Source organism: Solidesulfovibrio carbinoliphilus subsp. oakridgensis, assembly GCF_000177215.2.
GTDB classification, from domain to species: domain Bacteria; phylum Desulfobacterota; class Desulfovibrionia; order Desulfovibrionales; family Desulfovibrionaceae; genus Solidesulfovibrio; species Solidesulfovibrio carbinoliphilus.
The window spans coordinates 340274-455616 of sequence record NZ_CM001368.1 but is presented as its reverse complement, the minus strand read 5'-3'; the positions used below and the strand labels follow the sequence as shown (position 1 = coordinate 455616).

Sequence of the window (115343 nt, the reverse complement as noted above, 5' to 3'; positions counted from 1 at the left end):
GCAGCGCCTGCGGCTGCGCACCGACTTCGTGGCCAACGAAAACCTGAAGTTCCGCTTCGGCATGCGCATCGACGACGAGGCCTGGGGCCACGGCTACCTGACCGCCGCCAATCCCCAGGTGGCCATCGAGCCGTACCTGGCCTACCTCCAGTTCAAATGGCCCGGCACCGACATCGAGGTGACGGCCGGCTACCAGCCCTTCTCCGTGCCCCAGACCGAGGTCTTCTATGACAGCATCGTCCTGGCCGCCGACGACGGCGACCAGTCGAGCGCGGCCCTGCACGTGAAAATCCCGGTGGTCGAGGACGCCTTTGCCATCGAGGCGGCCTATGCCCGGCTCTTGGCCGCCAACCGGACCTACCAGCCGGACACGACCCAGATCGGGGACGCCTTCGACGTTTACCAACTGGCCCTGCCCGTGGCCGTGGAGGGGTTTTCGGCCACGCCCTGGGGCCTGGTCGGGGTCTACGGCAAGGGCGCCGATCCGGAAGGCCTCTTTGACGCCGGCCTGCGCTCGGGCGCAAGCTACCTGAACCCGAGCGGCTATGGCTGGAAGGACAACCAGAACGCCATGTGGTGGGCGGGCGTGGCCATAACCGTCTCGGCCCTCGATCCCTTCAAGTTCTACTTCGACGGCATCTACGGCGACGCGGCCTCTTCCGACCGCGAGCGAAACCGCCGCCGGGGTTACTTCCTCGACGCCGGCGTCACCTACACCGGCCTCGAATGGGCCCTGCCCGGCGTCTTCGGCTGGCTGGCCAGCGGCGAGGATGCGAGCCTCGCCAACGGCAGCGAGCGTCTGCCGGTCATCACCCCCAAATGGGCTCCGGGCACCTCGTTTCTCTTTGACGGCGACCAGGAGTTCGCCAACAACACCGTGGGGATCGATCCCACCGGCACCTGGGGTCTGGCCATCTCCCTTCGTGATATAAGCTTCATCGAGGCCCTCAAAAGCCGGCTCACCGTGGCCGCCATCGCCGGCACGAGCAGTCCGGCCGGCCTGCGCAAGGCCGTCGCCGCCAGCGGCGGGGTCGGCGAATACCTGGCCATGGGCAAGAACCTGGCCCAGGGCGAATGGGTGATCGGCGTCAACTTCGACCACAGCTACGCCATCACCCAAGAACTGTCCCTGACCATGCAGACCGGCTACGCCTCGCCTCAGGGGCTCAAGACCAGCATCTGGGGGCACCGCCTGACCAACCAGGCCAGCGACGCCTGGATGGGCTCCATCGGCTTCCTCTACACTTTCTGACCCGAATCGGCGCGCCGCGCCCGGACGACCCCAAGCCGCCGCGGCCGGGTCGTCCGGGGCGGCGCGGCCGTATCGCCAGGGCCGGTCATCAGGATTGACATCCTGGCCGGACCGACGCAAAAGTCCGGTTCCTCTTTCCTCCTTCTTGACATCACGTAAACAGATGTTAACTTGCCGGCATGGCCGAACGCATGGAATCCCCCCTTCGCCGCGAGCAGATCGCCGAGGCCGCCCTCACCATCGTGGTGGAGCGGGGCATCGGCGCCGTGACCGTGCGCCGGGTGGCCGACGCGGTCGGCATCTCCGCCGCCGCCCTGTACCGGCACTACAAGAACAAAGGCGACATCCTGGCCGCGGTGCTCGAAGAACACCACGAGATCCACCTGGCCGACGTGCGCCGGGCCAAGGCCGAATGCCACACTCCCTTGGCCACCCTCGAGCACCTCTACAGGAGCATCATGCAACTCGTGGCGCGATACCGGGCCCTGCCGGTCGTCTTTCTCTCCGATGTGTTGTGGTTCGAGGAAAAACGCCTTCTCGACCTCAAGCTGGCGCACCACAAGTTCATGCGCGAAACCCTGATGGAGCTGTTCGTCCAGGGGCAGGAGCAAGGGGAAATCCGTACCGACATCCGGGCCGAGGAACTGTTCGTCCATTTCCTGGGCCTCATCGCCATGCCCGCCCTCATGTGCGCCCGCAATCCCGAGGAAGTCGACATACCCCGTCAGATCGCCGCCAGTTGGGAGCTTTTCATCCATGCCATCAAGGTTTGATTTTTTTTCCCCCCCAGGTGAACGCCCGTTTACACCCCGGCTGGCCCGGCTGGCCAGAGGCGCCGCCGGACTGGCCGCGTTGGCCCTGCTCGTGGCCGCGGCCGGCCTGCTGGCCCGGGAGGCCGCCCGGGCCGGGGAACTCGATGCCGTCTACGCCAGGCACGGGAACAACATGCCCGTCATCACCAACGACGGAGACCTGGCCGTGTACGAAGGCGATCCCGGGGAACCGGCCGTGGACTGCGCCGGCCTGGCCGGCCCGCGCACCATGGTCGCCCTGGTTTTCGGCCAGTCCAATGCCGCCAATACCGTGGACCGGGGCTACGATGCCACGCTTGCGGTCTACGCCTGGCACGACGGGCAATGCAAACGCGTCCACGATGCCCTGCCCGGAGCGTCAAGCGCCAACGGGAGCACCTGGAGCCGCCTTGGCGACCGAATCGTGACCTCGGGCCTCTACGACACGGTGCTGTTCGTGGATATCGCCCGGGGCGGCTCTTCCATCCTCAACTGGGGAGCCAAAGGCGGCCTGCGCGCGCTCCTGGTCGAGACCCTCGGCGCGCTGCGGGAAAACGGCCTGGCACCGACCCATGTCTTTTTCCATCAGGGCGAGGCGGACTGCTATCTCGGGCTTTCGGGCAAGGAATATGCGTCCGTGCTCCAGGATGTGCTCGGCGAAGTCCGGAGCCGGGTCGGGGAAGACTGCGACATCTTCGTGTCGCGGGCCTCGCTGTTCCTCGATCCGGTCTGCGGGGACCGGCAAAGCCCGGTCTGCTACAAGTCGTGTCCGGCCATCGTCGCGGCCCAGACAGCGGCGGCCGATCCCGGAACCCGGATCTTTTCCGGTCCCAACACCGATCTCCTCGTGCCGTGGTTCGACCGCAACGACGGCTACCACTTCACGGCCCGGGCGGCCGATCGTTTCGCCGCCGCCTGGATGCCGCTTCTCGTGCGCGGCGAAACGTCTGGTCCAACACTCCAATAGGTAAGCCCCAAGCCCCTTTCCGACCCCGTGCGTTCCCGGGGCCGGTTTTTTTCCGGAGGTTTTTTCATGATCGCGTATTCCCTGCCCCGCTTTGCCGTCCGGCTCTTCGCCGCCCTCGGCCTTCCCCTGTCCCTGGCCCTTGCCGCCGCCCTTTCCGGCTGCGCCACGGACAGCGCCGGCCAGGAGGCGGCCGCCACCGCCCCGCCGCCGCTCGAAATCGTGGCCCACAAAGTCCACCGGGCCGATATCCCGCTGGGAATGGCCTTCATGGGCCAGACGGCCGGCTCCCGTGAAGTCGAGGTCCGGGCCAGGGTCGGCGGCATCCTCCTGCGCCGGGCCTATGAGGAAGGCCGGTCCGTGCACCAGGGCGATCTCATGTTCGAAATCGACCCCGCCCCGTTCCAGGCCGCCCTGGAGCAGGCCAAGGGGGCGCTCGGCCAAGCCGAGGCCACCCTGGCCCAGGCCAAGCGCGACGCCGCCCGCATGGAGACCCTGTACAAGGGCGACGTGGTGGCCAAAAAGGACTTCGACGACGCCAAGACCAGCCTGGAATCCACCACGGCCGCCGTGGAAACGGCCCGGGGCAAGGTCCGCGAGGCCTCGCTCAACCTGGAGTGGACCAAGGTCACGGCCCCGATCTCGGGCATGACCAGCAAGGAGACCCGGTCCGAGGGCAGCCTCGTCACCACCGCGGCCGACGGCAGCCTGCTCACCACCATCTCCCGGGTCGATCCGCTCTACGTCAACTTCTCCATGTCCGGCCAGGAGATGCTCCACCTGCGCAAACAGCTGTCCGAAGGGCGGGTGGTCATCGGCCAAAGCGGCGATTTCGTGGTCCGCCTGGTCCTTCCCGACGGCAGCGAATACCGGGAGCCCGGCCGCATCAACTTCACCGACACCCAGGTCGACGCCACCACCGGCGTGGTCAGGGTCCGGGCCGAATTCAAAAACCCCGACGCCTCGGTCCTGCCCGGCCAGTTCGTGCGGGTCCGCCTGGAAGGCGCGCGCTATAAAGACGTGCTGGCCGTGCCCCAGGGCGCGGTCTTGAACACCCAGCAGGGGGCCATGGTCTGGGTGCTCGATGAAAAAAACCAGATCGCCCCCCGGCCCGTGACCATCGGAGAGTCGGTCGGCAACGACTTCCTGGTGGAAAACGGCCTGTCCGACGGCGAACGCATCGTGGCCGAAGGCGTGATCAAGGTCCGCCCGGGCATGACCGTGCGCGTGCGCGACGACGCGCCGGCGGCTGCCGCGTCAACAGCTCCGGCCGGCGCCCCCGGCCCCAATAAGGCCGATGCCGCCGACGCCAAGGAGCCCCGTTCATGATCTCGCGTTTCTTCCTGGGCCGCCCGGTTTTTTCCATCGTCATCTCGCTGGTCATCATCCTGGCGGGACTGGCAGCGATCAAAAGCCTGCCCATCGCCCAGTATCCGGACATCGTTCCGCCGGAAGTCAACGTCACGACCGCCTACCCCGGGGCCAGCCCCGAGGTCATCGCCGCCACGGTCGCCGCACCCCTCGAGCAGCAGATAAACGGCGTCGACAACATGCTCTACATGCGCTCGACCAGCTCCGGCGACGGCTCGCTGTCCATGACCGTCACCTTCGCCGTGGGCACGAATCCCGACCAGAACACCATCAACGTCAACAACCGCGTCCAGGCCGCCCTGACCACCCTGCCCACGGAAGTGCAGCGCCAGGGCGTGACCGTGCGCAAGAAATCCTCCAACATCCTCCAGGTCGTAACCTTCGAGTCCCCGACCAAGCGCTACGACGCCGTCTACATCAGCAACTACGTGCTGGTGAACGTCCTCGACGAGCTCAAACGCCTGCCCGGCGTCGGCGATGCCTCCATTTTCGGGGCCCAGGACTATTCCATGCGGGTCTGGCTGCGGCCCGACAAGCTGGCCCAGCTCAAGCTCACGCCGGGCGACGTGGCCACCGCCATCCAGGAGCAAAACGCCCAGTTCGCGGCCGGCCGCATCGGCGCGGAACCCACCAATCCAGACCAGCCGGTGGCCCTCAACTACATGGTCACCACCAAGGGCCGGCTGCTCACGCCCGAAGAATTCGAGAACATCATCCTGAAGGCCCAGCCCGACGGCTCGGTCCTGCGCGTCAAGGACGTGGCCCGGGTGGAACTTGGGGCCAAGGACTACAATTCCGTCTCCAAGATCACCGGCAACCCGGCTGTCAACATCGGCATCTACCTGTCCCCCGGAGCCAACGCCCTGGCCACGGCCGACCTGGTCACGGCCAAGCTGGCGGAACTGTCCAAGCGTTTTCCCGAGGGCATCGCCTATAAAGTGCCGCTCGACACCACCACCTTCGTGCGCGTCTCCATCGAGGAGGTCGTCCACACCCTGGTCGAGGCCATGATCCTGGTCTTCCTGGTGGTGTTTCTCTTCCTGCAAAACTTCCGAGCCACCCTCATCCCCTGTCTGGCCGTGCCGGTCTCCATCATCGGCACCTTCGCCGGCATGTACGCGCTTGGCTTCACGATAAACACCCTGACGCTTTTCGGCATGGTGCTGGCCATCGGCATCGTGGTCGACGACGCCATCGTGGTGCTCGAAAACGTCGAGCGTATCATGACCGCCGAGCACCTTTCGCCACGGTTGGCCACGGCCAAGGCCATGGAGGAGGTGACGGGGCCTGTCATCGCCATCGTGCTGGTCCTTTGCGCCGTGTTCGTACCGGTGGCCTTTCTCGGGGGCCTGACCGGCCAGATGTACAAGCAGTTCGCCATCACCATCGCCGTGTCCGTGGTCATCTCGGGCCTGGTCGCCCTGACCCTGACCCCGGCTCTGTGCGCCTCGCTGCTGAAAGCCGGCCATCGGGAACCCAACCGATTTTTCCGCGCCTTCAACCGGCTTTTCGACAAGGTGACGGACGGCTACACAGCCAGCGTGTCCTTCCTCCTGCGCCACGTCGTCATCGCCCTGACGCTGTTCGCAGTCCTTTGCGCCGGGGCGCTGGCGCTTTTCCGCGTCGTCCCCGGCGGTCTGGTCCCGGACGAGGACCAAGGGTACATCATCGCGGTCAACATCCTGCCCGACGGCACGTCGCTTCGGGCCACCGAACACATCGACGACGCCATGGACGCCTTAAACGCCAAGGATCCCGTGGTCGAACACCAGATCACCATCACGGGCCTGGACCTTCTGACCTCCACCTACCGCTCCAACTACGGCACACTGTTCATTCCGCTCAAGCCCTGGGAAGAACGTCGAAAACCGGGTGAAAGCTCGTTCGACTTCGTCAAGCGCGTCTTCGGACGCGGCATGTCCCTGCCCAAAAGCATGACCCTGGCCTTCAATCCGCCGGCCATCACCGGCATGTCCAACACCGGCGGCTTCGAAGCCTACCTGCAAAGCCGCGGCGAAGGTTCCGTCCAGGATCTGGCCACCATGACCGAAAAGCTCGTGGCCGAGGCCAAAAAATATCCGGCCCTCGGGCGCGTGGCCACCACCTTCGGGGCCAACGTGCCGCAGTTGCGTGTGGATCTCGACCGGCAAAAGGCCAAAGCCCTCGGGGTGGCCATAAGCGACGTCTACGACGCCATGCAGGCCACCTTCGGCTCGTATTACGTCAACGACTTCAATAAATTCGGCCGTACCTTCCGGGTCCAGATCCAGTCCGATGCCGATTTCCGCGACCGGCCGGAAGACCTGCGCGACGTCTACGTGCGCTCGAGCAAGGGCGAAATGATCCCGCTGACCGCCCTGGCCACCATCGAGAAGTCCACCGGCCCCGAGGTCATGGAACGCTTCAACGTCTTCACGGCGGCCAAGATCATGGGCCAGCCCGCCGACGGCCACACCTCGAGCGAGGCCCTGGCCGCCATGGACAAGGCGGCGGCAAGCGTGCTGCCCTCCGACTACACCCTGGCCTGGACCGGCTCGGCCTATCAGGAAAAGGCGGCCCAGGGTTCGTCCATGTTGGTCTTCGGCATGGGCATCGTCATGGTCATCCTGATCCTGGCCGCCCAGTACGAACGGTGGTCCCTGCCGTTCGCCGTCATCATGGCCGTGCCCTTCGCCCTTTTCGGGGCCATTGCGGCGGTCTTCGGCCGGGGGCTCTCCAACGACATCTACTTCCAGATCGCGCTCGTGACGCTCATTGGCTTGGCCGCCAAAAACGCGATCCTGATCGTGGAATTCGCCGTGCTCGAGGTTCAGGCCGGCAAAACCTTGAGCGATGCGGCCCTTTCCGCCGCCAAACTCCGCTTCCGACCTATCGTCATGACCTCCCTGGCCTTCATCCTGGGCTGCCTGCCGCTGGCCATCTCCACCGGAGCCGGCGCCAACAGCCGCCACGCCATCGGCACGGGCGTCATCGGCGGCATGCTCGGGGCGACGCTCCTCGCGCCGCTTTTCATCCCGGTGTTCTTCAAGCTGATCATGAGCCTTGGCGCCCTGCTCGGCCGCAAGACGCCGGGCCCGGCCGCGCCTGACGCCCCGGCCGGCCCGCCCGCCTAAGGGAATCCTCCTCCCCCCCCACCCGCCCGGACAAAGCGGCCGACGCCCCCCTCGTCGGCCGCGATGCCCGGGCGGCTTTTTTTGAGGTCCTTCCGACTTTTCCGTGGGTAGGTGACCGGATATGGTCCGCCCCGGGAGGGTGACCATGAAGGACACGGACCTGTATTCTCGGATTCTGGGGCTGAGTGACCCGTGGTTTGTTGCCGACGTCGAGTTGGACACGGCGGGAGGCCGGGTGGACGTCCATGTTGATCATGTTGCCGGTGTCCGCTGGCGCTGTCCGACCTGTGGTCGCGAACTGGCTTGTCGGGATCATGCCGAGCCTCGGGTATGGCGTCACCTCGACACCTGCCAGTTCAAGACCTTCCTTCATGCCCGGATTCCGCGCGTCGAGTGCCCCGAGCACGGCGTGCTTCAGGTGAGAGTGCCTTGGGCCGAGGCTAAAGGGCGTTTTACCTTGCTCATGGAGCGCTTGATCATCGATGTGTTGCGCGAGTGCGCCACCGTGTCCGGCACCTGCCGGCTCATGCGGATCAGCTGGGATGAGGCCTGGAACGTCATGGATCGAGCCGTCCGGCGAGGGCAAACCAGGAAGAAGACCACCCCCGCACGCTATCTTGGTATCGATGAGAAGGCCTTCCGCAAAGGTCACGACTACATGACCGTGGTCTGCGACCTGCTTGGCGGAACAGTGGAGTTTGTGGCCCAGGATCGCAAGACCGAGAGCCTCGAGGACTATTACCGGCAGTTCACGGCGCAGCAACTCGAGCGCATCCGGGCCGTGGCCATGGACATGTGGGAACCGTACTTCAAGGCCACGATCAAGCACGTGCCCGATGCGGCGCACAAGATCGTCCATGACCGCTTTCACATCATGCAGCACGTGGGCCAGGCCGTGGACAAGGTCCGCCGGCAGGAACATCGCGAACTGCTCCGCCAGGAAGACGAACGCCTCAAGGGCACCAAGTACATCTGGCTTTACCGGGAAGAGAATCTGCCGGACAAGCACCGACCGACCTTGGAAGCCCTGAAGGCCACGAACCTGAAGGTGGCCAAGGCCTGGGCGATGAAAGAAAGCCTGGCCGGATTGTGGAACTACCTCAGCGTCGGCTGGGCAAAGCGGTTCATGAAACGCTGGCTGACCTGGGTGAGGAAGTCAGACTTGCCCCCGATGCGCAAGGTCGGGGAGATGCTCTCTCGGCATCTGGACAACATCCTGACCTTTTGCCGGCATCGGATCACCAACGGCGCGGCCGAGGGACTCAACAGCAAGATCATGGCCATCAAGCGCAGGGCGTGCGGGTACCGCAATCGGGAGCACTTCAAGACCGCTATCTACTTCTTCTGCGGCGGCCTGGACCTCTATCCTAGACAGGCCTGAACCCGGGTACCCACGGAAAATCCGGAAGGACCTTTTTTGAGAAGGTTTCTGTCCCAGGCACAAGGCCTCCCCTGACGCACTGGACGTCAGGGAATGGCTCGGCGAGGAAACAGCCCCGGGAAAACGGCGCAAGAAGGGAGGGGGAAACGAAGCCTCGTCCGGCCTTGGGAGGACAGGCCCGAGCCGCGGCCGGCTGGCGTGGAAATGGCGGAGCTCGTTGCGGGCTTCCCTGGTCAGGCGCGGCGGTCCGGGCTCAGGCCGGGGTCAGGACCGGGCCCGTCGGGCCTTGTCGATCCAGGCGATCTCCCGGCAGATGGAATCGGCCACCGCGGCTGTTTTGAGCTCCGGCGGCAGCACGCCCCAGGTGTAGGTCTCCACCTCCATAGGCGCATCGTCCGGGAAAAGAGGCAGGATCTCTTCCAAAAACGGCTGGGTGGTGTCGCATTCCGGCAGGCGGGACACAAAGACCGGCAGGTGGAAGTGGACGCGCCAGGAGGCCACGCCGGGAAGCCTCGCGGCCAGGGCCTCGGGCAGGTCGTCGAAGCGCGCAAGCGTGCCGTCCCGCCGCCGGGCCACGGCCTGGTGCAGGTAGACCGGCTCGGCGAACCGGGCCAGCCTGGAGAGGTCCCCGCCCTCCAGGTGCAGGGCCGAAGAGACCTGGACATGGCCCACCCGGATGCCGTGCCGGGCCAGCAGGTCCAGGGAGACGGCCGGGTCCTCGTATTGCAGGGCCTGATGGCAGCAGTCGTAGCAGACGCGCAGATGGTCCTCGACTTCCGGCCCGGTTCCCAGCCGGTCGAACAGGCCGACCATCTCGGCCGTGGTCTCGACCAGGCAGCCGGGCTCGGCCTCCACGGCCAGCCGGATGCGCCGGCCGGTGGCGTCGTACAGTTCGGCCAAGGCCGCAAGGGCCCGCCGCAGGTTGGCCAGGGCCAGCGGCAGGTCCGCTTCCGGGAAGCCCCGACGAAACCCCAGGGGCACCGTGGAAATCGAGCCCGCCTCCCCGGCCGGCAGCCAGGAGGCCAGGACCCGGGCCAAGCGCAGGGTGTAGGCCAGGCGTTCGGGATCGCGCCAGTCCGGGAGGTAAACGCTCTCCTTGACCGGCGTGTCGTGGAAGCGGCCGTAGGGAAAGCCGTTTACGGTCACGGCGTACAGGCCCCGCTCCCGCAGCCAGCCGCCGAAGGCCTCGGCCGCGCCCGGCTGGGCCAACTCCAGGCTGGCCCGGCCGGACAGCCGCAACCCGAGCGGAAAGGCCGCGTCCGGCGACAGCGCCGCCTTGACCGCGAGGCCGTGGCGGTCGAGCCCGGCCCGGATCTCGGCCAGGGTCTCGCCGGGATGGATGTTGGTGCAGTAGGTGATCGGATGCATGGGAAAACGCTCCTGCGCCTGGGATGCGTCCGTTCCCGCCTCTTTCCAGGCCGGAAGGCGCCGGGGAATCAGCCCTCCCGGCGGGACCCGGAAACGGAAGCCCTGGCCCGTATCTCGTCCCTGGCCGCGGCCATGCGGGCGAAATCGACCTCGTGGACCTCGATGCGGCTGCCAAGGCCGGTAAGCATGCTCAGATGCAGCCGGCCGCCCAGGTGTTCGCGAAAGGCGCCCACCGAGGCGGCCATGTCGAGGGCCGCCAGGGCCGGATGCCAGACGTCCAGGCCGATGTCCACAAGCAGCCTGAGCACGGCCTCGGCCTCGGCCGGGCCGATCAGGCCGATCATCCGGGAATAGACGGTGTCGAGGGCCACGCCGACGGCCACGGCCTCGCCGTGGCGCAACTCCCCGCCCGTCGCCTCTTCCAGGGCATGGGCGGCCCAATGGCCGAAATCCAGCGGCCGGGCCGAACCGAGCTCAAAGGGGTCGCCGCCGCCGGCGATATGCTGCAAATGGGCCACGGCGCAACGCCTGTTGGCCTCGTCGAGGACTTCGGGCTCGAGCGCGGCCAGACGCGGGGCGTTTTCCTTGAGCCAGGAAAAAAAGGCCGCGTCGCGCACGAGAGCCACCTTGACCGCTTCGGCCAGGCCGGCCCGGGCCTCGCGGGGCGGCAGGGTCTCGAGCAGGGCCTGGTCGTTTAAGACGGCATAGGGCGGGGCGAAGGTGCCGAGATAGTTTTTGCGGCCAAAGGCGTTGATGCTGTTTTTGACACCCACGCCGGCATCGTTCTGGGCCAGGGCGGTGGAAGGCATGCGCACGAGGCGCACGCCCCGGTGGGCCGTGGCCGCGGCGAAGCCGACCGCGTCCAGGACCGCCCCGCCGCCGATGGCCACGATGAAGGACTGGCGGCAAAGCCCGGCCTCCACCGTCAGTTTCCACACGGCCTCGAGGACCGCGAAATCCGCCTTGGCCCGCTCGCCGCCGGCAACGACCACGGGCGGGGCGGCCAGGACGGCCCTGTCGGCATGGGCGGCCACATAGGCTTCCAAGCGGCTTGGGAGGCCCGGATCGGCCGCGGCCAGGCCGCCGTCGACCACCACGCCCAGGCGGTGGGGGCCGGCCCCGGCCCGGCCCAGGATCCCGGCCAGGGCCGGATTGCCGGGATCAAAGGCCCGGCGGGTGAAGACGACCGGGAAATCGAACGCCACGGTGATGTGCTGGAACGTCGTTTGCGTCATGAAACCTCGATCCCTACCGAACAGATTCGAAAACACTACCCGCTTCCCCCGGCTTTTTCCAGGGCGGTGACGGAAAAAATCAGGCGGCAGGGCCGGCCAGTCACGCCGGCCCTGCCGGCCGGGTCAGCCCACCGGCAGGATGGCCCGGCCGTACTTTTCGTTTATGACCTCGGCCATGGCCAGATAGCAGGCGCTGGCGCCGCACAGGATGCCCTCGTACCCGGCCAGCCGGCCGATGGCCGCGGATTCCAGCCAGTCCCGGGCGGCCAGCAGGAAAAAGAGCACGGTCAGGGACCCGAAAACGAACTTGAGGACAAAGTTGGCGCCAAGAGTGCCGAGAAACATGAAAAAGGTAAAAAGGCCCCACAAAAAGAGATACCAGCCCATAAAGGCCTCGGGCGTGGGCTCGGCCAGCCCCATCTTGGGCAAGACGATGAGCCCGACCAGGGTCAGCCAGAAAAAGCCGTAGCTGGCAAAGGCGGTCAGGCCAAACGTGTTGCCCTTTTTGAATTCCAGGAACCCGGCCAGCACCTGGGCCAGGCCGCCGTAGAAGATGCCCATGGCCAGGACCATGGAGCCGATGGGGAAAAACCCGGCGTTGTGGATGTTGAGCAGGATGGTGGTCATGCCGAAGCCCATGAGCCCGAGCGGTGCCGGATTGGCCAGTTTCGCCTCCATGATGCGCCTCCTTGAAGGTGATCGGATGTGAAGCCGGGCGAACCCGCCGCTGTCCGCATCGGCCGTGTGTGATGGGCGGTAGAGGCTTTGGAGGGACCTGTAAAGACTTGACAGGAGATCGGCGGGCGCGGGCCCAACTCCGGGGTCAGGCCGTCTCCACCCGGTCGCGGCCGAGTCCCTTGGCCGCGTAGAGGGCCTGGTCGGCCCGGGCGAGCAGGCCCACGCCGTCCTCGCCGGACCGGGCCTCGACCACGCCGAAACTGCAGGTGAGCCGGCCCGGGCCGGACGTGTCCGGAGCGGAGACGGCCTGCCGCAGGGTCTCGGCCAGGAGATAGGCGTCGGCGAGGCGCATGCCCGGGCAAAGGACCAGGAACTCCTCGCCGCCCCACCGCCCGACGGCGAACTCCGGCGGCACGGCCCCGCGCAGCCGGCCGGCGACGGCGCGAAGGACCTCGTCGCCCCGCTGATGCCCGTGGCGGTCGTTTACGAGCTTGAAATGGTCGATGTCGAGCATGACGAGGCTAAGCGGCGTTCCCGCCTCGGCCATGGCGCAAAGCCCCTGGCCGAGCAGCGCGTCCACGCGCTGCCGGTTGGCCAGGCCCGTCAACATGTCCGTGGTCGAAAGCCGGACGAGTTCGCGGTTTGTGAGCGCCAGCTCGGCGTGGGCCTCGGCCAGACGGTTCTGGGTCTCCTTGAGTTCGGAGATGTCGACCGCGATGGAATACTTGACCACCCGGCCGTCGGGCCAGGTCATGGTCCGAACCTGCATCTGGTACCACCGGTCGTCCACTTCGTTGAAATGTTCGAAAACAAGTGTTTCGCCGTTGGGCAGGCCCGTTTCGGTCAGCAATTCGGCCATGCGGCAGTTGAGGCACGGGGTGTCGCGCTCGTAGAGCACCTTGTGGCAGGTGCGGCCGGCGTTGTCGCCGAACCGTCCGATAAAGGCCTTGTTGCTGTAGACAAACGTGTAGCTGGCCGCTTCGACCACGTAGATGCCAAAGGGGATGAGATCGAAGTGGCTCTCGAACAGGGCGTTTTCCATCATGGGGCGACACCGGGAGCGGACGGCAGGATGACGGCCACCGTGGTCCAACCGGGAGTGGCGGCGTCGAGCTCGATTTGGCCGCCATGGGCCCGGGCCGCCAGGGCCGCGGAATAGGCCCCGAGGCCGGTGCCGCCCCGCTTGCCCATGGTGACGTATTTCGCGAACATCCGGCACCGGATCGGTTCCGGCACCTCGCCCTGGTTGGTGACGGCCACGAGCACCCGGTCCCGGTCGCGCACCAGGTCGATCGTCACCTCGCCGCCCATGGGCGAGGCCTCGAGGCCGTTGACCACCAGGTTCTGGAGCATGGGGCCAAGGAGCAGGACATCGCCGGAATAATCGAGCCGCTCTCCCGGGGCCAGGGGCCGGCCGGCCAGGCTGACGCGGATCTTCCGGCCCCGGGCCACGGGCATGGTGGCCATCCGCGCGGCCGTGCGCCGGGCCAGGTCGGCCAGATCGACGGCTGTGGGCGAAAGGACGTAGGCGCCGGTTTCCAGGCGGAAAAGGACCAGGGATTGGTTCAGCATTTCGAGCATGGAGTGGCCGGCCTGTTCGATCAGGCGCACCGCGTCCGCAGCCGCGTCGGGCAGATCGTAATTGTCGAGCAGGACCTGGGGCAGGCCGATCAGGGCCGAGAGCGGGGCCTTCAGGTCATGGCGGGCGATGCGCTCCACGTGTTCGCGAAGCTCGATATTTTCCTGGAGGATGCGGTTTTGGGCCATCAGCTCCCGGTTGCGGATGGCCAGCTCGGCGTGGGCCTCGGCCAGGCTGTTTTGCGTCTCCTTGAGTTCGGAGATGTCGACCGCGATGGAATACTTGACCACCCGGCCGTCGGGCCAGCCCATGGTCTTTTCCTGCATCTGGGCCCAGCGCTCGTCGCGTTCGTTATAGTGGTCGTAGACCACGGTGACGCCGTTTGGCATGCCAGCCGGGGTCAGGAGCTCGGGGATGCGGCAGTTGAGGCACGGCGCGTCGCTCTCGTAGAGGACCTCGTGGCACTTGCGGCCAAGGCCGGCCCCCAGGGCGTCGCGAAAGTGCTTGTTGACGAACACCAACTCGTAGGTCGCCACATCCACGACATAGATGCCGAAGGGGATGACGTCGAAGTGCGTCTGGAGCAGGGCGCTTTCGAGCATGGAAGCATTCATGGCAGATACTTGGCCGCCACGGTTTCCAGGGTTTCGGCCAGTTTTTCCTTTTTGACGGGTTTGAGCACATAGCCCTTGGCCCCGGCCTCGATGGCGTCCATGACCATCTGCTCCTGGCCGTGGGAGGTGACGATGACGATGCGGGCGGCCGGATCGGCGGCCATGATCAGGCGCGTGGCCTCGATGCCGTTCATGTCGGGCATGGTGATGTCCATGGTGACCATATCCGGGGCGACGGCGGCGTAGGCGTCCACGGCCTCCCAGCCGGTCGTGGCCGTACCCGCCACCTCATGGCCCAGTTCTTCCAGCAGCTTGGCCATTTTCTTCACGGTGAGGCCCGAGTCGTCCACCATCATGATGCGAAGCGCTCTCATGCCCTACTCCTTCACATACTCAAGGGAGTCGTTAAACAGTTCGCCCGGTCCGATCAGGTGGATGCTCAGGTTGCCCGCGGCCGTGGCCAGCTCGGCCGAGGCGAATTTCGCCCCCCGGTGGCGCATGACCGACTTGGCCTCGGTCAGGATGATGGGCGGAGACAGGGCGATGGCCGGGCCTTTGGCGGCGATGTCGGCCAGGGCGTTGCCGACGATGATGTTGATGATGTCGCCGGCCGTTTCCTGGATGGCGTCGTCGCGTTCCCCGGGATCGATGTCGAGGTCGGCGGTATAGGCGGTGAAGGCCGCGTCGATGAGCGCGGCCTCGAAGCTGTAGGCCAGGTAGAGCTTGAGGGCGCCCGTGGCGCTCATGATGGCCGTCAGGTGCTTGAGATCGAGCTTTTGCACGTCGTCGATCTGGAAAGACCGGCTGGTGATGCCGATGCCGAGCTCTTCCCGGAAAAAGGCCTCGGTCCTGCGGTTCAGGGCGTCCAGGAACGCGTTGACGTCCAGGTGTTCGATCATACGTTCTCCAACGAAGCGTCTGGCCGGTCCAGGGGCACGTCCACCACAAGCCGCGTGCCCCGGCCCGGACGGTTTTCCAAAAAGACCCGGCCGCCCAGGCGCTCGGCCTCGGCCCGGACCGCGGACAGGCCCACGCCCCGGCCGGAAAGTTCCCCGGCCACCCGCCGCGAGGTGAAGCCGTCGCGGAAAACGAGATCCAGGATGGCGGCGTCGTCCATGGCCGCCAGTTCCTCCGCCCCGCCAAGGCCCAGCTCGAAGGCGCGGGTCCGGACCGACCCGATGTCCACGCCCCGGCCATCCTCGGCCACTTCGATCCGGACCCGGCCGTCCTCGGCCGCCACACGGCAGGCGATGCGGCCGGCCGGATCCTTGCCGGCCGCGGTCCGTTCGGCCGGTGTTTCGAGGCCATGGTCCACGGCGTTTCGAAAGACGTGGACGAGGCTTTTGGCCAGGGGCCCGAACCGGGCCGGATCGACCGGGAGGCTGTCGCCTTCCACGTCAAAGGGAACAAGCGACTTCCCCCTGGCCGCGGCCAGGCGGCCGGCCGTCCGGGGATAGGCGGACAAAAGCTTTTTGAGATCCACGAACCGCAGGGCCCGGGCCGCTTCCAGGACCGCCACGTCCGCCGGCGAAAAGCCATCCTCGCCACGCCGGGCCAGAAGCTTTTCCGCCAGCCTGGACAGGGCGTCGGCCAGTTCGCCGCCAAGGCAGACTTCGCCCCGCCGGGTGAAAAACTCCGGCCCCAGGGCCTCGCGCACCACGTCCAGGTCCTCGGACAGGGCCGCGTCCACGGCCGTGTCGGCCAAAACGGCCGCAAGTCCGGCCCGGTCCGCGCCTCCGGCCTGGCGCAGGGCGGCAAGCCGGCCTTCCATGTCGTCCAGGGCCCGGGCCACGTGGGCGCATTCGAGCTGGAGGAAGAGGCCCTTTAAGGTGTGGACCTGCCGGTAGACGACGTCCAGGGCCGCCCGCCCGTCCGGGGTGTCGGCGGCCCCGGCGGCACCGTCCCGGCGGAAGGCGGCAAAGGCGTCGAGGACCGTGAAAAAGTCCCGCTGCTCGCGCACCACCGCCACCACGCAGGCAAGCCGGTTGCGCTCCCTGGCCACGGCGTCCTTCAGACGGACCTCGCCGGTGACGTCGGTAATGACGAACATGAGCCGGCCGTCCTCCAGGGGACGGTAGGCCAGCCGCAGGCTGGCCCCGGCCCGCACGACCCGGGCCGGCATGAGGGAAAGGTAGAGGGAGCGGCGGTAGGCGTCCGGCTCGTCGAGGACGCGGCGGACGTTGCCGGCCATGGTTTCGCCGGCCGCCGGGTCGTCCGGGAAAAGGAGCCCGGCCACGTCTTTCCCCTCGATGTCCCCGCCGAAGAGGTGGCGGCACTCCTGGCTGTACTGGGGTTCCACCAGGCCGTCCGGGCCGACGGACAAAAAGCCCTGGCCGGCGTTGTCGAGGAGCGCGGCCAGGCGCCGGTTGGTGGCGTCCAGGGCCTCGTGGGCCTGGCGCAGGGCCCGATTGAGGCGGGAAAGCTTGCGGTTCCACCAGACCACCACGGCCATGACCACGGCGGCCCCGGCCAGGACCTTCCACAGCAGGGCGTAGTCGAACTTTTGTTCGAAGGTGACGGCCACCCACTTCTTGATGATGGCGTCGGATTCCTCGGTGGTCAGGGAATTGACCGCTTTTTGGAACAGCGAGGCCAGCTCCGGCTCGTCGTCGCGGCTGGCCACGGCCAGATCCAGATGGGCGTCGAGGCGGCCGGCGATCTTGAGGTCGCTGAAGTGGTCCTTGGCCATGGCCTGGCTGATGGCCGGGACGGTGTCGATATAGCCGAAGAGCTTGCCCTCGGCCACGAGCCGCAGCCCTTCGGACACGCTGGCCACTTCCATGAGGCGGATGTCCGCGTATTTGGCCCGCAGGATGTCGAGACTGGCGTAGCCATTGACCACGCCGAGGGTCTTGCCGGCCAGGTCGGCCGGATCGTTGACGAACGGGGCCTTGGCCTGGGTGGCCACGACCATGGGGAAACGCAGGTAGGGCGAGGAGAACAGCAGAAAGCGGCGGCGGTCTTTGGTCTCGCCGGCGGCGGGCAGGAAGTCGCAGCGCCTGTTCTTGACCGCGGCCAGGGACTGGCTCCAGGAACTCGTCGGCACGAGCACCACGGGCACGCCCAGCCGCTCGCCCATAAGGGACAGGAAATCCGCGGAAATGCCGATATGGCGGCCGTTCTCGTCGATGCGCTCGATCGGGGCCCAGTCCGGGTCCACGCAGTAGGCCAGGGCTTTTTTCCGGGACAGGTACTCCCGCTCCCGGTCGGTCAGGGCAATGGAGGGTCCGGGGGCCCGTCGTTCCCCCTGTTCGGCCGACCGGTCCCCGCCCTGCATGCCGTCCTTGTAGACCGGCAGCCACTTGGCGAGCAGGACCGCCTTCTCCCCTTCGGTCACGGAGTCGTGGGCCTTCTGGAGAATGGAGGCCAGAAGCGGCCAGTCGGTCCGGACCAGGGAAAAGATCTCGAACTGGTAGTCGAGGACGCCGGAAATCTTGACGTTGGCAAGCCCCGCCTTGCGTATGGCGTAGGCGGCGACGGCCATGTTCTCCACGGCCGCCTCGGCCTTGTGGGTGGCGACCAGGGTCAGTCCGGCCACGGGATCGGGCGTCTCGACCAGGGACAGGCCCGGGGCGCGCTCCCGCAGGTACTCCTCGGCGGTCGAGCCCCGGGCCACGGCCACGTTCTTGCCGGCCAGGGTTTCGAGGGAATAGGCCACCCCGTCGTCGCGCGAGGCCACGGCCAGGGGAAAACGGAAAAACGGACCGGCGAAAAGGGCGTAGGCGGCCCGGTCGGCGGTCTTGCCCGTGCCGTCGATCAGGTCGATGCGCTTGTCGCGCAGGGCGTCGAGCACGACCTGGAAGTCCAGGCCGTCGCCCAGGGGGACAAAGCGAAAAGCCAGGCCCGTGCGCTCGGCGATGAGCGCGTAATAGTCGTGGAAAAGCCCCTGCTGCCGGCCGTCGGCCACGATGGACAGCGGCTGCCAGTCCACGTCGCTTATGGTCACGACCGGATGGGCTGCGACAAAGGCCTTTTCCTCGGGTGTGAGATCGAGGGCGGCGGCCACGGTCCGGGAGGCGGAAACAACACACAGCAGCGCCGACAGGACGACGCAAAAAAAAGCGTGCCGGAAAAACGCACGGAAGAGACGCGTAAAGAGCTTCATAGGGTACCGCTTGTCGTCTGGCGGGACGATAGCCCAACGGGTTCCGATTCCCAACAAAAAAAAGACGCCCCGGCCGGCCGGTCAGGACATCTCCAGGCATATGGCGTGGGTAAGACCGACCATGTTCCCCTCCCCGCGAAACGCGCCCACAACCGGCGCCGCGTCCTCGGGGTCCGGGGCCGCGGCCACGGCCACATGGCGGTCGGCCACGGCCAGGCCGAGCGACGGATCGAAGCCGCGCCAGCCGCCGCCCGGGAGATACGCCTCGGCCCAGGCGTGCAGGTCCCTCTCCCCGCTTTCCGGCTCGCCTTCATGATAGCCGCTGACGAACCGGGCCGGCAGGCCGACGCGCCGGCAGGCGGCCAGGAAAAAGACCGCCAGATCGCGGCAGGCCCCCTGCCCGCGCGCCAGGACCGCGTCCGGGGAAAGAAGGCCGGGCTCCGGACGCGCGACCGTGGCCAGCCGGCCGGCCATCCAGCCAAGAAGCGCCTGGGCAAAGGCCTGGGGCCCTCTCGCCCCGTCCCGGACCAGCCGGTCGGCCAGGGCGGCGGCTTCGCCGTGCGGGGCCCGGACCGGGGCCAGGCAGGGCGCGGCCGAGGCGGCCGCCGCCTTGGACAACGGCACGGGCAGGACATCGGCGCCCTGGTCGGGAAGATAATCAAAAGGGTTTGGCCGCAGCGTCTCGCCGCGCGCCGTGGTCGTCACCACCAGCCGGTCGGCCAGCCCCCCAAACCAGGCCGCGACCACGGTGTTGCCGTGGAGATCGGTCAGAAGCGACCGGCCGGCCGGCTCGGGCTCGATGGCCACGTCCAGGGCGTGGAGACGCTGGGACCCGTCGCCGCGCGGCACGAGCCGGATGTGGTGGGGCTCGAGGAACACGGGACGGTCGAAGGCGTAGGCGGTGCGGTGCGTGAGACGATACTGCACGGGCTACTTCGGGGGCAGGGGATCGCAGGCAGCCCGGTGGGAGACCTTGGTCAGCTTGGAGGCCACGTTGTCGATCCACTCCGAGGGCAGGTCGTGGACGAGGCCGCGCAGGTGCTCCTGCCACCAGGAGGAAATCTCGGCCAGATCCTCCTTCTCGTAGCGGTGCTGGACGAGATCGAGGCAGCCCTTGTGGTAGAGGACCACGTCGATGGGAAAATCCACGTCCGAGGCGCTGATGCGGGTGGAATCGAAGGCCAGGCAGCCGACTTTGAGGGCCATGCGCAGGGAATCGGAGTACTTGAGCGTCCGGTCGAGGACCGGCTTGCCGTACCCGCCCTCACCGATGATGTGGTACGGCGTACCCGGGGTGATCTCCACCCAGTTGCCTTCGGGATAGACCAGAAAGAGCTTGTGGGAGCGGTCGCCCGTCAACTGGCCGCCGATCAGGGCGCACAGGTCGAAGCGCAGCCCGGAGTCGGCCAGGAAGGCCTTGTCCTCGGTTCCCACACGCCGCAGTTCGGCGGCAAAGGCGTTGACAGCCTTGTAGAGCTTGTCAAAGGGCTCGGAGCGGACCTCCAGGGTCTCGTCGAAATAGGTGAGCGTCTTGTCGCGCACCGAACGCAGGCCCGAGGTCATGAGAAAAAAGGCGCCGTTGCCGTTCTGGTAGGTGGTCACCTTCTGGGCGCTGGTCAGTTCGTTGCCGGAGGTGATGCGGGTGTCGGCGATGCCGACCAGTCCTTCCTCGACCGTGATGCCCAGGCAAAATGTCATGGCGTCAAGTTTCTCACTGTTGGCTGGCGGCGTCAATAGCCGGAAAGGTTGAGAAAAACGTGGCGAACACGGCCTCGTCCACCAGGTTCATGCGCGTCTGCAACGTGTCCGTGAATTCGTGGAGCCCCAGGGCGAAAATCTCGTCCACGCCGCTGTAGGCCAGGTCGCCGCAGAGATGCCCCAGGCGCTTTTCCGCCGGATTGGAGAAATACCCCATGGTCGTGCCGGTGATGGCGTGCAGGCACTCCTTGGCCTTGGTCAGGCAGCACAACACGGACCGGGGAAAGTCGTGGTCCAGGAGCAGGAACTCGACGATGCGGTCGGGCTGGATGCGGCCGTGGCGGCGGCGGTAGGCCTCCAGGGCGCTTATGGCCTTTAAAAGGGCCGCCCACTGCACGTAGTCGAGGTTGGTGCCCACATCCGCCGGATGGGGCAGGAGGATGAAGTATTTGACGTCCAGGATGCGCGAGGTCTTGTCCGCCCGTTCGAGCAGCCGGCCGAGACGGAAAAAATCCCAGGCCTCGTCGTGGGACATGGCGTCGCCGGCAATGCCGCTTATGGTCAGGTCGCGGCGCTTGACCTCGTCGCAGAAGCGGTAGGGGTTTCGAAGGACCTCCTCGCCGTTGCGGGCCGCCTCGCGCACCAGATGGTAAAACGTGTTGATCTGCTCCCACATCTCGGAGGGGATGATCTCGCGGATGGTGCGGGCGTTGTCCCGGGCGTGGGACAGGCAGGACACGATGGAGTTGGGCGAGGCCGCGTCAAAGGCCAGGAAGCGGATGACGCTCGTGCGGTCGTGGCCGAGCCCCCGCTCGGTGAACCGGTCGAACTCGCCCATGGCCCGCACCAGCGGCAGCCATTGCTCGGTCATCTGCCCGGGCGTGTCCAGGGTGAGGTGCCAGTTGACGTCGAGGAAACGGGCGATATTCTCGGCCCGTTCGAGATAGCGGCTCATCCAGTAGATGGCGTCGGCCACGCGACTGAGCATGGGTCCTCCTGCAAATCGGTCGCTTGCGGCCGCCGGCGCGGCCATATGCCTCAACCCCGCCGGCCCTGCTCCTGCCCCCGCTTGTCGGCGGCCGGGGCGGCCGCGGCCGCCCCCGGTCCGAGGACCCAGGTGTCCTTGCTGCCGCCGCCCTGGGAGGAGTTGACCACCAGCGACCCCTTTTTAAGGGCCACCCGGGTGAGTCCCCCGGGGATGACCCGGATGTCCTCGCCGTAAAGGACGTAGGGCCGCAGGTCCACGTGGCGGCCCTCGAACCGGTCGCCGACAATGACCGGGGTGCGCGAGAGGCCGATGGTCGGCTGGGCGATGTAGTTCCGGGGATCGGCCTCGATCTTGGCGGCAAAGGCCCGGCGTTCCTCGGGCGTGGCCGCAGGGCCGACCAGCATGCCGTAGCCGCCGGATTCGGCCGCGGCCTTGACCACCATGGTGTCGAGGTTTTGGAGCACATGGCGGCGGGCCTTGTCCTCCCAGCACAGGAACGTCTCCACATTCTCGAGAACCGGTTCTTCGCCGAGGTAGTAGCGGATCATCTTCGGCACATAGGCGTAGACCACCTTGTCGTCGGCCACGCCCGTGCCCGGGGCGTTGGCCATGGCCACCCGGCCGGCCTTGTAGACCTCCATGAGGCCCGGCACGCCGAGGAGCGAATCCGGCCTAAAGACCCGGGGATCGAGGAAATCCTCCCCGACCCGCCGATAGAGGACATCCACGCGCTTAAGGCCCCTGGTCGTGCGCATGTGGACGTAGCCGTCGGCCACGACCAGGTCCCGGCCTTCGACCAGCTCGATGCCGGCCTGCTGGGCCAGGAAGGTGTGCTCGAAATAGGCGGAATTGAAGACGCCCGGCGTCAGGAGGGCGGCCGTCGGCCGGGCGGCGCCGGCCGGGGCGATGGCATGGAGCATGTCGAGCAGAAGCGGCGCGTAGTCGTCCACCGGCCGGATGTCCATGGCCTCGAAGACCTCGGGAAAGGTGCGCTTGAGGATGCGGCGGTTGGCCAGGACATAGGAGACCCCGGACGGGCAGCGCAGGTTGTCCTCCAGGACCAGGAACCGGCCGGCCTCGTCGCGCACCAGGTCCGTGCCCGTGATGTGGCACCAGACCCCGCGCGGCGGCGAAAGGCCCCGGCACTCCGGAAAGTAGCCGGACGAGGACTCGACCACCGACCGGGGCACCACCCCGTCGGCCAGGATGCGGCCCTGGCCGTAGATGTCATTGATAAAGAGGTTGAGGGCATGGATGCGCTGGACGAGCCCCCGTTCGAGGCCTTCCCACTCGGCCGCCTCGATGACCCGGGGGATGATGTCGAAGGGAAAGATCTTTTCCGTCCCGTCCTCGTGGCCGTAGACGGTAAAGGTGATGCCCATGTCGTAGAGGGCCTGCTCGGCCGATGCCTGGCGGGCCAGAACCTCGCCCGGCGGCAGGGACAGGATTTTTTCGTAGAGCAGGCGGCAGCCGGGCCGGGGTGCGCCGTCCGCCCCGAACATCTCGTCGTGAAAGGGGCCGCGGTCGTAGCCGGCGAAGTCCATCTTCCGGGACATGGGGGAGCCTCGCTGCCGGTGGTGACAGGGGGCCTGGCCGGACGCGCGAAAAACCCACACAAGGCTTGCGGCGCCGCCGACCTTCCCGGCCTGATTGACTTTTTTGTTAAACGATGCGTCACAGCCCTGTCAACGGCAATCGCGCTTCCGGCCCGGGACCGGTGGACAGGAGGCGGTTGCGGGCATACCAGGGAGCCATGGACTCCCCTGCCCACAACACCCTGGTTCGGGCCGTGGCGGACATCCTCGCGGCCGGGCTGCCCCAGGACGAGGCCGTGGCCCACTTCATCCGCTCGACCCACGGCGACCTGCCCCCGGACGCCCTGGCCGCCTTGCTCGCCGACCCGGGCGATCCCCAGGCGGCGAGCCTCATCGAACTGCTCCTTTTCCCGGGCGAGGCCGTCGCCCTGGCCCTGGAACCGGCCCTGGCCGCTGCCCGTCCGGACGAAGCCGAAGCGGCGCTTTTGGCCGAAGAACTGGCCGGGCGCGTCACCCGGGCCGTGGCCGTCCTGCCGGACGGTTCCCGGCTTGTGGTGCCGCTTTCCCCGGACGATGTCCGGCGGTTCGTCGGCCGCCTGGCCCCGACCCGGACCCTGCCCGGGGAAACGGCGGCCCTGCTCGCCGCCCGGTTCGGCCCGGACGCGGCCTTGTCTCTGGCCGTGGCCGCCCGCCAGACCGGCCCGGACTGGACGCCCGGGGCGGCCTCGTTTTTCCGCTCCCTGGCCGAACGCCTGCCGGGCGGCGCGCCAAACGCTTCCGAGATCCTCCGCTACGTCCTGCGCTTCCTGGCCGGCCTTCCGGCCGGGGCCCTGCCGCTCCCGGCGCTCGTCGCCCGGCGCGGGCAGCTCTCCGCCCAACTCCGGCGCGCCCGGCTCCAGGAGGAGACTCTGGCCAAAAGCAATTTCGAGACCCTGCTCCTGACCGGGGCCCGCCTGCCCTACCTGCACGCCCCGGACATCCGCCGGGAACTCGATTTCGCCGATGCGGCCATCCTGGCCGTGACCGGCCGACCGGCCCCGGATACCCTGGGCAGCTGCCTGGATCTGGGCACGTTTTCGGATATGGACGGGATGCTGGCCGCCCTCGGCGACCCGGAGCGGTGAACCGGCGGCGCGGCCGGGGCGGCCTGTCCCGCCGCCCCGGCGCGGGGAAAGAAAAGGAAACCGATCAGGTCCCGGACGCCGGGACGGCGGCCTCGACGGCCGGGGCGACCAGCGGCCGTTCCGGCAGGCGGACCCGGAAATGGGTGCCCACGCCCGGTTCGGACGTCAGATCGATGGTGCCGCCATGCTTGGCCACCATGTCGTTGGCGATGAAAAGCCCAAGCCCGGTGCCCTTGAGCCCTTTGGACGAGAAAAAGAGGGTGAAGGCCTTTTCCCGGGTCTCCTGGTCCATGCCCATGCCGTTGTCCGTGATGTCGAAAATCACCTGCCCGTCCTCGCGCGAGACCGCGAATTCGATGTGCCGCTCCGTTTTGGACGTGTCGCCGAGGCAGGCATCCACGGCGTTTTCCAGGATGTTGACCAGGGCGGCCGACAGGTTGCCGGCGTCGACGTCCATGGCGCCGAGCTCCTGGCCGATGGCCGCGGTCAGGGTCACGCCCTCCCGGGCGGCCTTGGGCGCCACGGTCTGGGCGATGCCGGAGGCGAAGGCGGCCACGTCCACGGTCTCCGGGGCAAGCTCCCGGGACTTGGCGTAATAAAGGACGTTTAGGACCAGGGCCCGGACCCGGCCGACCAGCGTCTTGACCGCTTCGGCCGCAGCCTCGGCCCGGGGCGCATCTCCGCGCTTGAGCCCGGATTCCACCCGGTAGACCGCGCCCTCGAGGGCCGTCAGCATGCCCTTGACCCCGTGGGAAATCGACCCGAGCATGAGCCCAAGGGAGGTCAGGTGGCTCTGGAGCTGGCGGATGCTCGTGATGTCGGCCGACATCTCCATGACTTCGACCACTTCGCCGGCGGCGTTGCGGATGGCGGCGGTGCTGATGAGCACGTTTCGCTGCTGGCCGCCCTTGGTAGTGACCACCGATTCCTGGTAATGCGGCTGGCCGTCGGCAAAGGTCGCCTCGGCCGGGCAGTCCGGGCAGGGTTCCGAGCGGTGCTTGAAGGCGTCGTAGCAGGTCCGCCCCACGCTCTCGCCGAAGTCCTCGGCGAACCGGTGGTTGTTGGCCACGATCCGGCAGTCCGGGCCCCGGACCGCGATATAGCAGGGCGTGGCGTCGAAAAGATCCATGTACTTCTGCTGGGTGACCCGCAGTTCTTCCTGGAGGCGCTTGATTTCGCTGACGTCGACGGCCATCTCGAGGACCAGCTCGACCTTGCCGTCGGTGGTGGCGATGGGCGAGGTGTGGACCATGACCGGCAGCTCCCGGCCGTTTTTGCAGAGCATGGTCTCCCGGGACCGCTGGCCCTTGCCGGTCTCGAAGGTCTTCCAGACCGGCCCGTCGAAGCCGCGAAGGGCCTGGCCGACGTAGACCTCCCAGCTGTGGTGCCCGACCATGTCGCCGAGACGCTCCTTGTAGAGCTGGTTGGTGGCCACCACCTCGAGGGAGGCGTTGTGCACGGCCACGAAGCACGGCATCTCGTTGAAATAGCCGGCCCCGTCCCCGAAATCGGCGGACAGGCCGGAAATGGCCTGGCACATGGTCTCGACCATCTGGCCGGCGGCCACCTGCCGTTCGAGTTCGACCACGCGGCTCGATTTCTCGCGCACGAGCTTTTCGAGATTCTGGGTGTACTGGCGCAGTTCCCGGCGAAGGGACAGTTTCTCGTCGATGCGCTTTAAGGCCGCGTCCAGGATGTCGTGGTTGATGGGCTTGGTGACGAAATCGGCGGCCTCGTACTGCAGGCAGTTGATGGCCAGGTCCATATCGCCGTGCCCCGAGATCATGACCACCTCGGTGTCCGGACTCCTGGCCTTGATGCGCTTTAAGAGTTCGAGCCCGTCCATGACCGGCATCTTGATGTCGGTCAGGACGATCGAGGGATTGACCTCGTCGAACATGGCCAGGGCTTCCTCGCCATTGGCGGCGGCATGGACCACATAGCCGAGGTCGGCCAGAAAAAGGCCCAGAAACCGACGGATGTCTTCCTCGTCGTCGACAAGGAGCAAGGTCTCGCTCATGGAGGTCCTTCGCGGCAGCTCGCACTGCTGGCCAGGCATAGGGGCCGTCCCGGCCGGGACGGCCCCTTGTCAGCGGACGTCAGGACCCGATGGTCTGACGGACCACGCGCAACACTTCATCGGCATCGAAAGGCTTGGCCAGGAAGGCCGCGGCCTTGGGGATGATGTAGCCGAGTTCCGAGTGGCCGGTGATGACGACGATGGGAATGGCGGCCAGGCCGCTGTCCTTGGCGATGGCCCGGCTCACCCAGGGACCGGACTTGTCCGGCATTTCGACGTCCAGGGTGATGAGGTCCGGCCGCAGGTCCTTGAGCAGTTCCAGCGCGGCGTCACCGCTTTCCGCGGTGACCACGTTGTAGCCGTTGTCGGTGAAAAGGGCTTCGAGGTAGTCGCGGATGTTGGGATCGTCGTCCACCGTCAAAATGGTCTTCTTGGTCATGGCTCCACTTCTCCTTTGCTTGGAGGGACAGGCGCTCGCGGCACGGGCGCGAGCCTGGCCCGGGACCCGAAACCGGCGCGTCTGCCGCGCCGGCCGTGCGGGTTCCGGGCCGGGCCGGGCCCATGGCGGTCCAGTGTCGCGTCCATGAAAAAAGCAAATACTTTTTTAATGAACAATCATCGCAGATGATTATTTTTTCTTAAAAAATACTGACGTATTTTTTAAGGGTCGCAACACTAGGCCTCCGCCACCGGGGGCAGCTTGTCCGGCCGGTTGATGCTGATCACGGGGCAGGTGGCCCGCACCAGGACCTGTTCCAGCGTGGTGCCGAAAGGCCGTTCGTCGGCATCGGCATCCCGGGAATGGTGGGCCATGACGATGAGGTCAGCCTGCCGCTCGCGGGCGAACTTGACGATTTCAACATACGGCGAACCTTCCCAGACTTCCAGGGTGGTCCGTTTGGCCAGGTCGCCCAGATTGGCGGCGTACTCGACCTGCAGCTTGCGCCGGGCCTCGGCCAGCCGGCCCTCGATGCCCTCCTGGGTCAGGGCGATGGGGGACTGGAGGCGGCCGAGATCCAGGCAGTGGAACAGGTGCAGGTCGCCCTGCACCTCCCGGGCAATGGCCTGGGCCAGCTTGAAGGCGGAGTCCGACGCCTTGGAGAAGTCCGTGGCGTAGACGATATTGGAGAAGCCGCCCCAGAAGGAGGCGGCCGGGCGGCTGACGGTCAAAACCGGACAGCGGGCGGCCTTGGCCACCTTCTGGTGAGTGCCGCCGATGACGCCGCGACGGTAGAAGCCGCCGGCCTCCAGGCCCGCGCCCCGGGCGCCCATGACGATCAGGTCCGCGTCCTCCTGGCGGGCGATGCGCAGCACCTCCCGGGAAGGGTTGCCGACGGCCAGGGCGATGCGGTTTTTCGGACAGGCGGACATCTGGACGGCATAGGTGGTGCGCAGCTCCTCGGCCACCCCTTCCAGGTATTCCGCGTCCGGGTCCACTTCCTCGCCCGTGCGCACATCGAGCACCAGGTTGCTGTCCCCCTTGCCCACGATGCCCAGGCAATGGAAGACGACGATTTCCGAGCCGTAGCGGCTCGCCATGTCGAAGGCCACCCGGGCCGCGCTGTCGCATTCCGGCGCGCCCGACGTCGCAAACACTATCTTGCCAAACATTCCGACCCCCATGGAGCTTGAACGGTCCGTTGTTCGTTGCCGCGCCAATCCCGGCCCTATTCCTCGTCGTCCTCTTCCTTGGGCTTCAGGTGCTCGGGCACGATGACCATCTTGATCAAAAGCGGCTTGAGGAAAGACCAGTCGATGTGGATGTGGTACTCTTCCTCGAGGTCGCGGATGGCGTCCCAACAGTTGTGGCACGGGGCGATGACCAGACTGGCTCCGGTCGCCAGAATCTGGTCACGCTTGGTCAAAAGGGCCTTGTTGCGCTGGGGGCGGAACTTGCCGATGCCGTTGAATCCGCCGCCGCCGCCGCAGCAGTAGTTATGCTCCCTGTTGGGCGTCATTTCAACCAGATACCCGGGCTCCACGAGGTAGCTCAGGATCTCGCGGGCGGTGTCGGCCAGGCCCCAGTTGCGGATGTAGTTGCAGGAGTCCTGGTAGGTGACCTTCTGCTTGATCCGCTTGGTCGGGTCGATCTTGAGCTTGCCGGTGCGAAGGGCCTCGGCCACCCACTGCACGTAGTGGATGTAGGGCGCGGGCGGCTGGCCGTCGGCCCGGCCGGCCCAGTAGGGGCCCTCGATGACGGTGGCCCGGTGGGCGTGGCCGCACTCGGTGCCGATGACGCGCTTGGGTTTCAAGCGCTCGATGGCCGCGTAGACGTTTTCCACCTGCAGCTTGCAGGCTTCCCAGTCTCCGGCGAACATGGAGAGGCTGGTCTGCTCCCAGCCTTCCGAGGGCACGGTCCAATTCTCGCCGGCGATATGGAAGAGGATGGCCGCCTCGGCCAGGTCCTCGGGATAGTGCTTGGGCTCGCGGGCATTGCACGTGTACATGATGTCCGCGTTTTCCTTGTCGATGGGGATTTCGAGCCCGGGCCAGTCGTCCTGCTGCTCTTCCTCCATCCACACGCACGTCTCGGTCCAATCCTCGGTGGTCACGTCCATCTGGGCCCGGTAGACCCGGTGCATGCCGGCGCCGATCTTGAGCTCCCAGGGCACGAATCCCTGGGAATAGAGCAGGCCGCGCGTGTAGCCCATCATGACGCCCATGTCGATGCCGTGCGGGCAATACATGGCGCATCGGTTGCAACAGGTGCACTGGGACCAGGCCACTTCCATGGCGTGGCGCATGAACGCGTTGTCCACGTCGCCCTTGCGGCGCACCATCTCGCCAAGCGTGCTCTGGATCTTGTACGACGGGACCTGCTTGGGGTCCCGGTCGTTGACCAGATACAGGAAGCAGGAGTCGGCGCACAGGCCGCACCGGGCGCAGACGTCGAGCCAGGTCTGGGTCCGGGATTTGCAGGTTTTCTGGATGGTGGCCCACAGCTTTTCGCGGTCCACCTCCAGCTCCATCATTTCCTGGTAATATTTCGTGCCGCGCGTATCGGAAAGCAGGGCTTTGAGGTCCTCTTCCGTCGTGATCGGCTTCTTATTGCAGTAGATTCCTTCAGGCATACCCTTTCACTCCTTGGCCGTGACCAGGCCGGCCGTTTCTACCAGACGATGCCGCTGCCACGCTGGCCGCCGCGTTTGACGCCGAAGTCCACCCCGATCTGGGCCCGGGAGCAGAAAAACAGCACCACGTGGGACAGCTTGGTAAAGGGAATGGCAATGAGCCAGATTTCGCCGGTGACGATGTGGGCCAGAAGCCAGGCGTTGTTGTCCCCGCCCTGGTGGGCGGCCACGAAGCCGGTGACCAGCGGGGCCAGGCTTATGGCCATGATCCACAGGTCGTGGGCGGTGGTGATGATGCGCACTTCAGGCAGGCCCATGCGGCGCAAGACGATAAACACCCCGGCCAGGATGGCAAGGATGGTCAGCACGTCGGCCAGGCCGGCCGGCAGGGTCGGCCAGGAGAGGCCGAAGCGTTCGGACACCAGCATCACGTGGGCGAAGAGAAAGAGCGGCACAATGACCAGCCCGATGTGCATCAGAAAGAAGGCGGTGGCAAAGACCGGCTTGGCCCGCCAGCTGCACGAGGCATAGGGGGTCAGCCAGTGGAAGATGGACTTGAGCGCACCCTTTAGGGCCAGATCGCGGTAGTGGCCGTAGGGGACGCGGTCGAGCTGCCAGCTCAACCCTTTGACGTATTTGACGACGCGCCAGGCGCAGCCGACGATGCAGATGGCAAACGACAGCCACAGCATCGGACCTGTCAGGAATGCATACATGGTCTTCTCCTTTAGCTCGAGGTCCGATCGGCCTAGTAGCGCCGATTGCGCTCTTCCCGCCCCGTCAGGAAGTGCCAGAAGCCGATGAAGCAGATCAGCACGACGCCCATGAGCACGTAGGTAATGCTCTTGTTGTGCAGCATCAGGTCTTGCAGGGTATTGAACATGGCCTGTCTCCCTTTATCCTAGTGGGACGAGTCTTTGTAAGCGGGATGGGCATAGAAGATCGGCATGCGCGTGACGATGAACCGGAAGATCAGCACACCGATGGTGACGACAAAAAGCGAAATGATGATTTCGCCCAGGCTCGGAAAGTAGCGCAGCGGGCTCGGCAGCTGCCAGTTGAAGGCAATGAGACTGACGTCGAAACGGTTGAGCATGATGCCGACCACGGTCCAGGGAGCGGCGATGCGCACCAGCCCGATGTTGCGGTCGCGGTAGCCGACGGCATAGCAGTAGCACGGCAGGACCACGAAGCCGACAATCTCGAAGAGCCACCAGGCGCCGTAGCCGGTGAAAAGGAACGGCCAGCGGTTGTCCATGGCCAAGCCCAGGACCTTCATGGCCAGGTAGCCGGCCATGATCCAGGCCGCGCCCTTGGCAAAGGCGAACTGCAGGTCCAGGTAGTTGGCGTTGTAATCCTCGTCCATCTTGTGATGGAAGTACTTGTGCGAGAGCGTCCCTTCCGTGATGACCATGGACAGGCCGGCGAACATGCTCGACATGAAGAACATGATCGGCAGGTACGGCGTGTACCAGAGCGGGTGCAGCTTGGACGGGGCGATGAGGTACAGGGCGCCCAAGGAGCTCTGGTGGAGCGTCGACAGGATGACGCCGAAGATGGTCAGGCCCATGGTCAGCTTGACCAGGATGCCGCGGTACTTGTCGAAGCCGCCCTTCCATTCGAGGGCGGCCGGCAGGTACTCCAGAAAGAGCACCGTCAGGTAGATGAACACGCACAAGCCGACTTCGAAGAGGATGGAGGTCGTGCCCTGCTGGTAGAAGATGGGATACGGCAGGCGCCAGGGGCGGCCGACGTCGTAGTTGAGGGCAAAGACGACCAGGGCGTAGCCGAGAAAGGCCGTGAGAATCGCCGGCCGCACCGCGGCGTGGAACCGCTTGAAGCCGAAGATGTAGCAGGCGGCCGAGGTGGTGTAGCCGCCGGCGGCCAGGGCGACGCCGCACAGGAGGTCGAAGCCGATCCAGATGCCCCAGGGATTGTTGTCCGTGAGGTTGGTGACCGAACCAAGGCCCATGGTGAAGCGCATGATGGTCACAATGACGCCGGCGGCCAGGATGATGCCGGCTATGATGTTAAACGGCGTTACAAGGGAACCGTTTTTGGTCTGTTCCGTCGACATTACGCGTCCTCCCCGCCCTCGGCAGATTCCTTGTGGGCGGCCTCAAGGGCCTTCTTGACCTCGACCTCGATGCGCCGCTTGTTGGCGACCTCGGCCTTGGTCAGCTCCTCGGCCAGCTTGGCTTCGGCGTCGGCGCTGGCCTTGGCGATGGCCGCCTCGACCGCCGCCTTCTTCTCCTGCTCGGCGATTTTGTCCTTGCGCTTGGTGATGGCGTATATGCCGGTCAAAAGCACCGGCCAGACGCCGGCCACGGCCGGCACGGCGGCCAGGGCCCCGGCGGTCAGCTCGGGGGCCGAGGTGGTGCCGAGGTGCTCGTCCATGCCAAGGGCCGCGAAGGACGGCTTGGGCGCGATGGTGATCCAGTTGGTGCCGCCCATCTCGTGTTCGCCGTAGACATGCTCGACATACCGGTCGGGCGAGGCGCCGATGCGGTCCCAGGCGATGTTCAGGAGCTCGCGGCGCTTGCCGAACTGGAGCGCCTGCTTGGGGCAGGCCTCGACGCAGCCGGGGAGCTTGCCTTCCAGGATCCGGGGATGGCACAGGGTGCACTTCATGATCCGGGGGGTCAGCGCCTTGTCGTATTCGTAGGCCGGAATGTTGAACGGGCAGGCCACCATGCAGTAGCGGCAGCCGACGCAGACCGAGGCGTCGTACACGACCGCGCCGGTCTCCATCTTCTTGAACGCCCGGACAAAGCAGGCCGAGGCGCAGGCCGGTTCCATGCAGTGGTTGCACTGGATCTTGCGGAAGACCGGATTTTCGCCGGGCTTGGGCACGTACTTGTTGACCACGGTATAGGACTTGGCGTCGGTACGCCGGTCGGTGTCCATGACCGTGAGATCGTCAAACGGTTTGGCGGGTTTGGGCAGGTCGTTGACCTGGTTGCAGGCAGCCTCGCATTTGCGGCAGCCGATGCAGCGGGTGGCGTCGAAAAGGACGCCGTTTGCATTGGGCAGGCCCGCGACATCCGCGCCGGAGGCGGCCTTGGCCGTGGCGGCCTTGGTCAGGCTCACCCCGGCCGCTCCCATAAGGCCCAGAAAGTGTCTTCGTTTCATCGTACCGCGACCTCGATGGTTGGGGTGCTATTTTTTCTTTGCCGCGTGGCAGCCGGAGCAATCCGTGGACAGGGGGATGGGCTTGGCGCCGGGGGCCTTGTCGACCACCTTGCCACTGATGCCCATGGCCGTGTGGCAGCCCATGCACTGGAGGTGGTAGGCGCTACGCAGGTCCGGCCGGGGCGAGGCAGCCATGCCTTCGGTGGCCGGGTGGCAGTTGCCGCACCGGGGCGGCGTCTTGGTGGCCGGGCTCATGTGGTGGCAGCCCTGGCAGACGGCGGCGTCGGTTTCATGGAAGGCGCCGGCCAGCTTGCTGTCCTTCATGCCGCCGACCAGGGACAGGACGATCTTGCGGTGCGGCAGCACCGAGGGCTCGTAGTCCTTGGACAGGGAAGCCATGGTCACGGTTTCGGGGATGTCCTCGACCGCGAAGGTGGCGGTCGCCTGGCGCTTGCCGGAAAGGAGCTTCTCGGCCAGGGCCGGTGCCAGGGCCGCGGCGTCCTTGTCGGAGCTGTTCATGAAGTCGGCGGCGGCCTTCTCCAGGTTGTCGGCCGGCTTGGCGTGGCAGGAGCCGCACTGGCCGATGTCGCCCACACCCTTTTTCATCTGGGCGTGGCAGCCGGCGCACTCGGGCTTTTTCTGCACGGTGGCGTGGCAGCCGGCGCAGCTCTGGCCGGCGTCGACCTTGTGCATGGCCGCTTCCAGGGTGACGAAGCCGCCTTCCTTGGACCCGGCCACGGTGTGGCACTTGGCCGCGCAGGAGGTCAGGGAGGCGTGGTGGCAGGAGACGCAGGTCTCGTTTTTGGATTCGTGGTACTTGTGGTCAAAGGGAACCGGGGGCATGCCGTAGGGCTTGACCGGCTTGCCGTCCGCGCCGACGACCGGATCGGCCACGGCGGCCGGACGGATCATGGCGAAGTCGGGCTGGCCGCGCTTGATGCGCAGGTCCGCGCCGGCGGGAATCTTTTTGAGCGACGTCTCGGCAATGGCCTTCTGGTCCAGGGGACCGTGGCAGCCGGCGCAGGTGGCCGGGCCCGTGGCCACGTCCTTGCCGCCGGAAGCCGCGACCGAGCGGTGGCAGGTCACGCACTCGCCGTGGGCGGCCAGGCGCAGGGACCGGATCTTCTCGGGCTTGCGGCCCGCCACCACGGAACCGGTCTCCGTGTGGCAGTACACGCAGGCGCCGGCGACCTGTTCCGGCTTATTGACAGCGACGGCCTTGCCGGTGGCCTCGTCGGCCACGTGGTGGCAGGCGCCGCACTTGTTCTCGGCTTTTTCCTGGGTGACGGCGTGGCGGAAGTGCAGGCGCTTGTCCACCACGATGGGCTGCCAGTTGGAGGCGACGTCGGGCTTGCCGTTGTGGCAGCCCTTGCACTGGACATCCGTGGGGCCGGATTTGACGCCGGCGGCGGACATGTCCATGTGACACTTGATGCAGTTGTTGTGGAAGGTGTCCTTCAGCTTGTCCCCGGACAAGGGGGTGTCGTCGCGCTGGTAGCCGAGGTACATGGTCCCTTCCTTGCTGGAAAGGTGGCATGTGCCGCATTCTTTCTGATAGAATTGTTTCTGCTTGCCGAGGGCGGCGGTGTGTTTGTCGTGAAGAAAGACGACCGGAGGCTGGGTCAGGGGTCCAAACTCCTTGAGTTCGTCAATGGAGAGGATGTCCGCCCGCAGCTTGTCGTCCCCCTGCTCCTTGGCCGCGCCTTGTCCAGCCGTTAGCATCAGCAAGCCGCCGGACCCGACCAGGGTCAGGACGACAAGCAGTGTTCCCATGCGCCGTTTTGCGTTTTTCATACCTTCTTCGACCTTCTGCTTGACGTGTTCACTTCACCCATCTCCCCTTGGCCTCGGTCCTTTGGCGCGCCCTCCCGCCGCGACTGGCCAAGGCCAGTCCGCCGGCGGGCCGGTCATGGCAGCCCGAAAAAGGCTCTTGACAGCGCCGCAAAAAATTATCACGATTTGCCTGCAATACGTGAGGTACGTGCTTAGCGGCTTTTGTGAAACTTGTCACCTGATTTTTTGATTCTCGACAGCTGTCGTCATCTTTAAAACAGGCCATCGCCCTGCGTGCAGGGCCCATGGCCGGACAACATAGGAAATATTTTGCAAGAGAATCAGGATATCCAGGGGCCTGGCGCTGAGCCGGCGGCCAGCGGGGCCGATTCCGGCGCGACGCACGGCAAATTCCTGACCACGGAGCAGCTCTATAGGCTGGACCAGACCTTCACGGACTGGATGTCCAAGGCGCGCGGCAAACGCTCGTTAATATCACGAAACCGTTGCCGTTTGGTCTTTTTGCTCCTGCGGCACACCGGCGCCAAGCTCGGCGAGGCCCTGGCCGTCAACGACCAGGAGGACTTCGATCTGGTCGGCCGCAAGGTCCGCCTCGGCGGCCGGGGCGAGGACGCCAAGCCCTGGCGCGAGGTCTATCTGCCCCACGACCTCCATGCCGAGCTGTGCCAGATCCTGCGCGATCCCGACTACGATCCCTTCCGGGGCACGCTTTTGGCCCTGGACCAGGGCTATGTCCGCCGGGTGCTTTACGAGCGGGCCGGGGACTGCGGCCTGCCCAGGCACCTGGCCAATCCCAACACGCTGCGCCGGTCGCGCGGCATCGAGCTTTTGCGCGGCGGCGTGCCCCTCGGCGCCATCCAGCGCAGCCTCGGGCACCTGACGGCCAATTCCACGGCCGCCTTTCTGGAGCTTCCGGCCGAAGACTCGGCGGCCCTGGACATGGCCCTGCTTGACCGGGACAAGCATTCGCCCGAAGACAGCCGCAACGTCTTTGCCGGCACGGTGGCAACCGTAACCCCGGGCGACCTGCAATCCCTGGTCGAGGTGGAGACCCTTGGCGGCCACCGGCTGGTCACGGTGCTTTCAAACGACCATCTGCGGACCATGGGGCTTCGCCAGGGGAGCCTGGTGACCGCCCGCATCCGCCCGCCGCGCCTGAGCCGCGACGAGTCCGTCCGCACCGGGGCCGCCGGGCCCAACCGGTTCCGGGGGATGGTCGAACGCATCATGCTCGGCACGGACACGGCCGAGGTGGTGGTCATGCTGGAGGACGGGGCCAGGCTCTGTTCCGTCATCACGCCGGAGATCCTGGCCGAGATGCGGCTCGAGGTGGGAGAGGCGGTCTGGGCCATGACCGGCGCGTTTTCGATCACCGTGAGCGCGGCCTGAGCTTGGCGCCCGGCCATGGAATGCGGCATCCGTATGGAAACGGCGTCACACTTTGGGCGAAGATGTTCCGGGACCGGCTTTCCCCGTTTCCCGAAGGGCGCGCGAGGCGGGCGGCGAAAGCCGGTCCGGCCGCCCCGCGCCGGAGACGATCATGACCGATGACACGCGGCCCGGGACCGCAAGCCTGCTCCCGATCCTCTCCCGCTTTTTGCGGAAGGCGGCGTGCCTGCTGCTGCAAATCCGCTGTTCGCTCATCACCAAGCTGGCCATCATTTCGGGCGCGGCCCTCATGTTCTTCTTTTTCCTGTGGTCCTCGCTCAATATCGACGCCATGGAAGACCTGTCCATGGAGAACACGGTCTCGGACATCGACCGCCTGGGCACGACCATCATCCTCGGCCTCCACGACTCCATGCTGACCTACGCCCCGGACGCCACCCAGGAAATCATCCGCAACATCGGCACCCAGTCGGCGATAAGAACCATCCGCATCTACAACAAGCGCGGGGAGATCAAGTATTCGAACCAGGTCCACGAAATCGACGGCACGACCGACATCAAGCAGGAGGCCTGCTATGTCTGCCACCGCACGGAGCCTCCCCGCACCCACCTGAACACCAAGGAGCGCACCAGGATCTTCGTCGATTCCAACGGCCAGAAGAGCATCGGCATCATCTCCCCCATCGCCAACGACGCCTCCTGCTCGGGCGATCCCTGCCACGTCCATCCGCCGGGCAAGAAGATCCTCGGGCTCCTCGACATGGTGGTCTCCCTGGAAGGAACCGAGGCCAACCTGGCCCGGTTCACCCGGGTCAATTTCCTGATGGCCCTTGGCATCGCCACAGCCATCTTCCTCATCCTTTTTCTGTGCCTGCACATGCTGGTCCACGTGCCGGTCCGGAAGATGATGCGGGCGACGCGGGCCATCGCGGCCGGCGGGGACTTCACCGGGGTCGATGTCCGCCAGTCCGACGAGATGGGGGAACTTGGCGGGGCCATAAACAGCATGGGCCGGGAGGTCCTGTCCAAACAGGCCGAGCTGGCCCGGCAGATGCGGCGCTACCAGGACCTCTTCGAACACGTGCCCTGCATCATCACGGTCCAGGACAAAAATCTCCGACTCGTCAGCTACAACCAGTTCTTCGCCGGCGAGTTCCACGCCAAACCCGGCGAATACTGCTACAAGGTCTACAAGGGCCTGGACGCCCCCTGCCCCAACTGCCCGGTCATCCGGACCTTCGAGGACGGGCTGCCCCACGCCACCGAGGAGATCACCCTGGACAAGGATGGCTGCCGGCGCTCGTTTTTCGTCAGCACCGCCCCCATGACCGACGCGGCCGGCAACGTGTCCACGGTCATGGAGATGAGCCTGGACATCACGGACAGCAAATTTCTTGAAGAAGAACTTGAACGTTCACGCCAGAAGTACCTGGCCATCTTCAGCTGCATCCCGACGGCCCTCTTCGTGCTCGACCGCGAGAGCCTCGCCATCCTCGAGTGCAACGCCAAGGCCGTGGAGACGTACGGCTACAGCCAGGGCGAATTCATCGGCCTGGGCTTTCTGGACCTGTTCCTGAACCAGGACCGTACCGGCCACGAGCGGGTGATCCGCGAGGAGCACGCCATCGACCGGGCCCGGCACCGCCGGAAATCCGGGGAGGTCATCTACGTCTCCATCCGCGTCTCCACCGCCGCCTATCCCGGCAGTCAGGTCTATCTGGCCTCGGTCACGGACATCACCCACCGGCTCGAAACCGAACAGCAGCTCATCCAGGCGAGCAAGATGGCGACCCTTGGCGAAATGGCCACCAGCGTCGCCCACGAACTCAACCAGCCCATGACCGTCATCCAGACCATCACGGACTACCTCCTGCGCAAAACCCGGCGCGACGAGCCCGTGCCCCGGGAGCTCTTCCAGGAGATGGCCGACGGCATCGGCCGGCACATCTCCCGGGCCACCCGCATCATCAACCACATGCGCGAATTCGGCCGCAAATCCGACCTCGTGACCGGCCCGGTGGACCTCGGCGAGGTCCTCTCCCGGACCCTTGAACTCTTCTCCCAGCAGCTCAAGGTGCGAAACATCGAGGTGGCCTGCGACATCCGTCCGGACCTGCCCCCGGTCCTGGCCGAGGCCAACCGCCTGGAGCAGGTGTTCATGAACCTGCTCTTAAACGCCCGGGACGCCATCGAGGAACGGGCGGCGTCGCAGCCGGGGGCGCCCAAGCGCGTCAGTTTGCGCGTCTTTGCCGAGGAGGACTTCGTGGTGGCGGAAATCGCGGACACCGGTCCCGGCATCCCGACGGATATCCAGGACAAGGTCTTTGAACCGTTTTTCACCACCAAGGCCGTGGGCAAGGGCACGGGCCTGGGGCTGTCCATCAGCTACGGGATCATCAAGGATTATGGCGGCAGCATCGAGGCCGTGGCCGCACCGGGCCAGGGGGCCCGCTTCCTGGTCCGGCTGCCGCGCCAAAAGGGGGACAAGCCCGTCCGGACCTAGGCCTTGGACGATCAGTCCCCCACGGCCCCGTCTGGCCCGGCACGTCTTGCGACCGCGATAGAATCAGTGTATCTTCTTGAAATGATTTCACACTATTCTATTGTGCAATAGGGTATGGACGCCTTCGGGGTTCCGGCCACGGCCGGCCGCAACCGGAACCCGGCCGGTCCGGGCTCGTCCCGGGCTGGAAACCGGCTTCCCCGGGGCGGGCCGCTTGTGCTAGGAATCAACCGGTACTGCCGGCAGGCGAAGGCGCAGACAGCGACAAACCGCGTTCGGGACCAGGGCCACGGGCCCGCGGTCCTTCCAAGGAGACGGGCATGGCCAAGAAAATCATGGTGGTGGACGACGATCCGCAGATCGTCTCCTATCTCGTCACGTTGCTTGGGGATAACGGTTTTGAAACGTGCAGTGCTTCCGACGGCGACGCGGCCATGGAAGTGCTGGAACGCGAACGGCCCGATTGCCTCACCCTCGATCTGGAGATGCCCCACGAGTGGGGCCCCCGCTTTTACCGCAAATTTTCCCAGAAAGAAGAGTTCAAGAACCTGCCCGTGGTGGTCATAAGCGGCCTGTCCGGCCACGACATGGCCATCCGCAAGGCCGTGGCCGCCATCCACAAGCCCTTTGAGCCCGAGGCCGTGCTGACCGCGGTCCGAAAGGCCTGCGGCGAGTAGCCGGGGCCTGGACAGCGGGGCCGGTTCTGGCAGGGACCGGCCCCGCTGCCACCCGGACGAAATCCGCGCCATCCCGGCCCGCCGGCGCCGTTTGGTTCCCCTTACGACGCAGGCTTCTTTGCGGCGGGGTAATCCCCTTTCCCCCTCCCCTTCCGCTCGCCGGCGGCCGCAATCCTCTCCAGAATCCGGTCCAGCCCGTCGAGATCGAGCGGCTTGGCCAGGTAGTCGTCCATGCCGGCGGCGAGGAAGCGTTCGCGGTCGTTTTTGAGGGCATAGGCCGTCAGGGCGACGACCGGGATCCCGGCCGTGTCCGCTCCGGCCTCGCCGCGCCGAATGGCCCGCACCGCCTCCATCCCGTCCATATCCGGCATCCGGACATCCATGAGGACGAGGTCGAAGGGCGCCTGGCGCAGCTTGGCCAACACCTCGCCGCCGCTTTGCGCCGTCTCGACGGTATGCCCCCGTAGCAAGAGGAGTTCGACCGCCACGCGCCTGTTGATGGGCTCGTCCTCGGCCAGGAGGATGGCCAGGCCCGACCGGATCGCCGGGTCCAGGGGCCGTTGCGCCACCGGGCAACACCCCTCTTTTCCCGGGTCGAGGGCAAATTGGGCGGAGAAACTGAAAATGCTCCCTTTGCCGACCGTGCTTTCGACCCAGATCCGGCCGGCCATCATCCCGACCAGGCATTTGGAAATCGAGAGCCCAAGGCCCGTGCCGCCCCCAGCGGCCGGGCCGGACTTTATCACCTGGCTGAAGGGCTCGAAGATGTCGGTCAGCCGCTCTGCGGGGATGCCGATGCCGTCGTCCTGGACCCGAAACAGGAAGCGGACCGTCTGCGGCAGGGCGGCCTCCGGGTCCGGCTCCACGGACAGGCGGACCATGCCCTTTTCCGTGAACTTGATGGCGTTTCCGACCAGATTCGTCAGCACCTGCCCCAGCCGTCCCTTGTCTCCGAGCAGCCTGTCCGGTGCATCGGCGGCGATGACGTGGCGGAAATCGAGCCCCTTGTCCCTGGCGCCCAGGCGCAGGGGATGCAGGATGGTCTCCAGGCTGTCGCGCAGGGAGAAGGCCTGGCAATCGAGGACAAACTTGCCGGATTCGATCTTCGACAGGTCGAGGATGTCGTTTATGATCTGCAGAAGCGACGTGCCGGACTGCTTGATCAGCTGCAGATACTCCCGGGCCGGGCCGGAAAGGCCGCTCATGAGGAGCAGATCGGTCATGCCCATGACGCCGTTCATGGGCGTCCTGATCTCGTGGCTCATGTTGGCCAAAAATTCGCTCTTGGCCCGGTTGGCCTGTTCGGCCTCCTCCTTGGCCTGGCGCAGCCGTTTTTCGCTTTCGATCCGATCCGTGATGTCCTCGACAAAGGCGATGAGGGTCTTCGGCCGGCCTCCCTCGTCCCGAGCGGGGCAGACGGTGAGGCGAACCCAAATCTCCGTCCCGTCCTTACGGCAATACTGTTGTTCGCTGTCAAATGTCCGAGTAGAGCCATCAATCAGCTTTTCAGTCTGTTCTATCTGGATATTCATATAAGATGGATGAGTGAAATTCAGGAACTGTTGCTGCTCTATTTCTTCAATACTATATCCTGTAATGCTGCAATACTTCCAATTCGCCGCTATAACACTGCCTTCAAGATCAACCTGAACGATACCGACTGCCTCCTGATCGAAAAAAATGTCAAAAGACATTTGAATTTTCTGCATCTTCTGATCTCCAAACATGCGGCTTTGATTGTCCACTGTTGGCTTCTTCCTTTTCTCCCTGAAAAATATCGAGTATTGCCGGCCCATGAAAAGATACTCGTCCCCATGGGGGCCTTTTTTACTTTTCTTGTTCTAAAGGATGTAAAGCCAGGCCGCAAGCATGAAAACGGGCATACGGAAAACTGCTTGCAATATCCGCGCCCGGGAGCCCGCCTGCGGCCCGAGGGCCGGGCGGTCATCCGTCCGGGGCTGTCCGGTTGCGCAGACCGCGCCCAAGGGGGGCCGGCCGAACGATCCGGCCGCGCGCCTGATCGTTCGGCCCGCCGGCAGGGCCCCGGCCGCTCGGATTTTGATCGTCTGAAAGCTGACGCAAGCGGTCTGTCACAAACAGAGTCGCCCAAAGGACCCGTCTTGTTTCACCGGCCCGGGGCCGGCACCGTTGCGGAAAAAATGGCCCGGGCATCAACCGTTGACGCCGCACCTCAGGCTGAAAAGTCTTGACGGAACGGTTCACCGTTTCCGATGAAGGCGGTCACACACCGGCTGGGCCGCGAAAGGCCTGAAAATGCATGGCGGTAGTGGTAGCGGTCGGCCTGTCCCGCAGCCCTACGACGCCCGCACGGGCCCCGGGCACTGCAAAAGCCGTACACCCGGCCAAAGGCCGGCAACGCCGCTTCAAAGGAGAGCGCCTCTCTTGCCCGAGCAGCAAAAGGTCATGTATGCGCCGTTTATTGACGGCCTGCGCGCTTTGGCCGTCCTGGCGGTCCTTTTCTACCACGTCGATGCCGCCTGGATGCCGGGCGGATTCGTGGGGGTGGACGCCTTTTTCGTCATTTCCGGCTTCGTGGTCAGCCTGTCGGCCAGCCAGTACGTGGACGGAACGTGGCTCAATTTCGTATCCATTTTCTATGCCAGGCGTCTGGCCCGGATCACCCCGGCGCTGGTGGTTTCCCTGGCGGCGGCGTTTATCGCCACGACCCTGTTCATCCCCGCCTCCACCCTGTCCACGGCGAATCTCGACACCGGGCTGGCCTCGTTTTTCGGCCTGTCCAACTTTGCCCTGGTGCGGGCCGGCCGGGATTATTTTTCACCCAACGCCGAATTCAACATGTTCACCCATACCTGGTCCCTGGCCATCGAGGAGCAGTTCTACCTGTGCCTTCCCTTGCTCTTTTTTCCGTGGGGCCGTGGGAGAAAGAAGCTCTCCATCCTCTTGTTCGCCCTTGCCGCCGCAGCCACCCTGGCCCTGGCCTGGAAAATAGGCGCGCGCGATCCGTCCCAGGCCTTTTACATGCTGTGGACGCGTTTCTGGGAACTGGCCGCCGGCGTGCTCCTTTTTCAGGTCATGTCCCTGCGTGGCCATTCGTTTGCCGCACCAAGCCCGCCCAGCCGGCCGTTGCGTTGGCTCGCCGCCCTGTCCCTGCTGGCCTTCGGTCTGGCCGCGGCCACCGCCAGCCAGGGAAAAGCCCCCTATCCGGCCTGCCTGCTCCCCGTGACCGCGAGCCTCGGCCTCCTTGGCAGCCTGCACGGCAGGCCCGGCGGGCTGGCCGACAGGTTCCTGACCGCGCGGCCCCTGCGGTTTCTGGGGCGCATCTCCTATTCCCTGTACCTGTGGCATTGGCCGGTCATCGTCCTGTTCCGTTGGACCGGCGGCATCGACTCGCCCCAGAGCAGGCTCACGGCAGTGGGCCTCTCCCTCGTTTTCGCCTGGCTGTCCTACCGGTTCGTGGAATCCCCGGTTCTGCGGCTGCGCCGGCGCGTCCATCGCGGCTACGTCCTGGTCGGCGGCCTGGCCCTCCTCGGCCTCGGCTTTTGGGGAGCCGACACCCTGGCCGGGCATCAGATCGGCCTGTCGCTCAGCCGGGTGATGCGAAACGGCACGGACTGGTATCTCTTTGACGGCTTTCTGCGCGACCCGGCCGGCCAGGAAGTCGTGGCCGCCACCCCCCTCGATGCCGCCGGCTGCGTCTTCACCCGGTTCTCGCGGACCGGAACGCCTCCCCGGGAACCGTTTCCCCACGCGCTGTATGTCATGGGCGATTCCCATGCCATCCACTACACGCTCCTGCTCAAACACTTCGTCTTTGACCACGGCGGCGAAGCCTACCTGTATGCCCAGGGCGGCTGCCCGGTCTTCGATCTTTTCCAGAAGGACGCCGGCCCGGACGATCCCTGCCACGCCTGCCGCGCGGCCTGGCTGCGGGACGTGCTGGAGCGGGCCCGTCCCGGGGATGTCCTTTTCCTGCCTTCCCTGCGCCTCTTGCCCATGGTCACCCAGTGGAGCCGCGTCGCCACCCCCGAAGAGGTGATCGCGGGCCTGTCCTCGCCGGCGGCCACCCGGGGCCGCCAGGCAGCCGTGGCCGAAACCGCCGTCCTGCTGGAGGCTTTCACCAAGCGGGGCGTGCGCGTGGTGTTCGAAGCGCCCCCACCCGTTTTCGAGACCGTGCCCTTCCGTTGCGCCGACTGGTTCAACCGGCAAAATCCCATCTGCCGGGCCGGCGACACCATGGACCGCGGGTTGATGGAGGCGTTGCGCCGGCCGGTCCTCGAGGCCATGGCCGCCCTCGCCGCCACGGTCCCCGGCGTCAGCGTCTGGGACCCCCTGCCGGCCCTGTGTCCGACCGGGCCATGCCGGACCAACGCCGAGGGCCGGCCGCTCTATTTCGACGGCGACCATTACACCGGCTACGCCAACAAAGTGCTCCTGCCCTCATTCGAACGCCACGTCATGGACGGCCTCACCGTCGTCGCCAAGTAAAAGTGCAGCCGAGAACGGGCTGACACATCAGAAGTCCCGGGAAGAAAGCCCGTTGGCGGGCCGCCCGGCCTCGGCCAGGCCGGCACGGCGGTTCGCATCGCCGGGCAACCCCTCCACCCACTCGATCTGTCGCGGCAGACAGCGGGTCCGCAGGTCGTAATGGGCTCGGGCGAACCGGCGGGCGTTCTCTCCCAGGCGCTGCCGCGCCGCCGGGTCGCCGAGCAGGGCGCAGACTTCGCCCGCCAACCCGGCCACGTCGAAAAATCCCGCCAGCCGCCCGGTTTCGTCGTGCCGGACGGCTTCCCGCAGCGGCGGCGTGTCGCTGGCCACGATGGCGCAACCGGCGCTCATCGCTTCCAGGAGACTTGCGGAGGGCACAAGCGGGTATGCCAGGCACACGTGCACCGTGGAGAGCTGCAGCAGCGGGACGAAAAATGGGCGGGGGACCACGCCCAGGAAATGCACCCGGGCCCAGTCGGCGTCGGCGATCTGCGGACGCACCTCGCGGGCGAAGACTTCCTTCCAGGTGGGGGCGCCGTACCGTGCGGCATCGGGAGGGGGCCCGAAACCCGCCTCGTCGCCGCCGGCGATCAGCACCCGGACATGGGGCCGGCGCGCTAGGATCTCCGGCAGGGCCCGCATGAAAATGTGGTAGCCCCGGCAGGGCTCCAGGGTGCGGCTGGCGAAGGTGACCACCTCGTCCTGGCGGGTCAGGACGAGGTGGCCGTTGAGCGTCAGGCTGACCGCCGGGTCCGGGACCACGGCATCGGTGTCGATGCCGTCATGCACCACGGTGATCCGGCTGCGAAACGGCTCGGGGAACGTGGCCGCCTGCCAGCGGGTCGGACTGAGGCCGGCGTCGGCCGTTTCGCAGTGCAGCAGGTTGCCGAGGCCTTTCAGGCGCAAACGGCAGGCCTCTTCCGCCTCCGCAGGCGGAAACTCCGGATCGAATGCCGCCATCGCCCCCGGCGGGCGGTGGTGGCATTCGCAGCCGATGCCAAGCGTGGCCTGGGGCCAGACCTCTTTCAGAAAAAGGCTCTCGCCCCAACCGGGGGAGGCGACGATCACATCGGGCGTAAATCCCTGCTCGCGCAGCCGCAGCGCGGCCCGGAAGCAGGCCTCCCCGCGAATGGTCTCGGCCTCGAAGTCGCTCACCCAGGGGTGGACGCCCGGCGTCGTGCCGCGTGCGGTGCCGTAGGAAACGATGGTCACCCCCTGCCACTGCGTCGTCTCGGTCTGCCGCATGGTCAGGGCGACCACGTTGTGTCCCCGCCGGGCCAAGGCCGGAGCCAGGAACGCGAACTTGTCGGGAAAATGCCGGTGGACGAAAAGAACATGCATGGGGCGGGAACACCCAGGGGCAGCGTTTGCGGCGCAAGGGGTCTCGTTGGCCCCGGCCCGCGCCAGGCTGCGGTTGGCCTTGTCGGTCAAATGGAGCATGCGTTGCAGGATTGCCGGCTGGCGGTGCCAGCGCTTGGCCCGGTAGGCCAAGCAGTGGCCAAGGGCCTCGGCCCGCCCCGCTTCGGGACCGGTGGCCAGGGTCAGGGGCGAACCGACCAGCGCCGCCGCCAGACGCTCGAACACCTCGCCCGGCAGGGGCTCGCCCGCCAGCACCGCCCGGCTCGGGGCAAACCCCTGGGACAGGGTCAGGGCCATCATGTAGTCCCCCACATCCCGCAGCGACGCCACCCCGGCCGGCGAGACGGTGATGAGGGGACAGTACGGCGCGAGTTCCGGGACGACGTGGTTCGGCCACACCGTGGCCTGCCAGTAGCGTTCGGCAATCCGGGCGTAGTGGCGGTAGTCGGCGATCGGGTGGAGCCGCGCCTGGTCGAAGGGCAGGATCTCGACCTTCGGCTTGGTCGGCATGACGGTGTCGTTGGCGACGTCGATATAGAGGGTGCCGGCGAGAAAGGCGTTCTGGAAGTACTGGCCGCGCAGGTCGCCCCAGACGCGGCGCATCGTGCCGCCGGCCCGGAGGAAGGCCGCCAGGGCGGCGTGGCCGGCGGCGGCGGGCGGAGCCAGGGTGCGCGGATCGAGCCCTTTGAGCTGCTGCTGGACGGCAAGCGAGATTTCCAGGCACTGGCCCAGGGGATAGGGCTTGCCGAGCTTCACGGGCCGGGCCGCGCGCAGGCCAGGGTCGAGATGGGCGCGAATCCCCAGGAACAGGGCCTGCAAACCCGGGAGGGCGGGGAGCAGATGCCGCTCGGTCAGGGCGGACATGCCGGCCCGGTCGGGCACGCGCGGCTCGCTGGGCAAAAGCGCCCCCGGGGTGAGGTCAAAGGACATTGATCGCTGCAGCAGACGAATCCTCGGGCCTTCCGGCGGAAGGCGGCGATGGGACGTGGGACGGATTTTCGGGCCAGAGCCAGAGGGACCGTTCCGCTGGCCGCAGCCTGGATAGGTATCGCTATCAGACGTGTCAAGGTGGCGCCAGCCCCTGGCCGGACGCGGGGCACGCCCTCCGGGCCGTCCCGGCAGGGGCAATTGGCACTTGACTCCCCAGCCCCTGGCGTACGAGTGAACGCGCGTCTTCGGTTGGCGAAGACCCGGGACCGGAAGTCCGCCGCATCGGGAGAATTCCAGGCAGCCATGATCGCGACCCAGGACCATACGGCGTCACCGGACGCGTCCTCCCGTCCGGCCGGCCGGCAGGCGGGCCGAAGGGCCGCATTCCTCCTTCCCCTCCTCCTGGCGGCGGCCTGCATCCTGGGCGGACAGGCCTTTCTCTTCCGCCACGACGTGCCCCACGTCCTTTCCGACGGAAACGGCTACTGGTCCTACCTGCCGAGCTACCTCATTTTCAAGGACCCGACCTTCGCGGCGTTCATGGCCCTCTACGCGGACACGCCGCAGGCCCAGGGCGTGCGGCAAACCAGCGACGGGACCTACCTCCAGAAATACGGAATCGGCGTGGCCGTCCTGCAGTCCCCTTTTTTCCTGGCCGCCGACGCCGTGGCCCGCTCCGCCCGCTTCGAGCGCGACGGCTATTCGCCGCCCTACCAGGTGGCGGCGGCCCTGGCTCCGGCCGTGTACGCCCTGCTCGGGCTCGGCCTGCTGCTTCGGGCCTTTCGCCCCTACTATCCGGCCGCGTCCCTGGCCTGGGCCGCGGCATTCCTTTTCCTTGGCACCAATGCCTACCATTACGCCACGTTTGACGGCTCCTTCTCGCACATCTTTTCCTTTTTCCTGGGGTCGGCCCTGCTCTGCCTGCTCCTGGGCTGGCGGCAACGCTCTCTTGCCCTGGCCCTGGCCACGGGGCTGGTGCTCGGGCTCATGCTGCTGGTGCGGCCGACCAACGCCCAGTATTTTCTCTTCGCGGCCTGCTGGCTCGGCCTCGACCGGTACCGGGCCGGGGGCCGGGCCGGGCTGCGCCGGGCCGCCCTGGAGCTTGCCGTCTGCGGTCTGGTCGCCGGGGCGGTGTTTTCCCTTCAGCTCGCCGCCTGGCATGCGTCCACCGGAAAATGGCTGGTCTACGCCTACGACGGCGAGTACTTCGAATTTTTCTCCCCCCACCTCCGCGAGACCCTTTTCAGCGTGCGCAAGGGCCTTTTTTTCTGGCATCCGATGTATCTGGTGGCGATCCTGGGCCTTTTTCTGGTGCGCCGTTCGCCGGGGTATCTGCCGGCGGCGGCGGCCTTCCTGGCCGTCTTCACCTACGTTACCGCCAGCTGGTACTGCTGGTGGTACGGGGGGACGCTTGGCCAGCGGGCTTTTGTGGACGCGCTGCCGGTGCTCTTTCCGGGCCTGGCCAACCTGACCGTCCTTCCGTCCCGTGCCGCGCGCCTCGGGGCGATCGGCCTGGGCGTGGTCCTGACCCTCTATGCGCTTTTTTGCACCTGGTTCTACTGGGTGGGCGTGATTCCGCCGGACGAGGCCACCGGGCAGCACCTCCGGCTGGCCTGGCGGATCCTGCGCGTCTGGCTGCTGGCCGGCCTGGGGCCCATGAACTGACCGTGGCCCCTCGGCCTCCCCGCCAGGGGGAGGAGGCCGGCGGCCACGGCCGGCGCACGAAAGCGACAGGGGATCGGGGCATGGCGGGAGGACAACCGGTTTGCGGTTTATCAAACGACCTGGAGCGCGCATGAGGAAATTTTTGAGACGGTACGGGCCCGCCCTCTTCGTTCTGGCCGGGATGGCATTCGCCGCCTGGGGCGTTGCGGCCCAATACGCCAGGCTCCGGCACGGCTACCGACAGGCCGTCCTCGCGGGCGCCACGGCTCCGGCCTCCGGCCAGCCGACAGCCAGGGCCCTGGAGGCGTTTCACAACGCCGTTGCCCTGGATTTTCGAAACGCCCTGGGCCTGGGTGCCGTGGATGTCGTTTTCTTCAACGATTCCGTAATGGGCGGGCATACCGATGACGAGCCGCGCACCACCATAGCGACCATGCTGGCCGACCGCCTTCCGGGGAAAATCATGCCTGTCAGCGGCGCGGGCTACACGGCCGTCCTTTTTCGGGAATACGCGGGCCTCGTGGCCCGGGCGGCAAAAAAACCCCGCCTGGCCATCGTTTCCATCAATCTGCGCGGTTTCTCGGACGGCTGGTTTTTCACGCCGGACTACATGTACGCCGCCACCGCCGCCTACCTGCGGCTCCTGGCCCGGCCCCCGGCCTGGAAGGATGTGCCGGCCTGGCTCGCCAGCCGGGAAAGCGATCCGGCCGCGTACTGGAGCAAACGCCTGGAGGATGCGGCCCAGGGGGATTACGCGGACCTCTTTTCCCGGCTCAACCGGCGGCGGGACGCCCTCCTGGCCGAGAACCCGCCGGGCCTGACCCCGGAGGACCGGGACCGGCGCCGGCATTTCATCGAAAATTACCTGACGCTCGTTTCCAGGGACCACCCCATGCTGGGCTTTCTGGCGGATACGGCCACCCGTTTCCTGCGCTCCGGGACGCCGGTCCTTTTCTATATCACCCCCATCGACATGGCCGACGGCACGCGCCTTGTCGGACCGGCCTTTGCCGAGACGGTCAGGGCCAACGTGGCAACCATCAGGGCCGCCCTGGCCGAGGCGGGGGCCCCGTGCCGCGACATGGCCGCCCTGTTGCCGACGGCCCTCTTCGTCGACCGCGAATATGCCTGCGAACACCTGAACCTGGCCGGACGGGAGCAGGTGGCCGCGGCCCTGGCCGCGGCCCTCCAGGAGCCGGCGGCTCCCAGCGCGACTGTTCCTCAGGACCGGAAATGACCGGGGCGGCGGGGACAGGCAGCGGAAAGCGGCCAGGCCCCTTTCCGCTGCTTCGTCCGTCTCTCGCGGCCGGCCGCCCAGGCCATGGACCGGGCGGGCCCTGGTCAAAAGGTGTATTGCAATCCGAAGGCCACCTTCCAGGCATTTTCGGCCTTGTTGACGAGACGGCGGCCCCAGACGCTTTTCTGGAATTCCCCCGGCACGGCCCAGCCGGTTTCCAGGATAAGGGCCAGATTCTCGTAGAGCCTGTACTTGCTGTCAAAGTTGAACCCCATGACCCATTCCTTGTCGGTCAGGTCGCGGCCCATGGCGAAGATGGGGTTGCTGCCAAGGACGGCGTTGGCGTAGCGGATGGCCTTTGGCGAATTGTTGCCGTGGACGTAGGCGAACGTCAGGCGGTGGGTCAGGTTGTCGAGGAACCCGACGTTGTTGAGCGACGCGCCGAAGCCCCAGCTGCCAACCGGGTTGACCCCCATGTTCGAACCCTTCACCAACTCCTGGCCACCGTCGAAGAGAAAGCTGTTGCCGGCGTTCCAGGCCTGGGTGCCGCCGTTGTGCTCGGCCCCGTCGCCGCTGCCGGGAAAGAAATGCGGCATGCGTTCGGAGCCGTTGCGGGTGGAGCTGTCCTCGCCCGTGGACCAGAAGCCGAAGACCTGGGGGGTGACCGCCTGGAAACCGGCGTATTCGGCGGCGGCGTCGATGAACCAGCCCCGGCGGACGTTTTTATCGTACTCGTTGGAACCGTGCTCGCCAAAGATGACATCGGCATAAAACTTGAGGGGATCGTAGGCGGTCAGTTCCAGGGTCGTGCCGACCCAGGGCGCGTAGACGAAATTGTTTTTCCAGCCGTAAGGCGGGTTTGTCAGGATGCCGGCGGCAATGAGGCCCTCGGCCCAGCCCGCTTCGGTGAAGTAGTGGCCCCCTGGCCCGCCGAAGCCGAGCAGCGCCCATGGCGTGGCCCGAAAACCGGGCAGGGTGATGGGCAGCGCCAGGAGAAAGGCTTCCTCGTTGCTGTAGATGGCCTTGGTGGTCGGCGCGTAGGTGCGGTCGCTCGAGATGGTGCGCACGTACCCGAGCACCAGGCTCAGCCGGTCCGACACCAGGGGGGCGGTGAGGACCAGGCCGCAGACGTCCTCGTCGAACACGATGCTGCCCGCGAAAAACGAACTTTGGGGTATGGACGCGGGTTGCAGGCCGGCGGTGATCCCCACCTCGCTGCCCGGCCAGGCGAACTGGAGGTAGGCCTGGTAGACGCTTATGGCCACGGCGGGATTGGCCGCGGTCAGGGTCCCGTGTCCCCAGGTGTCCTGGACCCGGACCCCCAGGCGGAACTTCACGGCCTCCTCGGCGATGAAGTCCGTGCGCAGGCGAAAGCGCTCCCATATCTCGAAACGGTCCTCGGTCCGCTTGCCGGCGCCCACGTAGGTGGGCGTTTCACTGGTCCAGTAGGCGTTGTTCCAGCCGGTGAAGTTGCGGTTGGCGAAAAAATCCCCGTAAACGAGCGCGTCCCCGGTCATGCGGACCTCGGTGGCGGCAAAGGCGCAGGTCGCCGCCGCCACGACCAGGACGACCAGTGCCCCAATTCCCCCCAAACGCTTCATATCCCCTCCTTTCCTGGTTTCCCGCCCCGCTCCCCCCGGGGCGGCGCCCGTCCGGCCCATTGCCGGGTGCGCGCCGCCGGCCGCCGCGGTTTGGGCGCACGGCTCCCGCCCGGCTGTCCCGATGGCGGGCAAGCCGAAGGAAGTGCGTCGTCAATACGCGTGCAATCTATTGGTATACCAAGAAGAATGGATCACTCGGCCATATCTGGGACATGTCGCCGCAGAGAATCAGCTTCTGGCGTCCGCCCGCGTCCGGCCGAGCCTGCGGTCCAGGCCATGAAAGAAGAGCCCGTCGGAAATCGTTCCGCAAACGCTGTCCCATCGGTTGGCGCCATGGCAGTCCATACGCTCGGCGATGCGACGGGCCCTTCTTTGATGGCGGACCGGAAAAACGGCCCCTGCCCCGTCAGGGCCGACGGATTCCGGAAGGGACGCCCTTCCGGAATCCGCCGGCAAGCGGCTGTTACAGCGCGCCGGTGTAGATGGCGGCGATGTCCTTGTCCGTGGCGCAACGCGGGTTGGTGAACTTGCAGATGTCTTTCTGGGCGTTGGCGGTCATGGTCGGAATGTCGCCGGCCTTGACGTCCTTGCCGTAGCGCTTGCCGAGCTCGACCAGGGTAGCCGGGATGCCGACGTCGGTGGAGAGCTGGCGGATGGCCTTGAGGGCCAGTTCGGCGGCGTCCCGGGGCGACATGCCGGCCGTGTTCTCGCCCATGATTTCCGCCATTTCGGCAAACTTCTCGACCTTGGCGATCAGGTTGAACTGCTCGACGTGGGGCAACAGCAGGGCGTTACATTCGCCGTGGGGCAGGTTGTAGAAGCCGCCGAGCTGGTGGGCCATGGAGTGCACGTAGCCGAGGCTGGCGTTGTTAAACGCCATGCCGCCCAGGTACTGGGCGAAGCACATGCCCTCGCGGGCCTCCAGATCCTGGCCGTTGGCCACGGCCTTGCGCAGGTACTTGAACACGAGCTTTATGGACTCGATGGCGCAGGCGTCGGTCATGGGGTTGGCAATCGTGGAGACGAAGGCTTCCACGGCATGGGTCAGGGCGTCCATGCCGGTGGCGGCGGTCAGGGCCGGGGGCATGCCGACCATGAGCACCGGATCGTCGATGGCGATGCCCGGCGTGATGCGCCAGTCGGCGATGGCCATCTTCACATGGCGGGAGGTGTCGGTGATGACCGCGAACCGGGTCATTTCCGAAGCCGTGCCGGCCGTGGTGTTGACGGCCAGATAGGGCATCAAGGACTTGGTGGCCTTGTCGATGCCTTCGTAGTCGTGGATCCTGCCGCCGTTGGAAACGATCAGCCCGATGCCCTTGCCGCAGTCGTGGGAGGAGCCGCCGCCCAGGGTGATGAGGCTGTCGCAGCCGTTTTTCTTATAGATCTCGACGCCGTCATGGATGTTTTTGTCCGTGGGATTGGGGACGGTCTCGTCGTAGACCACGTAGGGCATGGAGGCGGCGTCCAGCAGATCCGTGACCTGCTTGCAGATGCCGACGGCCACCACGCCCTTGTCGGTGACGAGCAGGGGCTTGCTGCCGCCAAGGGCCTTGATCTTCTCGGGAATCTGTTTGGATGCGCCAATGCCGATCAACGTCACGCTGGGAATGAAAAAGCCGTACACTTGTTCCTGAACTGCCATGGCGTCCTCCGAAGTGTTTACTGGTTTTATTTCCTGCAACTGATCCGGCGTCCCCGAGGTACGCCGAAAGCATACCGATGGGGCAGATGCAATCCCTTGACCGGGAATCTGTCATGTGAAGCCGCACCTTGTCGCCTCCCGGCCGATGGAACGAAACGCCTGCCCATCCGTTGTAGCCGCAACGGAAATCATCCGGCCTGATCCGACGCGCCGCTTCCGTACAACATTCCTCTGACGGTCACGCTTTCAAAGCAAAAGGCGGACCACTCTCCGACAGGGTGGTCGAAAATAATTTTATCGTTCTATTTCAGTTGGATGGTGAAATGGCGTCGCAGGAAACCATTTCGGCCATGTCCAGAAGCTGGACATGCAAGGTTGACATGTGACCAGACTGAACACAGGGCCCCGTCCATGCCATGGGGCGACCGGACCGCGAAGGCGCGGCCGGCACGGCCAGACCTTTGCGGCCGGACCGGGGAAGGAATCCGGCGTCAGGGGGCCCGGAAGGTGTCCGCCGCCAGGCCGTACTGCTTGAGCTTGGCGTAGAGCGTGGTGCGGGAAATGTTGAGGATCGAGGAGGCGCGGCGGAAATTGCCGCCGGTTGCGCGCAGGGTTTCGAGGATAAGCGACTTCTGGATGCGCTTGAACGACATGGAGGCCTCGCCGGCCTGGCCGAGGGATCCCCGGGCCATGTCGGCCATGATGTCCTGGGGCAGGTCGGCGAGGCCGATGCTGTCGCCCGGGGCCACGTTGACCAGCCGCTCGATGCAGTTTTCCAGTTCCCGGACATTGCCCGGCCAATGGTAGGCCTCCAGGGAGGCCAGGGCCTCCCGAGACAGCCGCAGGTGCTTCCTGCCCAGGGTCGTGGCGAACTTCTCGAGAAATACCCGGGTCAGCAACGCGACGTCGCCTTCGCGTTGGCGCAAGGGCGGGATGTTGATGGTCAGCACGTTCAGGCGGTAATAGAGGTCTCCGCGAAAGGCCTTGTTGCGGACGGCGGTCGGCAGATCCTTGTTGGTCGCGGCCACGATGCGCACGTCAATGCGCTTGGCCTGCTTGCCGCCAAGGCGCGTGACCTCGCTTTCCTGCAGCAGGCGCAGCAGGCTCACCTGGGCCTCCAACGGCATCTCGCCGATTTCGTCGAGAAAGAGCGTGCCGCCGTCGGCCAGTTCGAACTTGCCCGGACTGCCCTCCTTGAGGGCCCCGGAAAACGCTCCGGCCACGTAGCCGAAGAGTTCGCTTTGCACGAGGTTTCGCGGCAACGCGCCGCAGTTGACCACCACGAACGGTCCCTTGCGCCGGTTGCCGGCGTTGTGGATGGCCTGGGCGAACAGTTCCTTGCCAGTGCCGGACTCGCCTAAAAGCAGCGTGGTGACCTCGCTCTGGGAGGCCACCCGGGCCAGGCGCAGGGCCTCGTGCAGCGGCTCGGCCCCGCCAACGATGTTCTCGAAGGTGTACACGGCCTTGGCCCCGGCCACCCGGGCGGCGTACTTGCGCATGCGCCGGGCCTCGCGCAGGGTCAGGATGACGCCGTCGTCGCCGAACGGGGCGCAGGACAAGGCGCAGGAGAGTTTGCCCTCCCGCAGCTCGAACGCAACCTCCCGGTCGTAAAAGGACGTCCGGTCGGCCAGCATGGAGCGCAGGACCTCGCTGGACAGGATGTAGGCCTGGATGTTCTCGCCGGTCGGCTGCCCGTCCAGGCCGAGCATGTCGCAGGCCTGCCGGTTGATGCTGGTGATCCGGCCGTCGTGGGCCAGCACGATGACGCCGTCGTCGAGCAGTTCCAGGATGATCTTCTGGTTGCGCACGAGGCTTCGCAGCCGCAGGTGTTCCTCGATGGCGTGAGCGGCCGCCTCGACCAGGCCCAGCGTGTGCTGATGGAAATTCTCGGTGTTGATGGCCAGGTTGAGCGCGCCGATGAGCTGGCCGGCGACATTGCGGATGGGGGCGGCGGAGCAACTCAGGTAGTGCAGCGAGGCGCTGTAGTGTTCCGAGGCGATGACGTGGACCGGCTTTTTCTCGATGATGCAAAGCCCCATGCCGTTGGTGCCGATGGTGGCCTCGTCGCAGTGGCGTCCCGGCACGCCATAGGGCACATTTTCGAGGTCCTGGCTCGTGGCCGAGGCGTGCAGCACCAGCCCGGCCGTATCGACCAGGGTGACGACGCTTTTGGACAGATGGATGGAAAGCACGAGCTTGTCCATCAGATGCTTGGCGCTTTCCACCAGATCCCGGTTCTGGGCCGTGGCCCGCTCCAAGGCCGGGACATCGATGGGGCAAAGGGCGATGGCGTCGCCGGGAAGATCCGCCCGGCGACACCGTTCCCAGGAAGCGTGGATCATGGGGCGGACCGTGGCCGGATCCACGGGGAGGCGGGCCTGGAACCGCTGCCATTGCAGGGTGATCCGGGCCATGCGCTCCTTGGACAGAGGAGGATAGATGGTTGTTTCCATGGCTTCGCCCTCCCGGCCTCATCGTGTTACGGCATGGCCGACGGAGCGCGTGCTCCTGCCGAAACGCACTTCCCGACCGCAATGGGCTTCGCCTTCCTTTATAACAAAAAAAACTTCGAAAGGTAAGTTGCCGCCCGGCAGGCCCCGGCGGCTTGACACCCTCTGCCCGGGGCACTAATCATCATCTTATCGATCGTTTTTATTATTTTACGTCAACCGCACCCGACGCCCCGGACCCAGCCGTTTTGCCCGGAGCACCGGGCGGTTTTGCAGGAGAAAGCCATGGCTATCGTTCATTCGGTGTGCATCAGCGAACGCAAGGGCGAAAAAAAACATCCAGTGGACGCCGTGACCTTGCGCGAGGATTTCGGCATCGAACAGGACGCCCATGCCGGCTCCGGACGCCAAGTGAGCCTGCTCGCCCTGGAAGGCGTGGAGCGGATGCGCGAGAAGCTCGCCACCATCGTTCCCGGGGATTTCGCCGAGAACCTGACCGTGGCGGGCTTAAACGACCTGGGGCTGGTCCCGGGCAGCCGGGTGCGGGTGGGGGACGGCGTGCTGCTCGAGGTCACCCAGATCGGCAAGGAATGCCACGGCCACGGCTGCGCCATCATGCGGGCTGTCGGCACCTGCGTCATGCCCAAAGAAGGCATCTTCGCCCGGGTGGTGGCCGGCGGAATCGTCCGGCCCGGCGACGAGGTAGCCCTGGCCTGAGGGGCGGAAAATTCGAAAAATCCAAAGCGGGCCGCCGCATCTCCTCCGGAGCCATTCTCCCGGCTGGAAAAAATTTTCCGTCGAAATGAATCGTTCCAGGGGATGGGGCCTGGATGGCCACCGAGGCCATCCAGGCTTTTCCGGGGTGGACGTCAGCTCCTCCAGGGAGAGCCGCAACCTGTTGCGCGCGGGCGGCATTGTGAACCACGCAAAAGCGCTTTATGAACATCGCAAGGCCCGACACGCCGTGGCGTTTTTTTGAGTCCCAAGGACCGAGACGCCGGCTACGGGAGGCGCGACATGCAGAGGATCCCCAGCATCTCGTCGGAATGGATCGAGCGAGCAGCAAAGGCCTCCGGATTGGAGGCCGAGCTGACCCGACGTGGCTTTCTCAAGCTGTCCGCCTGCGCGCTCTCCGGCCTGGCCTTCCTGAACCTGGGCGAGGCCTTCGGCGGGGACGCCCCGCTGGTGATCCTGGACAACGCCAAGGGAATCATCCTGGCCGATCCCACCCGTTGCGTGGGCTGCCAGCGTTGCGAGCTGGCCTGCACGGAATTCAACGACGGCCGGGCCCAGCCGTCCCTGGCCCGCATCAAGATCGCCCGTGCGCTCCACTTTGGGCACAGCAGCCCCACAGGCGGCGACGGCATGCATGGGGACTGGGGCGACGGGCTGGTGCTCCAGGGCGTATGCCGCCAGTGCCCGCATCCCGTTCCCTGCGCCACGGCCTGTCCCCAAAACGCCATCAAGGTCGAACCGGAAACCGGGGCCCGGGTGGTCGATCCCGCCGTCTGCGTGGGCTGCCGCCTGTGCCAGCAGGCTTGTCCCTGGGATATGCTCTCCTTTAACGAAGAAGCCGGGGTCGCCACCAAATGCTTTCTTTGCCACGGCAACCCCAAATGCGTGGAAGCCTGTCCGGCCGCGGCCCTTCGGTACGTGCCCTGGCGGGATCTCACCCGCGACGGGAGCCCGAGCAGGCCCGCCCTGTCCGTGATCGCTCCGGAAAAGGCCGGGGCCTGCCTGGATTGCCATCTCCCCGCCGGTACGAAGACCGTCAAATAACCATTTACCGGGGCAAGGAGTCTGTCATGGCCGTGCGCAGCGGAGGGTTTGCCGGCAAGGTCTTGCGGGTCGATCTCTCCACCGGGAAGATCGGAACCGAGGATACGCTCGAACGCCACGCGGCCATGCTCGGCGGCGCCGGGATAGGCTACCGGGTGCTCTGGGACGAGGTTCCGGCCGGGACCGGCCCCTTCGATCCGGCCAACAAGCTGGTCTTCGCCGCCGGCGTGCTGGTCGGCACGAGCGTGCCGTGCAACGGACGCACCACCGTGACCACCCTCTTTCCCACTTGCTGGCCCAGGCCCCTGGTCGGATCGGGGCACATGGGCGGACATTTCGCGGCCAAGCTCAAATACGCCGGTTACGATGCCCTGATCGTGGAAGGCAAGGCCGAGAAGCCCGTGTGGCTCATGATCCGCGACGCCCATGTGGAGATCCGCGACGCCGGACACTTGTGGGGCACGGGCATCCGTCGGACCACCCTGGAGATCAGCCAGGAGATGGGGCCGGACTGCGTGGTGGCGGCCATCGGCCAGGCCGGGGAAAACCTGGCCCCCCTGGGCATGGTGGTCAATTCGGTCTCCCACTCGGCCGGTGGCGTGGGCGGGGTGATGGGCGGCAAAAACCTCAAGGCCGTGGCCGTCCAGGGCAGCGGCGCGGTGCGCATCGCCGGGGACAAGGCCGCCTGGGAGACGCTGGTCAAGTTCCACCTCTCCCTCCTCGGCGGCAACAACCAGCACGTGGTGCCGAGTTTTCCCACACCCCAGGCCGAGTACTACAACCCGGCCTCCCGTTGGGTCGGCCAGCCCGGCAAGCGTTGGGGCGCGGCCAAACCGCCCGTCGAAATCACGGGCAATATCCACGACCCGAACCGCCTAGCCTACCGCACCAACAGCGCGGCCTATTTCCTGGGCGAAGAGGCCTGGAAATACACCGTGCGCGGCAATGGCTGCACGGCCTGCCCCATCCGCTGCCACACCATGCTCAAGGTGCCGTCGGTGACGGCCAAGTACGGCATTCCGGACACGGCCCAAAACACCTGCGTCGCCCTGCAGTTCGGCCGGTCGTTTTTCAAGCAGCTCGCCGGCAGGAAAAGCGGCGAGGCCGCCATCGAGGCCTGCATGGTGGGCATGCATCTGGCCGACGACCTGGGTCTGTGGTCCAATTACGGCCAGCTGCAACGCGATCTGCGCAAGCTCTACGAGGGCGGCTATCTCAAGGCCCGGCTCGGGTCGAAGGAATACGCCTCCATCCCCTGGGACAAGTACGACAACGCCGATCCGGCCTTCCTGCTCGATTTGATTCCCCGCATCGCCAACCGCCAGGGCGAACTCGGGGAGGTCCTCAGCCGGGGCACGGGCGCGATCTTCGACCACTGGTCCGTCCCCGAAGCGGAGTGGGCCGAGGACCACGCGACAAACTACTGGAAGATGGGCCATCCCAGGCACCATGCCAATGAAGACGACGGCCAGTGCGGGGTGATCATCAACACCCAGTACAACCGCGACGCCCAGTGCCACTCCCACACGAACTTCGTGCGCAACGGCCTGCCTCTGGCGGTCCAGAAGAAGCTGGCCACGGACATATGGGGCTCTCCGGACGCCCTGGATGCCCCGGGGGACTATACCCCGGCCAACATCCACAAGGCCAAACGGGCCAAGTGGTCGCTGGTGCGCAAGGAACTGCACGACGCACTGGGGGTGTGCAACTGGATGGGGCCCTGGGCGGCCTCCCCCTTGCGGGAGCGGGGCTACGCCGGGGACGACAGCCTGGAATCGAAATTCCTGAGCCTGGCTACCGGCCAGGCCATGGATCGGGAGGCGCTGGACCGGGCAGGAGAGCGGATCTTCACCCTCCACCGGGCGTTGACCATTCGGGACATGGGGCAAGTGGACATGCGCGCCGGACACGACCTCGTGCCGCCCTGGGTCTTCAAGGACCCGAACGGTGCCGCGCCGTTTACCAAGGGGAGCATCCGCATGGACCCGGACGACATCGCCAAGGCCATGGATTACTTTTATGAGGTCATGGGCTGGGACAAAAAAACGGGGGCTCCTGGGAAATCACGGTATGCCGCACTGGGGCTCGCGGACGTGGGCGAGGCGCTTGACGCGGCCGGTTTGACGCCGAAGGCGGAAAAATGAGCGTGACCGACGAGGCCGACCTGACCCGGGCGGTACTCGAAATGGTTCAGGAAGCCAGTGCCCAAACCAGCCTGATCGCTCTCGACGAAATTCTTAAACGACTTCGGGCACATGGTTTCGCCGCGTGCCTCGATGCACAGCCTGAAGTCGACCCGTGCCTGCGGGTAGCCGCTGTCATGTCGAAACTGCCCAACATCACAACCTTTGTCAGCCGGTCCGGCCGAACCCTATGCCATGACCAGACGCTGCTCAGCCACACATACGCCCGTTTTCTGGACAACAAAGACGCGGTCGAGGTGCTGTTGGCCGAGGAAATCCGGGCAAATTCCCGGGATTATCCACGGCCCGTGCCTGTCGAACTCTTCGAGAAGCCACCCTTCGATCTGGCCCCGGAAACCATCGAGGCAGCCCTCAAAGCCATGGCCGCCAATCCGAAGTTTCCAGACATCACCTCCATCACGACCTCCATGGGAACCACATATCTGTTCTCAAGCCTGTACCTTGAACACAACCATGCGACATTTCTCGCGCAACAGGATGCATCATTCGCCATGAACCCCTAATCCGCCATCCGGCTTGGCGTGACAGCGGCCTGAGCCAGGGTGCTTATTGCCGGCGGCATGGCCTTTCCCAACGTTCAGCAATCAAGCCTGTCTTCGCTCAAGGGATAGTCCAGTTGCTTTCACGCCATCTGGCGGCGTCCGCCGCCGGAGTCGTCTTGAAAAAGCGTTTGTATTCCCGACTGAACTGCGACGGGCTTTCATAACCTACACGGGAGGCCGCCATGGCGACGCCGAAACCGTCGGCGACCATCAACATGCGGGCCTTGTGCAGCCGAATGGCCTTCACGTACTGCATCGGCGATGTGGCCGTCACGGCTTTGAAATGGCGATGCAGGGTCGCCGGGCTCATATCGATCTGATTGGCCAGAGCGTCGATTTCCATGGGCGTGGCGTAATTCGCGTGAATGCGGCGGAGAAGATCGGCGATGCGCGCGAAATCGCCCTGACGGGCGGCCAGGGCACGCAGCAGGCCGCCCTGCGCATCCAGGAGGACGCGGTAGAGCAACTCCTTGGCCAAAGCCGGGGCAAGAACCCGGCTGTCCAGGGGCGAGGCCAGAGCACGCGCCAAGCGGGTTGCGGCTTCGCGAACATCCGAAGTCAGGGGCGTCGGGGCGATGCCGCCTTTGGACAAAAGGCGTGTGCGAGGTTCGTTGTCGCCCATGGCCAGCAGCAGGTCGGCGACCATGGCGGCGTCAACATCCAAGCGCATGGACAGCATCGGTTCTTGCGGACTGGCGATGACCTCGCATTCGGCGGGCAGGGGCACGGCCAACACCAAATAATTGTTCGCATCGTATGCATGGACTTCAGGACCGAGATAGCCGCGCTTGCGCCCCTGGCCTAAAATGACCACCCCGGGCTGGTAGAGGGCCGGAGCGCGGGGCTGCGACCGGCTGTGACGCAAAAAGGTAACCCCTGGCAAAGCGCTTGGAGACTCGCCTTCCCGGATGGCCAAGCTCGCCATGATTTCTTTCAATTCTTCCGGCATATTCTGTTGTCCTTTGGCCAAGCCCTCGAGTGGAACATCTGTCCTGCGATCCTTTAGCAGGTTGCCCACCTGAGAGGAATAGGCATGACATTGCCGGAATCCGGTATCGCGAGCCCCTCCCGGCGCTGTTATCTGCTGAGGCATGAAAACACGATCCGAAAACGGCTTCCTGGCGACAACGCAGTTTCCGCCCTGGCGGGGAGTACAACACGCGCGCCATCGGGTTCGACTGATCGGATCAATCCAGGAGAGGTTATGACCATGGAGAAGCGCCAGTATGTTGTTACAGGGGCGACCAGTCGGACGGGTAACATAGTGTCGAAATCCTTGCTGGAGACAGGAGCCCGGGTTCGCGTGCTCGGCCGAAGCGCCAAACGCCTGGAGCCGTTGGCGCAATTAGGGGCTGAGGTCTGCATCGTCGAACCGTTGGACGCCGAGGCGCTCAATACGGCCTTTGTTGGGGTCGATGCGGCCTATGTCATGCTGCAACCCAATTACATCCCTGATCATCCGGATTTTCGCGGATACCAGGACAGGCTCGTGGACAACCTCGGCAGAGCCTTGGAGCAATCCGGCGTATCCCATGCGGTGGGTCTTAGCAGCTGGGGCGCGGAGCTGCCTGCCGGCAACGGTCCCGTGGCCGGGTTGCACCGGCTGGAAGAGCGCCTTGGGCGGATTGCGGGACTCAATTTTCTGGCCCTGCGGGCTGGTTATTTTATGGAGAACCTCTTTTCTCTGCATCTTGAAGGAGGCGCGCTGACGGGGCCGTTTCAACCCGAAACGAAGCTTCCGTTCGTGGCCACGCGCGATGTGGGCGAGGCGGCTGCCAACGCCTTGCAGGCCTTGGATTTCACAGGAAAAGGATGCCTGGAGGTGAAAGGGCCGCACGCAAGCGACATGCTTAAGACCGCGTCAATACTAGGAGAAGCCCTTGGGCGTCCCCTGCTGCCCTATACGATGGAACCCTTGGAAACGTTTCGGCAAAAGCTCACACGCGCGGGCTGTTCCGACAGTATTATCGAGCTCATGCTGGAGGTGGTTGAGAGTATCAATTCCGGCCGACTGCATGCGCAGTGGCCCCATTCGCCCGAAGACGCCAGGCGGATGAGCCTGGAAACGTTCATCCGGGAACAGTGGGCGCCGCGAATCAGGCTTGAGAACCAATGACGCTTACTTGATGGGCCATGGGGGTGGGATCAGCATTCTCACCCCCTGGCAGTGACAGAAAGCCAGGGTTGCTTACCCCGATCCCCCGCGTCAATCTCAGGCCTCCCCGCAAAGCCGCCGTCTGCCTGTGGGGAGTCAGGCAAAGTGAGAAATGGCGTGGGGCCTAGATCGGATAGGCTGAATGCCGGCTAAACGTAGGACTGACGTGGGCTTCCGGGCGTGCGACAAACGGACGGGATGCCCAAAAGGCAAGATAAGAAAAAGGGCAATACGAACGTAAAAATTTCAGGCAAAGTGAGAAATAAGTTGCTCTGCATTCACCCACTTGGATGATTCAATCAAAATATTACGTTATTTGGCATGAGGATCAGCTGATATCCAACAACGAACCTTGTGTATTGTTATAATTCAATAAATCGTCTTTTATTTGAGAAGAAAGTTCATTCAAGCCAATTGATCCCTCTCTCTTTTCGCCTATAGCTGTAACAAAAAATTCTTTTTTTAAACCTTCGACACTTAAAGTTACTTGCAGGGGTACTACAGGAGTCAACTCTGAAACACCTGCTTCCTTAACAGCATCAAAAAGTTTTTGCCGGCTTTGTGGATTTAATAGTTTAGTAGAAGCAGAAAACCTAGCACCTTTACGCAAGGTTACGTAAATTTTGTCTAGCGACACTTCTGTTATTTCATAGGTATCATCAAGATAAATTGTTTCTTTCTTCTGGACCTCTAGCGGCCTAAACTCTTGTTTAACTTCATTTTTTGACAATGGGCGATCTATAAGCGGAAACTTAACTGTATCGTCCCTATGAAGTTTGCTTACTAATTCTAAAATTGGTTGCAAAAATTGCTTTGAATTTTCTAATGCTTTATTTGCATCATCCGAAATTTTTTGCTTTGTCTCTTCATTTTTTGCATGTTGTTTAATCTCTGAAAAGGTCTTTAATAAATTATTACCAAGGAGAAGCCCCATAAATCCAAACAAGGCATATAGAACATGTTCACTCTGCATATTTGCTAACGCTTGACCAAATGAATTATCGAACAACAACTCAACAACGGAAGACCCTTTGCCGACTTTAGCCTTAACATTTACACTACTTACAACTTTGTTTTTCTCTTGTACACTTAAATCAGATGAAAACTTTTTAACAATCCTCTTTGCACTTTTTTCAACTTCTATTATAAAACTAGAAATAGTCGTATCTACATATCCATCATATCTATCACCTTTAATCCTAATTTGACAAACAAAATCTTTAGCTATATGAATTTCATCTATAGTCATTTCTCCATTTAATACAGCCGCAGCAGAAACAATCAAATCCTCAAAACTTGAAATGTCTTCCGTCATTGCAAATTCCTTGTATTATCAAGTTTAATTTACAACAATATCATGGAATTCTTTAAATTAACGCACGTATTCCCGGCAACTCCAGACCACGCGACCGATGATCCGCACCGACATTGCAAGGTCGCCGTTCATGTCCACTTCTATCGGCATATAGGCTGGATTTTTGCTGCGAAGGACCAACTTTCCAGGGATACGGTCCAAGTATTTGACAAAAACCTCATTCTCTATGCCTATCGCAAACAGCCCTCCCGGAATAATTTCATTCTGCCCTTCATCGATCAAAACTGTATCTGATTCCAAAAGAACTGGTTCCATGCTGTCGCCGGCGACATCCATAAGAACCATTTTTTTCGGACGTCCCTTGCGTCTGAGAAAATCTGTTTTGAAAGCATAATATCCGACAACCACACCTTCAGTTTCAAGACTGCCTGTTCCAGCTGCCAAGCGTGCTTTAACTTTGGGCACTAGTGTGTATCCCATCGTCGGTGCAGCTTCAGGACTCATATATGGTGGCTCATCCGCCGGAACAATACACGATATAGCGGTAAAGGGCTCCGCATTGCCCTGCCGCATCGGCCCGCCTCCCTTAACAAGCCAATCAATTGAAATATCTGTCTTTTCGCCCACGGCGACGAACCAAGCCGGTGGGATTTTGTTTTTGGCCATGGCGCTGTTTATGGCCTGCCTAGAAATTCCCAAAAAGACGGCGAGTTGCCCCGCATCACTGCCGCCAACGGCTTGAATCAACCTTCCCAAAGCTTCATCGAAGCGCTTCCGACTTTCAGGCGAAAAGTCGGAAGCCAAGTCGGAAGTATTGCTTTCAGAAGATTTGTCTTTCATTTCTAAGTGTTACCCAAAATATTAGGAATTTCTAGCTTGCGAAAGCCGGAAGCGCAAACTTACGGTTGACGGCAAAACTTTACAGGAATAAACCTTTACTTGCGGGCGACGGTTAGCCCGCTACGACCGTAGCTACCAGGGGCGGCAAGTTAACTCAATGTCCGCCGTCCTGGAAACTTTGGAGCAGGAATTACGATTTTGAAGTCAGCTGCCCGACGCCTCAGCTTGCTGGATCTGCCCAGCCTCAATCTGGACGCGGACATTGCCATGTCCATGGATCGGATTGTCGAGGCTGCCGGTCTGTCCCGAGCAGAGGCCGTCGACCGGTTGAATGCAGCCGCCAGACGGTACGGCGTCCGGCTTGCCTCCGGCAGTGCCAAGGAACTCGGGCTGGCCACGTTCGAAAAGTGGCTCAACCCCAAAGAGACGGAATACATGCCGACCATCCGGGCGCTCAACCTGTTTTGCCACGTTTTCGAGGCACAGGGGCCGCTTGACCTGCTGGCTCGCTCACACGGGATGGGCTGGCGGATCATCGGCGGCGAGGACGCCAAGCTCCTGGAATTGGCCAGAACCGAACGGCAGATCAAAGCCCTTCGCGAGCGCAAACGCAAGATCGAGGCGGAACTATGAAGCGAGACGGGAACAAAATTCGGGCCTGGATGGTGGAACGGCGCATTTCGGTGTCCGACGTGGCTCGCTCGGCCGGTATCAGCCGCTCCATGGTGTCCGAAACCATCCATGGCCGGCGCAACAACCGCAAGGCCCTGCGTGCGTTGATCGAAGTCGGCTGCCCGGAAAAATTGCTGTCCCTGCCGGAAGACTTGCAGGGCCAGCAAGCGGCGTAGGCCTTCCAACCGGCTGACGGGCACCTCACCATGCAAGGCAAATATCCGGCAAAGGCCATCGCCCAGGCGCTGGACATCTCGGAACGAGCGACACGAATGCGCGCCGACCGGGAATCCTGGCCCTTCGAGGAAGAACCGTGCCGTGGCGGCAAGCGCCGACTATATCAAGCCCTCGCCCTCCCCGAAGACGTGCGGACCGCCCTCATTGCCATTGAGGCGACCAACCTTCCGGCTACCGCGACGGCAGATACCAGCCTGACCGAGAACCAACGCCGCAAGGCCCTGGCCAAGGCCGATCTGGTGCGCCTTTATACCGAAACACTGTCCAAGGCCGCCAACAAGGGCCGCGCCCGGGACGAATTCATCGCCGCCTATGCGGCCGGAGTCTGGCCTGCCATCAAGGCGACACTCGGCGACATCTCCTGGAAGTCCCTCGAACGCTGGAAAACGGCCATGCGGCGCACCGGCTCGGCACTGGCCCTCGCCGACACGCGCGGCGGCGTCCGCGTCGAGCCGGTCGTAACCGAACGGCATGCCCAAATTTTGCTGGCCTTAGCCCGCCATCCCAACAAGCCGTGCCTGTCCGAAGTCTGCCGCATGGCCCGCGAGGCCTTCAAGCCCGCCGGGCTCGCCGACTGCGCCGAAATCACGCTGTACCGCTACCTGCGCAAGTGGATGACGCACAACTACGGTGAATGGGTCTATGCGCGGCAAGGCAAGAAGGCATGGAACGACGAGTGCTGCCCGTACATCGAGCGTGATTACTCGAAGATCCACGTGGGCGACATCCTGGTGGCCGACGGCCATGCCCTCAATTTCGAAATCCTCGATCCCGAGACCGGCAAGGGTGCGCGCATGGAACTGGTGCTGTGGTTCGACATGGCATCCAACTTCCCGCTCGGCTGGGAAATCCTGCCCACGGAAAACACGCAAGCCATTGCCTCGGCCCTGCGCCGGGCCTGCCTGCGGCTCGGAAAATTCCCCAAGGTGGCCTATCTCGACAACGGCCGGGCCTTCCGCAGCAAGTTCTTCAACGGTGTGGACCTGACACAGGGCGGGCTTGGCGGCGTTTTCCAGGAACTCGGCATCGAACCGCTTTTTGCCTGGCCCTATCACGGCCAATCCAAGACCATCGAACGCTTTTTCAAGACCTTCGGCGAGTTGGAACGCTGGATACCGTCTTATGTCGGCACTTCCATCGAATCCAAGCCGCCGCGGCTCATGCGCGGCGAAAAACTCCACCGCAAGGTCTACGAGACTTCCGGCGGCCGGCCGCTGACCCTGGAAGAAGCCCACACGGCCATTGCCACCTGGTTTGACGCCTATGCCGAGCGGCCCCAACGAGGCCACCTGAAAGGCCGAACCCCGGGCGAAGCCTTCGCCGCCGGCGTCGGTCCGGGCCTTTCCGAGGGCGACCTCCTCAAGCTGCGGCTTTGCATGCTGTCCAAGGCCGTTCGCCAGATCGAACAAAACGGCGTCAAGATTTTCGGCCGGTATTACCGCCATCCCTTCCTGCACAGCCTGCGCCATCCGGTGCTGGTGCGCTACGACGACCAGGACCGCCGCACAGTGCTGGTCTACGACCAGTCCGGCAAGAACCTCATCTGCGAGGCCACGCCCGCCCCCAACCCGCATCCGGCCGCCCGTATCTTGGGGACAGAAGAGGATCAAACCGTCCTGGCCCAGGAAATCGCCTACAAAAAAGCCCTGGAAAATCAGGTCACGTCCAACGCCAGAAATTTCCTGAATTCCGTGGTGCTGCCCGAGACGCAGAGCCGCATGCGCCTGGTCGCGGCCGGCAAGACCGAAACGCCTGCCCTGCCGGGACCGAAAGCCCCGGACGTCAAGAGCATCGAAGCGGCCAAGGCTGCGGTTGTAGCCAAGCGCGAGGCCGCGCCGGCCTACACCCCGCCGGCGCAGATGGCCACCATCGTCACGGAACTCGACCGCTACGAATACCTTTTCACCCTGGCCGTCCGGGATGGTGTGGCCCTGCGTGAGGCCGACGCCGACTGGATGGCCCGCTACGAGCAAACCGAGGAATACGCGGCCTGTGCGCGTGGACGTTTCGAGCGGCTGCGCACGGTCTACAAGCGCCGCCGCCTGACCGCCAACGGAGGAGACGCATGAAAGCGGTTTTTGTGGAGACGGGCAACGTGACCGCCTTTCGGCGGGCCGTGCGGACCGTCGAGGACACCGAACGCGGACAGCCCGGCATCGTCGTGGCCTGGGGACAAGCCGGCAGGGGCAAGACCTTTGCCGCGCGCAACTCCCACGCCGAGCGCGGCGGGGTCTACCTGTCGGCTTGGGAAGGCATGACCCAGGCCGCCTTTTTGGGGCGCCTCTGTTTCGAGGCCACCGGTGCCCAAGCCCCGCGTTCATCCCATGCCTGCAAGGTCCGGGTGATCGAGGTTCTGGAAAAGCGCCGCGTCCAGGGCACGGCTACCAGCATCTACATGGACGAGGCCGACCGGCTGGCTTTCGGGCGCATTGAAGACCTGCGCGACATCCACGAGGCCACGGGCGCGGCCGTGGTCCTTATCGGCGAGGAAGAACTCATTGGGCTTTTGTCCCAGCGCCGTCGCGTCTGGTCCCGGGTGACCCAGGAAGTGTCCTTTGCGCCCGTAGACGAAGGCGACATTGCCGCCTTCGCCCTGGAAGCGGCCGCTCTGGATCTGACGCCCGAGGCCTGCGCCATGATCCGGGCCACGTCGGACGGCGACATGCGGCTTGTGCGCAACATGGTCCAGCTCCTGGAACAGGCCGCCAAGGCCCGGGAAACCGATCTCGTGGACGCGGCCATGGTCGCGGCCGTCCAGAAGCAAAAAAGCTGGAGGCGGGCATGAGAACGGAACACGCCGACAATCTTCGCCTCGTCATCCTGGGCTTGTCCAAACGAGGCTCGAATCCCGTATCGCTCGCCATGTTGTATGAATCCATGGCTTGCACGGATGAACCCGCAAAGGCCCGAGTCAGACGACAAGTCAATGCCATGGTCCGCCGGCAGGAGTTGATTAGGGTTGAGGATGGCGTTTTTCAGTGCAACACGCAGGCAGTCAGCAAGCAGCACAGCGAATACTACCAGCGCATCTGGCGAGCGCTTCGTTCCTCCAAGCCCGGATTTTCCTACCAAGACGTCGCCACCGTGACCCGCGTTTCCTATACGCATGTCCTGCGGTACTGCGCATGGCTCAAAGAAGAAGGCTACCTGGAGCCGTACGGCATGCGCGGCCAGGCGCGGCTTTTTCGGGCCACGGAGAAGGCCCAGTCCACGCCGAACACTCCTTATCCACCGCGAAAAATCAAAGACCCATTTGAGCAGGAAAAAGGGCTGGCCCTTGGCGTCGTGCAGGCCTTTCTGCTGCGCGATCCCTACCAACCCGCCGTGCAGGCAAAGATCATCGAGAACTGCCGGGCCATCCTGGCCCGGTTCGAGAAGGAGGTACAGGAGGTGGCCCATGGCTAGACAAAAGCCCAAAGCGGTTGTGTTCGCGGACATCAAGGAGGCCGACGCGGCCCTGGCCGAGCTGTCGGCTATCAAGCGCGAGATTGCGGCCGTGGAAGGCGTCATGAACGACGCCATCGACAACATCAAGGCCGAGGCCAAGGCCAGGACATCGCCGCTTACGACGCGTCTGAAAGACCTGGAAACGGCCCTGGCCAACTTCGCCGTGGCCCGCAAACAGGAACTCTTCCCCAAAAAGAAGTCCCTGGAAATGACCTTTGGCATCATGGGGTTCCGGCAGTCGACCAAGCTCAAGACCCTGACTCGGATCACTTGGAAACTGGTGCTGGAACGCCTCGAATCACTGGTCGGGGAACCCGAAGGCGAGGTTTTCCGCCAAGCCATTCGGGTGAAGCCCGAGGTCGACAAGGAGGCCATGCGCGACTGGCCGGACGAACGGCTGGCGACGGTCGGCGTTCACAAGGTGGCCGAAGACGAATTCTTCTACGAGCTCAAGACGGAAGCCATCGAGAACGCGGCAGCCTGACACGATGCGAAACCGCCCCATGCGGGCGGTCGTCCGGGCGTGGCGGCCCGGGCCTGACGAGCAGCCAAACGTCAGTCGACCATCTGCCTTCTAAGCAGATGGTCGGATGCGCCAAAACCAAAAGAGGAATCCCATGGCCAAGCGAACCTTCATTCCCTGCGCCGCCATCTATAACATGCAAAGCAAAATCCTTTTCGGAACCTTGCTGCCGACCACGACGCTTGCCTACGAGGCCGACAAGGAACTGCTCGTGGAGCTCTTCGGCCGCATCCTCGGCGCGCCGGCCGGCTCTTGGTCAAAGCTGACGCTCGGCCAGCGCAACCAGGTCCTGGACGCGCTGGCCGCCAAGTGGCTGCCCGACCATGCGGCCGTGGACATCCCTCTTTTGCCGAAACGCCTTCGGGACTGGAAAAAAGGCGACAAGGCCGACGGCTACGAGCGCCTGGACATTCCGGCCGGACCGCTGGCCCGGCAGAAGCGCTATATCGTCACTCTGTGGCTGCTCCTCGGCTATGAGCCCAAAGCCCTGGACGCCCGCGCGTCCAAGCAGTTCGGCGTGGACAAGTTTGTCTGGCTGACGGACCCGACCGCCCTGGCCACCCTGGCCAAGGATCTGTGGAGCCGCTGCCGCCGGGCGGGCATCGATCCCGAACCGTCCGAGACCGGCACATCCGCCGGCAAGGCCTTCGCCGGGCGCCCCGGCGCGGCATGACGCATGGGGCCAGACGACCGCGAAGCGTTGCGGGCCGCCATCCTGGCCCGCCACCGGACCCTCTACGCCTTCTGCAAGGCCACCGGCATCACCAAAAGCGTGGTGCTCCAGCTCCTCTCCGGCCGCTATCCCGGCAATGTGGAGCGGCAGACAGCGCGCATCCGGGCCGCCCTGGATGACACTCCCGTCACGGGCGTTTCGGCCGGGGCGGTTTTCGCGGTCCTGGAGCGCGTGGGTTGCGCCCGCTGCCGGGCCACGGACAAACGCCGGTGTCGCAGCTGTCGCACGCTGTGGGAGAAACAGGCCGAGGCCGTGGCCGGCTTGATCGTCGACGACGGAACGATTTCTCAGAATGGTTGAAAGAAGGATGCCCCGCCGCCATGAGTGAAAAGCGCGTCAAAGAGACCACCATCTTGCTCCGTAACCAGGGCAAAACCATCAAGCTGGAACTCTTCCCGGCTGCGGCCTGGGGTGGTCCGGCAGGAAGCTACCGCCTGCGGCTGGATGGCTGTTGGCACTCCCCAGGCTGCGACAAATACGCATATTTCACCCCGTCCGGCGTGGCCGGACTGCTTGTCGCGCATCTTGGTGGAGAACCAGCAGAGACAGATGTTCGGCCGGAACTGTGCCGCGGGGACCGGGTCCGCGTCCCCTGCGCCGATGGCGGCTACCTCAAGACGTTTGTGGCAGGTGCGCCGGTACTTGGCATCGATGGTCGGTGGTGGGTTTGGGCCGGCGGCTGCGAAGATCCAGTGGCCGTGGATACGCTGCTTTCGGGCGACAGGGGGGCGTTATGAGCATCATCGACGACGTGTTGAAGCTTCTGGGCAAGGGCTATTTACCCTACCAGGGGCATGTGGAAGGCCACGTCTACGAGTCCCTGGGCTGCGCCCCCCGGCGCAAGCCCCGGTGGTTCGTTCGGGAGCGTAAATATGTGTGCCTGGGGTGCTCTATGCGGTGCAGCCTGGTTGATCCGGTGGGGTTTGAGTTGATGCTGCCGGTGACCTATCAGACGAAAAAGCTGGCCTTTGCCAGCTTACCGGCAGTTTCGGCGCGGGAGTTGGTTGCGAAGAAGATACTTTTAACTATACCTGAGGTTGAGTTTGTGCTATCGATTGGAAGAAGCAAAGTTTGGGAAATGATACAGGAGGGGCGACTGGAAAAACATCCAGATTCTCCTCCGGCACGGGTGACTACGGAGAGTATTAAGCAGGAACTGCTAAAACAAGGGGAAGCGCTTTATATCTTACAAAAGAAGTGAATGACACTCCCTAAGCGTAACATAAATCATCATACATGATAGAGCAATTAGAAACTATAAAAAGGATCTAAATGTGTTAGCCAACCACACACCACGTCATCTCCTAAAGTTTGAAGTCTCAAAACTGTTCAATGTTTTCGACCACTCTATATTATTCAACCAAGAAAGTGGCATAACAATAATAACTGCTCCAAATGGATATGGGAAAACTGCCATATTAAGGTTGATAAATGCATTCTTTCTTAACCAGTGGAAAATTCTTTTTAATATAACTTATGAAAAAATGACACTTTACTTCGACGAAGACTTTAGAATTAGTGTTCAGCACAAGAAAGACGATAAAAAAGAAAGGCTTTTATTTATTTTAAAAGAAAAAGACAAAGAGCAAAAGTACACAATAGCGCTTGGAGGAATTGATCCACGGCAATTCCCCCTTCACCTGGTCGACCAAATCATCCCGAACCTTGATCGTATCGCTTCGTTAGCATGGAGAGATTTGACAGACAACAAGAGACTTACTTTCGCAGAAGTGATGGAAAAATATGGCCACGTATTAATCAAGGAGGCTGGACGGTATGAAATACATGCGAAAGAATTCGTAGACATGCAATCTAGGGATGAGAAAATCCCTGATTGGTTGGTGTCCGCTACAAGTTCTATTAATTGTAAATTCATAGAAACACAGCGCCTACTCGATTTTACCTCTCCTCGGATTGATCAACGGCACACAAGGAAGGCTGCACAAGCGATATCGGTTGTTGAGAATCAAGCCAATCATCTCAAATTCGCCATTCAGGAAAAGCTTGCTGAGTTCACAAATAAGTCACAGGAACTTGATCGTTCTTTTCCTCACCGTGTCATCAAGCAAGCATCTAGTAAGAGCATTTTGGACAGCAATCTACAAGGCCACATAGACAGCCTTGAAGACACACGTTCGAAGCTCGTTTCGGTTGGAATACTAGACCCCACAGAAGGATATACGCCAATATCTATGGAAAATGCCGACCAAAGCACTCGAAGCGTTCTCAAAGTCTATGTTGAAGATAATGTTGCGAAACTAAGTGTGTTCGATTCATTGTATAAAAAAGTGTCTATATTTTTAGAAATTCTCAATGAAAAGTTTGCGTCTAAGCGTCCTCCTGGTGCAAAAAAACTAATCAGATGCAACAAAGACAGTGGCTTGGTTGTAGAAACAGATGATGGAAAGGTCGTTGAACTTTCAGAATTGTCTTCGGGCGAACAGCACGAAATAGTTTTATTCTATGACATCGTCTTCAAAATGGACCAACACACCTTCCTTTTAATTGACGAACCGGAGCTCTCACTCCACGTAAATTGGCAGAAAAAATTTGTACCAGATCTTTTAAAAATTATTTCAAGCAACAAAATGCGTGTATTACTTGCAACGCATTCACCTCAAATCGTCCATGATCGCAGAGACCTTCGTGTCAGCTTGGGAGTCCATCGAAATGACTGACACAATTGACGAGGAGATCACAGCAGATGTTGTCGCCTCTCAAGTTGAATTCGAGAGAGACGCTCACGATGGCGCAATAATCATTGTTGAGGGGGATTCAGATTCGCACTTTTTCAAAAAAATAATTGATGAAGAAAATTGCAAAATTGTAATTGCCGCCGGAAAAGAGAACGCTACCGGCGCAATTTATAAACTTAATAAGGAGGATTTTTCTGGAGTACTGTGTATTGTAGATTCCGACTTCTGCTGTGTTGGACATGTCGACATAGACGACACCAACAATATAGCAATGACAGACTTCCACGACATAGAAATTCTGCTTTTCGAAAGTCCTTCCTTTGACAAACTTGTCGAAGGATTTGGAAGTAAACACAAGATTGCGTCTGCACTGAATGGTGACAGAAATAATCTACGGGACCTTATTTACGAGCCAGGGGTTTTGATTGGGGCATTTAAGTTATGGTCTAAAATAAATAGTCACAATCTAACATTTAAAAAACTTGGCGACAAAGGCTATGCTTTTATTAATATAAATGATTTATCATGCGACATTCAATCTTTAATCCGCTCTGTAAAGCATGCCTCAGCAATGCAACATCTGGTTGACTCAGATGTTGAAAAAGCAATACTTGAAATTTCTTCTAGTGACTTGGACAAGCGTCACCTGTGCTGCGGTCACGATATTTGCTGGATAATTTCCCGTGCCCTTCGCAAGCTTATCGGAAGCCACCAGAAAGAATCTGTTTCTAAAGAAAATATTGAACGAATATTGATAATAGGATATGAAAAATGCTATTTTTTAACCACTCAACTTTATCAAAAAATTCTTAAATGGGAAGCGATAAACCCTGGCTACAAAATACTAGATAATAATTTCCAAAAATAACTATAGAAAAAGGACATACGCTTTACAAGTCACCATATTTTTAAATTAAACATCTGTGGGCCACAATTTTTAGCGATAGGTCTTCATTTAGACTTTACCTCGCTGTCCATCCGCGTCCGCCCCGCTAATGTACTCTCTGTAAAACCGTCTATGCTTCCTCCATTCAATCGGGAGGCACAGCATGGAAACTTTCATTAGACCTAATATTTCAGCGTATATATCATCACACTTCTCGGCTCACGCTCTCCCCCCCGCACTAATTCACGCGATGCTCATGGTCGAATCCACGGGCAATCCTTTCGCCATGCGATTCGAACCCGCCTTTTACGACCGCTACCTTAAGGGCAAGCCGTTATCCTTCACTCCCCCCAGTTGCTCTATAGACACCGAGGCCATCGGCCGGGCCACGTCATGGGGCCTGCTCCAGATCATGGGCGAAACGGCCCGCTGTCTCGGCTTTCGGGGCTGGTTTGGCGAGCTCCTCACCCCGGAAATCGGCCTGGAATGGGGCTGCCGGTATCTGGCCCGGCTGCGGGACCGGTTTCTGAACACTGGCGGATGGGAAGTCGTCAGCCGGGCCTACAACGGCGGTCCCGGCAATGCCCACAACCCCGCGAACACGTATCCGGCCAAGGTGCTGGCGCATCTGCCGGGCGGCGTCTGGCCGCAGGAGGGATTCTAGCGATGGATGCTCAAGCAAAACAGCAACCGGCCGGACCCGCGACGGCCATTACCCCGGACGCCGTGGCCTCGGCCCTGGCCATCCTCGGCGAAGTCGCCAAAGGCTTTGCCGCACCCGCCGCTTCGGCCGCCCCGAGCGCGTCCACTCCCACGTCGTCCCCCGAACCGGAGCCGTCCCAGCCTCAGCCCCTCGAGGTTCCGGCGGTCGGCGGCCCTTCGATGACGGGATGCCTCGAAGGATTCACTACCACCTTGTCGCCGGCACTCTTTGCGGTCCCGGAATCGCGGCTCAAGTCCAGCCGGCTGTGGACGCTGATCGGCACCGTGGCCACCCTGGCCGTGCAGCATCCGGTCGGCCTGGAGCTTTCGCCCATCGCCCAGGTCTGCATCGCCGGGCTGGCCGGCATCTACATCGCCTCCCGGAGCGTGACGGGCGGCAAAGCCACCGGAGCCTGACATGGAACAGACGCTGGCGGCGAACCTCTTCAAGCTGCTCGGCAGCCTCAATGCCGACACAGTCGTGTTTCTGGCCTCCCTGCTGACGCTCACCCCCATGGGGCTCGTCGTTTTGATCGTGGTCTTCTGGCTGATCGAGGACCGCCGCCGGCGCGCCGACCTGTCGCGCTACCGCCAGGACATGGACCGCATCCTCAAGACCTACGGCGACGATCTGCGGCTCGTGACCGGCTACTACAAAGACAACGTCAAGCTGGTCGAGGCCTACCAGTCCCTGGCCCAAAGCCTCCATGACCAGGTGGTGCTCAACACCCAGGTCATGCAGCGCATGGTGGATGCCATCTGCACCAACCAATATTGCCCGCTGGGGCGCATTCCCAAGGGCGACAGCCCGATGCGGGGAGGACTCTAATGGACCTGGAACGCGCCGCCATGATCGGCCAGAAAACGGAAAAGGAGCTTGCCGCCAAGGGTCTCGGCATTCGGGCCGCCGGGCTTCGCGACTCGTTGCGCCTGCTGCTGTTGCCGACCTCGCCGGTCGACGCCCTTGACGACGAACAGATCGCCTCCCAGGGCCTCGCCCTGGCCCAGGTCCTGATCGACCTGCGGGCGGTCCGGGCCGAGATCGCGGCCATAAACCGCCACCTCGGGGGCTAAATCCATGGACGCCTTGGCCGGACGTCGGGAACATCCCATGGAGACCGTGGAGCGCGCCGAAGAGCTGTGGTGCGTGGACGGCCTCACCTTCGACGAGGTGGCGGCGCGCACCCGCGTGGCCGCCTCGACGCTCAAGCGCTGGGCCGAAAAGTACGGCTGGCGGACCAAGCGCGACGAGATCCGGCAAGCCCTGGCCTCCATCCGGGCCGACACCATCCGGCTGCGGGCCAAGCTCATCAAGAATTGTCTGACCAGCATGCAGGCCATGGACGCCTTTGCCGTGGCCAAGATGGAAGAGATGGCCCTCAAGGCTTCCGAACTGGCGGACAAGCGGGCCGAGGCCGCGCCGGCGGGCCTGCCCATGCGCGAGATCGCGACCGAAGCCGATGCCGTGGCCGCCCTGGAGGATGCCGTGGGCTTGCGCCTGAACGCCATGCTGGCCAGCCCCGACCGGGTCTCCCTGACGGCCTTGCGCGAGGTCAAGCAGGTCCTTGACCTGCTGAAGGACATGCGGGCCGCCGCCGGCGCGGCTAAGGACGGCAAACCGGACAGGGAACGCGGCCTGACCGCCGCCACGGCCGACCAGATCCGGGCCTTGCTCGGGGGGCAGGCATGAACGACGCGCCGCTTTTGCCCTATCAGGACCGCTGGAACCGGGACAAATCCCCGGTCAAGTTCTGCGAGAAATCACGCCGCATCGGCCTGTCCTACGGCGACGCGGCCGAATCCGCGACGCTCGCCGGGCTCAAGAAAAGCGACGGCGGTATGAACACCTTCTACATCTCCTACAACAAGGAGATGACCGAAACCTACATCAAGGACGTGGCCGAGTGGGCGAAGCGCCTCAACCTGGCCGCCTCGGAGTTCGAAGAGGTGGTCCTGGAGGATGAAGACAAGGACGTGCTGGCCTATCGGGTGCGTTTCGCTTCGGGCCATGCCGTCATCGCACTTTCGGGCAAGCCCAAGAACCTGCGCTCCAAGCAGGGTCGCATCGTCATCGACGAGGCCGCCTTTTGCGAGGACCTGGAAGAACTCTTGAAGGCCGCCATCGCGCTCACCATGTGGGGCGGTTCGGTGGAAGTCATCTCCACGCACAACGGCGAGACCAATTCCTTCAACAACTACATCCTGGATATCCGGGCCGGGAAGCTGCCCTACAGCCTGCACCGGGTGACCCTGGACGACGCCCTGGCCCAGGGGCTTTACCGGCGCATCTGCAAGGTCCGGGGAATGATCTGGTCGCCCGAGGCCGAAGCCGAATGGCGGGCCAGCCTGGTGGAATTCTACGGCGATGGCGCGGATGAGGAGCTTTTCTGTGTCCCGTCGCAGGGTTCGGGCACGTATCTCACCCGCCAGCTCATCGAATCGTGCATGTCCCCGGACATCCCGGTGCTGCGCTGGTCGCCGCCGGCTCCGGATTTCGTGGACTGGCCCAAGGAGCGGCGGTTCCGGGAAATGCGCGACTGGCTTTCGGCCGAGGTGCTGCCGCTTCTGGAGCGGCTCCCCCGGGGGCTGGCCTCCTTTTTCGGCGAGGACTTCGGCCGCACGGCCGACCTGTCCGTGGACGTGCCGCTGATCGAGCATCCCGACCTGACGCTGGCCGCCCCCTTTGTTCTGGAACTTCGCAACTGCCCGTTCCACCAGCAGGAACAGGCCCTTTTCTTCATCTGCGACCGGCTGCCGCGCTTCTCCGGCGCGGCCCTCGATGCCCGCGGCAACGGCCAGTACCTGGCCGAGGTGGCCCGGCAGGAATACGGCCCGGAGATCGTCCAGGAGGTCATGCTGTCCGAAGCCTGGTACCGGGAGCATATGCCCAAGCTCAAGGCGGCCTTCGAGGACAAGACGATCCTGCTGCCGCGCGATGCGCTCATTTTGGAGGACCTGCGGGCCTTCAAGGTGGTCAAGGGCGTTGCCAGGATTCCGGAGACCCGCACCGGGGCCAAGGGCGAACAGCGCCACGGCGACGCCGGCGTGGGTGTGGCTCTGGCGGTCTTTGCGGCCAAAACCATCGAGGCCACGCCATTCACGGTGACAACGGCCATGCCCTACACGGTCGGCAATCTTTTTCGGGGGTACCGATGACCAGCGGCCTGTAGCTCAATGAGCGGGATTTTGTGGAATTCGGAACCCGGCCCCTGGCCGAACTGCTCGGCGAAGTGGCCGTGCCGCCGGCGTCCTGGGGCCTGCTCGGCCTTCTGCCGGACCCGGACCCGGTCCTGCGCAGCCGCGGCGACGACGCCCGGGTCCTGGAAGAGCTGACCGCCGATGGCAAGGTCTGCTCCTCGATCCAGGGCCGCAAGATCAAGACGCTCAACAAGCGCCAGTACCGGTTCGAACCCGGCAAGGTCGAAGGACAGGAGCCGACCGCCGAGGCCAAGCGGCTGTGCGACGACCTGACCCGCGACCTGGAGCGGGTGGACCTGCTGAACCTCTTTTCCCAGGTGCTCGACGCCCCGTATTACGGCTTCACGCCAACGGAAATCCTGTGGAGGGCCGAGCCCTGCCGGATGCGTGTCCGCGACCTGGTCCCCAAGCCCCGGGAGTGGTTCGTCTTCGACGTTGACGGGGCCTTGTGCTTCCGGGGCGAGGACGCCGTTGCGGGCGACAAGGTCCATCCCTTCAAGATGGTCCTGTCTCGGCACTTCCCGACCTACAAGAACCCGTACGGCCTGCGCCTGCTCTCCAGGTGCCTCTTTCCGGTGGCCTTCAAGCGCGGCGGCATCGAGTTTTTGATGCGCTTTGCCGAGAAGTTCGGGATGCCCTGGGTGGTCGGCAAGGCCCGGCCCGGCTCCACGCCCGAGGAGCGCCGGGACATGGCGGCCAGCCTGTCGGCCATGGTCCGTGACGCTGTGGCCGTGGTCTCGGGCGGGGCCGAGGTGCAGATCGAGACCGTGGAAGGCAAGGCCACCGGCGGTATTCACCTGTCCATCGTCAACTACATGGACGGGGCCATCGCCCAGATCCTCCAGGGCCAGACGCTCACCCAGGAAATCGGAGCCAAAGGCAGCTACGCCGCCGCCAACACCCATTACAACGTCCTGTCCGACTACGCCGAGGCCGACCAGACGCTGGTGGTCACGGCCATGAACGACCTGGCCTGGATCTATGGCCAAGTGAACGCGCCGGACGTCCTCACCCCCGTCTTTTCCTATGTCGAGCCCGAGGATCTGGAGAAAAAGGCGACGCTTGGCAAGAAACTCTACGACATCGGTGCGCGCTTCAAGCGGGCGTACTTCGAGGGCTTCGGTCTTGCGCCAGATGAATTCACCGTGGTCGACCAAACGGCCAGGCCCAGTGCCGGGGCTGGGGAGGCCGCCGCCCTGGCAGCCGGGCAGGCAGGCTTTACCCCGGACCCGCAGGCCGTGGAAAGGCTGGTGACGGAAGCCCTCCAGGAAGGCGGCCGGGCCGTCCGCGACCAGGCCGGCCGGATCGTGGCCCTCATGGAACGGGCCGAGTCATGGGAAGACGCCGAGCTGCTCCTGATCGAGGCATTCCCGGACCTGGACGGCGGGGACTTCCAAAAGGCCGTTGCGGCGGCGCAGGTCGCCGCGGATCTGCTCGGCCGCTACGCCGTGCGCCTGGAGACGGGCCGTGCCGGATAACCCGTCGGCCATCGCCTTCACCCCGGTCAAACCGACCGAGGCTATCCGGTTCCTCAAAGACAAGGTGCCGGTCACCCGCGACCAGTTCGACCGGCTTTCCGAGGTGGCCAAGGCCCGGGCCTTCACCGTGTCGGGTCTGGCCCGGGTGGATATGGTCGAGGCCGTGCACCGCTCCATGACCCTTGCCATGGAAAAGGGCGTCCCGCTTCGCGAGTGGAAACAGACCGTCAGCCAGGCTCTGGACACGGCCGGGTTCACCGGGGACCGCCCGCTTCGCCTGGAGACCATCTTTCGCACCAACGTCCAGTCCGCCTACATGGCCGGCCGCTACGCCGAGATGTCGGCCATGGCCGACACCTTCCCCTATTGGCAGTATTCGGCCGTGAACGACGGCCGCACCCGACCGGCCCACCGGGCGCTTTCGGGCAAGGTCTACCCGGCCGGGCATCCTTTTTGGGACACCTGGTTTCCTCCGAATGGATTTAACTGCCGCTGCACGGTCAAGGCCCTGACCCGCCGCCAGGTCGAAGACCGGGGCTTGGCCGTCGAGACCGAGATCCCGGAGGAGCTGGACACCGCGTCTGGCCCGGTGCGCATCGCTCCGGACCTGGGTTTTTCAACCAATGTGGGAAAGGATTGGCTGGGCTCGCTCACCCCCGGCCCCTTGGCCGACGAGATAACGCCGCTCGTCTCCCGGGCCATTTGCCGCCAGGGTCTGGCCTTTGCGTCGGGTGACGACCCCTGCCGGCCGCCCCTGGCCGGTCTTGATCCCCGGCATGTCCTGACCGTGGACGCGGCCGACATCCTGCCGGCCGGGCTGGTCCCCGAGCGCTACGTCCAGGCCTTTCTGTCCGAATTCGGGATGGCCGACATCGAAGCGAGCAAGGTCGTCACCCTGCCGGGCGTGGAACTGCCCATGGTGGTCGGCAAAGGCTTTTTCATCGACAAGCGGACCGGGGAATGGAAGGTGAACAAGTCGGGCCGGGCGCCGTATGTCCGGCTGCTGGCCCAAACCATCCTGAATCCCTACGAGGTATGGCAGGTCCCGGCCGAGGTCTCGGGAAAGCCCATGGACACGCTCCGGCTGCTGCGGCTTTTCAGCCTGGACGGCAAACGCATCGGCGGCTTTTCGGTCTTCAACCTGGTGCGCGGCCGGCAGTGGCAGGCGGCCACGGCCTTTACGCCCAAGGCGACCGCCGCCTCCGAAGCCCGGATGCTCGAATACCTGGAAGCGCAACGGGTGGGGATATTGGCTTACCGCGAGGAACTCAAGGAGGGCGAGGCTCCCTGAGCGGCCGGCGTGCCTACCGATCCCCCAGCCGGGACTCGGACGCGCCGTTTGGTCCTCACACCCTCCGTTTAGGCATGCGGTGTGGTCCGGTCAAGCGCCCCCTGGACCCTATCGCCCGGGAACCTCTCCCCAGCGCCTCCCTCCGCCTTCCCCGCCTATCCCGACCGCTCCTACGCCCGGCGACCGCTCCGCCGATTCTTAGACCCATTTTAGACCTAGGATTATCCCGGGATTATCCCACCTCTGCCTCCGAACGCGGGGCATTGCCGCATTCGTGTCCGCGCGCGTCCGTGGCGCGCTCCTTTGCGACCGCCGCCTCGGGCATACCAGGGGCCATGGCAGCGCTCACCAAATGGATCGAGATCGCCCGCGCCGGCGGCCCGTACACGGCCCTGTCCGGCGAGGCGGTCACCATCACCCGCGAGGACCTGGAAACGGCCGTGACCTCCTTCGACCCGGCCGACCGCCGCGTGCCGTTGGTGCTCGGACATCCCAAGCTCGACGACCCGGCCTACGGCTGGGTGGCCGAACTCAAGCGCGACCGCGACGTGCTGCTGGCCCGTTTCCGCGACGTGCCCGACCCGGTGCGCGAGGCCGTGGACCAGGGCCGCTACCGCAACGTGTCGGCCAAGTTCGTGAAGGGGTGGCGGCTTTGGCATGTGGGGCTTTTGGGCGCGGCCCAGCCGGCCATTCCGGGCCTGGCCGAGGTGCGGCTGGCCGACGAGGCCGACGGACACATTTTCGAATTCGCCAAGGAGGCGACCATGGATGAACTGACGCGACTGCGGCAGGAGGCGGCCGACGCCAAGGCGGCCTTGCAGGAGGCCCGGGACGAAATCGCCCGGCTCAAGGCCGAGAAGGCCGGCGAAGGCAAGGCCAAGGAACTGGCGGCCCGGATCGATGAACTGACCCGGAAGCTCCAGTCGACCGAGGAAGCCCGGGACAAGGCGGTCAAGGAGTTCGCCGCCTTCCGCGACGACCAGACGGCCAAGGGCCGGGAAAGCCGCTTCGAGGCCCTGGTGGCGGCCGGCAAGGCCCTGCCCGGGGAGAAGACCAAGGTGCTGGCCTTTGCCGCCGCCCTGGGCCGCACCGGGGAAGAGATCGAGCTTTCCGCCGGCGACGGCAAAACCGAGAGACTCGGTCACGAAGAGGCCTACTGGCGCGAGCTCGAAGCCCGGCCGGAAAACGGCCTGACCCATGAATTCGCCGCGCCCGCGGGCAAAGGCGGCGCGGACAAGGGCGGCCCGGCCGCCGACCTGACCGGCAAGGTCTAAGGGGGGTTCATGACCATTTTCGGCAAGACCGCCACCATCAACTACGACGACCAGCGCGCCCGGGGCGAAGGCCACTCCCCGGTCATCGTCTCGCGAAAACTCAAGGCCGGCCAGGGCGTACTGCCCGTGGGCCTGCTCCTGGCCAGGGACGCCGCCGGCGAGGCCGTGCCCTTCGAGGTTGTGGCCGCCGAGGAACTCGGCACGGGAACCGGCGCAACCAAGGCCTATGCCGGCACCCTGGCCAAGGCTCCGGTGCAGCCGGAGACCGTAGCCGTCACCGACGGCGTGGAAACCTTCGGCGACGACGGCTGCGGCCGGCTGGCCGGCAGCGCCGGCGGCACCGGCACCGTGAACTACAAAACCGGCGCCGTGGCCGTGACCTTTGCCGCCAACGTGGGCAACGGCGTGGCCGTGGACGCCTCCTACGGCCGCCGGCTCCACGGCGTCCTGGACGAGGTCGTGGACACGGCCGCTTCCGGTTCCGGCCTGGCCGTCGTCCACGGCAGCGTGCGCAAGGACGTCCTCAAGGTCGGAATCGCCGCGCCCGCCGCCCCTTCCGCCGCCGTGCTGGCCTGGCTTTCCGACTCGGGCATCTGGCCCAATTAAAAGGAGCCTCTCATGATCAACCTGCGCGGCCTTTTCTCTCGCGAAGCCATCATCAGTTACCTGACGGCCCTGCCGGTCATCAAGACGCCGGTCATGGACGCCATCTTCATCGACCGGCCCCAGCATCCCCTGGCGCTTCTCGGCGTGGATGACATCGCCGTGGACGCCCACCCGCTGCCCATGATCCGGCGCGGCGGCCCGAGCGTGGCGGCCGTGTCCGAGGGCGGCGGCATCGCCATGTACGAACCCCTGCCCGTGCGCGTCCACAAATCGGTCACGGCGGCCGACCTCGGCAACCTCCAGGTCCTCAAAGGCACGGACCTGGACGCCTGGGCCAGGAGCAAGACCGACTACCTGCGCCGGGCCGTGCGCCGCACCACCGAGGCCCTGTGCGCCCGAGCGCTCTCCGGGACGCTCCGCTGGCCGGTTTCGCTCGAAAAAGGCGGCTATGACGTCTTCGAGGTCGTCTACGGCCAAAACCTGACCGTGGCCCCGGACACCCTCTGGAACGACGCCGACGTCAAGCTTGCCGATGTCTACACCTGTTTGTCGGACATGGAAGAAGCCATCCAGGACGGCGGCTTCGGAGGCCAGGTCGAAATCTGGGCCGGCAAGGCGGCCTACAACGCCCTCTTTGTCATCGCCGAGAACTCCCGGACCACGGCCCAGATCCGCGTGGAGATCACGAGCCAGGGCGTTAACGTCGGCGGCTATCTGGTCAAGCGCCGGTCGGAGAAGCACCGCGACCCGGAGTCCGGAGCCATGGTCCCGGCCGTGCCGGACGCCACGGTGCGCATGATCGCCCTCGATGCCGGGCACAAGCTGCCATACTGCGCGGTCGACGATCTGGACGCCAACCTCCAAGCACTGCCGCTGTTCGTCAAACCGGTTAAGACCGACGACCCGAGCGGCTACAAGCTCGTGGCCGAGTCCAAGCCGTTTCCGGTCGTCAACACCCGGGGCGTCTGCGACGCCGTGGTCCTCTAACTCTCGGGGCGCGCCATGACCTACGTCACCCTTGAGGACCTCAAGGCGCTCATCCAGGAGCGCGACATCCTGGACCTGACCAACGACGCCGGCACGGCGGCCGACCTGTCCGATCCGGACGTGGCCGCCATCCTGGCCGACGTCTTCGACCAAGCGAGCCAGGAAATCGACGCCCACCTGGCCGCCGTGGCGGACGTGCCCCTGGCCAGCCCTCCCGGCATCATCCGGCAACTGGCCGCCCGGATCGCGCGCCACCGGCTCTACCAGCGCCGCCCGAACCTGGGGGATGCCCTCAAGCCCGCGGCCAAGGATTACGAGGACGCCGTTGCCCTCCTTGGCCGGTTCGCGTCTGGCGTGCTCAAGCTGCCGGGTACCATAGGCGGCGGCCCGGTGGTCGCGGGCGACAGCGGCCTGGCCGTGTCCGCCCGCCCCGCCCATTTCGGGGACGCCTTTTGGAAGCGGGTGCCGTGATGGATTTCCGCGTCGAGGTGGTTGTCGCGCCGGCGACCGGATACCTGGCCGGACTCCTGGCCAGGGTCAACGACCTGACCCCGGCCATGGCCCGGATCGGCATGCTGCTCGTGTCCTCCATCCAGGAGAACTTCGAGCTGGGGCACTCGCCGGACGGCCAACGCTGGAAGCCGAGCCGTCGGGCGATGCTTCAGGGCGGCCAGACCCTGGTCGATACCGGCGCGCTCATGTCCGGCATCGTCTCCGAGGCCACGGCCAACCGGGTGGAAGTCGGCCCGAGCGGCCCGTCGCTCAAGTATGCGGCCATCCACCAGTTCGGCGGCGAGATCCGCCCGAAGTCGGCCAAGGCCCTTTTCTTCCGAGGCGCGGATGGCAAGGCGGTCCAGGTCAAGCGGGTCCGGATTCCGGCCAGGCCATACCTCGGCGTCGGCCGGGAAGACATAAACGAGATCGGGGAAACCCTGCTCGATTACCTGGGAGGGAGCCATGGTTGAAATCCGCGACGTGGAAGACGCCCTGGTGGCGGCCCTTTCGCCGCTCAAAGCCAGCCACGGCGTGCGCCAGATCAAGACCTACGGCGACGACCTGGAGCCCGACGCTCTGCCCCGGCTCCTGCCCAACCTGCCGGCGATCCTGGTGGTCTATGCCGGCTCGGTGACCGACAGCCATGGCCAGCGCCAGATCGATCGAGCGGCCTATTTCGTCTTCGTCTGCGACCGGTCGCTTCGAAGCGAGGAGGCGGCCCGGGCCGGCACGTCCGGGGCCTACCCGCTCCTCGGGGCCGTCCGACGGCTGCTCCAGGGCAAGGAAGTGTTCCCGAACATTTTCGCCGAGCTCCGCCGCCAGGAGACGTTCCTTTCCCGGCCGGACATGACGGCCTGCTACGCGGTGTACGAGATCGCCCAGCCCTATCTGCTCGGCGAATAAGGAGAAAAGGATATGGCTGATCAACAAGCGCAATTGACCCGAAAAGCCGTGGTCCTGGCCAAGCTGGAGGAGACCTACGGCCAGTTACCGGACATGGGGCCTCAAAACGGTATCCTGGTCAATAACGGCGTGGACGTGGAGCCCTCGGGCGAGAAGGTGAAACGCGACGTGGTGCGCAGTACCTTCTCCTCGGCCGGGGCCGTCATCGGGTCCAAGAAGATTCCCTTCAAGGCCCAGGTGGAACTGCGCGGCGGCGGCCTGGACGGCACCGGCAAGGTGCTGCCTCCGGACTGCGAACCTTTCCTGCTTGCCTGCGGCACCCAGCGCACGGACGTGGTCCGGCTGTCCGTCCCTTCGGTCGTGGGTTTCCTCCTGGGCGAAACCGTCACCGGCGGCACGTCCCATGCCACGGGTGTGGTGCATCATTTCGACGGCGACGACACCCTTGTCCTCAAGGGCGTGGTGGGAACTTACGAGCCCGAACAGATCACCGGCGGGACTTCGAATGTCACCGCCGACGTGACCGCCGTCGCCTCCGGCATCGAATACCGGCCGGCCACCAAGCGGCCGGCGGCCCAGGATTCCACGGCCGTCCTCTTCCACAAGGACGCCATCCTCTACACCGTGCGCGGCGCGCGCGGCACGTTCACCCTCAACTGCGCGGTCAACAAGTACCCGGTCTTCGAGTTCTCCATGACGGGCCTGTGGACCGACCCGGCCGATGCCCCCAACCCGCCGGTCCCCGAGTTGACCAAGATCAAACCGCCCATGTTCATGGGGGCCAATTTCGAGGTCGACGATTACCGGCCGACCATCACGGAATTCAACTTCAACCTCGGCAACACGGTTTCGGACAGGCTCGACGCCAATTCCCCGGAGGGCCTGATCGGCGTGCTCATCACCGACCGCGAGGCCACCGGGTCCATCAACCCGGAAATGGACGCCCTGGCCAACTTCAACCCCTGGACCAAGTGGAAGACGGCCGGCACCTGGCGCATTGCCACGCTTTTCGGCAGCGAGCCCGGCAACCGGATGCGCATCGAGCTTCCCGCCGCCCAGTATGACGGCCTCAAGCACGGCGACCGTTCCGGCATTGCCGCCTACACGGCCAACTACATCGCCAACGCCCACCGGGACGCCGGCGATGACGAATGGCGTCTGACCATCCTGTAACCCTCGACCTCGAAAGGAGCATCCCATGTCCGAACAGTCGCAACCCCTTGTCTTGGGCGGCCAAAACATCCTGGAGATGAAGGACAAAATCTCCGGCGTCCTGCTGGAATTCTCCTACCGGCTCCCGACCCAGGCCGAGCGGGACGCCTACACCAAGGCCACCATGCGCCATAAGGGCAACAAGGTGTTGTCCAAGGCCAATACCTTCACGGAACAGGCGGCCCTGGGGAAGCGCGTGCTGCTCGGGTTCAAGAAGGGCTGTCTGGCCAACGAGGCCGGCCAGATCATCAGTTCCGACAAGACCGATCCGGACTTTGACCCGAGCTGGAAGGACCTGCTGGACAAATACCGCAAGGACATCCTGGCCGCTGCCGGCCGTCGGGTCATCAACTCCACGTCCTCGCCGGACGAGGAAAACAACTTCGAAGTGGTCGAGGACTTCGGCGAGGACCCTTCGACCGGGTTGTTCGACGACATTTCGACGGATGCGGAGGACCCGACCAACCCCTTGCCGACTGCGTAAAGGCCAACGGGCCGTGGCTGCGGGCGGCCTGCGCCGGGTGTGAAAAGCGCCGGGCCGCCCCGAGTCCGTACGTGAACTACCTGCTCTGGCTCCGCACCAAACGCCTCGGCGGCTATCCCTACGCAGCCGAGGATCTGGACGAACAGACCTGGATCGATCTGGGCATTCTCGAAATCTACTACCAAAGCCGCCAACCGAGGTTGTTTTAAGATCATGGCCGCCGAGAACCGGGTCCGCATCATCATCGAGGCCGACAATACGTCTGGCCGCCAGGGCATCCAGGAGACCGTGCAGGACCTGGATTCCCTGGCGGCCAAGGGGCGTGGCGTCGACCTCACTGGCGCGTTGCGCCTGGATGCGGGCGCGGTGACGCAGCCGGCCGCCAAGGCCGGGGCGGCGTTGGATGACGTGGGGGCCAAGGGCAGGAAGGCCGGCGACGATGCCGGCGCGGCCATGGCCGCCGCCGGGGCCGAGATCAAGAAGGTGGGGGCCGAGGCCGACAACAGCGGCCGAACCGGCCGGACGGCCTTGCACAACCTGGGAGACGGCGCAGCCGAGGCCAAGGCCCAGGCCGAGGCACTTGGCGTCAACCTCGGCGATATCCGCGCCCTGGCCGTCCAGGTCGGGACCGCGCTTGTCGCTGCCTTCGGTGTCGACCAGGTCATCTCGTTTGCCAACCAGGTCATCGGCGCGGCCATGGCCATGGAGCAACTGGCCGCGACCTACAAGGCCGTGTTCAAGGACGCCGGCGCAGAACAGCTCCGGTACGCCGCCGCCACGGCCGACGCTTTCGGCAAAAGCCTCCTGGACGTCGCCAATTCCTACAAGAAATTCGCCGCGGCCGCCGAGGCCGTCGGCCTGTCCACCGACAACCAACGCAAGACCTTCGAGGCGGTCACGGCCGCCATTACCAAGGTCGGCGGCTCCTCCCAGGACGTGGCCGGCGCACTCCTGGCTTTGGAGCAGATGCTCTCAAAGGGAACGGTCCAGGCCGAGGAATACCGCCAGCAGTTCGCCGAGCGCATCCCGGGCGCTTTGCGTATGGGCGCGGACGCCTTGGGCGTGACCACGGCCGCGTTCCAGAAGATGATGGAAAACGGCCAGGTCATCGCCAATGACTTCATCCCGAAGCTGACAACGCAGCTCGCCAAGTTCGGCGAGGGCTGGCAGGCCACAGCCGACACGGCCCAGGCCAATGCCGAGCGGCTCAAGAACTCCTTCCTGGAACTGTCCAATTCCTCGCTTTTGACCGGTCTCGTCAACATTATCGAAAAGATCGGCATCGCCTTCAACGAGAACCTGACCCACAATTTCGAGCAGTTCAGCGTCACCTTCCGGGCGCTCATGGCCGAGTCACGCGGCGACCTGTCCCCCTTCGCGACCATCACGAATTCCCTGGATGACCTGAAAAAGAAGCTCGACGCCCTGGACCAGCGCAAGGCCACCTACCTCAAGGACCTCCAGGAGCAGGCCCGGGGGCTGGCCGAAGCCCTGGTCAACGTCCAGACCCATCAGGTCGACTTCGGCCCGTCGGGGGAAAATGTTGAGAAGCTGCGCCAGAAGCTCAAGTGGTTCGAGGATGAGATCACAAGGCTCACCGGCCAGACCTGGGTGGTCAACGTGGTGGCCCAGGTCGACAACTCCCAGCTCATCCAGGCGAAGAGCTTCATCGAGGGCCTGATCAAGGGGACGGCCGAGTACAAAAGCCGGGCCCTCGAAGCCCAACAATATTCGCTCGACAACGCGGTCAACGTGCTGGGCAAGTCCAAGGCCGCCTTGGAATCCAAGCTTACGAACCCGAACCTCGACCTGCGGGAGGCCCAAACCCTTTCCAACGAACTGGCCGGCCTCAATACCCAGCTTGACGATGCCAAACTCGGGTACCGGGAGCTCGACAAGGAGCGGAAAAAGCTCGGGGAGCAGCAGATCAAGGACAACGGGGCGGTCGCCGGTTTCCAGGCCAGCCGGGCCGGCATCTCCGAGTCCGAACTCGACAAGGCGACCCGGGCTTCGGACGCCCATGCGCTCTCCATTGCCCGCCAGATCGACGCCCATGCCGAACTGAGACAAGGGCTCATCGATGAGCCCGGGTATTACGAGAAGGTGCGGCGCGCCCAGGAGGCCGAAGACAACACGGTCAAGAACCTGACCAAGTCGCATACGGCCGCCGCCAACGCCATGGAACGTTTCGAATCCCAGGGCGCGGCCTATCTCCAGTCCATCGAAAACCAGATCGATGCCCTGACGGCCCAGCTTGGCGGCGACAACCTGACCGCCGACCTGGCCAAGGTCGACAAGCGCTACGACCAGTTGGGGGCCACGATCCGCAAGGCCATGATCGGGGCCAAGGGCGACGTGGCGGATTACCGGGCGGCCCTGGCCAGACTGGAAGAGGCCCGGGAGCTCGAAAAGCAGATCGCGGCAATCAAGGCCTGGGACAAGGCCATGGACACAGCCGCCGCAACGCTCAAGGAGCTTGGCCGCCTGACCGGCGATCCGGACCTGCTCTACGCCGGCGCGACAACCGAGTTGCAGAAATGGGCGACCGACCAGGAGCGCCTCATCAAGGCCACCTATGATGATGAGGCCGCCCGCGCCCAGGCCCTGGCCGACCTCAAGGAGGAAGTGCGGCTCAAGGACCTGGAAAACCAGAAAACGGCCTTTGCCGGTCTGGCCGGAGCGTCCAGGACCTATTGGCAGGCCGAAGGGGCGCTTCTCGACGCACACCTCGCCCGCATCAAGGACAACTGCGACAGCGAATACGCTTACGAGGTCTACGCCGGCCAGCAGCGTTCCGAGCTGCGCAAAAAGGAGCTTGAAGCCCGCATCGGCTACGAACAGGACTTCGCCTCGACCTTGCGCGACGTCCTGGCCGATGAGTTCGGCCTCTACAAGGACGAGATCACCCGCCAGCATGAATCGTGGGTTTCCGTCTCCAAGGACATCGCGTCGGGGATCAATGACCTGTCCGGCTCGGTTGCCACGGCCTCGACGGATATGGCCAAGGCCTGGATAAAAAACACCGGCTCCATGGCCGACGCCCTGAAGTCGGCCGGGGACCAGGCGCTCGATTATTTCATGAATCTGATTCAGAAAATGATCGAGTACGCCCTGAAAAATTACATCGTCATCCCGATCCTGGAAAAATTCGTGGGCTCCGACGCGGCCGGCTCGATCCTGGGCAAAAGCGGCGGCACAAGCGCCAGCGGATCGGGTGGCGGCCTCGACCTCTCCTCCCTGTCATCGCTCGGCAAGCTCATCGGCAGATCCGCCGGCGAGGGTCTGGCCCAGGATTTCGCCTCGGCAGGCTCGTCGTCGAACGGCATGGCCATGGTGGTCGGCGACAGCAATGCCCTGTCCAATATTTTCGCTGACGGTGTGGACGCCTCGGCCCTGGGCAAAGCGGCCGGACAGCTCAATTATGCGCCCACCTCGGCCATGGCCTCGACCTACAGCGCGGCCGAAACGGCGGCCATGTCCGGGACCTCGCTGCTCTCCACCCTGGGGACGACCCTTGGCGTCATCGGCGGCGTGGCGGGGTTGGTCGGTCTGGCCACCTCGCTGCTCTCGACCACCTCCACGACCGAAAAGACGGGCAGTGGCTACAAGATCGCCATCAACGCCGGCACCCTCGATATGTCGGGCGTGGATTTCTACAAGACCACGACCACGAGCGGCCTCGGCGGGACCTCCACTTCCCATTCCACGGTTAACACCGGGGCCGTCGACCCGGACGTTGCCAAGCAGCTGGCGGATTTCCTCAAAGACACGGCGGAAAGCCTTCACGACTTCGCCAAGGAATTGGGCATATCCACCGACGCCCTGGCCAACTTCACGGTCCCGGAAATGACCATCACGTCGGACCAGCTGGGGGCCTATCAGCGCAACATCTCCAACCTGATGGCCTATGCCGTCCTGGATGCCGAGGGGTTGCGCGGGGCGATCGACTACGTCCTGGACAGTTACGAGACCTACGACAACGCCATTAAGGACCTGGGCAACGCCTACGGCGTGGTCGGCGGCTACACCGACGCCTACGGTTACGACCTGGAAACGCTGGCCGGCATTACTCAGGAAAACATCGATGCCATCCGGGAGTACAACAACCAGGTGGCCGAGGGGACCTTGCCGGCCACCCTGGCCATGGCCGCCGCCATGGGCGCGTCGTCGGACATGCTCCAGATCCTGGCCTCAAGCGCCACGGACACGTCGGTGGCGCTTGGGCAGACCGACGAGCAGCTCTCCAAAATCCTGCAAGCCGATTACGCCCGCGACATCATAGACGCGGTCGGCGAGGACACGTTCAAGCAGATCATGGGCAACCTGGTCGGCAACCTCCTGACCAGTCTGGATGCCTACCAGCGTCAGGCGGACTACTACCAGAAGAAGGCGGAAGCCTCATTTACCGAGCTGGCCAGAGCCGGCGTCACCGTCGACAACTTTTGGCAATCCTTCTCGGATGCCATGCACTCGGGCCTGTCCGTCGAGCAGTTCGAGGCCTGGGGCGATGCCTCGGCCTGGGTGGCCAACCTCGACACCATGCGCAAAGCGATCGAGGCCTGGAACGTCGCCGTCCGAAAAGTCTTTCAGTCTTTGCAGGCCCGGCAGTTGTCGGCCGCCGGCTACGACACGGCTGCGTCGGCTGTCTCACAGCTCGCCAGCGCGGAGTGGGAACTCTACGACGCCCGGCAGGCTGGATATGACGAGACAGTCCTGGCCGCCATCGCCGCCACCCAGCAGGCCGAGGCCGCCAAGGCCCTGACCGACATCCTTGCCGACGTACAAGGCGCGCTCGATGACGTTTCGGGCAGCAGCGCCGTTGCCGAGATCCAAAAACTCAAAACGCAGTTTGCCGATTGGACCGCCGCCGCCCAAATCCTGGGGGCCACCGAGGAGCAGCTGGCGCAGATCCGCGAAGCCGAGGCCACAGTCATTGCCGGCAAGCTCCAAGGCGTCCTTGATGATGCCCAGGCGGCTTTGGTCGATGCCGCCGGCGGCAGCGACATGGCCTCATGGCTGGCCGATACCAAGGAAAAGTTCGCGGGTTGGATCGCCTCGGCTCAGGCCCTGGAGGCCAGCGAGGCCCAGCTCGCCCAGATCCGCGATGCAGAGACTGCGGCCATCGCGGCCAAGCTCCAGGGCGTCCTCGACTCCGTGGCCGACCAATGGAACGACGCCACGCGGACCGACACCAAATCCTGGCTGTCCAATCTGCGCAAATCCATGCAGCAGGCGACCGATGACGCCACGGCCCTGGGAGCGTCCGAAGCCCAGCTGGCGCAGATCCGCCGGCAGGAGTCGGACATCATCGCGGCCAAGCTCCGGGACACCATGGCCGGCGTGGCCGCCGAGCTTGCGACCTTCGACGGTACGGAGCTGACCTACAACGTCGGCAAGCTCAAGAGCGACATGGCTGCGGCCCTGTACGACGCCGCACTGCTCGGGGCCTCGCAGGCGGACCTGTCCCAGATCGGCACGCTCTACGCCTACAAAATCAAGGACGCCTACCAGCAACAGATCGACGACCTGGTCGACCAGCTCCAGTCCGCTGCCGATGCCATCGACAAGTTTTCGGACAGCCTCAAGGACTTTCTGACCGGCCTGTGGACCAACAAAGAGACCAGCCCGCTGGGCGCTCGTGGGCGTTACTCCGAGGCCCAAAGCCAGTTCCGCGCCGCTGTGGGCGACCTGTCTTCCACCGACGACGCCACGCGCCAGGCCGCCCAGGACAAGGTCCAGAATCTGGCCAGCACCTACCTGACGGCCAGCAAGGACGCCAACGCCACGTTCGCCGCCTACTATACCGATTTCATGGAGGTTCAGACGGTCCTTGGCGCGCAATACCAGCAGGCCAAGACGGACCACGATCTGCTTGAGGACCAGCTCAAGGCGGCCACGGGCACCCAGGAAAACACCAAGTCCACGGCGGATCTGATGGCCCAGCTCAAGGCTTTGCAACAGCAGCAGGGCGACACCTGGACGCAAATGCTGGCCGACCTGCCCCAGGCCATCGCGGACGCCATTCTGGCGGCCCAGACCTACAAGCAGACGGGCGTCGGAGGTGGCGGCGGGGCCGGCCTGTCCAGCGCTCTGGCCGGGATAAACAGCACCTTTATCGGCCGGGACATCGCTGCCCAGCAGGCCAACAGCCAGTATCTGGCTGACAAAGCGGCCCAATTGACCCAGTCCACGGGCAAAACCTGGACCAGCTATCAGGTGCTGCAAGCCATCAGAGATATCGGCCTTACACCGTACCAGCACTATCAGCAGTATGGTAAAGGTGAGGGTCTAAGCTGGACAGATTCAAATGCCTTTAGCAGTGACACAAACACGTCATATACGCGATTAGGCTCTGACAATATGACTTCGGATGGCTTTGCCGCTTACCTTGATCCTGCTGATTATGTTTATGCTAAGGCCCTGCAATTATCGACAACTACTGGCCGTGTATGGACCGCTGAAGAGGTGTCTCAAGCATTTAAAGATGCTGGACTCACTGCGGCACAACATTATCTCCAGTACGGCCAATATGAAGGAATCAAGGCCGGCAGCGGTTACGTCGGGTCCAATGACTACTCTGCCGGGTCGTCGTTCAATGCGACTGATTATCTTGCAGCAAAGACCGCATCTTTGAATGCCAACAATACGGATGGTCACACCTGGACCATAGCGCAGACGGCGGCGGCCATCGCGGCGGCCGGCATGACGCCCGAGCAGCACTATGCCCAGTACGGCAAGAACGAAAACATCCCCGGTTATGCCGTCGGGGGCCTGGTTGGGGATCTGGCCCGGTCGGGCGGCTACCTGCCGGGCTACAGCGCGGGGGATGTGCTGACAGCCCGGTTGCGGCTCGGGGAGTACGTGTTTACGCCCGAGGCAGTCGATTACTACGGGCTCGCCACCATGGAAGCCATGAACGCCATGCGCCTGCCGCCGCTGACGGCGCTCCCCGGATACGACCTGGGGGACACCGAGCCGCTCGACGCCATAAGCCTGCCGGCCACCTCCCTGCCGGGCTACGCCGACGGCGGACTCGTCGGCCGCCTCTACAACTCTACCGACAGCGGTGCAGACTCCGACCGTACCCCCAGCTCGGGCGGCCGCTCAACGGATCGCGGCTATGCGGCCCTGGCCGGCAGCGTGGCCGACTTGGCCAAGGCGGTCGATCGGATGAGCGGCCGCCTGGACAAACAACTTGGCAAGGTCGTGGACAACACCGGTCGGGTCGCGGTCATGGGCGTCAAGATCATCGAGTCGGCGGTGGCATCATGAGAGTCATGGACCCCAAACCCATCACCGCCGATGTCGTCAAAGCGAGTAACCTGACCGACCCCGCGCCGCTGTGGTCCGCGACATCCGCCTACCTGGCCGGGACCACAGTGCGCCAAGCCGACACGCACCACCGTTACAAGGCGTTGAAGGACAGCCCCGTCGGCACCAAACCGTCCGAGGCCTGCACCGGCCTCACGCCCACGTGGAGCGACCTCGGCGTCGACAACACCTGGGCTTGTTTTGACGATTCGATCGACACCAGGTCAACGGGTGCCAACGGTGTAATCGACCAGACGCTGGACAGTTCGCGGTGCGATTCTCTGGCTCTTTTCGGGTTGGCCGATGCCAGCAGTGTGGACGTGGAGATGCGCGACGGCACGGGTGCGGTCGTGTTTACCAGTACCACCTCGCTCGCCAACTTCGAAGTCTCGAACTGGTACGAGTATTTCTTCGGGGATTTTACCTACCGTCGTGACTTGGTGCTCGACATGCCCATCTACGGCCAGTCCTCGCTGCACCTCGTCATCCACGGCGTCGGCGACGATGACCCATCCTGCGGCTCGATCCGTATCTGCCAAGCCACCGAAATCGGCAACACCATTTTCGATTCCGAACTCGGCTTTGTGGATTGGTCGACCGACGATGAGGACAAATGGGGCAAGGCCGACCTGGAACAAGGGCCAAGCGCCAAAAAAGCTGACATCGATGTCCAGATCGACACGGCCGATCTCGACAACGTGATCCGTCTCTTCGAGTCCGTGCGCGGCCGGCTGGCGGTCTACGACTGCAACAACACCACCACTGCGGGGGGCCGGATCTTTGAACGCGGCATCATCCTGGGCCGTGTCCGTAGCCTCAAGGTTCCGATTCAGGGGCCTGTGGTCTCCACCATATCCGTCGAAATCCGAGGTGTCCCATGAGCGCAACTATCCCGCAACCGCCTGACATGCCCGATCCGCCCCAGCGAGGGCAGGGGGCGACTCCCTTTTGGACGAAATGCGACGCCTGGGTCCAGGCCATGTACGCCCTGGGCGCGTACCTCAAAACCTTTGTCACGTTCGTGGCCGACGTCATCACCGAGGTGACCGGCCTGCGCGACAACGCCGCCGCCTCGGCCGCCACGGCGCAGATCCAGGCCCAGGCGGCCGCCGCTTCGGTCCTGGCGGGAACCAGCCAGGCTGACCGGGCCACGGCCCAGGCCGACCGGTCCCGGGACTACGCCGACGCCGCCAAGTCGCTTGCGGGCACGGCCATCACGGGCACGTCCACCAGCAATCTGACCCTCGGGACCGGGGCCAAAGCCCTGACTGTCGAGACGGGCAAGGCGTTTGTCGTCGGAGCAAGGGTGGAGTTGTGCGCCACGTCCGACCCGGTGGGCCATCGGATGTCCGGGCCCGTGCTGTCCTACAGCGCGACCACCGGGGCGTTGACCGTGGCCGTGGACACCGTGACCGGCTCCGGGACCTATGCCTCCTGGTCGGCCAGGATCGTGCCCGAGGTCCCGGCCGCGCGCCCCACCTATCAACATTTCCTGGCTAACTCGTAAGGAGGTCCAGATGGGACTGTTCGCCAGTGTGGCCCTGCCGGCCGGGGTCGTAACCGAGATCTTCACATGCCCTGACGGGTTCGAGGTCAGCGTCAACGTCAATCTTTGCAACCGAGGCAACAGCGGATGCGCCGTGCGCTTGGCCCTGACCAAGGGGGGCACACCCTCCGATGCCGCCTGGATCGAGTACGACTACCCGCTGCCCAAAAGCGGGGTCCTGGAGCGCACAGGCATCGTTCTCGCGGTTGGCGAGGCCATCTACGCTTACGCCTCCACCGACAGCGTCAGCATCAACGTCAACGGCGTCCGCGCCGCCGCATAAGAGGATATTTCCATGGGTCGCAACAACTCCGACATCCAAAACCTCGGCGGTTCCTTGGGCGCAGCCATGTCGCTGCCCATTGGCTCCATTGTGGAATTGGCGTCCTCCAGCCCCCTGGTCGAGGACACCTACCTGCTTTGCGCCGGCGGCGTCGTCAACAAAGCTGATTGGCCGGGACTTGAGAATTATGTTCCGCCGTTTACCAGCGTATCCTCCCTTTCTCCGACTGACCCCCAAAAGATTTTTCCTTTTTTATATCCCATAGGATTGGAGTTTTTTAATAACTTCTATTGGATGCTCAATCCTTATGCCCTTTCAAAGAGTGCTGATGGGGTTAACTGGCAAGTGGTGCTAAGGCCATCTTCGGGTAAAAGCTTCACTAAATTCAAAATATCTGGCGACAACACAAAGTTGATTGTTGTTTGCACTGATTATTTTCAATATTCAGATGATGGCAATTCGTGGCAAACGTGTGCAACAACTTTGACAGATGTTGACTTTAACGGCTCTCGTTGGGTCAAAGTATCTGGGACAGGCGCTTACTATTCGGATGATCTTGCCAATTGGACAGCTTCTACGGCATTTTCATATACAAAAACAGCAATCATATACTTTTCGCCCTCTTCAAGATGGATTATTTCAACAAAAAGAGGTTCAACGCAAACAGGATGCTTTTTATACGGGACAGATGGGATAACATTTTCTGAATCTACCGCAATAAACTCCACATATGGATCATCTTTTTACAAAATGCGGCGAGTCAAAGACTATATATTTTGCTCGTCAGACAACCAAGACGGTACGTATTACTTTTCTGTTTTTTCAGCTGACGGTGTATCATGGTCTCAGCTGCCAACATATCGATATGTTGATGCTGTTTATGCTAACGGACTATACTACGTCGCCCAAAAAACGACTGATTCAGTCTCTATTCTAATCAAGAGCGGTACATCCATTCAATCCGCCTCGACTCTTGTTGCATCTTTAAGCAGGCAAGGTTCTTATGTAAATTCTGAACACTATACCACTTATGGCAGATTAGCGGCGAACCCAACGACAGGAGATCTTCTTTTTTCTGACAAGCATTGTATTATGAAAAGGATCGGCGGAACAATTTCCAATATGGAAATAAGTCCTGTCGCTGTCAGCGAAGACCTTACACCCGAGGGAAAGCATGGTTTTTCCTCGGGCAGAATTAACGGTATCCTTGGCTTACACTTCATTGATTTTTCTCAAGGACTTTTTACCTTAAATGCAGGCATATTTACATCAAATTGTTACAACATGGCTTTTGACAAAGTCTTTGCAGGCAATTCCCCTCATTTCTGGTGTGGTGGCATGGATGCAAGTAAATATTACGCGTATGCTATGAAAATAACTGTTCAAAACAACAACTGCATCCTCACTCCCGGCAATCAGTGCGGAGACACCACCGCCGGATATTTGATGGGGATCAAGACGCCGGCCCCTGGAAGGTATGTTCTTGGGAAGTGTTTTGGCGCGAACTCAATGGACTTTTATTGCGCAGATACAGTAACGAATACGCAGATAGCCGCCGGGTCCAATTATGGCAGCGATCCTAGGCTGTCCATTGCTGATGGAATTTGTTCCGCCGGCCCATATCAATTGAATGGGAGTACCCCAAGCCTTTTCTCGGGGCTTGGCACAACCAACAGATCCACAGGGGCCATAACAAATTTGTCCCAGACTATGGCTGTGCTCTCGACAATCGTTAATGGTACAGCGATTTATGCCACCACGTCTCTTCTTTATCGTCCTGGCGAGTGGGGACTCAGTGATATGACCTCAGCAGGCCCAGCTCCAGGAGCCATGGCCGAATTAAACCAGTGCACTGCTGGATATTTCATCATCGGCCAATCTGGTTCTTTATTTTCTGCCGATGGTTACAACTGGATGCCCATCGCTTTTAAAAAGCCAGCATCGGACAATAACGCGGTGGCAATCCCTATATCGTATACCGATGGCAAACTTTTCATGTTCGACGGCGTGGGCACGATGTCAGTATTTACCGTGTCTGATTACGACCCCCAGACCCAGATTCAGCTGCCCAACATTAAAAGCACCAAACCCGGCGTCAACTGCTACCTCAAGGCCGCGTAAGGATACCCCATGATCATATACGACAAGCTCACAAAAGCAGCTCAGGAGTGGCCGAACAAGGCCCCTGTGCCCACGACCCATACCACCATCGCCCCGCCCGTTACGGACCAGCCCGTGACCTGGCTGGACGGCGGCTGGCACGTCGGCGAGGTCCCGGCCGTGGAGCCGACGCCCGAGGAAGTGGCGGCGGCGTTGGCCCAGGCGAAGACGGTCAAGCTGGCCGAGATCCGCGCCGCCTGCGACACGGCCCTGGCCCCGCTGGCGGCCGCCTATCCCGAACGGGAGGTGCAGTCCTGGCCGCAGCAAATCGCCGAGGCGAACGCCTACGCGGCCGACGCGGCGGCAGCCGTGACGTTGCTCCGCACCATGGCTGCGGAGCGGCCGAGCCTGGGGGAGACCGATGAAGCCCGGGTAGCCGAGCTGGCCCGGCGCATCCTGGCCAACGCCGCCGCGTGGTCGACCATCGCCGGGCCGATCATCGGCAAGCGTCAGGCCCTGGAGGACGCCGTGGTCGCGGCCGACACGCCCGAGGCCGTGGCCGACATCACGATCGATTTGGGAGGTGCCGCATGACCCGCCGCATCCTGTGCATCGACGGCGGCGGCATCCTGGGCCTGATCCCGGCGCTCGTCCTGGCCGAAATCGAGGCCCGGGCCGGACGGCTGGCCGGATCGCTGTTTGACCTGGTCGCCGGGACCTCAACCGGCGGCATCATCGCCGCCGCCGTGGCCGCCGGCATGCCGGCAAAGACCATCGTCGACCTCTACCGGCAACGCGGCCGGGAGATATTCTCCCGATCGACAGGCCACCGTCTGGCAACCGGCTTTGGCCTGTGGGGACCGCAATACGGGGCGGCCGGTATCGAGACGGACCTGGCCGACGTCTTCGGCGACCGCAAACTTTCGGACTGCGCCCTTGATCTGCTCGTCCCGGCCTACGACATCGAGGCCCGGTGCCCGGTCCTCTTCAAGTCAGCCAAAGCCGGTAGCGATGCCCGCCGGGACTACTACCTCCGCGATGTCTGCCGGGCCACGGCCGCCGCGCCGACCTATTTCCCGCCGGCCCGCATCAACAGTTTGGCCGGCGAGGAGGCCACATTGGTGGACGGTGGTATCTACGCCAACAACCCGGCCGCCTGCGCCCTGGCCCAGGCGGCCAAGGCCGGCGGCCTCGACGACGTGTGCATGGTGTCGCTCGGCACGGGCCAGCTGGCGCGACCCTATCTGTACGAGGCGGCCCAAGGCTGGGGACTGGCGGCCTGGGCGCGGCCGCTGCTCGACTGCATGTTCGACGGCCAGTCGGACACGGCCGCCCACCAGTGCGAGACGCTCCTGGGCGACCGGGCCATCCGGCTCCAGCCGGCGCTACCCCGGGATCTGGCCATGGACGATGCCGGCGAGGAGGCCCTGGCCACCCTGGAGGCCATCGCCCGAGGCCTGCTCGCGGACCAGGATGCGCTGCTGGATAAGATTTGCGAGATGACGCTGCCGAAGGCGGCAGCGGCGTAAAGTGGAGCAGGCGGGACGCAGGGGACGCGTCCCACTGGCCCGGCGGGCAAACGCCGGTCCACCAGCTTTCGCCGGCTGCTCCCTGCCCATGATCTGGCGACCAGGGGTACGGGGGGCGTAACAGCGCAAGCACAACCTGTAAAGAGAAGGGAATGCGGGAGATACGTTGCGGATCATGTAACAGGTTGTTGGCTAAGGGAGAGGCTCTGGACCTCTCCATCAAATGCCCGCGGTGCGGGACCATAAATCTCCTGAGGGCCACGAGCCCCGGATATGAGCCCAAAGAGGCCCCATCAGGAGATCAAATTGTATGTCGGAAGTCTTTTTAGCGGGGCTGGCCTTGGCGACATCGCCGCCGAAGCGATCGGTCTTTCTCATGCCTGGTTTTGCGAGTGCGATCCATTCGCCCGTTCCATCATGGAAAGGCGCTGGCCGGGTGTCCCTGTTTTTCAAGATGTGAGGGACATCCATGCGAAAAATGCCAAACGAGTTGATATTGTCGTCGGAGGCTTCCCCTGTCAGGATATCAGTTGCGCCGGAGCAGGGGCCGGCATCACCGGTAAAAGGTCCGGCCTGTGGTCCGAATACGCAAGAATCCTTGGCGAGCTACGACCCCGGTACGCGGTCGTGGAAAACGTCAAGGCGCTCCTCGGACGGGGACTGGACCGCATTCTCGGGGACTTGGCCGAGATCGGGTATGATGCGGAATGGGACGTGTTTCCGGCGGCAGCCTTTGGCGCCCCGCACCTGCGTGAGAGGGTTATCCTTGTTGCCTACCCCGGCGGCGATCGAGGGGCAGCCCGTGCGCCAATACTTGCGCCGGGAGGAGACTTGGCAATCCACCGGCAACCTGACGGCCCGACTTATTGGAATGGCCTACTGCTTGAAGGACCGCGATCCCAGGCCGCCGTATCGGCTTATCGTGGCCCCGTCGTTTGTCGAGTGGATGATGGGGGTGCCCATTGGATGGACAGACTCCGCTGCCTCGGCAACGGCATCACGCCTCCTCTCATGCGGTGGGTGCTCGAGCGGGTAATGAAGGTTGAAATCTGTGGGTAGAAAAGTAAACTAAAGAGAAGGGCTAGGGTGTCAAAGGGCGCTTGGCCCTTCTCGCTATGACTAAAACAAATTCTCATTTTGGCTGAACACTGCCTCCGTTGGAGGCTACCGTCCGAAGTCCGAAAATCGAACAGAAGCGATGATAGATCTAATCTGCGAGGTGACGCTCCGCAAGGTGGAACAAAAGGGTGTAGACGGGACGGACTGCAGTCGCCCCACTGTCTCGGGGTGGTGTTATCAACTAGCCGGCAATCGTCTCCTACACAAACCCGGTAAAGACGGATATCTAGGTTTGTTAGTCTGAAATGTTCGAAAAGTGACCATTTGTTATACTCTACACTATTTGGCAGAAATTATTCCAGCTATTAATTGTTTGTCATAGCTGCTGAATCATAGAGGCAGTCTCTACCTAGTTTCAAAAAAAAGGGGTGGACAGTACTATGGATGAGTACGAGATTGTTGGAGCAGGCGGCCCGGTCTCAATCAATAAAGAGTATCGAATTTTATTTCCATACAATGGAAAGTTTTGCAAAGTTATAAGATTTTGTATAGCTAAAGATGGCAGTATCAATTTTTCGCCATATGTAAAGGGTGCAAACCAGATGGCATTGCAAAAAGTTAATCCAGACAAAAAAGGAAATATACATGTAGAATATGGAGTAGGCGATATAACCTACAAAGAAGATATTAAAAGTAATAATATTTTAAAAGTCAATTATCATGCGTCGGGAATCATAAACCATGGGAATGACCGCTCAAAGTCCAAGCCAATTCGAGAAATAACATCAGAACATGAACTATGTATGATTATATTAATGCATCCATTAAAAATGAGTTTGGTAGACAAAATAAATATAAAAAGAAGCGACATGGTGACTTGGTTTGAAATAAAAGAAGAATACCCAATATTTACAAGTATCACTCTAACAAAACACGGAGTGCCTCCAACTTTTATCCCCAAAGGCCGCTTAAGATGGGTCCAATTATTACAATTTACCACCGGCCAGGACATGGTTGGAGATATGGATTTGCGTTTTTATTTCTTTGAGGGCAATTCTGGTCCTTGGCCAACAGAATGCGGCTGCCTCATGCAGTTAACTTGATAATTTTATCACCCTGAATGATAAATATAACGTTCATTTTGAGCCATCCGGCAAAGGGTTTAACTTATGACTTTCTGATTAAGGTACAATGACACCTACATGTGCATCGGTCTAAAAACGAGAACAAGCTTCTGATCGAGTCCTGCTGCGTTAGTGGCATATGATGCACAGCTTCCAATATAGGACGAACATTCGAAATTTCCGGCTAAATATAGGATTGGATGGACAGACTCCGCTGCCTAGGCAACGGCATCACGCCTCCTCTCAGCGGTGGGTGCTGGGGTGGATAACGGCGGCTGAAAACCGGGTAAGGCGGCAGAGCGAAGAGAGGGGCCAGGGGATCAAGTGGGGGCTTGGTCCTTCTCATTCTGCCTGAAACGATTTCTCATTTTGGTTGAGGGCTTACACTGCCCATGCGCAGGCCAACGTCTGCCCGAATGTTATCCAAAATTCCATCGTAAAACCGTATGGTTGGCCAAGATGTTATCCACCCCGGTTCTCCACAGGATAAAAGGGGTCAGGCCAAATATGACCTAACCCCTTGATTTTATTCTGGTGCGCCCGGCAGGATTCGAACCTGCGGCCATCTGCTTAGAAGGCAGATGCTCTATCCGACTGAGCTACGGGCGCACAGCCGTGATTCCTAAACAAGCCACACTCTCCGGTCAAGGCCGGGCTTGACGAAAGACCACTCCAAGCACAGACTGCTTGACCCCGGCCGTCCCCGCAACCAGGAGGGAGACATGAACCTGCGTGTGCTCGGCTGCTCCGGCTCGGATCTCCCTGGCCACCACCTGACCTCCTTTCTGGTCAACGACACGATCCTGCTCGACGCCGGCTCGGTCACCTCCGCCATTGATCTGGCCGCCCAGGCGCGCCTGGAACATATTTTCGTCACCCATCCCCACCTGGACCACATCAAGGACATCCTGTTTCTGGCCGACAACCTGATCGAATTCTTTGCCGGCAAGAAACGGCCGCCGCTCCAGATCCACGGCCTGCCCCAGGTCCTCGACGCCATCGCCACCCATCTCTTAAACGACACCATCTGGCCGGATTTCACCGTCATCCCCGAGAACTCTCCGGTCCTGACCTACGCGCCGATGACGCCCGAAGTCCCGGTCGTCATCGGCGGCGTCACCGTGACCGCCTTTCCCGTCAACCATGCCAAGGCCGCCTCGGGCTTCGTCCTTTGGGAAGACGACGGCGCGAAAAACCTGGCCTACACCGGCGACACCGGCCCCTGTCCCGAATGGTGGGCCTTTTGCGACAGCCTGCCCTTTCCGCTGGCCCACCTCATCACCGAGGCCTCCTTTCCCTCGGACATGGAAAGGCTGGCCACCGCCTCCAAGCACCTGACGCCGAAGCTCCTGCGGGCCGAACTGGCCCGCCTTCGGGCCAAACCCGAAATCCACATCTACCACATGAAGGCCCCGTTCGCCGTCCAGATCCAGGAGGAGCTGCGAACCGAGCTTACGGGCCATACCTATCACCTGCTCAGGGAACATGAATCCATCATCATCTGATTTCACGGACTTTGCCGGCTTTGAAGCCTACCTCGACAGCCTGGGCCTTTTCCACATGGACCTCGGGCCCGGCCGGATGCGGGCCGCCCTGGCCGGCCTGTCGCTCACCACCCTGCCGCATCTCGCCGTCCAGGTGGTCGGCACCAACGGCAAGGGCTCCACGGCCGCCTTTCTGGCGGCCATGCTGGCCGCCCACGGCCTGCCGACGGGCCTGTACCTCTCGCCGCACTTCGTGAGCGTTCGCGAACGCATCCTCATGGCCGGACGCCCGCTGCCCGAAGAGGACTGGGTCGCGGCCGCCCGGACCGTTCTCGAGGCCACGGCCCGGGGCGGGGAGGCCGGCCGACTCACCTATTTCGAGCTCCTGACCGCCATGGCCGCCTGGCTTTTCACCGACCAGCAGGCCGAGGCGGCCGTCTACGAGGCCGGACTCGGCGGGGCCGGGGACGCCACCACGGCCCTTGGCCGCGACCTGGTCCTTTTCACGCCCATCGGCCCGGACCACGCTTCCATCATCGGCCCGACCCTGGCCGACATCGCCCGGGACAAGGCCGGGGCCATGGTCCCCAATGGCGTGGCCGTAACCGGCGCGCAGGTCCCGGAAGTCATGGACGTGCTGCGCCGGGAGGCCGACCGCCTGGGCACGCGCCTCTACGAGGCATCCACGCTGGCCGGCTACGACGCTTCCCGGCGCCTGGGCCGGCTTCTGCGCCCAAAGGCCCTGGACATCCCGGACGCCAGGCTGCGTCTGGCCGGGCCGCACCAGGCCCGAAACGCCGCCCTGGCCCTGGCCGGATTTTCCGTCTGCGCCGAGCGCCTGGGCCTTGCCCCCGATCCCGAGGCCCTGGCCCGGGCCCTGACCGAGACCTTCATCCCCGGCCGGCTGCACCTGCTGCGGCTCCCGGACATGGTCCCGGAGCTGCTCCTCGACGCCGCCCACAACGTGCCGGCCCTGACCGCCCTGGCCGCGGCCCTGGCCGCCCTTCGCCTCGAACCGGCCGCCATGATCTTCACCTGCCTTGGCGACAAGGACCTGGCCGGCATGGCGCCCCTGGCCGCCGGCCTGACCACGGGGCCGATCTTCGTGCCGGAACTGCCGGGTGTCTCCCGGGCCCGGCCCGCCGCCGAGGTCGTGGCCGCCCTCGGTCCCGGGGCCGTGGCCGTGGCCGATCCGGCCGCCGCCCTGGCCGCCGTGCGCGGCCTGTCCGGCACGGTGCTGGCCTGCGGCTCCATGTATCTCCTGGCCGCGCTTTTTTCCGCCCCGGAAAATTGATCTTGCCCGGGTTTGCGGCTACGCCATCTCCATCTTTGCCGACGCGGCCAGGCCGCCAACCCGAACCTCCGGATGGGCCCGTGCAACACCTCTTTCGCCTGCTTCCGTCCGTGGACGCGGTCCTGGCCGCGCTTGCCGCCGATCCGGCCCTGGCCGCCCTGCCCCGGACCCTGCTGCGCGAGGCGGTGACGGAATTCCTCGACAGCCTTCGGGCGGACATCAAGGCCGGCCGCGTCTCCGATCCGGCGGAGCTCGCCCCGGACCAGGTCTTTCCGCTGTGCGCCCGGTTCGTGGCCGCCGCCTCCCGGCCGCACTACCGCCGGGTGCTCAATGCCACGGGCGTGGTGGTCCACACCAACCTCGGCCGGTCGCTCCTGGCCAAAAAGGCGGCACAGGCCGCCATGGACGCGAGCCTTCGGTACTCGAACCTGGAGTTCGACCTGGCCACCGGCGAGCGCGGCAGCCGCTACAGCCACGTGGTCGACATCCTAAGGCGCCTGACCGGGGCCGAGGCCGCCATCGTGGTCAACAACAACGCCGCCGCCGTGCTGATCGCCCTGGAGACCCTGGCCCAGGGCCGCGAGGTGGTGGTGTCGCGCGGCCAGCTCGTGGAGATCGGCGGCTCGTTTCGCATCCCCGAGGTCATGGCCAAATCCGGGGCCATCCTGCGCGAGGTCGGGGCCACCAACCGCACCCATCCGCGCGACTACGAAAACGCCATCAACGAAGAAACCGCCCTGCTGCTCAAGGTCCACACCTCCAACTACCGGATCATCGGTTTCACCCGCGAGGTGACCCTGGCCGAGCTCGTGGCCATCGGCCGGCGACGCGGCCTGCCGGTCATGGAGGACCTCGGCAGCGGCAACCTGACCGATTTCGCGGGCCTGGGTCTCCCGGGCGAACCGACGGTGCAACGGGCCGTGGCCGACGGGGCCGACCTGGTGACCTTTTCCGGCGACAAGGTCCTCGGCGGCCCCCAGGCCGGCATCCTCGTCGGCCGGGCCGACATCATCGAGGCCATCCGCCAAAATCCGCTCAACCGGGCCCTTCGCATCGACAAGATGACGCTGGCCGCCCTGGAGGCCACCCTTCGCCTCTACCTGGCCCCCGAAGCGGCCAAGCGGGAGATCCCGACCCTGGCCATGATGACGGCCGCCCCGGCCGCCCTGGCCGCCAAGGCCCGCAAACTGGCCGGTCTTGTCAAAAAGGCCCTGGCCGGCCGCTACGCCGTCACCACCGTGGCCGGGGCCTCCCGGGTCGGCGGCGGGGCCTTTCCGGAGCACGACCTGCCGACCACGCTCGTGGCCCTGACCCCCCTCTCCGGCGCGCCCTCGGCCGAGGCCCTGCGGCAAAGGCTTTTGGAAACCGAGCCGCCGCTGGTCGGCCGCATCGAGGACAACGCCTTTCTCCTCGACCCGCGCACCCTGGCCGATGACGAACTGCGCCTGGTCGCCACGGTCCTTGGGCAGGCTTTTGGCAAGGGAACCGGCTAGACCGGCCGAACACGCCCTTGCCCCGGGTCCGGCAGCGGCCGATCCCCTGGCGTTCCGAGCCGATTCACGGTCCGGCCATGGGAGGGGGTTCCCTCGGAGGGCCTGGACGCTTACTATGGATTTTTCCGCGCATCATCTTCAAGGAGCTTTTTCCACATGACCGAGAGCCAAGAAAAAAATACCCCGCCCCAGGCGGTGCCTTCCCTGACCATCGAGGCCAAATGCTGCTTCGAGGCCTATGCCTCTGCCGAGGAACGGCAAGCCATGCGGGACCTGGCCGACCGCTACTTGAAGTTTCTCTCCGCCTGCAAGACCGAACGCGAGACCGTGGCCTATGTCCGCGAGGTCCTCAGCAAGGCCGGCTTCACCGAATGCCCGGACGGCGATTTCACGGCCGACGCCGTGTTTCGCGTGCTCAAGGACAAGACCGTGTTCGTGGCCCGCAAGGGCAAGCGGCCACTCTCCGATGGTTTCCGCCTGCTCGGAGCCCACTGCGACACCCCGCGCATCGACTTGAAGCAGCATCCGCTCTACCAGACCTGCGGCGTCGCCCAATTCAAGACCCACTATTACGGCGGCATCCGCAAACACCAGTGGCTGGCCAGGCCGCTGGCCCTCCACGGCGTGGTGGCCAAGAAGGACGGCTCGGTCGTCACCGTGACCATCGGCGAGGACCCGGCCGATCCGGTCTTCACCATCCCGGACCTGTTGCCGCACCTGGCCTACAAGCAGGTGGAGCAGAAGCTGTCCGACGCCTTTGAGGCCGAAAAACTCAACATCATCGTCGGCCACTGCCCGGTCGAGACCGTGCCGCCGGCCGACGGCGGGTCCCAGAACGCCGCCCCAAAGGACAATGGCAACGACACCATCAAGGCCAAGGTGCTGGCGCTTTTGAACGAACGCTACGGCATTGACGAGATGGACCTGTACAGCGCCGAACTGCAGGCCGTGCCGGCCGGTGCGGCCCGGCTGGTCGGCCTCGACGGGTCCCTTGTCGGCGGCTACGGCCAGGACGACCGGGTCTGCGTGTTCACCGGCCTCGAGGCGCTGCTCAACGCGCCGGAGCCGGAACACGCCCAGATCGTGCTCTTCTGGGACAAGGAGGAGATCGGGTCCGAAGGGTCGACCGGGGCCAAGTCGCGGTTTTTCGAGTACAGCCTGGAAGACCTGATCGAGGCCTGGGACCCCAAGGCCCGCAAAAGCCGGGTGCTGGCCGCGGCCAAGGCCGTGTCCGCCGACGTGCACGGGGCCATGGACCCGGACTATCAGGACCTGCACGAAAAGCTCAATGCCGCCATCCTGGGCTTTGGCCCCTGCTTCTGCAAATTCACCGGCCACCGGGGCAAGGTCGGGGCCAACGACGCCCACCCCGAATACGTGGCCTGGCTTAGAAACCTCCTCGACACGGCCGGCGTCCCCTGGCAGATGGCCGAACTCGGCCGGGTGGACCTTGGCGGCGGCGGCACGGTGGCCAAGTTCCTGGCCGTCTACGGCATGGACATCATCGACTTCGGGCCGGCCGTCCTCAGCATGCACAGCCCCTTCGAGCTGACGAGCGTGGCCGACGTCTACGCCACCATGCTGGCCTACAAGGCCTTCTTGTCCAGTTAAGAGGCGTCCTCCCCTCCCTTCGAATGGGTCGGCAAGCGTTGTGAATACCCTTGCCTTCCGGTGGGGAGGGTCCGGGAGGGGATCATCCCCTCCCGGCCGCCGGAGGCATCTTCCCTTCTTCCCCCTCCCCAAGGAGCATCCATGCCAGTCATCATGGGGACCGCCGGGCACATCGACCACGGCAAGACCACGCTTATTAAGGCCCTGACCGGCATCGACTGCGACCGGCTGGCCGAGGAGAAAAAGCGCGGCATCACCATTGAGCTCGGCTTCGCCTTCATGGACCTGCCGGGCGGAACCCGGCTTGGCATCATCGACGTGCCGGGCCACGAGCGGTTCGTCAAGAACATGGTGGCCGGCGCGGCGGGCATCGATTTCGTGACGCTGGTCATCGCGGCGGACGAGGGCGTCATGCCCCAGACCCGCGAGCACCTGGACATCTGCACGCTCCTTGGCGTCACCACGGGCGTGGTGGCCCTGACCAAGGCCGACATGGTGGATGCCGACTGGCTGGCCATGGTGACCGAGGACGTGCGCGGGGAACTTGCCGGCACATTCCTGGCCGACGCCCCCATCTTTCCGGTCTCCTCCCACACCGGGGCCGGCCTGCCGGAACTGCGCGAGGCCCTGGCCGCACTGGCCGCCGGCTTCGCTCCGCGCCGCCGCTCGGACCTGGCCCGGCTTCCCATCGACCGGGTCTTTACCCTCAAAGGCTATGGCACGGTGGTCACGGGCACGCTCATCGCCGGCAGCTTCAAGGTCGGGGACGATGTGCGGCTTTTCCCGTCCGAGAAGCGGTCCAAGATCCGAAGCCTCCAATCCCACGGCGAGACCGTCGAGGCCTCGCCGGCCGGACGCCGCACCGCCGTCAATCTGGCCGGACTGGAGGTGGAGGACGTGGAGCGCGGCGAGGTCCTGGCCCTGCCGGGCACGCTTTTCCCGGACCTGTCCTGGGAGGTGGAGCTCACTTGCCTGCCGGGCGCCCCGCGCGGCATCAAACACCGCACCGAGGTCCATTTCCACCATGGCACCCGGGAGGTCCTGGCCCGGATCCATCTCCTCGACCGCGACAAGCTCGAACCCGGCCAGACCGCCGTCTGCCAGATCCGCTTTCCCGAACCCATGGCCGGCGTCCACGGCGACCGGGTGGTGGTCCGCTCGGGCGCGCCGCTTCGGACCATGGCCGGCGGCCGGGTGCTTTCGCCCATGGCCCGCAAGGTCAAGCGTTTCGACGAGGCGGCGCTGGCCTCCCTGGCCGCCCTGGCCACGGCCGCCGGCCCGGACCTGATCGCCCTGCACCTGTCCCGGGCCGGCACCGACGGCCTGGGCTTCGCCCGCCTCATGACCCTGACCGACCTGGAGTCCAAGGCCCTGGACAAGGCGCTCTCGGGCCTTTGCGACAAGGGCGCGGCGGCGCTCGTCGACCGCGAAGGCAAGGAAGGCCGGCACTTCGTCCACGGCACGGTCATAGCCGATCTGGCCGCCTCGCTCCTCGACGCGGTGGCCGCCTTCCACAAGCGCGAACCGCTCAAGCTCGGCCTGTCCCGAAGCGAGCTGGCCTCCACCTGGGGCAAGGGGCTTTCCCCCAAGCTTTTCCACTTCGTGGTCGAACGCCAGCTGCGGGCCGGCAAGCTGGCCACGGACCAGGACGTGCTGCGCCTGGCCGGCCACAAGGTGTCCCTGGCTTCGGACCAGGCCAAACTCCGGGCCACGCTCCTCGACGCCTACCAGAAGGGCGGACTGACCCCGCCAAACGTCAAGGACATCCTGGAGCCGCTGTCGCTGACCTTCAAGGAGGCCCAGCCCGTCTACAAGGTGCTCCAGGACGAAGGGCGCATCGTCAAGGCCCAGGAGAACATGTATTTCGACGCCGAGGCGATAAAGGGGCTTATCGAAAAGGTCCAGGCCTACTACCAAGCCGGGGCCGCCGACATGGGCCCGGCCGAGTTCCGCGAGCTGACCGGCCTGTCGCGCAAGTTTCTCATCGCGCTCCTCGAATACCTGGACAAGGAAAAAATCACCGTCCGCGTCGGCGACAAGCGCCAGTTGCGGAAGCGGTAGGAGCGACGAAACGCCGAAAGCGGCGGACCGCCGAAGCCGTCCGCCGCCTGCAATGCCTGACCGAAAGGGGTCGGCCCTACCAGTCCTGGTCTTTGGGCTTGGCGGTCTGCTGGGCCTTGATGACCAGCAGGGAAATGAAGATGCTGACGAAACCGAACAACACGATCAGCCCGGCGAAATCGAATTTCACGGTGAACCTCCCCCGTACGGATGTATTACGTGAAAAAAATCCTTAACCCCAAATGAGTCCCATGTCCAGATACCGCCGCCCTTGCTCCGCTTCTTCCTTTCCCTGCCGTGCGGCCGCCAAGGCCCTGATGGCCGTTCTCTTCGCCCTGGCGCTCCGGGCTACGGCCCTGGCCGGCGTCATCGACGTCGAGGGCGACGCCTACCGCCTGGACGGGGGTCGGCCGGTCACCGGAGCCTGGGAGGTGGCCGAAAAAATCGCCGTGGCCAAGGACGCGGCCATCGTGGTCATGGGCAAAAACGCCAAGCCGTCTGCGGTCCAAAACATCCTCCAGCTCCTCGAGAACCTCCACGTGCCCACGCTCCTCACCAAAAAGGCCGACTACAAGCCCCTGGTCGAGCGCGGCGTCCTCAAGCCCACCCGCACGCCTTGACAGCCCACCCACCCCCCGGTACTGCCCTGAAACGACCTGGGCGCCCTTGCGGGCTTAATAGGGAATCCCGTTAGAATCGGGAGCGGTCCCGCCGCCGTCAGTCCCCCGAAAAGTCGGCCTCCTCGCGTGCCACTGGGAAAACCTCCCGGGAAGGCCGGGGCCGATGGGACGAGCCGGAAGACCTGCCCGGTCAAGGACAACCCGTCGGCGACGAGGGCTTTTGCCGGCCGGGCCTCGGGAACGCGGCACCTCCCGGCGTCACCGCGCGGTCGGACGCGTCTCCCCTTCTCCAAGAGCCCTCCATAACCTGTGGAGGTCAACCCATGTTTCGCCTGTCGCGAACCGTTCTGGCGCTGTGCCTGTCCCTGTGCCTCGCCATCCCGGCCCTGGCCGGCCACGACGCCAAGAAAGAACCCAAGCGGGCCATTGTCGTGGCCGCCTTCGGCACCACCGTGCCCGAAGCCGCCCCGGCCCTCGAAAAAATGGTCGAGCGCGTCAAGGCCGCCTACCCCGGCGTCCCGGTCAGCCTGTGCTACACGGCAGCCATGATCCGCCACAAGCTGGCGAAAGAAGGGAAAATCGTTCCCTCCCCGGCCGAGGCCCTGGCCGTCCTGCCCGACCAGGGCGTCACCGACGTGGCCGTGCTCTCGCTCCAGACCATCCCGGGCCATGAATACGACGATCTCCTGCGCCTGGCCGCCGCGTTTACCGGCCTGCCCAAGGGCCTGCGCAAAGTGGACGTGAGCGCGCCGCTTCTTTTCGGCCAGGACGACTTCCCCCGGGTGGCCAAGGCCCTCCTGGAGGCCGCGCCCAGGGAACGGAAGCCCGGCGAGGCCGTGGTTTTCGTCGGCCACGGCACCGACCATCCGGCCAACATGGCCTATCCGGCCCTGCAATACACGCTTTGGCGGCTCGACCCGGGCGCCTTCGTGGCCACGGTCGAGGGCACGCCGAGCTTCGAAGACGCGGTGTCGGAACTCAAAAAGCGCGGCGTCAAAAAGGCCTGGCTCATGCCGCTTTTCGCCGTGGCCGGCGACCACGCCCGAAACGACATGGCCGGCCCGGAAAAGGACTCGCTCGCCTCGCAGCTCAAAGCCGCCGGCATCGAGGCCGTGCCGGTCCTGTCCGGCAACGGGGACCGCGAGGCCGTGGCCGCCGTGTGGATGGACCACCTGAAAGACACCTTCCAGGCCCTGCCCGGCAGCTGATCGATGGCAAACGCCTGCCCAAGCCACGACGGGGCCCGGCGCGGCCGTTTCCCGGACCTGGCCTTGGCCATGCTGCTGGCCGGGCTGGCGGCCGTGGCCGCCGCCTGCCTGTCCGGAGCCTATCCGGCCCGCCCGGCCCAGGTGGCGGCCGTCCTCGGCCGGGCCGTCGGCCTGCCCCTGGCCGCTCCGGCCGACCCGGCCCTGGCCGCCGTGGTGCTTGACCTGCGCCTGTGGCGGGCCGTCCTGGCCTACGGCGTGGGCGCGGCTCTGGCCGTGGCCGGCGGGGTCTTCCAGGGGGTGCTCAGAAACCCCCTGGCCGACCCCTTCACCCTCGGCGTTTCGGGCGGGGCGGCTTTTGGCGCGGCCCTGTCCCTGACGCTCGGCCTGGCCGCGACCTCGGGCCGGCTTTTCGCCACCCCGGCCTGCGCCCTTCTCGGCGGCGGCGCGGCCCTGGCCGGGGTCCTGGCCCTGTCCCGGCTCTCCGGGGGACTTCGCCGGGAGACGGTGGTCCTTTCCGGCATCATCGCGGCCACCTTCCTCTCGGCCCTGCTGTCCCTGGTCAAGGCCTTAAACGAGGAATCCGTGGCCGGCATCGTCTTTTGGATCATGGGCGGCCTGCAGGGCCGGGGCAAGGCCGAGCTGGCCCTCTTCCTCCCCTGCTTCGCCGTGGGTCTGCTCCTTATCCGGCTCTACATCCGGGAACTCGACATCCTGCTCCTTGGCGAGACGCAAGCCCGCCAGCTCGGCGTGCCGGCCGGCCGGGCCCGGGTGGCGCTCCTGGCCGGGGCGAGCCTGCTGACGGCCGGCGCGGTGGCCGTTTCCGGGGTCATCGGCTTTGTGGGGTTGATCGCGCCCCATGCCTGCCGCCGGCTGTCCGGGGCCGAGCACGGCACGCTTTTGCCCCAGAGCGCCCTCTGCGGCGGGGCCCTGCTCGTGGCCTCGGACGTCCTGTCCCGGGTCATCCTGCCGGACGGCGCGGAACTGCCGGTCGGGGTGGTCACGGCCCTGCTCGGCGGGCCGTTTTTCTGCTTCCTGCTCCTGTCGGGCGGCCGGGGAGACCGGGCGTGATCCGGCTCTCCGGACTTCGGGCCGGCTACGGCGGCCGGGATATCCTGTGCGGCCTGGACCTGCACATCGGGCGAGGCGAGATGGTGGGCCTCCTTGGCCCCAACGGCGCGGGCAAGACCACCCTCCTTTTGGCCGCAACCGGCGTCCTGGCCCCGACCGCCGGCACGGTGTCCCTCGGCGGCCGCGACGTCGGCCGCCTGGCTCCCAGGGAGCGGGCCCGGCTGGTCGCGGCCGTGCCCCAGCGGGCGGAAAGCGCCCGGGAACTGACCGTGCGGTCGTTGGTCCTCATGGGCCGCTATCCCTACCTGTCGCTTCTTGGCGGGTACGGCCCGGACGACCGGGCGGCGGCCAAAGCGGCCATGGAGGCCGTCGGCGTCGCGGACCTGGGGGACCGCCTGCTCGGGGAACTCTCGGGCGGCGAATTCCAGCGGGTGCTGACGGCCCGGGCTCTGGCCCAGGCGGCCGATGTCCTCATTCTGGACGAGGCCTCGGCCAATCTGGACATCGCCCGCAAGATGGAGCTGTATGCCCTGTTGGCCGCGCGCAACGCGGCCGGAACCACCATTGTGGCCGCCCTTCACGACGTCAATCTGGCCGCGCTTTTCTGCCGGCGGCTGGTCTTTCTGAAAAACGGCCGCATCGAGGCCGACGGCCCGGTGGCCGCAGTCTTCACCCGAAACATTCTGTCGAGGATCTATGAAACCGACATCGCTGTCATTGCCCATCCCCAGACCGGCACGCCCCAGGCCCTGGCCGTTCCTGCTGCTGGCGGCCCTGCTCCTGGCTGCGCCGGCCCGGGCCCAGATCACGGTGTCCGATGACGAGGGACGCCAAGTCACCCTGCCGGCCCCGGCCAAACGGATCGTGGCCCTCTACGGCGCGTTCAACGAAATCCTGGCCGGCATGGGGCTCACCGACCGGATCGTGGCCCGCACCGAGGCCGACGACAAGCCGGCCGCCATCGCGAGCCTGCCCGTCATCGGTACCCACATGCGGCCGAACCTGGAGCGCGTGCTGGCCGAAAAGCCGGATCTCGTCCTCCAGATGGCCGGACGCGGCGAAGCCCTGGAAGCGGCCGACCGTCTGGCCGCTCTCGGCCTGCCGGTGGCGGTCTTTGCCATAAACGACTTTGCCGGACTCTTCGCGGCCGTGGAACGCATCGGCCTCCTGACCGGCGCGCCCGAGGCGGCCAAATCCTTGGACACGTCCCTGCGCCAGCGCCTGGAGGCCGTGGCCGCGTCCGCCGCGGGCCGGCCCCAGCCGACGGTCTTTTTCGAAGTCCGCTCCGGGAGCCTCCTCGCCGCCGGCAAGGGTTCCATGGTCGATGCGGTCATCACCGCCGCCGGCGGCAAAAACGCCGTCACCGTGGACAAACGGATCGCCCGCCTGTCCGACGAGGAACTCCTGCGCCTGGCCCCGGAGGTCTGCCTGACCCAGCGCGGCCCCATGAATCCCGAGGCGAGGCCCATGGCCGAGCGGCCCGAATACGCCTCGCTGCCCTGCGTCAAAAACGGCCGGGCCTTTGTGGTCGAGGAGGCCGTCTTTTCCCGGCCCGGACCGGGCAGCGTGGACGCCGTGGAGGAACTGGCCCGGCTGCTGGCCGCCAAACCCGCCCCGGAGGCCCGGCCGTGAGCACCCTTGGCACCCTCTATGGCCTGGGCGTCGGCCCCGGCGACCCGGAGCTTTTGACCATCAAGGCCGCCCGCGTCCTTGGCTCGGTCGCGGCCGTCTTTGCCGCCTCGTCGAGCAAGAACGACTATTCCATTGCCGAGGCCATCATCGGGCCACACCTGCCGCCGGGCACCTCCGTGACCCGCCTGCCCTTTCCCATGACCCGCGACCAGGCCACCCTCGACGCCGCCTGGGCGGCCAACGCCACGGCCATGGCCGTGGTCCTGGCCGCCGGGCGGGACGCGGCCTTCGTCACGCTTGGCGATCCGCTTCTCTACAGCACCTTCGGCTACGTGCTGCCGCTTTTGCGGTCGCGCCTGCCGGAACTGCCGGTGGTCATCGTGCCGGGCGTCACCTCGTTTCAGGCGGCGGCGGCCCGGACCGGCGACGTGCTGGTGGAATCGGGCGAGAATCTGCTTATCGCCTCGGGCGTGGACGAGGACGGGCGGCTCCGCCGGGCCCTGGAAACGGCGGACAACGCCGTCATCTTGAAGGCCTACCGCAACTTCCCAAGGCTGCGGACCCTGCTCGCGGACATGGGCCTGGAAGACAAGACGACCTTCGTCACCCGGCTTGGCCACGACGGCGAGGCCGTCGAACGCGACCTCAGAAACGCCCCGGAAAAACCGCACTACCTGTCGCTGTGCCTGGTGAAACGCGGCAGCTAGCCTGCGTTGCCCGCTGACGCCGTCGCCGCTTCGCGTCCCACTCTCCCCCAAAATACTCGTCCCTCCACCGCCGCCTGCCTCCTCCCCCGCCGGGGAGGGTCCGGGAGGGGATCATCCCCTCCCGGCGGGGTCCGGGGCAGAGCCCCGGCCGCCGGAGGCAACGAAAAAAGGGGACCCCTTGCGGAGTCCCCTTTGTCGGAGCAGTTCGATTATTTTGACTATTCGCCGTCCACGAGCAGCGGGCTGTCTTCCAACTCTTCCAGGAACCGATCCGGCCGTTCGGGCTGGCGCGGCACCTCGATCTCGCTGTCCATGTAGCGGCGGTAGCCGGTGCCGGCCGGGATGAGGCGGCCGACGATGACGTTTTCCTTGAGCCCCCGCAGGGAGTCGTCCTTGCCCATGAGCGAGGCTTCGGTCAGGACCTTGGTGGTCTCCTGGAAGGAGGCCGCCGAGATGAACGAATCCGTGGACAGGGAGGCCTGGGTGATGCCGAGGACCAGCGGTTCGGCCATGGCGGGTTTGAGACCCTCCTGGACGCAGCGCAGGTTCTCTTCCATGAACCGGATCTTGTCCACCTGCTCGCCGATGAGGAAGGTCGTCTCGCCGGAGTCGAGGACCGAGACCTTCTTGAGCATCTGGCGGACAATGATCTCGATGTGCTTGTCGTTGATGCCGACCCCCTGGAACCGATACACGTCCTGGATTTCGTCCACGAGGTACTTGGCCAGGAACTTCTCGCCCTTGATCTTCAGGATGTCGTGCAGTTCGGGATAGCCTTCGGTCAGAAGCTCGCCGGCCTCCACGAAGTCGCCTTCCTGGACCGTGACGTGCTTGCCGCGCGGAATGAGGTATTCCTTGGCGTCGCCGGCTTCCGGGGTGACGATGATCTTGCGTTTGCCCTTGGTTTCCGGACCGGCGGAGATGATGCCGTCGATTTCGGAGACGACCGCCATTTCCTTGGGCTTTCTGACCTCGAAGAGCTCGGCCACGCGCGGGAGACCGCCGACGATGTCCTTGGTCTTGGACGATTCGCGGGGTTTGCGCGCGATGATGTCGCCTTCGAAGACCTCCTGGCCGTCGCGGGCCATGAGGATGGCGCCGACCGGCATGGAGAAGACGGCCAGCGTGTTGGTCCCGGGCCGGACCTTGGGCGTGCCGCGCTCGTCCACGATGGACACCGCCGGCTTGAACGAGGTGGTGCGGTATTCGATGATCGTCTGGGTGGCCCGCTTGGTGGCGTCGTCCACCTTCTCCTGGTAGGTCTTGCCTTCCACGATGTCGGTGAACTTGACGATACCGGCCACGTCCGTGACGAAGGGTTCGTTGAAGGGGTCCCATTCGGCCAGGAGCTGGTCTTTTTTGACCTCCTGCCCGGCCACGGCATAGAGCTTGGAACCGGACGGCAGGCTGTAGCGCTCGCGCTCGCGGCCCTGGTCGTCCACGACCGACACCTGGCCGGACTTGCCCATCATGATGGTGTGGCCCTGCTGGTTGACCACGGACTTGACGCGCGAGAGCGACACGCGGCCGTTGTGCTGGGCCGTCACCGACGACTGGGCGATTTCCCGGGCCGCGGTGCCGCCGATGTGGAACGTGCGCATGGTCAGCTGCGTTCCGGGCTCGCCGATGGACTGGGCCGCGATGATGCCCACGGTCTCGCCGACGTTGACCAAGTGTCCCCGGGCCAGGTCGCGGCCGTAGCACATGGCGCACACGCCGTGCTTGGACTGGCAGGTCAAGGTCGAGCGGATGGTCAGCGAGCTGAATCCCTTGTCCTCGATGATCTGGGCATAGGCCTCGTCGATGACCGAGTTGTAGGGGATCAAGACCTCGTCGGTCTCGGGATCGAGCACGTCGAACATGGTCACCCGGCCAAGGGCGCGCTCGTGCACGCGCTGCTTGATGTCGCCGGCCTTGACGTAGTGCGTGATCTCCAGGCCATCGACCGTGCCGCAGTCGATCTCGGTGATGATGACGTCCTGGACGACGTCGACCAGACGACGGGTCAGGTACCCCGAGTTGGCCGTCTTAAGCGCCGTGTCGGCCAGGCCCTTCCGGGCGCCGTGGGTCGAGATGAAGTACTGGGCCACGGACAGGCCTTCGCGGAAGTTCGACGTGATCGGCGTTTCGATGATCTCGCCGGACGGCTTGGCCATAAGGCCGCGCATGCCGGCCAGCTGGCGCATCTGGTCCGAGTTGCCGCGCGATCCGGAGTGGATCATCATGAAGATCGGGTTGACCGAGGTGTTTCGTTCCTCGCGGCCCGTGGCTTCATCGCGCAGGATATCCCAGGAGATCTCCTTCATCATTTCGGAGGCCACGTCGTTGGTGGCCTTGGTCCAGACGTCGACGACCTTGTTGTATTTCTCGGTACGGGTGATGATGCCTTCGCCGTACTGGATTTCGATGTCGTCCACCTCGTTCTGGGCGGCTTCCAGGAGCTTGGCCTTGGTGGTCGGGATGGCCAGGTCCTTGACGCCGATGGAGACGCCGGCCCGTGTCGCGTACTCGTAGCCGAGGTCTTTCAGGCGGTCGCACAGGATGACGGTCGCCTTGGTGCCGGCCATGCGGTAGGTGTCGCCGACGAGCTTGCCGATGCTGCGCTTGTTAAGCACCGTGTTGACCAGCTCGAAGGGCACGCCCTCGGGCATGAGTTCCCCGACGATGATGCGGCCCGGCGTGGTCTTTATGCGCTCGCCGTTGATGCGGCAGGTGATCTTGGCGTGCAGGCTCACGACCCCGGCGTCCACGGCGCAGATCACTTCGCCCGTGTCGGCGAAGATCTTGCCCTCGCCCTTGGAGAAGCTGCGCTCGACGG

The 115343-nt window shown here is 64.3% G+C and carries 100 protein-coding genes, 1 tRNA gene, 1 other RNA gene and 1 riboswitch (2 of these 103 running past the window's edge); of the genes, 71 read left to right on the top strand and 31 right to left on the bottom strand.

Annotated elements, in window-relative coordinates:
- The 6 genes from DFW101_RS01950 to DFW101_RS01925 form a co-directional block, all read left to right on the top strand.
- Positions 1-1252 carry the 3' portion of an outer membrane homotrimeric porin gene (locus DFW101_RS01950; protein WP_009179855.1) on the top strand. The gene continues 182 nt to the left of window position 1, outside the view, so 1252 of the gene's 1434 nt are visible here — the last part of the coding sequence; its start codon lies beyond the left edge, outside the window; it ends in the stop codon at positions 1250-1252.
- A gap of 179 nt (positions 1253-1431) precedes the next feature.
- Positions 1432-2025, top strand: coding sequence for a TetR/AcrR family transcriptional regulator (locus DFW101_RS01945; protein ID WP_009179854.1), 594 nt, complete (start codon positions 1432-1434; stop codon positions 2023-2025).
- Positions 2009-3010, top strand: a complete 1002-nt coding sequence (locus DFW101_RS01940) for a sialate O-acetylesterase (protein WP_009179853.1) — start codon at positions 2009-2011, stop codon at positions 3008-3010. The genes DFW101_RS01945 and DFW101_RS01940 overlap by 17 nt, the downstream gene beginning before the upstream one ends.
- A 66-nt stretch (positions 3011-3076) precedes the next feature.
- Positions 3077-4336 carry an efflux RND transporter periplasmic adaptor subunit gene (locus DFW101_RS01935; RefSeq protein ID WP_009179852.1) on the top strand — a complete coding sequence of 420 codons (1260 nt, stop codon included), beginning with the start codon at positions 3077-3079 and terminating at the stop codon, positions 4334-4336.
- Entirely contained in the window at positions 4333-7491 is a 3159-nt protein-coding gene (locus tag DFW101_RS01930) for an efflux RND transporter permease subunit (protein WP_009179851.1), read from the top strand. The genes DFW101_RS01935 and DFW101_RS01930 overlap by 4 nt, the downstream gene beginning before the upstream one ends.
- 145 nt (positions 7492-7636) lie before the next feature.
- Positions 7637-8872, top strand: a complete 1236-nt coding sequence (locus DFW101_RS01925; protein WP_009179504.1) for an ISL3 family transposase — start codon at positions 7637-7639, stop codon at positions 8870-8872.
- Positions 8873-9136: 264 nt separating this feature from the next.
- On the opposite strand, the gene eboE is transcribed toward DFW101_RS01925, so the two are convergent.
- The 12 genes from eboE to DFW101_RS01865 all read right to left on the bottom strand — a co-directional run bounded on the left by eboE (position 9137) and on the right by DFW101_RS01865 (position 22693).
- Entirely contained in the window at positions 9137-10240 is a 1104-nt protein-coding gene (gene eboE, locus DFW101_RS01920; protein ID WP_009179850.1) for a metabolite traffic protein EboE, read from the bottom strand.
- A gap of 68 nt (positions 10241-10308) precedes the next feature.
- Entirely contained in the window at positions 10309-11475 is a 1167-nt protein-coding gene (locus DFW101_RS01915; protein WP_009179849.1) for a 3-dehydroquinate synthase, read from the bottom strand.
- 123 nt (positions 11476-11598) lie between these two features.
- Entirely contained in the window at positions 11599-12180 is a 582-nt protein-coding gene (locus DFW101_RS01910) for an acetate uptake transporter (protein WP_268743551.1), read from the bottom strand.
- Between the two features lie 118 nt (positions 12181-12298).
- Positions 12299-13198 carry a sensor domain-containing diguanylate cyclase gene (locus tag DFW101_RS01905; protein WP_009179847.1) on the bottom strand — a complete coding sequence of 300 codons (900 nt, stop codon included), beginning with the start codon at positions 13196-13198 and terminating at the stop codon, positions 12299-12301.
- Positions 13195-14334, bottom strand: a complete 1140-nt coding sequence (locus DFW101_RS01900) for a PAS domain-containing sensor histidine kinase (RefSeq protein ID WP_232286127.1) — start codon at positions 14332-14334, stop codon at positions 13195-13197. The genes DFW101_RS01905 and DFW101_RS01900 overlap by 4 nt, the downstream gene beginning before the upstream one ends.
- Before the next feature lie 8 nt (positions 14335-14342).
- Positions 14343-14720, bottom strand: coding sequence for a response regulator (locus DFW101_RS01895; protein WP_009179845.1), 378 nt, complete (start codon positions 14718-14720; stop codon positions 14343-14345).
- 3 nt (positions 14721-14723) lie between these two features.
- Positions 14724-15245 carry a chemotaxis protein CheX gene (locus tag DFW101_RS01890; RefSeq protein WP_009179844.1) on the bottom strand — a complete coding sequence of 174 codons (522 nt, stop codon included), beginning with the start codon at positions 15243-15245 and terminating at the stop codon, positions 14724-14726.
- Positions 15242-18451 (bottom strand): transporter substrate-binding domain-containing protein, encoded by a 3210-nt coding sequence (locus DFW101_RS01885; RefSeq protein WP_009179843.1) that lies wholly within the window; start codon positions 18449-18451, stop codon positions 15242-15244. Before DFW101_RS01885 ends, DFW101_RS01890 begins: the two co-directional genes overlap by 4 nt.
- 81 nt (positions 18452-18532) lie before the next feature.
- Complete coding sequence (locus tag DFW101_RS01880) at positions 18533-19378, bottom strand: transglutaminase family protein (RefSeq protein ID WP_009179842.1); 846 nt, start codon at positions 19376-19378, stop codon at positions 18533-18535.
- Positions 19379-19381: 3 nt separating this feature from the next.
- On the bottom strand, positions 19382-20149 hold the full coding sequence (locus tag DFW101_RS01875; protein ID WP_009179841.1) for a proteasome-type protease: 768 nt from the start codon (positions 20147-20149) through the stop codon (positions 19382-19384).
- Between the two features lie 13 nt (positions 20150-20162).
- Positions 20163-21137: an alpha-E domain-containing protein gene (locus tag DFW101_RS01870; protein WP_009179840.1), complete on the bottom strand. Its 975-nt coding sequence runs from the start codon at positions 21135-21137 to the stop codon at positions 20163-20165.
- Positions 21138-21187: 50 nt separating this feature from the next.
- Complete coding sequence (locus tag DFW101_RS01865; protein ID WP_009179839.1) at positions 21188-22693, bottom strand: circularly permuted type 2 ATP-grasp protein; 1506 nt, start codon at positions 22691-22693, stop codon at positions 21188-21190.
- Positions 22694-22890: 197 nt separating this feature from the next.
- Here DFW101_RS01865 and DFW101_RS01860 point away from each other — a divergent pair, with 197 nt between their 5' ends.
- A complete protein-coding gene (locus DFW101_RS01860) occupies positions 22891-23796 on the top strand; it encodes a hypothetical protein (protein ID WP_009179838.1) in 906 nt (301 codons plus the stop codon).
- A 64-nt stretch (positions 23797-23860) separates the two neighbouring features.
- Here the strand turns inward: DFW101_RS01860 and DFW101_RS01855 are convergent, their stop codons facing one another.
- The 9 genes from DFW101_RS01855 to hmcA form a co-directional block, all read right to left on the bottom strand.
- Positions 23861-25816, bottom strand: a complete 1956-nt coding sequence (locus DFW101_RS01855; protein ID WP_009179837.1) for a hybrid sensor histidine kinase/response regulator — start codon at positions 25814-25816, stop codon at positions 23861-23863.
- Between the two features lie 79 nt (positions 25817-25895).
- Positions 25896-26255, bottom strand: a complete 360-nt coding sequence (locus DFW101_RS01850) for a response regulator (RefSeq protein ID WP_009179836.1) — start codon at positions 26253-26255, stop codon at positions 25896-25898.
- A 236-nt stretch (positions 26256-26491) separates the two neighbouring features.
- Positions 26492-27427, bottom strand: a complete 936-nt coding sequence (locus tag DFW101_RS01845) for a universal stress protein (RefSeq protein ID WP_009179835.1) — start codon at positions 27425-27427, stop codon at positions 26492-26494.
- Between the two features lie 56 nt (positions 27428-27483).
- The gene (gene hmcF, locus DFW101_RS01840) at positions 27484-28887 is read right to left on the bottom strand and encodes a sulfate respiration complex iron-sulfur protein HmcF (protein WP_009179834.1); all 1404 of its coding nucleotides are present in this window, start codon (positions 28885-28887) and stop codon (positions 27484-27486) included.
- A gap of 38 nt (positions 28888-28925) precedes the next feature.
- The gene (gene hmcE / locus DFW101_RS01835) at positions 28926-29603 is read right to left on the bottom strand and encodes a sulfate respiration complex protein HmcE (protein WP_009179833.1); all 678 of its coding nucleotides are present in this window, start codon (positions 29601-29603) and stop codon (positions 28926-28928) included.
- 32 nt (positions 29604-29635) lie between these two features.
- Positions 29636-29770: a sulfate respiration complex protein HmcD gene (gene hmcD, locus DFW101_RS20125; RefSeq protein ID WP_009179832.1), complete on the bottom strand. Its 135-nt coding sequence runs from the start codon at positions 29768-29770 to the stop codon at positions 29636-29638.
- Between the two features lie 18 nt (positions 29771-29788).
- Positions 29789-30964, bottom strand: coding sequence for a sulfate respiration complex protein HmcC (gene hmcC, locus DFW101_RS01830; RefSeq protein WP_009179831.1), 1176 nt, complete (start codon positions 30962-30964; stop codon positions 29789-29791).
- Positions 30964-32019 (bottom strand): sulfate respiration complex iron-sulfur protein HmcB, encoded by a 1056-nt coding sequence (gene hmcB / locus DFW101_RS01825; protein ID WP_009179830.1) that lies wholly within the window; start codon positions 32017-32019, stop codon positions 30964-30966. Before hmcB ends, hmcC begins: the two co-directional genes overlap by 1 nt.
- Before the next feature lie 27 nt (positions 32020-32046).
- Entirely contained in the window at positions 32047-33813 is a 1767-nt protein-coding gene (gene hmcA / locus DFW101_RS01820; protein ID WP_009179829.1) for a sulfate respiration complex hexadecaheme cytochrome HmcA, read from the bottom strand.
- A 309-nt stretch (positions 33814-34122) separates the two neighbouring features.
- On the opposite strand from hmcA, the gene DFW101_RS01815 reads away from it, so the two are divergent.
- The 3 genes from DFW101_RS01815 (at position 34123) to divK (ending at position 38382) form a co-directional block, all read left to right on the top strand.
- A complete protein-coding gene (locus tag DFW101_RS01815) occupies positions 34123-35202 on the top strand; it encodes a TOBE domain-containing protein (RefSeq protein ID WP_009179828.1) in 1080 nt (359 codons plus the stop codon).
- Positions 35203-35353: 151 nt separating this feature from the next.
- Positions 35354-37705, top strand: a complete 2352-nt coding sequence (locus DFW101_RS01810; RefSeq protein ID WP_009179827.1) for a PAS domain S-box protein — start codon at positions 35354-35356, stop codon at positions 37703-37705.
- 320 nt (positions 37706-38025) lie between these two features.
- Positions 38026-38382, top strand: a complete 357-nt coding sequence (divK, locus tag DFW101_RS01805) for a DVU0259 family response regulator domain-containing protein (protein WP_009108838.1) — start codon at positions 38026-38028, stop codon at positions 38380-38382.
- Positions 38383-38483: 101 nt separating this feature from the next.
- Here the strand turns inward: divK and DFW101_RS01800 are convergent, their stop codons facing one another.
- Complete coding sequence (locus DFW101_RS01800; RefSeq protein ID WP_232286203.1) at positions 38484-40037, bottom strand: PAS domain-containing hybrid sensor histidine kinase/response regulator; 1554 nt, start codon at positions 40035-40037, stop codon at positions 38484-38486.
- On the opposite strand from DFW101_RS01800, the gene DFW101_RS19870 reads away from it, so the two are divergent.
- Positions 39924-40592: a hypothetical protein gene (locus DFW101_RS19870; RefSeq protein WP_232286247.1), complete on the top strand. Its 669-nt coding sequence runs from the start codon at positions 39924-39926 to the stop codon at positions 40590-40592. The genes DFW101_RS01800 and DFW101_RS19870 overlap by 114 nt on opposite strands.
- 193 nt (positions 40593-40785) lie before the next feature.
- On the top strand, positions 40786-42849 hold the full coding sequence (locus DFW101_RS01795) for an acyltransferase family protein (RefSeq protein ID WP_009179825.1): 2064 nt from the start codon (positions 40786-40788) through the stop codon (positions 42847-42849).
- A 27-nt stretch (positions 42850-42876) separates the two neighbouring features.
- Here DFW101_RS01795 and DFW101_RS19730 read toward each other — a convergent pair whose 3' ends face one another.
- Positions 42877-45138, bottom strand: a complete 2262-nt coding sequence (locus DFW101_RS19730; protein ID WP_009179824.1) for a glycosyltransferase — start codon at positions 45136-45138, stop codon at positions 42877-42879.
- A 303-nt stretch (positions 45139-45441) separates the two neighbouring features.
- On the opposite strand from DFW101_RS19730, the gene DFW101_RS01785 reads away from it, so the two are divergent.
- Positions 45442-46803: a hypothetical protein gene (locus tag DFW101_RS01785; RefSeq protein WP_009179823.1), complete on the top strand. Its 1362-nt coding sequence runs from the start codon at positions 45442-45444 to the stop codon at positions 46801-46803.
- Positions 46804-46933: 130 nt separating this feature from the next.
- Positions 46934-48040, top strand: a complete 1107-nt coding sequence (locus tag DFW101_RS01780; protein ID WP_009179822.1) for a hypothetical protein — start codon at positions 46934-46936, stop codon at positions 48038-48040.
- A 104-nt stretch (positions 48041-48144) separates the two neighbouring features.
- Here DFW101_RS01780 and DFW101_RS01775 read toward each other — a convergent pair whose 3' ends face one another.
- The 3 genes from DFW101_RS01775 to DFW101_RS01765 form a co-directional block, all read right to left on the bottom strand.
- On the bottom strand, positions 48145-49641 hold the full coding sequence (locus DFW101_RS01775; RefSeq protein ID WP_009179821.1) for an outer membrane homotrimeric porin: 1497 nt from the start codon (positions 49639-49641) through the stop codon (positions 48145-48147).
- Positions 49642-50104: 463 nt separating this feature from the next.
- On the bottom strand, positions 50105-51286 hold the full coding sequence (locus DFW101_RS01770) for an iron-containing alcohol dehydrogenase (protein ID WP_009179820.1): 1182 nt from the start codon (positions 51284-51286) through the stop codon (positions 50105-50107).
- Between the two features lie 491 nt (positions 51287-51777).
- Positions 51778-53739 (bottom strand): sigma-54-dependent Fis family transcriptional regulator, encoded by a 1962-nt coding sequence (locus tag DFW101_RS01765; protein ID WP_009179819.1) that lies wholly within the window; start codon positions 53737-53739, stop codon positions 51778-51780.
- Positions 53740-54021: 282 nt separating this feature from the next.
- Between DFW101_RS01765 and DFW101_RS01760 the strand changes: the two genes are divergently transcribed.
- From DFW101_RS01760 to tnpA, 5 genes are all read left to right on the top strand, one after another.
- Positions 54022-54453, top strand: a complete 432-nt coding sequence (locus tag DFW101_RS01760) for an MOSC domain-containing protein (RefSeq protein WP_009179818.1) — start codon at positions 54022-54024, stop codon at positions 54451-54453.
- A 300-nt stretch (positions 54454-54753) separates the two neighbouring features.
- On the top strand, positions 54754-55515 hold the full coding sequence (locus DFW101_RS01755) for a 4Fe-4S dicluster domain-containing protein (protein ID WP_009179817.1): 762 nt from the start codon (positions 54754-54756) through the stop codon (positions 55513-55515).
- Positions 55516-55541: 26 nt separating this feature from the next.
- Positions 55542-57659, top strand: coding sequence for an aldehyde ferredoxin oxidoreductase (locus DFW101_RS01750; protein ID WP_009179816.1), 2118 nt, complete (start codon positions 55542-55544; stop codon positions 57657-57659).
- On the top strand, positions 57656-58222 hold the full coding sequence (locus DFW101_RS01745; RefSeq protein ID WP_009179815.1) for a hypothetical protein: 567 nt from the start codon (positions 57656-57658) through the stop codon (positions 58220-58222). Before DFW101_RS01750 ends, DFW101_RS01745 begins: the two co-directional genes overlap by 4 nt.
- Positions 58180-58425, top strand: a complete 246-nt coding sequence (gene tnpA, locus DFW101_RS20265) for an IS66 family insertion sequence element accessory protein TnpA (protein ID WP_419187159.1) — start codon at positions 58180-58182, stop codon at positions 58423-58425. The genes DFW101_RS01745 and tnpA overlap by 43 nt, the downstream gene beginning before the upstream one ends.
- Here the strand turns inward: tnpA and DFW101_RS01740 are convergent.
- Positions 58320-59210 (bottom strand): AraC family transcriptional regulator, encoded by an 891-nt coding sequence (locus DFW101_RS01740; RefSeq protein WP_009179814.1) that lies wholly within the window; start codon positions 59208-59210, stop codon positions 58320-58322. The two genes, tnpA and DFW101_RS01740, sit on opposite strands and share 106 nt — an antisense overlap.
- A 255-nt stretch (positions 59211-59465) precedes the next feature.
- Between DFW101_RS01740 and DFW101_RS01735 the strand changes: the two genes are divergently transcribed.
- Positions 59466-60377: an NmrA family NAD(P)-binding protein gene (locus DFW101_RS01735; RefSeq protein WP_009179813.1), complete on the top strand. Its 912-nt coding sequence runs from the start codon at positions 59466-59468 to the stop codon at positions 60375-60377.
- Positions 60378-60744: 367 nt separating this feature from the next.
- Here the strand turns inward: DFW101_RS01735 and DFW101_RS19375 are convergent, their stop codons facing one another.
- Positions 60745-61731, bottom strand: coding sequence for a hypothetical protein (locus DFW101_RS19375; protein WP_009179812.1), 987 nt, complete (start codon positions 61729-61731; stop codon positions 60745-60747).
- Positions 61732-61788: 57 nt separating this feature from the next.
- A complete protein-coding gene (locus DFW101_RS01730) occupies positions 61789-62571 on the bottom strand; it encodes a LexA family transcriptional regulator (protein WP_009179811.1) in 783 nt (260 codons plus the stop codon).
- A gap of 198 nt (positions 62572-62769) precedes the next feature.
- Between DFW101_RS01730 and DFW101_RS01725 the strand changes: the two genes are divergently transcribed.
- From DFW101_RS01725 to DFW101_RS19360, 40 genes are all read left to right on the top strand, one after another.
- Positions 62770-63204, top strand: a complete 435-nt coding sequence (locus DFW101_RS01725) for a hypothetical protein (RefSeq protein ID WP_009179810.1) — start codon at positions 62770-62772, stop codon at positions 63202-63204.
- Positions 63201-63419, top strand: coding sequence for a helix-turn-helix domain-containing protein (locus tag DFW101_RS01720; protein ID WP_009179809.1), 219 nt, complete (start codon positions 63201-63203; stop codon positions 63417-63419). The genes DFW101_RS01725 and DFW101_RS01720 overlap by 4 nt, the downstream gene beginning before the upstream one ends.
- Before the next feature lie 30 nt (positions 63420-63449).
- Positions 63450-65549 (top strand): Mu transposase C-terminal domain-containing protein, encoded by a 2100-nt coding sequence (locus DFW101_RS01715; RefSeq protein WP_009179808.1) that lies wholly within the window; start codon positions 63450-63452, stop codon positions 65547-65549.
- Entirely contained in the window at positions 65546-66265 is a 720-nt protein-coding gene (locus DFW101_RS01710; RefSeq protein ID WP_009179807.1) for an AAA family ATPase, read from the top strand. Before DFW101_RS01715 ends, DFW101_RS01710 begins: the two co-directional genes overlap by 4 nt.
- Entirely contained in the window at positions 66262-66885 is a 624-nt protein-coding gene (locus DFW101_RS01705; RefSeq protein ID WP_009179806.1) for a hypothetical protein, read from the top strand. Before DFW101_RS01710 ends, DFW101_RS01705 begins: the two co-directional genes overlap by 4 nt.
- On the top strand, positions 66878-67411 hold the full coding sequence (locus tag DFW101_RS01700; protein WP_009179805.1) for a host-nuclease inhibitor Gam family protein: 534 nt from the start codon (positions 66878-66880) through the stop codon (positions 67409-67411). The genes DFW101_RS01705 and DFW101_RS01700 overlap by 8 nt, the downstream gene beginning before the upstream one ends.
- Positions 67412-67415: 4 nt before the next feature.
- An RNA gene (locus tag DFW101_RS18855) (hammerhead ribozyme type II) lies at positions 67416-67481 on the top strand.
- Positions 67482-67544: 63 nt separating this feature from the next.
- Complete coding sequence (locus tag DFW101_RS01695) at positions 67545-68123, top strand: phage protein GemA/Gp16 family protein (protein WP_009179804.1); 579 nt, start codon at positions 67545-67547, stop codon at positions 68121-68123.
- A gap of 3 nt (positions 68124-68126) precedes the next feature.
- Complete coding sequence (locus DFW101_RS01690; RefSeq protein WP_009179803.1) at positions 68127-68483, top strand: hypothetical protein; 357 nt, start codon at positions 68127-68129, stop codon at positions 68481-68483.
- 20 nt (positions 68484-68503) lie between these two features.
- A complete protein-coding gene (locus tag DFW101_RS01685; RefSeq protein WP_009179802.1) occupies positions 68504-68920 on the top strand; it encodes a hypothetical protein in 417 nt (138 codons plus the stop codon).
- Positions 68917-69384 carry a hypothetical protein gene (locus tag DFW101_RS01680; RefSeq protein ID WP_009179801.1) on the top strand — a complete coding sequence of 156 codons (468 nt, stop codon included), beginning with the start codon at positions 68917-68919 and terminating at the stop codon, positions 69382-69384. Before DFW101_RS01685 ends, DFW101_RS01680 begins: the two co-directional genes overlap by 4 nt.
- A 73-nt stretch (positions 69385-69457) precedes the next feature.
- Entirely contained in the window at positions 69458-70861 is a 1404-nt protein-coding gene (locus DFW101_RS18850) for an AAA family ATPase (protein WP_009179800.1), read from the top strand.
- The gene (locus DFW101_RS18845; RefSeq protein ID WP_009179799.1) at positions 70854-71747 is read left to right on the top strand and encodes a DUF4435 domain-containing protein; all 894 of its coding nucleotides are present in this window, start codon (positions 70854-70856) and stop codon (positions 71745-71747) included. The genes DFW101_RS18850 and DFW101_RS18845 overlap by 8 nt, the downstream gene beginning before the upstream one ends.
- Before the next feature lie 181 nt (positions 71748-71928).
- Positions 71929-72429 (top strand): transglycosylase SLT domain-containing protein, encoded by a 501-nt coding sequence (locus tag DFW101_RS01670; protein WP_009179798.1) that lies wholly within the window; start codon positions 71929-71931, stop codon positions 72427-72429.
- Positions 72430-72431: 2 nt separating this feature from the next.
- Complete coding sequence (locus tag DFW101_RS01665; RefSeq protein ID WP_009179797.1) at positions 72432-72884, top strand: hypothetical protein; 453 nt, start codon at positions 72432-72434, stop codon at positions 72882-72884.
- Position 72885: 1 nt separating this feature from the next.
- Complete coding sequence (locus DFW101_RS18610) at positions 72886-73296, top strand: hypothetical protein (RefSeq protein WP_009179796.1); 411 nt, start codon at positions 72886-72888, stop codon at positions 73294-73296.
- On the top strand, positions 73296-73541 hold the full coding sequence (locus DFW101_RS01655) for a hypothetical protein (RefSeq protein ID WP_009179795.1): 246 nt from the start codon (positions 73296-73298) through the stop codon (positions 73539-73541). The genes DFW101_RS18610 and DFW101_RS01655 overlap by 1 nt, the downstream gene beginning before the upstream one ends.
- Positions 73542-73545: 4 nt before the next feature.
- Positions 73546-74157: a hypothetical protein gene (locus DFW101_RS01650; protein WP_009179794.1), complete on the top strand. Its 612-nt coding sequence runs from the start codon at positions 73546-73548 to the stop codon at positions 74155-74157.
- The gene (locus DFW101_RS01645; RefSeq protein WP_009179793.1) at positions 74154-75623 is read left to right on the top strand and encodes a hypothetical protein; all 1470 of its coding nucleotides are present in this window, start codon (positions 74154-74156) and stop codon (positions 75621-75623) included. The genes DFW101_RS01650 and DFW101_RS01645 overlap by 4 nt, the downstream gene beginning before the upstream one ends.
- Positions 75624-75655: 32 nt before the next feature.
- Positions 75656-77143 carry a phage portal protein family protein gene (locus DFW101_RS01640; RefSeq protein ID WP_009179792.1) on the top strand — a complete coding sequence of 496 codons (1488 nt, stop codon included), beginning with the start codon at positions 75656-75658 and terminating at the stop codon, positions 77141-77143.
- A complete protein-coding gene (locus DFW101_RS01635; RefSeq protein WP_009179791.1) occupies positions 77133-78434 on the top strand; it encodes a phage minor head protein in 1302 nt (433 codons plus the stop codon). The genes DFW101_RS01640 and DFW101_RS01635 overlap by 11 nt, the downstream gene beginning before the upstream one ends.
- Before the next feature lie 335 nt (positions 78435-78769).
- A complete protein-coding gene (locus DFW101_RS01630; RefSeq protein WP_009179790.1) occupies positions 78770-79708 on the top strand; it encodes a hypothetical protein in 939 nt (312 codons plus the stop codon).
- A gap of 9 nt (positions 79709-79717) precedes the next feature.
- The gene (locus DFW101_RS01625) at positions 79718-80314 is read left to right on the top strand and encodes a hypothetical protein (protein ID WP_009179789.1); all 597 of its coding nucleotides are present in this window, start codon (positions 79718-79720) and stop codon (positions 80312-80314) included.
- A 12-nt stretch (positions 80315-80326) separates the two neighbouring features.
- Positions 80327-81301 carry a major capsid protein gene (locus DFW101_RS01620; RefSeq protein WP_009179788.1) on the top strand — a complete coding sequence of 325 codons (975 nt, stop codon included), beginning with the start codon at positions 80327-80329 and terminating at the stop codon, positions 81299-81301.
- A 15-nt stretch (positions 81302-81316) separates the two neighbouring features.
- Positions 81317-81772, top strand: a complete 456-nt coding sequence (locus DFW101_RS01615; RefSeq protein ID WP_009179787.1) for a gp436 family protein — start codon at positions 81317-81319, stop codon at positions 81770-81772.
- Complete coding sequence (locus DFW101_RS01610) at positions 81772-82266, top strand: phage virion morphogenesis protein (protein ID WP_009179786.1); 495 nt, start codon at positions 81772-81774, stop codon at positions 82264-82266. Before DFW101_RS01615 ends, DFW101_RS01610 begins: the two co-directional genes overlap by 1 nt.
- Positions 82259-82699 carry a phage protein Gp37 gene (locus DFW101_RS18605; RefSeq protein WP_009179785.1) on the top strand — a complete coding sequence of 147 codons (441 nt, stop codon included), beginning with the start codon at positions 82259-82261 and terminating at the stop codon, positions 82697-82699. The genes DFW101_RS01610 and DFW101_RS18605 overlap by 8 nt, the downstream gene beginning before the upstream one ends.
- Before the next feature lie 12 nt (positions 82700-82711).
- A complete protein-coding gene (locus tag DFW101_RS01600; protein WP_009179784.1) occupies positions 82712-83872 on the top strand; it encodes a phage tail tube protein in 1161 nt (386 codons plus the stop codon).
- Between the two features lie 25 nt (positions 83873-83897).
- Positions 83898-84395 (top strand): hypothetical protein, encoded by a 498-nt coding sequence (locus DFW101_RS01595; protein ID WP_009179783.1) that lies wholly within the window; start codon positions 83898-83900, stop codon positions 84393-84395.
- Positions 84396-84466: 71 nt separating this feature from the next.
- The gene (locus DFW101_RS19370; RefSeq protein ID WP_009179782.1) at positions 84467-84604 is read left to right on the top strand and encodes a hypothetical protein; all 138 of its coding nucleotides are present in this window, start codon (positions 84467-84469) and stop codon (positions 84602-84604) included.
- Positions 84605-84608: 4 nt separating this feature from the next.
- The gene (locus DFW101_RS01590; protein WP_009179781.1) at positions 84609-91667 is read left to right on the top strand and encodes a tape measure protein; all 7059 of its coding nucleotides are present in this window, start codon (positions 84609-84611) and stop codon (positions 91665-91667) included.
- A gap of 5 nt (positions 91668-91672) precedes the next feature.
- The gene (locus DFW101_RS01585; RefSeq protein WP_043642616.1) at positions 91673-92587 is read left to right on the top strand and encodes a hypothetical protein; all 915 of its coding nucleotides are present in this window, start codon (positions 91673-91675) and stop codon (positions 92585-92587) included.
- Complete coding sequence (locus DFW101_RS01580) at positions 92584-93213, top strand: hypothetical protein (RefSeq protein ID WP_009179779.1); 630 nt, start codon at positions 92584-92586, stop codon at positions 93211-93213. Before DFW101_RS01585 ends, DFW101_RS01580 begins: the two co-directional genes overlap by 4 nt.
- A 10-nt stretch (positions 93214-93223) precedes the next feature.
- On the top strand, positions 93224-93535 hold the full coding sequence (locus DFW101_RS01575; protein WP_009179778.1) for a hypothetical protein: 312 nt from the start codon (positions 93224-93226) through the stop codon (positions 93533-93535).
- Positions 93536-93547: 12 nt separating this feature from the next.
- Positions 93548-95656: a hypothetical protein gene (locus tag DFW101_RS19365; protein WP_009179777.1), complete on the top strand. Its 2109-nt coding sequence runs from the start codon at positions 93548-93550 to the stop codon at positions 95654-95656.
- Positions 95657-95665: 9 nt separating this feature from the next.
- Entirely contained in the window at positions 95666-96229 is a 564-nt protein-coding gene (locus DFW101_RS01565; protein ID WP_009179776.1) for a hypothetical protein, read from the top strand.
- Positions 96226-97164 carry a CBASS cGAMP-activated phospholipase gene (locus DFW101_RS01560; protein ID WP_009179775.1) on the top strand — a complete coding sequence of 313 codons (939 nt, stop codon included), beginning with the start codon at positions 96226-96228 and terminating at the stop codon, positions 97162-97164. The genes DFW101_RS01565 and DFW101_RS01560 overlap by 4 nt, the downstream gene beginning before the upstream one ends.
- Before the next feature lie 152 nt (positions 97165-97316).
- Positions 97317-97493, top strand: coding sequence for a Com family DNA-binding transcriptional regulator (locus DFW101_RS18840; protein WP_009179774.1), 177 nt, complete (start codon positions 97317-97319; stop codon positions 97491-97493).
- Positions 97471-98223, top strand: coding sequence for a DNA cytosine methyltransferase (locus tag DFW101_RS18835; protein WP_009179773.1), 753 nt, complete (start codon positions 97471-97473; stop codon positions 98221-98223). The genes DFW101_RS18840 and DFW101_RS18835 overlap by 23 nt, the downstream gene beginning before the upstream one ends.
- Before the next feature lie 440 nt (positions 98224-98663).
- Positions 98664-99326: a hypothetical protein gene (locus DFW101_RS19360; RefSeq protein ID WP_009179772.1), complete on the top strand. Its 663-nt coding sequence runs from the start codon at positions 98664-98666 to the stop codon at positions 99324-99326.
- 553 nt (positions 99327-99879) lie between these two features.
- Here the strand turns inward: DFW101_RS19360 and DFW101_RS01550 are convergent.
- A tRNA-Arg gene (locus DFW101_RS01550) sits at positions 99880-99956 on the bottom strand.
- Positions 99957-100069: 113 nt separating this feature from the next.
- Here DFW101_RS01550 and DFW101_RS01545 point away from each other — a divergent pair.
- The 11 genes from DFW101_RS01545 (at position 100070) to cobI (ending at position 112525) form a co-directional block, all read left to right on the top strand.
- Positions 100070-100852 (top strand): 3',5'-cyclic-nucleotide phosphodiesterase, encoded by a 783-nt coding sequence (locus tag DFW101_RS01545; RefSeq protein ID WP_009179771.1) that lies wholly within the window; start codon positions 100070-100072, stop codon positions 100850-100852.
- Positions 100833-102125, top strand: a complete 1293-nt coding sequence (locus DFW101_RS01540) for a bifunctional folylpolyglutamate synthase/dihydrofolate synthase (protein WP_009179770.1) — start codon at positions 100833-100835, stop codon at positions 102123-102125. The genes DFW101_RS01545 and DFW101_RS01540 overlap by 20 nt, the downstream gene beginning before the upstream one ends.
- A gap of 80 nt (positions 102126-102205) precedes the next feature.
- The gene (gene selA, locus DFW101_RS01535; protein ID WP_009179769.1) at positions 102206-103618 is read left to right on the top strand and encodes an L-seryl-tRNA(Sec) selenium transferase; all 1413 of its coding nucleotides are present in this window, start codon (positions 102206-102208) and stop codon (positions 103616-103618) included.
- A 156-nt stretch (positions 103619-103774) separates the two neighbouring features.
- Positions 103775-105229 carry an aminopeptidase gene (locus DFW101_RS01530; protein WP_009179768.1) on the top strand — a complete coding sequence of 485 codons (1455 nt, stop codon included), beginning with the start codon at positions 103775-103777 and terminating at the stop codon, positions 105227-105229.
- Positions 105230-105370: 141 nt separating this feature from the next.
- The gene (selB, locus tag DFW101_RS01525) at positions 105371-107290 is read left to right on the top strand and encodes a selenocysteine-specific translation elongation factor (protein WP_009179767.1); all 1920 of its coding nucleotides are present in this window, start codon (positions 105371-105373) and stop codon (positions 107288-107290) included.
- Between the two features lie 317 nt (positions 107291-107607).
- On the top strand, positions 107608-107910 hold the full coding sequence (locus DFW101_RS01520; protein WP_009179765.1) for a hypothetical protein: 303 nt from the start codon (positions 107608-107610) through the stop codon (positions 107908-107910).
- Between the two features lie 26 nt (positions 107911-107936).
- Positions 107937-108114: riboswitch (cobalamin riboswitch) on the top strand.
- A gap of 119 nt (positions 108115-108233) precedes the next feature.
- Positions 108234-109118 carry a sirohydrochlorin cobaltochelatase gene (locus DFW101_RS01515; protein ID WP_009179764.1) on the top strand — a complete coding sequence of 295 codons (885 nt, stop codon included), beginning with the start codon at positions 108234-108236 and terminating at the stop codon, positions 109116-109118.
- A 3-nt stretch (positions 109119-109121) separates the two neighbouring features.
- The gene (locus tag DFW101_RS01510) at positions 109122-110186 is read left to right on the top strand and encodes a FecCD family ABC transporter permease (protein WP_009179763.1); all 1065 of its coding nucleotides are present in this window, start codon (positions 109122-109124) and stop codon (positions 110184-110186) included.
- Complete coding sequence (locus DFW101_RS01505; RefSeq protein WP_009179762.1) at positions 110183-111007, top strand: ABC transporter ATP-binding protein; 825 nt, start codon at positions 110183-110185, stop codon at positions 111005-111007. The genes DFW101_RS01510 and DFW101_RS01505 overlap by 4 nt, the downstream gene beginning before the upstream one ends.
- Positions 111008-111050: 43 nt before the next feature.
- Positions 111051-111818 (top strand): ABC transporter substrate-binding protein, encoded by a 768-nt coding sequence (locus DFW101_RS01500; protein ID WP_043643079.1) that lies wholly within the window; start codon positions 111051-111053, stop codon positions 111816-111818.
- On the top strand, positions 111815-112525 hold the full coding sequence (gene cobI / locus DFW101_RS01495; protein ID WP_009179760.1) for a precorrin-2 C(20)-methyltransferase: 711 nt from the start codon (positions 111815-111817) through the stop codon (positions 112523-112525). Before DFW101_RS01500 ends, cobI begins: the two co-directional genes overlap by 4 nt.
- A gap of 218 nt (positions 112526-112743) precedes the next feature.
- Here the strand turns inward: cobI and rpoC are convergent, their stop codons facing one another.
- Positions 112744-115343: the 3' portion of a DNA-directed RNA polymerase subunit beta' gene (gene rpoC / locus DFW101_RS01490; RefSeq protein ID WP_009179759.1), read on the bottom strand. The gene runs 1561 nt beyond the window's last position; 2600 of the gene's 4161 nt are visible here — the last part of the coding sequence; its start codon lies off the right edge, out of view; its stop codon occupies positions 112744-112746.

Bases quoted from the DNA above. Each gene is read 5' to 3' on its own strand.
- DFW101_RS01945 (WP_009179854.1), top strand. From the start codon at position 1,432: ATGGCCGAACGCATGGAATCCCCCCTTCGCCGCGAGCAGATCGCCGAG.
- DFW101_RS01940 (WP_009179853.1), top strand. From the start codon at position 2,009: ATGCCATCAAGGTTTGATTTTTTTTCCCCCCCAGGTGAACGCCCGTTT.
- DFW101_RS01935 (WP_009179852.1), top strand. From the start codon at position 3,077: ATGATCGCGTATTCCCTGCCCCGCTTTGCCGTCCGGCTCTTCGCCGCC.
- DFW101_RS01930 (WP_009179851.1), top strand. From the start codon at position 4,333: ATGATCTCGCGTTTCTTCCTGGGCCGCCCGGTTTTTTCCATCGTCATC.
- DFW101_RS01925 (WP_009179504.1), top strand. From the start codon at position 7,637: ATGAAGGACACGGACCTGTATTCTCGGATTCTGGGGCTGAGTGACCCG.
- eboE (WP_009179850.1), bottom strand. From the start codon at position 10,240: ATGCATCCGATCACCTACTGCACCAACATCCATCCCGGCGAGACCCTG.
- DFW101_RS01915 (WP_009179849.1), bottom strand. From the start codon at position 11,475: ATGACGCAAACGACGTTCCAGCACATCACCGTGGCGTTCGATTTCCCG.
- DFW101_RS01905 (WP_009179847.1), bottom strand. From the start codon at position 13,198: ATGATGGAAAACGCCCTGTTCGAGAGCCACTTCGATCTCATCCCCTTT.
- DFW101_RS01900 (WP_232286127.1), bottom strand. From the start codon at position 14,334: ATGCTCGAAAGCGCCCTGCTCCAGACGCACTTCGACGTCATCCCCTTC.
- DFW101_RS01895 (WP_009179845.1), bottom strand. From the start codon at position 14,720: ATGAGAGCGCTTCGCATCATGATGGTGGACGACTCGGGCCTCACCGTG.
- DFW101_RS01890 (WP_009179844.1), bottom strand. From the start codon at position 15,245: ATGATCGAACACCTGGACGTCAACGCGTTCCTGGACGCCCTGAACCGC.
- DFW101_RS01885 (WP_009179843.1), bottom strand. From the start codon at position 18,451: ATGAAGCTCTTTACGCGTCTCTTCCGTGCGTTTTTCCGGCACGCTTTT.
- DFW101_RS01875 (WP_009179841.1), bottom strand. From the start codon at position 20,149: ATGACATTTTGCCTGGGCATCACGGTCGAGGAAGGACTGGTCGGCATC.
- DFW101_RS01870 (WP_009179840.1), bottom strand. From the start codon at position 21,137: ATGCTCAGTCGCGTGGCCGACGCCATCTACTGGATGAGCCGCTATCTC.
- DFW101_RS01865 (WP_009179839.1), bottom strand. From the start codon at position 22,693: ATGTCCCGGAAGATGGACTTCGCCGGCTACGACCGCGGCCCCTTTCAC.
- DFW101_RS01860 (WP_009179838.1), top strand. From the start codon at position 22,891: ATGGACTCCCCTGCCCACAACACCCTGGTTCGGGCCGTGGCGGACATC.
- DFW101_RS01855 (WP_009179837.1), bottom strand. From the start codon at position 25,816: ATGAGCGAGACCTTGCTCCTTGTCGACGACGAGGAAGACATCCGTCGG.
- DFW101_RS01850 (WP_009179836.1), bottom strand. From the start codon at position 26,255: ATGACCAAGAAGACCATTTTGACGGTGGACGACGATCCCAACATCCGC.
- DFW101_RS01845 (WP_009179835.1), bottom strand. From the start codon at position 27,427: ATGTTTGGCAAGATAGTGTTTGCGACGTCGGGCGCGCCGGAATGCGAC.
- hmcF (WP_009179834.1), bottom strand. From the start codon at position 28,887: ATGCCTGAAGGAATCTACTGCAATAAGAAGCCGATCACGACGGAAGAG.
- hmcE (WP_009179833.1), bottom strand. From the start codon at position 29,603: ATGTATGCATTCCTGACAGGTCCGATGCTGTGGCTGTCGTTTGCCATC.
- hmcD (WP_009179832.1), bottom strand. From the start codon at position 29,770: ATGTTCAATACCCTGCAAGACCTGATGCTGCACAACAAGAGCATTACC.
- hmcC (WP_009179831.1), bottom strand. From the start codon at position 30,964: ATGTCGACGGAACAGACCAAAAACGGTTCCCTTGTAACGCCGTTTAAC.
- hmcB (WP_009179830.1), bottom strand. From the start codon at position 32,019: ATGAAACGAAGACACTTTCTGGGCCTTATGGGAGCGGCCGGGGTGAGC.
- hmcA (WP_009179829.1), bottom strand. From the start codon at position 33,813: ATGAAAAACGCAAAACGGCGCATGGGAACACTGCTTGTCGTCCTGACC.
- DFW101_RS01810 (WP_009179827.1), top strand. From the start codon at position 35,354: ATGACCGATGACACGCGGCCCGGGACCGCAAGCCTGCTCCCGATCCTC.
- divK (WP_009108838.1), top strand. From the start codon at position 38,026: ATGGCCAAGAAAATCATGGTGGTGGACGACGATCCGCAGATCGTCTCC.
- DFW101_RS19870 (WP_232286247.1), top strand. From the start codon at position 39,924: ATGAGTGAAATTCAGGAACTGTTGCTGCTCTATTTCTTCAATACTATA.
- DFW101_RS19730 (WP_009179824.1), bottom strand. From the start codon at position 45,138: ATGTCCTTTGACCTCACCCCGGGGGCGCTTTTGCCCAGCGAGCCGCGC.
- DFW101_RS01785 (WP_009179823.1), top strand. From the start codon at position 45,442: ATGATCGCGACCCAGGACCATACGGCGTCACCGGACGCGTCCTCCCGT.
- DFW101_RS01780 (WP_009179822.1), top strand. From the start codon at position 46,934: ATGAGGAAATTTTTGAGACGGTACGGGCCCGCCCTCTTCGTTCTGGCC.
- DFW101_RS01775 (WP_009179821.1), bottom strand. From the start codon at position 49,641: ATGAAGCGTTTGGGGGGAATTGGGGCACTGGTCGTCCTGGTCGTGGCG.
- DFW101_RS01770 (WP_009179820.1), bottom strand. From the start codon at position 51,286: ATGGCAGTTCAGGAACAAGTGTACGGCTTTTTCATTCCCAGCGTGACG.
- DFW101_RS01765 (WP_009179819.1), bottom strand. From the start codon at position 53,739: ATGGAAACAACCATCTATCCTCCTCTGTCCAAGGAGCGCATGGCCCGG.
- DFW101_RS01760 (WP_009179818.1), top strand. From the start codon at position 54,022: ATGGCTATCGTTCATTCGGTGTGCATCAGCGAACGCAAGGGCGAAAAA.
- DFW101_RS01755 (WP_009179817.1), top strand. From the start codon at position 54,754: ATGCAGAGGATCCCCAGCATCTCGTCGGAATGGATCGAGCGAGCAGCA.
- DFW101_RS01750 (WP_009179816.1), top strand. From the start codon at position 55,542: ATGGCCGTGCGCAGCGGAGGGTTTGCCGGCAAGGTCTTGCGGGTCGAT.
- DFW101_RS01745 (WP_009179815.1), top strand. From the start codon at position 57,656: ATGAGCGTGACCGACGAGGCCGACCTGACCCGGGCGGTACTCGAAATG.
- DFW101_RS01740 (WP_009179814.1), bottom strand. From the start codon at position 59,210: ATGCCGGAAGAATTGAAAGAAATCATGGCGAGCTTGGCCATCCGGGAA.
- DFW101_RS01735 (WP_009179813.1), top strand. From the start codon at position 59,466: ATGACCATGGAGAAGCGCCAGTATGTTGTTACAGGGGCGACCAGTCGG.
- DFW101_RS19375 (WP_009179812.1), bottom strand. From the start codon at position 61,731: ATGACGGAAGACATTTCAAGTTTTGAGGATTTGATTGTTTCTGCTGCG.
- DFW101_RS01730 (WP_009179811.1), bottom strand. From the start codon at position 62,571: ATGAAAGACAAATCTTCTGAAAGCAATACTTCCGACTTGGCTTCCGAC.
- DFW101_RS01720 (WP_009179809.1), top strand. From the start codon at position 63,201: ATGAAGCGAGACGGGAACAAAATTCGGGCCTGGATGGTGGAACGGCGC.
- DFW101_RS01715 (WP_009179808.1), top strand. From the start codon at position 63,450: ATGCAAGGCAAATATCCGGCAAAGGCCATCGCCCAGGCGCTGGACATC.
- DFW101_RS01710 (WP_009179807.1), top strand. From the start codon at position 65,546: ATGAAAGCGGTTTTTGTGGAGACGGGCAACGTGACCGCCTTTCGGCGG.
- DFW101_RS01705 (WP_009179806.1), top strand. From the start codon at position 66,262: ATGAGAACGGAACACGCCGACAATCTTCGCCTCGTCATCCTGGGCTTG.
- DFW101_RS01700 (WP_009179805.1), top strand. From the start codon at position 66,878: ATGGCTAGACAAAAGCCCAAAGCGGTTGTGTTCGCGGACATCAAGGAG.
- DFW101_RS01695 (WP_009179804.1), top strand. From the start codon at position 67,545: ATGGCCAAGCGAACCTTCATTCCCTGCGCCGCCATCTATAACATGCAA.
- DFW101_RS01690 (WP_009179803.1), top strand. From the start codon at position 68,127: ATGGGGCCAGACGACCGCGAAGCGTTGCGGGCCGCCATCCTGGCCCGC.
- DFW101_RS01685 (WP_009179802.1), top strand. From the start codon at position 68,504: ATGAGTGAAAAGCGCGTCAAAGAGACCACCATCTTGCTCCGTAACCAG.
- DFW101_RS01680 (WP_009179801.1), top strand. From the start codon at position 68,917: ATGAGCATCATCGACGACGTGTTGAAGCTTCTGGGCAAGGGCTATTTA.
- DFW101_RS18845 (WP_009179799.1), top strand. From the start codon at position 70,854: ATGACTGACACAATTGACGAGGAGATCACAGCAGATGTTGTCGCCTCT.
- DFW101_RS01670 (WP_009179798.1), top strand. From the start codon at position 71,929: ATGGAAACTTTCATTAGACCTAATATTTCAGCGTATATATCATCACAC.
- DFW101_RS01665 (WP_009179797.1), top strand. From the start codon at position 72,432: ATGGATGCTCAAGCAAAACAGCAACCGGCCGGACCCGCGACGGCCATT.
- DFW101_RS18610 (WP_009179796.1), top strand. From the start codon at position 72,886: ATGGAACAGACGCTGGCGGCGAACCTCTTCAAGCTGCTCGGCAGCCTC.
- DFW101_RS01655 (WP_009179795.1), top strand. From the start codon at position 73,296: ATGGACCTGGAACGCGCCGCCATGATCGGCCAGAAAACGGAAAAGGAG.
- DFW101_RS01650 (WP_009179794.1), top strand. From the start codon at position 73,546: ATGGACGCCTTGGCCGGACGTCGGGAACATCCCATGGAGACCGTGGAG.
- DFW101_RS01645 (WP_009179793.1), top strand. From the start codon at position 74,154: ATGAACGACGCGCCGCTTTTGCCCTATCAGGACCGCTGGAACCGGGAC.
- DFW101_RS01630 (WP_009179790.1), top strand. From the start codon at position 78,770: ATGGCAGCGCTCACCAAATGGATCGAGATCGCCCGCGCCGGCGGCCCG.
- DFW101_RS01625 (WP_009179789.1), top strand. From the start codon at position 79,718: ATGACCATTTTCGGCAAGACCGCCACCATCAACTACGACGACCAGCGC.
- DFW101_RS01620 (WP_009179788.1), top strand. From the start codon at position 80,327: ATGATCAACCTGCGCGGCCTTTTCTCTCGCGAAGCCATCATCAGTTAC.
- DFW101_RS01615 (WP_009179787.1), top strand. From the start codon at position 81,317: ATGACCTACGTCACCCTTGAGGACCTCAAGGCGCTCATCCAGGAGCGC.
- DFW101_RS01610 (WP_009179786.1), top strand. From the start codon at position 81,772: ATGGATTTCCGCGTCGAGGTGGTTGTCGCGCCGGCGACCGGATACCTG.
- DFW101_RS18605 (WP_009179785.1), top strand. From the start codon at position 82,259: ATGGTTGAAATCCGCGACGTGGAAGACGCCCTGGTGGCGGCCCTTTCG.
- DFW101_RS01600 (WP_009179784.1), top strand. From the start codon at position 82,712: ATGGCTGATCAACAAGCGCAATTGACCCGAAAAGCCGTGGTCCTGGCC.
- DFW101_RS01595 (WP_009179783.1), top strand. From the start codon at position 83,898: ATGTCCGAACAGTCGCAACCCCTTGTCTTGGGCGGCCAAAACATCCTG.
- DFW101_RS01590 (WP_009179781.1), top strand. From the start codon at position 84,609: ATGGCCGCCGAGAACCGGGTCCGCATCATCATCGAGGCCGACAATACG.
- DFW101_RS01585 (WP_043642616.1), top strand. From the start codon at position 91,673: ATGGACCCCAAACCCATCACCGCCGATGTCGTCAAAGCGAGTAACCTG.
- DFW101_RS01580 (WP_009179779.1), top strand. From the start codon at position 92,584: ATGAGCGCAACTATCCCGCAACCGCCTGACATGCCCGATCCGCCCCAG.
- DFW101_RS01575 (WP_009179778.1), top strand. From the start codon at position 93,224: ATGGGACTGTTCGCCAGTGTGGCCCTGCCGGCCGGGGTCGTAACCGAG.
- DFW101_RS19365 (WP_009179777.1), top strand. From the start codon at position 93,548: ATGGGTCGCAACAACTCCGACATCCAAAACCTCGGCGGTTCCTTGGGC.
- DFW101_RS01565 (WP_009179776.1), top strand. From the start codon at position 95,666: ATGATCATATACGACAAGCTCACAAAAGCAGCTCAGGAGTGGCCGAAC.
- DFW101_RS01560 (WP_009179775.1), top strand. From the start codon at position 96,226: ATGACCCGCCGCATCCTGTGCATCGACGGCGGCGGCATCCTGGGCCTG.
- DFW101_RS18840 (WP_009179774.1), top strand. From the start codon at position 97,317: ATGCGGGAGATACGTTGCGGATCATGTAACAGGTTGTTGGCTAAGGGA.
- DFW101_RS19360 (WP_009179772.1), top strand. From the start codon at position 98,664: ATGGATGAGTACGAGATTGTTGGAGCAGGCGGCCCGGTCTCAATCAAT.
- DFW101_RS01545 (WP_009179771.1), top strand. From the start codon at position 100,070: ATGAACCTGCGTGTGCTCGGCTGCTCCGGCTCGGATCTCCCTGGCCAC.
- DFW101_RS01540 (WP_009179770.1), top strand. From the start codon at position 100,833: ATGAATCCATCATCATCTGATTTCACGGACTTTGCCGGCTTTGAAGCC.
- DFW101_RS01530 (WP_009179768.1), top strand. From the start codon at position 103,775: ATGACCGAGAGCCAAGAAAAAAATACCCCGCCCCAGGCGGTGCCTTCC.
- selB (WP_009179767.1), top strand. From the start codon at position 105,371: ATGCCAGTCATCATGGGGACCGCCGGGCACATCGACCACGGCAAGACC.
- DFW101_RS01520 (WP_009179765.1), top strand. From the start codon at position 107,608: ATGGCCGTTCTCTTCGCCCTGGCGCTCCGGGCTACGGCCCTGGCCGGC.
- DFW101_RS01515 (WP_009179764.1), top strand. From the start codon at position 108,234: ATGTTTCGCCTGTCGCGAACCGTTCTGGCGCTGTGCCTGTCCCTGTGC.
- DFW101_RS01510 (WP_009179763.1), top strand. From the start codon at position 109,122: ATGGCAAACGCCTGCCCAAGCCACGACGGGGCCCGGCGCGGCCGTTTC.